107 protein-coding genes (2 of these 107 only partly in view) are annotated in these 110216 nt (G+C 70.1%); 39 read left to right on the top strand and 68 right to left on the bottom strand.

Features of this window, described 5'->3' with window-relative positions; genetic code table 11:
* The 9 genes from ACEN9J_RS00765 to ACEN9J_RS00725 form a co-directional block, all read right to left on the bottom strand.
* Positions 1 to 604: the start of an amino acid ABC transporter ATP-binding/permease protein gene (locus ACEN9J_RS00765; RefSeq protein WP_413763012.1), read on the bottom strand. The gene continues 1103 nt to the left of window position 1, outside the view; the window shows 604 of its 1707 coding nt (coding positions 1–604); the start codon lies at positions 602 to 604; its stop codon lies off the left edge, out of view.
* Positions 601 to 2286 (bottom strand): thiol reductant ABC exporter subunit CydD, encoded by a 1686-nt coding sequence (cydD, locus tag ACEN9J_RS00760; protein WP_413763011.1) that lies wholly within the window; start codon positions 2284 to 2286, stop codon positions 601 to 603. The genes ACEN9J_RS00765 and cydD overlap by 4 nt, the downstream gene beginning before the upstream one ends.
* A gap of 155 nt (positions 2287 to 2441) precedes the next feature.
* Positions 2442 to 3563, bottom strand: a complete 1122-nt coding sequence (locus ACEN9J_RS00755; protein ID WP_413764653.1) for an acyltransferase family protein — start codon at positions 3561 to 3563, stop codon at positions 2442 to 2444.
* Positions 3564 to 3641: 78 nt separating this feature from the next.
* Positions 3642 to 4604, bottom strand: a complete 963-nt coding sequence (locus ACEN9J_RS00750; RefSeq protein ID WP_413763010.1) for an NAD(P)H-dependent flavin oxidoreductase — start codon at positions 4602 to 4604, stop codon at positions 3642 to 3644.
* A 156-nt stretch (positions 4605 to 4760) separates the two neighbouring features.
* Positions 4761 to 6551 (bottom strand): acyl-CoA dehydrogenase, encoded by a 1791-nt coding sequence (locus ACEN9J_RS00745; RefSeq protein ID WP_413763009.1) that lies wholly within the window; start codon positions 6549 to 6551, stop codon positions 4761 to 4763.
* A gap of 74 nt (positions 6552 to 6625) precedes the next feature.
* Positions 6626 to 7558, bottom strand: coding sequence for an electron transfer flavoprotein subunit alpha/FixB family protein (locus tag ACEN9J_RS00740; protein WP_413763008.1), 933 nt, complete (start codon positions 7556 to 7558; stop codon positions 6626 to 6628).
* 14 nt (positions 7559 to 7572) lie between these two features.
* Positions 7573 to 8322 (bottom strand): electron transfer flavoprotein subunit beta/FixA family protein, encoded by a 750-nt coding sequence (locus ACEN9J_RS00735; RefSeq protein ID WP_203201717.1) that lies wholly within the window; start codon positions 8320 to 8322, stop codon positions 7573 to 7575.
* Between the two features lie 136 nt (positions 8323 to 8458).
* Positions 8459 to 9739 carry a mechanosensitive ion channel family protein gene (locus ACEN9J_RS00730; protein ID WP_057597887.1) on the bottom strand — a complete coding sequence of 427 codons (1281 nt, stop codon included), beginning with the start codon at positions 9737 to 9739 and terminating at the stop codon, positions 8459 to 8461.
* A 75-nt stretch (positions 9740 to 9814) separates the two neighbouring features.
* Positions 9815 to 10768, bottom strand: coding sequence for a histone deacetylase family protein (locus ACEN9J_RS00725; protein ID WP_057597888.1), 954 nt, complete (start codon positions 10766 to 10768; stop codon positions 9815 to 9817).
* 77 nt (positions 10769 to 10845) lie between these two features.
* On the opposite strand from ACEN9J_RS00725, the gene ACEN9J_RS00720 reads away from it, so the two are divergent.
* The 5 genes from ACEN9J_RS00720 (at position 10846) to ACEN9J_RS00700 (ending at position 17371) form a co-directional block, all read left to right on the top strand.
* On the top strand, positions 10846 to 11766 hold the full coding sequence (locus ACEN9J_RS00720) for an AAA family ATPase (RefSeq protein WP_057598141.1): 921 nt from the start codon (positions 10846 to 10848) through the stop codon (positions 11764 to 11766).
* The gene (locus ACEN9J_RS00715) at positions 11763 to 12740 is read left to right on the top strand and encodes a DUF58 domain-containing protein (RefSeq protein WP_413763007.1); all 978 of its coding nucleotides are present in this window, start codon (positions 11763 to 11765) and stop codon (positions 12738 to 12740) included. Before ACEN9J_RS00720 ends, ACEN9J_RS00715 begins: the two co-directional genes overlap by 4 nt.
* Positions 12741 to 13365: 625 nt before the next feature.
* Positions 13366 to 15396, top strand: coding sequence for a transglutaminaseTgpA domain-containing protein (locus ACEN9J_RS00710; RefSeq protein WP_413763006.1), 2031 nt, complete (start codon positions 13366 to 13368; stop codon positions 15394 to 15396).
* Positions 15397 to 15453: 57 nt separating this feature from the next.
* Entirely contained in the window at positions 15454 to 16719 is a 1266-nt protein-coding gene (gene mltB / locus ACEN9J_RS00705; protein ID WP_413763005.1) for a lytic murein transglycosylase B, read from the top strand.
* A gap of 10 nt (positions 16720 to 16729) precedes the next feature.
* The gene (locus ACEN9J_RS00700) at positions 16730 to 17371 is read left to right on the top strand and encodes an N-methyl-D-aspartate receptor NMDAR2C subunit (protein WP_413763004.1); all 642 of its coding nucleotides are present in this window, start codon (positions 16730 to 16732) and stop codon (positions 17369 to 17371) included.
* Positions 17372 to 17387: 16 nt separating this feature from the next.
* On the opposite strand, the gene ACEN9J_RS00695 is transcribed toward ACEN9J_RS00700, so the two are convergent.
* The 16 genes from ACEN9J_RS00695 to glpD all read right to left on the bottom strand — a co-directional run bounded on the left by ACEN9J_RS00695 (position 17388) and on the right by glpD (position 32821).
* On the bottom strand, positions 17388 to 17879 hold the full coding sequence (locus ACEN9J_RS00695; protein WP_413763003.1) for a hypothetical protein: 492 nt from the start codon (positions 17877 to 17879) through the stop codon (positions 17388 to 17390).
* Positions 17876 to 18964, bottom strand: coding sequence for a beta-ketoacyl synthase N-terminal-like domain-containing protein (locus ACEN9J_RS00690; RefSeq protein WP_413763002.1), 1089 nt, complete (start codon positions 18962 to 18964; stop codon positions 17876 to 17878). Before ACEN9J_RS00690 ends, ACEN9J_RS00695 begins: the two co-directional genes overlap by 4 nt.
* A 7-nt stretch (positions 18965 to 18971) precedes the next feature.
* Positions 18972 to 19244 carry an acyl carrier protein gene (locus ACEN9J_RS00685; RefSeq protein WP_057592243.1) on the bottom strand — a complete coding sequence of 91 codons (273 nt, stop codon included), beginning with the start codon at positions 19242 to 19244 and terminating at the stop codon, positions 18972 to 18974.
* The gene (locus ACEN9J_RS00680) at positions 19241 to 20398 is read right to left on the bottom strand and encodes an ABC transporter permease (protein ID WP_413763001.1); all 1158 of its coding nucleotides are present in this window, start codon (positions 20396 to 20398) and stop codon (positions 19241 to 19243) included. The genes ACEN9J_RS00685 and ACEN9J_RS00680 overlap by 4 nt, the downstream gene beginning before the upstream one ends.
* A gap of 6 nt (positions 20399 to 20404) precedes the next feature.
* Positions 20405 to 21313, bottom strand: a complete 909-nt coding sequence (locus tag ACEN9J_RS00675) for an ABC transporter ATP-binding protein (protein WP_413763000.1) — start codon at positions 21311 to 21313, stop codon at positions 20405 to 20407.
* Positions 21313 to 22326: a BtrH N-terminal domain-containing protein gene (locus ACEN9J_RS00670; RefSeq protein ID WP_296723492.1), complete on the bottom strand. Its 1014-nt coding sequence runs from the start codon at positions 22324 to 22326 to the stop codon at positions 21313 to 21315. The genes ACEN9J_RS00675 and ACEN9J_RS00670 overlap by 1 nt, the downstream gene beginning before the upstream one ends.
* On the bottom strand, positions 22323 to 22718 hold the full coding sequence (locus ACEN9J_RS00665; protein WP_413762999.1) for a hypothetical protein: 396 nt from the start codon (positions 22716 to 22718) through the stop codon (positions 22323 to 22325). The genes ACEN9J_RS00670 and ACEN9J_RS00665 overlap by 4 nt, the downstream gene beginning before the upstream one ends.
* A gap of 32 nt (positions 22719 to 22750) precedes the next feature.
* Positions 22751 to 23893: a beta-ketoacyl-ACP synthase III gene (locus ACEN9J_RS00660; protein WP_413762998.1), complete on the bottom strand. Its 1143-nt coding sequence runs from the start codon at positions 23891 to 23893 to the stop codon at positions 22751 to 22753.
* Positions 23883 to 24866 (bottom strand): dialkylrecorsinol condensing enzyme, encoded by a 984-nt coding sequence (locus ACEN9J_RS00655; RefSeq protein ID WP_296723498.1) that lies wholly within the window; start codon positions 24864 to 24866, stop codon positions 23883 to 23885. Before ACEN9J_RS00655 ends, ACEN9J_RS00660 begins: the two co-directional genes overlap by 11 nt.
* Positions 24867 to 25131: 265 nt before the next feature.
* Positions 25132 to 26862, bottom strand: a complete 1731-nt coding sequence (locus ACEN9J_RS00650) for an ABC transporter substrate-binding protein (protein ID WP_057592250.1) — start codon at positions 26860 to 26862, stop codon at positions 25132 to 25134.
* Between the two features lie 101 nt (positions 26863 to 26963).
* Positions 26964 to 27272 carry a DUF2160 domain-containing protein gene (locus ACEN9J_RS00645; protein ID WP_057592251.1) on the bottom strand — a complete coding sequence of 103 codons (309 nt, stop codon included), beginning with the start codon at positions 27270 to 27272 and terminating at the stop codon, positions 26964 to 26966.
* Between the two features lie 13 nt (positions 27273 to 27285).
* Positions 27286 to 28098: a carbohydrate ABC transporter permease gene (locus ACEN9J_RS00640; RefSeq protein WP_019656045.1), complete on the bottom strand. Its 813-nt coding sequence runs from the start codon at positions 28096 to 28098 to the stop codon at positions 27286 to 27288.
* Positions 28095 to 28985 carry a carbohydrate ABC transporter permease gene (locus tag ACEN9J_RS00635; protein WP_057592252.1) on the bottom strand — a complete coding sequence of 297 codons (891 nt, stop codon included), beginning with the start codon at positions 28983 to 28985 and terminating at the stop codon, positions 28095 to 28097. The genes ACEN9J_RS00640 and ACEN9J_RS00635 overlap by 4 nt, the downstream gene beginning before the upstream one ends.
* Positions 28982 to 30052, bottom strand: coding sequence for an ABC transporter ATP-binding protein (locus ACEN9J_RS00630; RefSeq protein WP_057592253.1), 1071 nt, complete (start codon positions 30050 to 30052; stop codon positions 28982 to 28984). The genes ACEN9J_RS00635 and ACEN9J_RS00630 overlap by 4 nt, the downstream gene beginning before the upstream one ends.
* 1 nt (position 30053) lies before the next feature.
* Entirely contained in the window at positions 30054 to 31127 is a 1074-nt protein-coding gene (locus ACEN9J_RS00625; protein ID WP_057592254.1) for an ABC transporter ATP-binding protein, read from the bottom strand.
* Positions 31127 to 32821 carry a glycerol-3-phosphate dehydrogenase gene (gene glpD / locus ACEN9J_RS00620; RefSeq protein ID WP_413762997.1) on the bottom strand — a complete coding sequence of 565 codons (1695 nt, stop codon included), beginning with the start codon at positions 32819 to 32821 and terminating at the stop codon, positions 31127 to 31129. The genes ACEN9J_RS00625 and glpD overlap by 1 nt, the downstream gene beginning before the upstream one ends.
* 157 nt (positions 32822 to 32978) lie before the next feature.
* Between glpD and ACEN9J_RS00615 the strand changes: the two genes are divergently transcribed.
* Together ACEN9J_RS00615 and glpK are read left to right on the top strand one after the other, a co-directional pair.
* Positions 32979 to 33764, top strand: a complete 786-nt coding sequence (locus ACEN9J_RS00615; protein ID WP_057592256.1) for a DeoR/GlpR family DNA-binding transcription regulator — start codon at positions 32979 to 32981, stop codon at positions 33762 to 33764.
* A 7-nt stretch (positions 33765 to 33771) separates the two neighbouring features.
* Positions 33772 to 35271, top strand: coding sequence for a glycerol kinase GlpK (gene glpK, locus ACEN9J_RS00610; RefSeq protein WP_057592257.1), 1500 nt, complete (start codon positions 33772 to 33774; stop codon positions 35269 to 35271).
* A gap of 15 nt (positions 35272 to 35286) precedes the next feature.
* On the opposite strand, the gene ACEN9J_RS00605 is transcribed toward glpK, so the two are convergent.
* On the bottom strand, positions 35287 to 35742 hold the full coding sequence (locus ACEN9J_RS00605; RefSeq protein ID WP_057592258.1) for an SH3 domain-containing protein: 456 nt from the start codon (positions 35740 to 35742) through the stop codon (positions 35287 to 35289).
* A gap of 128 nt (positions 35743 to 35870) precedes the next feature.
* Between ACEN9J_RS00605 and ACEN9J_RS00600 the strand changes: the two genes are divergently transcribed.
* Complete coding sequence (locus ACEN9J_RS00600) at positions 35871 to 36392, top strand: hypothetical protein (RefSeq protein ID WP_261216024.1); 522 nt, start codon at positions 35871 to 35873, stop codon at positions 36390 to 36392.
* A 108-nt stretch (positions 36393 to 36500) separates the two neighbouring features.
* Positions 36501 to 38189, top strand: a complete 1689-nt coding sequence (locus ACEN9J_RS00595) for a phosphoethanolamine transferase (RefSeq protein WP_413762996.1) — start codon at positions 36501 to 36503, stop codon at positions 38187 to 38189.
* Positions 38190 to 38202: 13 nt separating this feature from the next.
* Here ACEN9J_RS00595 and ACEN9J_RS00590 read toward each other — a convergent pair whose 3' ends face one another.
* The 5 genes from ACEN9J_RS00590 to ACEN9J_RS00570 form a co-directional block, all read right to left on the bottom strand.
* Positions 38203 to 38745, bottom strand: a complete 543-nt coding sequence (locus ACEN9J_RS00590) for a prolyl hydroxylase family protein (protein ID WP_413762995.1) — start codon at positions 38743 to 38745, stop codon at positions 38203 to 38205.
* 29 nt (positions 38746 to 38774) lie between these two features.
* A complete protein-coding gene (locus ACEN9J_RS00585; protein ID WP_057592260.1) occupies positions 38775 to 39731 on the bottom strand; it encodes an alpha-E domain-containing protein in 957 nt (318 codons plus the stop codon).
* Positions 39732 to 39754: 23 nt separating this feature from the next.
* Positions 39755 to 41251, bottom strand: a complete 1497-nt coding sequence (locus ACEN9J_RS00580) for a circularly permuted type 2 ATP-grasp protein (RefSeq protein ID WP_413762994.1) — start codon at positions 41249 to 41251, stop codon at positions 39755 to 39757.
* Positions 41252 to 41341: 90 nt separating this feature from the next.
* The gene (locus ACEN9J_RS00575; protein WP_261216027.1) at positions 41342 to 42199 is read right to left on the bottom strand and encodes an oxepin-CoA hydrolase, alternative type; all 858 of its coding nucleotides are present in this window, start codon (positions 42197 to 42199) and stop codon (positions 41342 to 41344) included.
* Between the two features lie 145 nt (positions 42200 to 42344).
* Positions 42345 to 44822: a DNA internalization-related competence protein ComEC/Rec2 gene (locus ACEN9J_RS00570; RefSeq protein ID WP_413762993.1), complete on the bottom strand. Its 2478-nt coding sequence runs from the start codon at positions 44820 to 44822 to the stop codon at positions 42345 to 42347.
* A 121-nt stretch (positions 44823 to 44943) separates the two neighbouring features.
* On the opposite strand from ACEN9J_RS00570, the gene ACEN9J_RS00565 reads away from it, so the two are divergent.
* The 7 genes from ACEN9J_RS00565 (at position 44944) to ACEN9J_RS00535 (ending at position 54479) form a co-directional block, all read left to right on the top strand.
* Positions 44944 to 48465, top strand: coding sequence for a DUF2126 domain-containing protein (locus ACEN9J_RS00565; protein ID WP_413762992.1), 3522 nt, complete (start codon positions 44944 to 44946; stop codon positions 48463 to 48465).
* Between the two features lie 144 nt (positions 48466 to 48609).
* Positions 48610 to 51387, top strand: coding sequence for a circularly permuted type 2 ATP-grasp protein (locus tag ACEN9J_RS00560; protein ID WP_413762991.1), 2778 nt, complete (start codon positions 48610 to 48612; stop codon positions 51385 to 51387).
* Between the two features lie 68 nt (positions 51388 to 51455).
* Positions 51456 to 52268, top strand: coding sequence for a basic amino acid ABC transporter substrate-binding protein (locus ACEN9J_RS00555; RefSeq protein ID WP_413762990.1), 813 nt, complete (start codon positions 51456 to 51458; stop codon positions 52266 to 52268).
* Positions 52269 to 52283: 15 nt separating this feature from the next.
* Entirely contained in the window at positions 52284 to 53339 is a 1056-nt protein-coding gene (locus ACEN9J_RS00550) for a transglutaminase family protein (RefSeq protein ID WP_413762989.1), read from the top strand.
* Positions 53336 to 53794 (top strand): RidA family protein, encoded by a 459-nt coding sequence (locus tag ACEN9J_RS00545; RefSeq protein ID WP_261216038.1) that lies wholly within the window; start codon positions 53336 to 53338, stop codon positions 53792 to 53794. Before ACEN9J_RS00550 ends, ACEN9J_RS00545 begins: the two co-directional genes overlap by 4 nt.
* Before the next feature lie 131 nt (positions 53795 to 53925).
* On the top strand, positions 53926 to 54135 hold the full coding sequence (locus ACEN9J_RS00540; protein WP_261216040.1) for a c-type cytochrome: 210 nt from the start codon (positions 53926 to 53928) through the stop codon (positions 54133 to 54135).
* A 14-nt stretch (positions 54136 to 54149) separates the two neighbouring features.
* On the top strand, positions 54150 to 54479 hold the full coding sequence (locus ACEN9J_RS00535) for a Rieske (2Fe-2S) protein (RefSeq protein WP_413762988.1): 330 nt from the start codon (positions 54150 to 54152) through the stop codon (positions 54477 to 54479).
* Between the two features lie 29 nt (positions 54480 to 54508).
* Here ACEN9J_RS00535 and ACEN9J_RS00530 read toward each other — a convergent pair whose 3' ends face one another.
* Both ACEN9J_RS00530 and ACEN9J_RS00525 read right to left on the bottom strand, forming a co-directional pair.
* A complete protein-coding gene (locus ACEN9J_RS00530) occupies positions 54509 to 54691 on the bottom strand; it encodes a hypothetical protein (RefSeq protein ID WP_296723553.1) in 183 nt (60 codons plus the stop codon).
* A gap of 150 nt (positions 54692 to 54841) precedes the next feature.
* On the bottom strand, positions 54842 to 56413 hold the full coding sequence (locus tag ACEN9J_RS00525; protein ID WP_413762987.1) for a serine hydrolase domain-containing protein: 1572 nt from the start codon (positions 56411 to 56413) through the stop codon (positions 54842 to 54844).
* Positions 56414 to 56651: 238 nt separating this feature from the next.
* Between ACEN9J_RS00525 and ACEN9J_RS00520 the strand changes: the two genes are divergently transcribed.
* On the top strand, positions 56652 to 58397 hold the full coding sequence (locus tag ACEN9J_RS00520) for a GMC family oxidoreductase (RefSeq protein ID WP_413762986.1): 1746 nt from the start codon (positions 56652 to 56654) through the stop codon (positions 58395 to 58397).
* On the opposite strand, the gene ACEN9J_RS00515 is transcribed toward ACEN9J_RS00520, so the two are convergent.
* From ACEN9J_RS00515 to ACEN9J_RS00480, 8 genes are read right to left on the bottom strand one after another with little or no spacing between them, the layout of a single operon-like run.
* The gene (locus tag ACEN9J_RS00515; protein WP_057595376.1) at positions 58288 to 59322 is read right to left on the bottom strand and encodes a LacI family DNA-binding transcriptional regulator; all 1035 of its coding nucleotides are present in this window, start codon (positions 59320 to 59322) and stop codon (positions 58288 to 58290) included. The genes ACEN9J_RS00520 and ACEN9J_RS00515 overlap by 110 nt on opposite strands.
* Positions 59319 to 60320 (bottom strand): 2-hydroxyacid dehydrogenase, encoded by a 1002-nt coding sequence (locus ACEN9J_RS00510; protein ID WP_413762985.1) that lies wholly within the window; start codon positions 60318 to 60320, stop codon positions 59319 to 59321. Before ACEN9J_RS00510 ends, ACEN9J_RS00515 begins: the two co-directional genes overlap by 4 nt.
* Positions 60321 to 60325: 5 nt before the next feature.
* A complete protein-coding gene (locus ACEN9J_RS00505) occupies positions 60326 to 61279 on the bottom strand; it encodes a sugar kinase (protein ID WP_413762984.1) in 954 nt (317 codons plus the stop codon).
* A gap of 17 nt (positions 61280 to 61296) precedes the next feature.
* Positions 61297 to 62040 carry a sugar phosphate isomerase/epimerase family protein gene (locus tag ACEN9J_RS00500; protein WP_413762983.1) on the bottom strand — a complete coding sequence of 248 codons (744 nt, stop codon included), beginning with the start codon at positions 62038 to 62040 and terminating at the stop codon, positions 61297 to 61299.
* A complete protein-coding gene (locus ACEN9J_RS00495; protein WP_413762982.1) occupies positions 62040 to 62792 on the bottom strand; it encodes an amino acid ABC transporter ATP-binding protein in 753 nt (250 codons plus the stop codon). Before ACEN9J_RS00495 ends, ACEN9J_RS00500 begins: the two co-directional genes overlap by 1 nt.
* A gap of 19 nt (positions 62793 to 62811) precedes the next feature.
* Complete coding sequence (locus tag ACEN9J_RS00490) at positions 62812 to 63609, bottom strand: transporter substrate-binding domain-containing protein (protein WP_093354693.1); 798 nt, start codon at positions 63607 to 63609, stop codon at positions 62812 to 62814.
* 58 nt (positions 63610 to 63667) lie between these two features.
* Positions 63668 to 64321, bottom strand: a complete 654-nt coding sequence (locus ACEN9J_RS00485; RefSeq protein WP_209543327.1) for an amino acid ABC transporter permease — start codon at positions 64319 to 64321, stop codon at positions 63668 to 63670.
* Positions 64322 to 64348: 27 nt separating this feature from the next.
* Positions 64349 to 65020, bottom strand: coding sequence for an amino acid ABC transporter permease (locus ACEN9J_RS00480; protein WP_057595383.1), 672 nt, complete (start codon positions 65018 to 65020; stop codon positions 64349 to 64351).
* Between the two features lie 177 nt (positions 65021 to 65197).
* Between ACEN9J_RS00480 and ACEN9J_RS00475 the strand changes: the two genes are divergently transcribed.
* On the top strand, positions 65198 to 66910 hold the full coding sequence (locus ACEN9J_RS00475) for a hypothetical protein (protein WP_413764651.1): 1713 nt from the start codon (positions 65198 to 65200) through the stop codon (positions 66908 to 66910).
* Between the two features lie 147 nt (positions 66911 to 67057).
* Here the strand turns inward: ACEN9J_RS00475 and ACEN9J_RS00470 are convergent, their stop codons facing one another.
* Positions 67058 to 67594 carry a cysteine hydrolase family protein gene (locus ACEN9J_RS00470; protein WP_057595384.1) on the bottom strand — a complete coding sequence of 179 codons (537 nt, stop codon included), beginning with the start codon at positions 67592 to 67594 and terminating at the stop codon, positions 67058 to 67060.
* Between the two features lie 151 nt (positions 67595 to 67745).
* Between ACEN9J_RS00470 and ACEN9J_RS00465 the strand changes: the two genes are divergently transcribed.
* Complete coding sequence (locus ACEN9J_RS00465) at positions 67746 to 68861, top strand: MBL fold metallo-hydrolase (protein ID WP_413762981.1); 1116 nt, start codon at positions 67746 to 67748, stop codon at positions 68859 to 68861.
* 7 nt (positions 68862 to 68868) lie between these two features.
* On the opposite strand, the gene ACEN9J_RS00460 is transcribed toward ACEN9J_RS00465, so the two are convergent.
* From ACEN9J_RS00460 to ACEN9J_RS00440, 5 genes are all read right to left on the bottom strand, one after another.
* The gene (locus ACEN9J_RS00460) at positions 68869 to 69057 is read right to left on the bottom strand and encodes a hypothetical protein (RefSeq protein ID WP_057595386.1); all 189 of its coding nucleotides are present in this window, start codon (positions 69055 to 69057) and stop codon (positions 68869 to 68871) included.
* Positions 69057 to 71456, bottom strand: coding sequence for a DNA topoisomerase IV subunit A (gene parC / locus ACEN9J_RS00455; protein ID WP_057595387.1), 2400 nt, complete (start codon positions 71454 to 71456; stop codon positions 69057 to 69059). Before parC ends, ACEN9J_RS00460 begins: the two co-directional genes overlap by 1 nt.
* A gap of 47 nt (positions 71457 to 71503) precedes the next feature.
* Positions 71504 to 72622 carry a Kelch repeat-containing protein gene (locus ACEN9J_RS00450; RefSeq protein ID WP_413762980.1) on the bottom strand — a complete coding sequence of 373 codons (1119 nt, stop codon included), beginning with the start codon at positions 72620 to 72622 and terminating at the stop codon, positions 71504 to 71506.
* A gap of 64 nt (positions 72623 to 72686) precedes the next feature.
* Entirely contained in the window at positions 72687 to 73601 is a 915-nt protein-coding gene (locus ACEN9J_RS00445) for a lytic transglycosylase domain-containing protein (protein WP_413762979.1), read from the bottom strand.
* 11 nt (positions 73602 to 73612) lie between these two features.
* Positions 73613 to 75607, bottom strand: coding sequence for a DNA topoisomerase IV subunit B (locus ACEN9J_RS00440; protein ID WP_057595390.1), 1995 nt, complete (start codon positions 75605 to 75607; stop codon positions 73613 to 73615).
* A 167-nt stretch (positions 75608 to 75774) separates the two neighbouring features.
* On the opposite strand from ACEN9J_RS00440, the gene ACEN9J_RS00435 reads away from it, so the two are divergent.
* From ACEN9J_RS00435 to ACEN9J_RS00410, 6 genes are all read left to right on the top strand, one after another.
* The gene (locus tag ACEN9J_RS00435) at positions 75775 to 77004 is read left to right on the top strand and encodes an MFS transporter (RefSeq protein ID WP_057595393.1); all 1230 of its coding nucleotides are present in this window, start codon (positions 75775 to 75777) and stop codon (positions 77002 to 77004) included.
* A 33-nt stretch (positions 77005 to 77037) separates the two neighbouring features.
* Positions 77038 to 77178: a hypothetical protein gene (locus ACEN9J_RS00430; protein WP_413762978.1), complete on the top strand. Its 141-nt coding sequence runs from the start codon at positions 77038 to 77040 to the stop codon at positions 77176 to 77178.
* 31 nt (positions 77179 to 77209) lie between these two features.
* Positions 77210 to 77791 carry a class I SAM-dependent methyltransferase gene (locus ACEN9J_RS00425; RefSeq protein WP_057595394.1) on the top strand — a complete coding sequence of 194 codons (582 nt, stop codon included), beginning with the start codon at positions 77210 to 77212 and terminating at the stop codon, positions 77789 to 77791.
* A gap of 91 nt (positions 77792 to 77882) precedes the next feature.
* Complete coding sequence (gene dapA, locus ACEN9J_RS00420; RefSeq protein WP_082322177.1) at positions 77883 to 78773, top strand: 4-hydroxy-tetrahydrodipicolinate synthase; 891 nt, start codon at positions 77883 to 77885, stop codon at positions 78771 to 78773.
* 158 nt (positions 78774 to 78931) lie between these two features.
* The gene (gene bamC, locus ACEN9J_RS00415) at positions 78932 to 80014 is read left to right on the top strand and encodes an outer membrane protein assembly factor BamC (RefSeq protein ID WP_057595395.1); all 1083 of its coding nucleotides are present in this window, start codon (positions 78932 to 78934) and stop codon (positions 80012 to 80014) included.
* A 5-nt stretch (positions 80015 to 80019) separates the two neighbouring features.
* A complete protein-coding gene (locus tag ACEN9J_RS00410; protein WP_057595396.1) occupies positions 80020 to 80796 on the top strand; it encodes an MBL fold metallo-hydrolase in 777 nt (258 codons plus the stop codon).
* 72 nt (positions 80797 to 80868) lie between these two features.
* On the opposite strand, the gene ACEN9J_RS00405 is transcribed toward ACEN9J_RS00410, so the two are convergent.
* From ACEN9J_RS00405 to ACEN9J_RS00395, 3 genes are all read right to left on the bottom strand, one after another.
* Positions 80869 to 81153 (bottom strand): hypothetical protein, encoded by a 285-nt coding sequence (locus ACEN9J_RS00405; protein ID WP_413762977.1) that lies wholly within the window; start codon positions 81151 to 81153, stop codon positions 80869 to 80871.
* Positions 81154 to 81253: 100 nt separating this feature from the next.
* On the bottom strand, positions 81254 to 81769 hold the full coding sequence (locus ACEN9J_RS00400; RefSeq protein WP_413762976.1) for a hypothetical protein: 516 nt from the start codon (positions 81767 to 81769) through the stop codon (positions 81254 to 81256).
* Positions 81759 to 82901 carry a JmjC domain-containing protein gene (locus ACEN9J_RS00395; RefSeq protein WP_413762975.1) on the bottom strand — a complete coding sequence of 381 codons (1143 nt, stop codon included), beginning with the start codon at positions 82899 to 82901 and terminating at the stop codon, positions 81759 to 81761. The genes ACEN9J_RS00400 and ACEN9J_RS00395 overlap by 11 nt, the downstream gene beginning before the upstream one ends.
* 14 nt (positions 82902 to 82915) lie before the next feature.
* Between ACEN9J_RS00395 and ACEN9J_RS00390 the strand changes: the two genes are divergently transcribed.
* The gene (locus ACEN9J_RS00390) at positions 82916 to 83440 is read left to right on the top strand and encodes an FKBP-type peptidyl-prolyl cis-trans isomerase (protein WP_057595941.1); all 525 of its coding nucleotides are present in this window, start codon (positions 82916 to 82918) and stop codon (positions 83438 to 83440) included.
* A 75-nt stretch (positions 83441 to 83515) separates the two neighbouring features.
* Here ACEN9J_RS00390 and ACEN9J_RS00385 read toward each other — a convergent pair whose 3' ends face one another.
* From ACEN9J_RS00385 to coaBC, 4 genes are all read right to left on the bottom strand, one after another.
* Entirely contained in the window at positions 83516 to 84016 is a 501-nt protein-coding gene (locus ACEN9J_RS00385) for a glycine zipper 2TM domain-containing protein (protein WP_057595940.1), read from the bottom strand.
* Positions 84017 to 84221: 205 nt separating this feature from the next.
* On the bottom strand, positions 84222 to 84668 hold the full coding sequence (dut, locus tag ACEN9J_RS00380; RefSeq protein ID WP_057595939.1) for a dUTP diphosphatase: 447 nt from the start codon (positions 84666 to 84668) through the stop codon (positions 84222 to 84224).
* Positions 84665 to 85129 (bottom strand): hypothetical protein, encoded by a 465-nt coding sequence (locus ACEN9J_RS00375; protein ID WP_057595938.1) that lies wholly within the window; start codon positions 85127 to 85129, stop codon positions 84665 to 84667. The genes dut and ACEN9J_RS00375 overlap by 4 nt, the downstream gene beginning before the upstream one ends.
* A complete protein-coding gene (coaBC, locus tag ACEN9J_RS00370; protein WP_057595937.1) occupies positions 85129 to 86352 on the bottom strand; it encodes a bifunctional phosphopantothenoylcysteine decarboxylase/phosphopantothenate--cysteine ligase CoaBC in 1224 nt (407 codons plus the stop codon). The genes ACEN9J_RS00375 and coaBC overlap by 1 nt, the downstream gene beginning before the upstream one ends.
* A gap of 179 nt (positions 86353 to 86531) precedes the next feature.
* Between coaBC and ACEN9J_RS00365 the strand changes: the two genes are divergently transcribed.
* The 7 genes from ACEN9J_RS00365 (at position 86532) to ACEN9J_RS00335 (ending at position 92675) form a co-directional block, all read left to right on the top strand.
* Positions 86532 to 88214, top strand: coding sequence for a CTP synthase (locus tag ACEN9J_RS00365; protein ID WP_057595936.1), 1683 nt, complete (start codon positions 86532 to 86534; stop codon positions 88212 to 88214).
* Positions 88211 to 88501 carry a DUF1330 domain-containing protein gene (locus ACEN9J_RS00360; protein WP_261216087.1) on the top strand — a complete coding sequence of 97 codons (291 nt, stop codon included), beginning with the start codon at positions 88211 to 88213 and terminating at the stop codon, positions 88499 to 88501. Before ACEN9J_RS00365 ends, ACEN9J_RS00360 begins: the two co-directional genes overlap by 4 nt.
* A gap of 28 nt (positions 88502 to 88529) precedes the next feature.
* Positions 88530 to 89813, top strand: a complete 1284-nt coding sequence (gene eno / locus ACEN9J_RS00355) for a phosphopyruvate hydratase (protein ID WP_057595934.1) — start codon at positions 88530 to 88532, stop codon at positions 89811 to 89813.
* 116 nt (positions 89814 to 89929) lie between these two features.
* Positions 89930 to 90208, top strand: a complete 279-nt coding sequence (gene ftsB, locus ACEN9J_RS00350; protein ID WP_057595933.1) for a cell division protein FtsB — start codon at positions 89930 to 89932, stop codon at positions 90206 to 90208.
* Positions 90209 to 90263: 55 nt separating this feature from the next.
* Positions 90264 to 90884: a nicotinamide riboside transporter PnuC gene (gene pnuC, locus ACEN9J_RS00345; protein WP_413762974.1), complete on the top strand. Its 621-nt coding sequence runs from the start codon at positions 90264 to 90266 to the stop codon at positions 90882 to 90884.
* Positions 90881 to 91576 carry an AAA family ATPase gene (locus ACEN9J_RS00340; RefSeq protein ID WP_261216088.1) on the top strand — a complete coding sequence of 232 codons (696 nt, stop codon included), beginning with the start codon at positions 90881 to 90883 and terminating at the stop codon, positions 91574 to 91576. The genes pnuC and ACEN9J_RS00340 overlap by 4 nt, the downstream gene beginning before the upstream one ends.
* Positions 91577 to 91697: 121 nt before the next feature.
* Positions 91698 to 92675, top strand: a complete 978-nt coding sequence (locus ACEN9J_RS00335; RefSeq protein WP_413762973.1) for a hypothetical protein — start codon at positions 91698 to 91700, stop codon at positions 92673 to 92675.
* Here ACEN9J_RS00335 and ACEN9J_RS00330 read toward each other — a convergent pair whose 3' ends face one another.
* On the bottom strand, positions 92676 to 93593 hold the full coding sequence (locus ACEN9J_RS00330; RefSeq protein WP_413762972.1) for a DMT family transporter: 918 nt from the start codon (positions 93591 to 93593) through the stop codon (positions 92676 to 92678).
* Between the two features lie 125 nt (positions 93594 to 93718).
* On the opposite strand from ACEN9J_RS00330, the gene ACEN9J_RS00325 reads away from it, so the two are divergent.
* Positions 93719 to 94609, top strand: coding sequence for a LysR substrate-binding domain-containing protein (locus tag ACEN9J_RS00325; RefSeq protein ID WP_413762971.1), 891 nt, complete (start codon positions 93719 to 93721; stop codon positions 94607 to 94609).
* On the opposite strand, the gene ACEN9J_RS00320 is transcribed toward ACEN9J_RS00325, so the two are convergent.
* Positions 94606 to 95391, bottom strand: a complete 786-nt coding sequence (locus ACEN9J_RS00320; protein ID WP_261216091.1) for an AraC family transcriptional regulator — start codon at positions 95389 to 95391, stop codon at positions 94606 to 94608. The genes ACEN9J_RS00325 and ACEN9J_RS00320 overlap by 4 nt on opposite strands.
* A gap of 94 nt (positions 95392 to 95485) precedes the next feature.
* Between ACEN9J_RS00320 and ACEN9J_RS00315 the strand changes: the two genes are divergently transcribed.
* Both ACEN9J_RS00315 and ACEN9J_RS00310 read left to right on the top strand, forming a co-directional pair.
* Complete coding sequence (locus ACEN9J_RS00315; RefSeq protein WP_261216092.1) at positions 95486 to 96277, top strand: SDR family oxidoreductase; 792 nt, start codon at positions 95486 to 95488, stop codon at positions 96275 to 96277.
* A 3-nt stretch (positions 96278 to 96280) separates the two neighbouring features.
* On the top strand, positions 96281 to 97150 hold the full coding sequence (locus tag ACEN9J_RS00310; protein ID WP_413762970.1) for an NAD(P)-dependent oxidoreductase: 870 nt from the start codon (positions 96281 to 96283) through the stop codon (positions 97148 to 97150).
* 15 nt (positions 97151 to 97165) lie between these two features.
* Here the strand turns inward: ACEN9J_RS00310 and ACEN9J_RS00305 are convergent, their stop codons facing one another.
* Together ACEN9J_RS00305 and ACEN9J_RS00300 are read right to left on the bottom strand one after the other, a co-directional pair.
* Complete coding sequence (locus ACEN9J_RS00305; protein ID WP_261216095.1) at positions 97166 to 98164, bottom strand: Hsp33 family molecular chaperone HslO; 999 nt, start codon at positions 98162 to 98164, stop codon at positions 97166 to 97168.
* A 37-nt stretch (positions 98165 to 98201) separates the two neighbouring features.
* Complete coding sequence (locus tag ACEN9J_RS00300; RefSeq protein WP_057595925.1) at positions 98202 to 98726, bottom strand: gamma carbonic anhydrase family protein; 525 nt, start codon at positions 98724 to 98726, stop codon at positions 98202 to 98204.
* A 50-nt stretch (positions 98727 to 98776) separates the two neighbouring features.
* On the opposite strand from ACEN9J_RS00300, the gene ACEN9J_RS00295 reads away from it, so the two are divergent.
* Positions 98777 to 99589 carry a ferritin-like domain-containing protein gene (locus ACEN9J_RS00295; protein WP_413762969.1) on the top strand — a complete coding sequence of 271 codons (813 nt, stop codon included), beginning with the start codon at positions 98777 to 98779 and terminating at the stop codon, positions 99587 to 99589.
* Positions 99590 to 99598: 9 nt separating this feature from the next.
* Here ACEN9J_RS00295 and ACEN9J_RS00290 read toward each other — a convergent pair whose 3' ends face one another.
* The 8 genes from ACEN9J_RS00290 to phnD all read right to left on the bottom strand — a co-directional run bounded on the left by ACEN9J_RS00290 (position 99599) and on the right by phnD (position 106645).
* Entirely contained in the window at positions 99599 to 100066 is a 468-nt protein-coding gene (locus ACEN9J_RS00290; RefSeq protein WP_413762968.1) for a MaoC family dehydratase, read from the bottom strand.
* An 83-nt stretch (positions 100067 to 100149) separates the two neighbouring features.
* Positions 100150 to 101283 (bottom strand): thiolase family protein, encoded by a 1134-nt coding sequence (locus tag ACEN9J_RS00285; RefSeq protein ID WP_261216107.1) that lies wholly within the window; start codon positions 101281 to 101283, stop codon positions 100150 to 100152.
* Between the two features lie 91 nt (positions 101284 to 101374).
* The gene (locus ACEN9J_RS00280) at positions 101375 to 101956 is read right to left on the bottom strand and encodes a TetR/AcrR family transcriptional regulator (protein ID WP_413762967.1); all 582 of its coding nucleotides are present in this window, start codon (positions 101954 to 101956) and stop codon (positions 101375 to 101377) included.
* Positions 101957 to 102032: 76 nt separating this feature from the next.
* The gene (locus tag ACEN9J_RS00275; protein ID WP_172705653.1) at positions 102033 to 103040 is read right to left on the bottom strand and encodes a Bug family tripartite tricarboxylate transporter substrate binding protein; all 1008 of its coding nucleotides are present in this window, start codon (positions 103038 to 103040) and stop codon (positions 102033 to 102035) included.
* 20 nt (positions 103041 to 103060) lie between these two features.
* Positions 103061 to 104041, bottom strand: a complete 981-nt coding sequence (locus ACEN9J_RS00270) for a Bug family tripartite tricarboxylate transporter substrate binding protein (protein ID WP_296723635.1) — start codon at positions 104039 to 104041, stop codon at positions 103061 to 103063.
* Positions 104042 to 104136: 95 nt separating this feature from the next.
* A complete protein-coding gene (phnE, locus tag ACEN9J_RS00265; RefSeq protein WP_413762966.1) occupies positions 104137 to 104958 on the bottom strand; it encodes a phosphonate ABC transporter, permease protein PhnE in 822 nt (273 codons plus the stop codon).
* Entirely contained in the window at positions 104955 to 105785 is an 831-nt protein-coding gene (phnC, locus tag ACEN9J_RS00260) for a phosphonate ABC transporter ATP-binding protein (protein WP_057595919.1), read from the bottom strand. The genes phnE and phnC overlap by 4 nt, the downstream gene beginning before the upstream one ends.
* Complete coding sequence (phnD, locus tag ACEN9J_RS00255; RefSeq protein WP_057595944.1) at positions 105782 to 106645, bottom strand: phosphonate ABC transporter substrate-binding protein; 864 nt, start codon at positions 106643 to 106645, stop codon at positions 105782 to 105784. Before phnD ends, phnC begins: the two co-directional genes overlap by 4 nt.
* A gap of 225 nt (positions 106646 to 106870) precedes the next feature.
* Between phnD and ACEN9J_RS00250 the strand changes: the two genes are divergently transcribed.
* A complete protein-coding gene (locus ACEN9J_RS00250) occupies positions 106871 to 107770 on the top strand; it encodes a LysR substrate-binding domain-containing protein (protein ID WP_057595918.1) in 900 nt (299 codons plus the stop codon).
* A 9-nt stretch (positions 107771 to 107779) separates the two neighbouring features.
* Here the strand turns inward: ACEN9J_RS00250 and xerD are convergent, their stop codons facing one another.
* Both xerD and ACEN9J_RS00240 read right to left on the bottom strand, forming a co-directional pair.
* The gene (xerD, locus tag ACEN9J_RS00245; protein WP_057595917.1) at positions 107780 to 108691 is read right to left on the bottom strand and encodes a site-specific tyrosine recombinase XerD; all 912 of its coding nucleotides are present in this window, start codon (positions 108689 to 108691) and stop codon (positions 107780 to 107782) included.
* A gap of 73 nt (positions 108692 to 108764) precedes the next feature.
* Positions 108765 to 109739: a tripartite tricarboxylate transporter substrate binding protein BugE gene (locus ACEN9J_RS00240; RefSeq protein ID WP_057595916.1), complete on the bottom strand. Its 975-nt coding sequence runs from the start codon at positions 109737 to 109739 to the stop codon at positions 108765 to 108767.
* A 101-nt stretch (positions 109740 to 109840) separates the two neighbouring features.
* Here ACEN9J_RS00240 and ACEN9J_RS00235 point away from each other — a divergent pair, with 101 nt between their 5' ends.
* Positions 109841 to 110216 carry the 5' portion of an AEC family transporter gene (locus ACEN9J_RS00235; RefSeq protein ID WP_413762965.1) on the top strand. The gene runs 542 nt beyond the window's last position, so only the first 376 of its 918 coding nucleotides appear in the window; its start codon is at positions 109841 to 109843; its stop codon lies off the right edge, out of view.

Raw genomic sequence — 110216 nt, 5'->3', positions numbered from 1 at the left:
GCAAGGCCGGACGGCGCGCGCGGCGCGACACCGCGAAGGCCAGGCCCCAGCCGACGGCCACGAGCCAGGCCGCGAGCGCCGCGCCCATCGCGACGTGCATCGTGCCGAGCACCACGCCGGCCAGCAACGCGGCGCCGAGTGCGGCAGCGGCGGGCACCAGCAGGCGCAGGTAGAGCGACTCGAGCGCATCGATGTCGCTCGTGAGCCGGAACAGCAGGCGCGCCGGGCGCAGCGCCAGCGCGCGCGCCGCCTCGGCCCGCGCCCAGCCGCGGAACAGTCGCACGCGCAGCGCGGCCAGCGCGCCGAAGGTGGCGTCGTGCGTGACCAGCCGCTCGCCGTAGCGCGAGGCGGTGCGACCCAGCGCCAGCAGCCGGATGCCGGCCGAGGGCGCGAACACGTCGAAGGTGAAGGCCGTGGCCGCATGCAGGCCCGCGAGTGCGGTGGCGGTGATGAACCAGCCCGAGAGCCCGAGCAACGCCATGCCCGTGAGCACGGTCACGGCGGCCAGCAGCGCGCCCCAGCGCAAGGCGCGCGACTGGGCCGCGAAGAAGGGGCGCAGCACCAGGCGCAATTCGCCGGCGTGACGGTGCGTGTTCGGCTTCATGCGGCCTTCTCCGCGGCATCGGCGCCGAGCTGCACGACGCGGTCCAGGCGCGCGGCCAGCGCGGGGTCGTGCGTGGCGACGATCATGGTGCGGCCGCGCGCGAGTTCGAGCAGCGCATCGGCCACGCGCCGCGCGGTCTCGGTGTCGAGGTGGGCGGTGGGCTCGTCGACCAGCAGCAGGTCGTCCTGCGGATGGACCGCGATGCGCGCCAGCGCGAGGCGCACGGCCTCGCCGCCCGACAGGCCCAGGCCACCCTCGCCCAGCGCCGCGCCCGGATGCGCCTGCGCGACGTGCTCGAGCTGCGCGAAGCGCATCGCGGCCTCGACGCCGCCCGCGTCGAGCGCGCGGCCCAGCGCGACATTGGCGGCGACAGGGCCCGCGAACACGTGCGGCTTCTGGCCCATCCAGCCGATGCGCGCGCGCAGCGCGGCGGCGGTGCGCTCGTTCATCGGCACCCCGCCGATCAGGATCTCGCCCTGCTGCGCCGGCACCAGGCCCGCGATCAGCGACAGCAGCGCGGTCTTGCCGGCACCGCTGGCGCCGGCCAGCGCGATGTGCTCGCCCGCTGCCACGCGCAGCTCACGGCCTTCGAACACGCGGCGCGATTCGCCGGGCCAGGCGAAATGCAGGTCGTGCACGACCACCGAGGGCGCGGCACTCGAGGGCTGCATCGAGACCACGTGCACGTCCGGCGCGTGGGCGCCCGGCAGCGGCAGCGCCTCGCGCTGAAGGCCCTCGAGCGCCTCGAGCGCGGCCTCGCCCGCCGCGCGGTCGTGCCACACGGCCGAGAGTTCGCGCAGCGGTTCGAAGAAGGCCGGCGCGAGCAGCAGCACGAACAGGCCCTGGCCCAGGCTCAGCGGCCCGTTCCAGGTGCCGAAGCCCAGCGTGCCCAGCAGATGGAAGCCGACGTAGACCGCCACCATCGCCACGCCCAGCGCCGAGAACAGCTCGAGCACGGCCGAGGACAGGAAGGCGATGCGCAGCACGGCCATGGTGCGTTCGCGCAGCGACTGCGCCGAGTCGGCGAGCCGCGCCGCGGTGGCATCGACCGCGCCGAGCGCGCGCAGGGTCGCGAGGCCGCGCAGGCGGTCGAGCAGGAAGGCGTTCATGCCGCCCATCTGCACCATCTGCGCCTCGCTGGCCGCCTTGGCGCGCCAGCCGACGATGGCCATGAACAGCGGGATCAGCGGCGCCGCGAACAGCAGCACCAGCGCCGCCACCCAGGTCTGGCTCGCGACCACGGCGAGGATCGCGAGCGGCACCACGGTGGCACGCCAGCGCGCGGGCTGGTAGCGCACCAGGTACGGCACCAGCGCCTCGGCCTGCTCGGCCAGCGCGCTCGCGGCCAGGCCCGAGGGCACGCGGCCGCGGTCGAGTGGCGAGGCACCGGCCAATGCCTCCGCGGCCTGGGCGCGCAAGTCCGAGAGCCGAGCGCGCGCCCGCCCGAAGGTGCGCCGCGCGCCCCAGGCTTCGCAGGCGGCACGCAGCCAGCCGAACAGGAGGATGCCGAGCGCGGGCCACAGCACCGCGGCCAGCCCGCCGCCATCGGCCAGCGCCTGCACCGCCCAGGCCAGCAGCGCCGCCTGAGGCAACCACAACAGGGCCGCCGCGCCCTGCACCACGCCGCCGATCTCCGGCCGGGCCAGGGCACGCAGGGGTCGACGGTGGGCGGAAGGGTTCATCTGTTTTTGATTTCGTGAATTTTCAGTATTTACTGAAATTTCCACAATGATACCGAAAACCTGACCGGACAGCGAGCACGGCGAAGCCTGCCCGCTTCGCCGCACGGGCGCAAGTCAACGAAGGAACGCGTCCGGCCAGAACGGCCGGCGGGATCTCAGTGCGAGACGACGATGCCGCTGATCAGCAGCCCCGCGAACAGCGCGGCGACGGCGCGCCACGAGGCCGGCCGGGTCTCGACCCAGCGGTACAGCAGCGCGGCCGCGGCGATCGACAGGCCGAAGGTCGCGAGCATGCCGAGCCCGTCGATCCAGGGCGCGTGCGGCCCGAGCCGCACCACGGCGGCATTCACCGCGAGCAGCACCGGAAAGTGGATCAGGAACAGCGAATAGGACATGCGCCCCAGCCGCTGCAGCGCGACCGCCGCCAGCGGCCAGCGCGGCGGCGACAGCCATTGCCGCCGCTGCGCCACCGCGATCAGCAGCGCCGTGACCAGCGCGGTCGCGATGCGGCTGCGCCATTCGAGCGCCAGCGCGCCCGTGCCCAGCAGCAGCAGCAGCGCGATGGCGCTCTGCCAGGTGCTCGCGCGCGTGGCGCGGCCGATCCAGAACACCAGCATGCCGAGGCCGTAGGCGCCGAAGAAATAGAAGGCGGTGTCGTCGAGCTCGGACTCGCGGTTGAACAGCGCCAGCGATGCGACGGCCACGCCGAGCACCAGCGCGACCGCGAGCCAGCGCCGGCGCGCGGCTTCGCCGGGCCGCGCCAGTTGGTCCGCCTGGGGCGCGAGCAGCGCCGGCAGCCCGATCAGCGTGAGCGCCAGCGCGAACAGCTGGAAGTCGATCGCCACGTACCAGACGCCGGTGGACAGTGCCTCGTAGCCCAGCAGGTCCTGCAGCAGCAGCCCGTGCGCGAGCAACTGACCGATGCTCGGCGAGGCCGGCACGAGCTCGGCGTCGAGCCAGGGCCGCACCGCGGCCGCCACCAGCACGCAGACGGTGAGCGCGGCGAGGTAGGGCATCACCAGTCGGCCGTAGCGCTGGAAGATGCGCACGAGCGGCCGGTCGATGCGCAGCAGCCCGTCGGGCGCGAGACTGGCCGCGGCCAGGAAGCCGGCGATCACGAGGAAGATCTGGACCGCGAGCCGGCCGTCGCTGGCCAGCCAGCCGAGGAAATCGGGCGCGAGCGACAACGCGCCCGCGGGCATCGGCCCGTAGCGCGAGAGGTGATGCCCGACGATCACCGCGCAGGCGAGCCCCTTGGCCGCGTCGAGCAGCGGCATGCGCTCCCGCCGCGCGGCGGGAGCAGGTGCGGCGCTCGCCGCCGGGGCCGGCAGGTCGTTCACGCTAGGAACGCGTTCTCAAAGCGCGAGCCGCTGGCGAGCCTCCTGGTATTCGCGCTTGAGCTTCTCGATGAAGACGCCGGCGCTCGAGACTTCGCTGATCGCGCCGATGCCCTGGCCCGAGCCCCAGATGTCCTTCCAGGCCTTGGCCTTGTTGCCCTCGCCGCCCGAGAAGCTCATGGTCTTCACGTCGCCTTCGGGCAGGTTCGCCGGGTCCATGCCGGCGTTGACGATGCTGGGCGCGAGGTAGTTGCCGTGCACGCCGGTGAACAGGCTCGAGTAGACGATGTCGTCCGAAGTGCCCTCGACGATGGCCTGCTTGTAGGCGTCGCTCGCGCGGGCCTCCTCGGTGGCGATGAAGGCGGTGCCGATGTAGGCGAAGTCGGCGCCCATGGCCTGCGCCGCGAGCACCGCGCCGCCGGTGGCGATCGAGCCCGACAGCGCGATCGGGCCGTCGAACCACTGGCGGATCTCCTGGATCAGCGCGAACGGGCTCTTGATGCCCGCATGGCCGCCGGCGCCGGCCGCCACCGCGACGATGCCGTCGGCGCCCTTCTCGATCGCCTTCTGCGCGAACTTGTTGTTGATCACGTCGTGCAAGGTCACGCCGCCGTAGCTGTGGACCGCGTCGTTGACGTCGGTGCGCGCGCCCAGCGAGGTGATGACGATCGGCACCTTGTACTTCACGACCATCTCCATGTCGTGCTCGAGGCGGTCGTTGCTCTTGTGCACGATCTGGTTGATGGCGAAGGGCGCGGCGGGCTTGTCGGGATTGGCCTTGTTGTAGGCCGCGAGCTCCTCGGTGATCTCGATCAGCCACTCCTCGAGCTGCGCCGCGGGCCGCGCGTTGAGCGCCGGCATCGAGCCGACCACGCCGGCCTTGCATTGCGCGATCACGAGCTTGGGGTTGCTGATGATGAACAGCGGCGAGCCGATGATCGGCAGCGGCAGGTTCGCGAGCACGGGGGGCAGTTTCGACATGGTCGTTGTCTCAGGGGTTGTTGAATTCGGGAGCGGACAGCCGGACGCGGAGGACGCGAAGATTCCGCGAAGTGCGCAAAAGCAAAACCAAATTTTGATTTCTCTTTCGCGTCCTTTGCGTAACCTTTGCGACCTTCGCGTACGGAAGTCCGGATGTCAGAAAGCCTCGAGCGCCAGCGCGTTCACGCTCTCGGCACCGTCGACGATGCTGTCGCGCAGGCCCGGCGCCTTCGAGAGGATGTGCTCGGCATAGAAGCGCGCGGTCGTGATCTTGGCCTGCATGAAGTCGACGTCGACGTTGTGCGAGGCCTGGTCCTGCGCCACGATCAGCGAACGCGCCAGCTGCCAGCCGGCCACCAGGTTGCCCGCGAGCATCAGGTAGGGCACGCTGCCCGCGAACACCGCGTTGGGCGAGGCCTTGGTCTGGCCCGCGACGAAATCCACCACCTCGACGAAGGCCTCGCGCGCGGCCTTCAGGCGCTTGAGCACGGCCTTGGCGGCGGCGCTGTCGCTCTTCGCGAGCTCGGCCTCGGTCTTCTCGATCTGCGCGGCGATGGCCTTGGCCGTCTGGCCGCCGTCGCGCGCGGTCTTGCGGCCCACGAGGTCGTTGGCCTGGATCGCGGTCGTGCCTTCATAGATCGTGAGGATCTTCGCGTCGCGGTAGTACTGCGCCGCGCCGGTCTCCTCGATGAAGCCCATGCCGCCGTGCACCTGCACGCCCAGCGAGGTCACCTCGAGGCTCATCTCGGTGCTGTAGCCCTTGACCAGCGGCACCATGAATTCGTAGAAGGCCTGGTTCTGCTTGCGCGCGTCGGCATCGGGATGGTGGTGCGCGGCGTCGTAGGCCGCGGCGGCCACGCTGGCCATCGCGCGGCAGCCTTCGGTGTAGGCGCGCATGGTCATCAGCATGCGCTTCACGTCGGGGTGATGGATGATCGCCGCGCTCGCGTTGATCGAGCCGTCGACCGGGCGGCTCTGCACGCGCTCCCTGGCGTAGGCCACGGCATGCTGGTAGGCGCGCTCGGCGATCGCGATGCCCTGCATGCCCACCGCATAGCGGGCCGAGTTCATCATGATGAACATGTACTCGAGGCCGCGGTTCTCCTGGCCCACGAGATAGCCGACGGCACCGCCGTGGTCGCCGTACTGCAGCACCGCGGTCGGCGAGGCCTTGATGCCCATCTTGTGCTCGATGCTCACGCAGTGCACGTCGTTGCGCGCGCCCGGCGAACCGTCGGCGTTCAGCAGGAACTTCGGCACCACGAACAGGCTGATGCCCTTCACGCCCTCGGGCGCGCCGCTCACGCGCGCCAGCACGAGATGCACGATGTTCTCGGCCATGTCGTGCTCGCCGTAGGTGATGAAGATCTTGGTGCCGAAGACCTTGTAGGTACCGTCGGGCTGCGGCTCGGCGCGGCTGCGCACCAGCGCGAGGTCGCTGCCGGCCTGCGGCTCGGTGAGGTTCATCGTGCCGGTCCACTGGCCGCTCACGAGCTTCTCGAGGTAGGTGGCCTTGAGCTCGTCGGAGCCCGCGGTCAGCAGCGCCTCGATGGCGCCATCGCTGAGCAGCGGGCACAGCGCGAAGCTCATGTTGGCCGAGTTCAGCATCTCGCCGCAGGCCGCGCCGATGGTCTTGGGCAGGCCCTGGCCGCCGAAGTCGGCCGGATGCTGCAGGCCCTGCCAGCCGCCCGACACGTACTGCGCGAAGGCTTCCTTGAAGCCGGCCGTGGTCGTGACCTCGCCGTCCTTGAACGACGAGGGATTGCGGTCGCCCGCGACGTTGAGCGGCGCGATCACGTCCTGGTTGAAGCGCGCGCATTCCTCGAGCACGGCCTGCGCGGTCTCGAGGCCGGCGTCCTCGAAGCCGGGCAGCCTGGCGATCTCGCCGATGTTGGCCAGGTGCTCGATGTCGAACAGCATGTCCTTGAGGGGGGCGGTGTAGCTCATCTCATGTCTCCCGATACTGCGGATGTGAAAAGGGCATCGCGAACGATGCCCTCTGGCTCAATGCAATGGCGCGATCAGAGCGCCTTCACCAGTTCCGGCACGGCCGTGAACAGGTCGGCCACGAGGCCGTAGTCGGCCACCGAGAAGATCGGCGCCTCTTCGTCCTTGTTGATCGCCACGATCACCTTGGAGTCCTTCATGCCGGCCAGATGCTGGATCGCGCCCGAGATGCCCGCAGCGATGTACAACTGCGGCGCGACGATCTTGCCGGTCTGGCCCACTTGCCAGTCGTTGGGGGCATAGCCCGCGTCGACGGCCGCGCGGCTGGCGCCCAGGCCCGCGTTGAGCTTGTCGGCCAGCGGGGCCATCACTTCGGTGAACTTCTCGGCGCTGCCCAGCGCGCGGCCGCCCGAGACGATGATCTTGGCAGCCGTGAGTTCGGGACGCTCGCTCTTCGTGACTTCTCGGCCGACGAAGCTGCTCTTGCCGCTGTCGGCCACGCCTTCGGCGGTTTCGACCGTTGCGCTGCCACCGGTGGCGGCCGCGGCATCGAAGCCGGTGGTGCGAACGGTGATCACCTTGGTGGCATCGCTGCTCTGCACGGTGGCGATCGCATTGCCCGCGTAGATCGGACGCTCGAAGGTGTCGGGGCTGTCGACCTTGGTGATGTCGCTGATCTGCGCGACATCGAGCTTGGCTGCCACGCGCGGCGCGACGTTCTTGCCGTTGGCGGTCGAGGGGAAGAGGATGTGGCTGTAGTTGCTGGCGATGGCCAGGACTTGAGCCGCGACGTTCTCGGCCAGGTTCTCGGCGAGGCTGGCGCTGTCGGCTGCGATGACCTTGGAGACACCAGCGATCTGGGCGGCGGCCTTGGCGGCTTCGGCCGCATTGGCACCGGCCACGAGCACGTGGACGTCGCCACCGCAGGCAAGCGCGGCGGTCACGGTGTTGAGGGTGGCCGGCTTGATGCTGGCGTGGTCGTGTTCGGCAATGACGAGTGCGGTCATGTTCGTTGTCTTCCTCAGATCACTTTGGCTTCGTTCTTCAGCTTGTCCACCAGGGTCGCCACATCGGGCACCTTGATGCCGGCACCGCGCTTCGGCGGTTCCGAGACCTTCAGCGTCTTCAGGCGCGGCTTGACGTCCACGCCCAGGTCCTCGGGCTTGAAGGTGTCGAGCTGCTTCTTCTTGGCCTTCATGATGTTGGGCAGCGTGACGTAGCGCGGCTCGTTCAGGCGCAGGTCGGTCGTGATGACGGCCGGCAGCGTGAGCGAGACGGTCTCGAGGCCGCCGTCGACTTCACGGGTGACGTTGGCCTTGTCGCCGGCGACTTCGACCTTGCTCGCGAAGGTGGCTTGCGGCAGGTCGGCCAGCGCAGCCAGCATCTGGCCGGTCTGGTTGGCATCGTCGTCGATGGCCTGCTTGCCGAGGATGATCAGCTGCGGCTGTTCCTTGTCGACCAGCGCCTTGAGCAGCTTGGCCACGGCCAGCGGCTGCAGCTCTTCCGAGGTCTCGACCAGGATGCCGCGGTCGGCGCCGATGGCCATCGCGGTGCGCAGGGTCTCCTGCGACTTGGCGTCGCCGCACGAGACGGCGATGACCTCGGTCACCACGCCCTTCTCCTTCAGGCGCACGGCCTCTTCGACGGCGATCTCGTCGAAGGGGTTCATGCTCATCTTGACGTTGGCGATGTCCACGCCCGTGCCGTCGCTCTTGACGCGCACCTTCACGTTGTAGTCGACGACCCGTTTGACAGGCACAAGAACCTTCATTGACTTGACTCCATTGGGATTGCAAAAAGGGGGCTTCGAGAGCAACCGGTCATTCTAGGACGCGACCTTTGCCGTCTCTGATCTCATTCCGATTCACGCCGCGGGGCGAAAAAAGAACGGTCGTGCTTTTCCTCGATTATAAGGCAGCGTCCGCCGGTGGCGAAATCCCGGGCGGCAGCGATTCGACGCGCAGAACGCGCTGCGGATAGGGAATGTCGATCTTCGCGGCGCGCAGGCCGTCGAGGATCGCGACGTTGATCGCCGAGCGCAGGTTGTCCTTGCCCTTGTCGGGATCGGCGACCCAGAAGTTCAGCGTGAACTCCAGCCCGTCGGGCGCGAAGTTCATCAGGAAGGCCACCGGCGCCGGGTCGGTCATCACGCGCGGCTGGGCCTTGGCGGCATCGCAGAGGATGGCCTGAACCTGCGCGACGTCGCTCTCGTAGCCGACCACGATGCTGGTCGTGATGTTGAACTTGCGGTCCGCGATCGAGAGGTTCTCCACGCGCGAGGTGATCAGCGATTCGTTCGGCACGATCGCCTCGCGGCCGTTGCCGGCGCGGATCAGCGTGTAGCGGGTCTTGATGTCGGTGATGCGACCCTCGAAGGTGTCGACCTTGACGTTGTCGCCGATGCGGATCGAGCGCTCGAGCAGGATCACGAAGCCGCTCACGTAGTTGGCCGCCAGCTTCTGCAGGCCGAAGCCCAGGCCGACGCCGAGCGCGCCGCCGAGCACCGACAGCGCCGTGAGGTCCACGCCCACCGCCGACAGCGCGAACAGCAGGCCCACCAGCAGCAGCAGTGCGCGCACCGCGTTCGAGGCCACCTTGCGCATCGACAGGTCGGTGACGGCCTCGCGCAGGATGCGCTTCTCGATCGTCGAGGCGATCCACAGCGCGATCACCAGCACCAGGCCCGCCGACAGCGCGCCCTGGATGATGGTCTGCAGGCTCACCCGGGTCTTGCCGAAGGCCAGCGTGATGTCGTCGAGTTCGGCCAGCACCGGCGGCAGCAGGCCGATGATCCAGAGCACGGCCGCGACCCAGGCCAGCCACGAGATGGTGCGCTCGAGCAGCCGCACGAGGTTGGAGGCCGGGAACACGGCGCGCAGCACGCGCGCGAACAGCCGGATCACGGCGAGCGACAGGAACACCGAGACGCCGATGCGCAGCACCAGGATGGTCTGGTACTCGGACACCAGCCGCCGCGCGAGTTCGGCGAACACCAGCGCCATCAGCGGGAACAGCACGCCGTCGAAGGTGCGCTCACCGAACCAGATCGAGTCCTTGGGCTGGTCGCGCCCGAACCAGCGGCAGATGCCCCAGGCCAGGGCGATGCAGGCGGCGAGCGCGGCCAGCTCGATGGCGATGCCGCGCGCATCGACCTGCGCGAGTCGTTGGGTGAAGTCGTTGAAGTTCATCTCTTGCAGCAAAAGGGGCCGGGCCCACACACGGCGCGCCAGGCGCACCACCGGGGTGCGCCCGCGCCCTTCGAATCAGAGCTCGGCCAGCACGCGGATGTGCGCTTCCACGCTGCGCGCGAGCGCGTCGAGGTTGTAGCCGCCCTCGAGCATCGAGACGATGCGTCCGCGCGCATGGCGGCGCGCCACGTCGCGGATGCGGTCGGTGATCCAGGCGAAGTCGTTCTCGTTGAGACCGAGCTGCCCGAGATCGTCTTCCCGGTGCGCATCGAAACCCGCGCTCACGAACACCATCTGCGGCCGGAACGCCTCGAGCCGGGGCATCCAGATCGCCTCGATCATCTCGCGCACGTCCATGCCCTTGGTGTAGGCCGGGATCGGCAGGTTGAGCATGTTCGAGGCCGGATGCTCGGTGCCGCTGTAGGGATAGAAGGGGTGCTGGAAGAAGCCGACCATCAGCACGCGCGGGTCGTCCGACAGGATGTTCTCGGTGCCGTTGCCGTGGTGCACGTCGAAGTCGACCACGGCCACGCGGTCGAAGCCGTGCACCTCGAGCGCATGGCGCGCCGCGATCGCGACGTTGTTGAGGAAGCAGAAGCCCATCGCCTGCTCGCGGCAGGCATGGTGGCCGGGCGGACGCACGGCGCAGAAGGCGTTCTCGACCTCGCCGGCGATCACCGCGTCGGTGGCGGCGATGGCCGCCCCGGCGGCGCGCCGGGCCGCCAGCAGCGTGAAGCGGTTGAGCGCGGTGTCGGGGTCGATGTGCGCATGGTCGGGGCCGCCAACCGGCTCGTCGGCCACCAGCCGCTGGTGCAGCGCCTCGAGGTATTCGACGTGTTCGGTGCTGTGCGCCCGGGTGATCTGCGGCAGCGTGGCCAGCGGGACGTCGCGCCGCTCGAGCGCGTCGCCGACGCCGGTGGCCAGCAGCCGGTCCTCGATGGCATCCAGGCGCTCGGGGCATTCGGGATGACCCCGGCCCATGTCGTGCTTCCAGCAGTCGCGATGAGTGAAGTAACCGGTCTTGCCCATGTCTCGGTGTCGCGTCTAGACCTCACGCGGCGCGGGGCTGCCGGGTCTTACGGTATCGTTTGCATATGGATACAAATATGGACGTTGCCGCGAAGCTTGCCACTTTGCTGAGCCAGCTTAACACGGTGATCGTGGGCAAGGAGGCCCAGGTGCGCGACTGCGTGGCCTGCCTGCTGGCCGGCGGCCACCTGCTGATCGAGGACGTGCCCGGGGTCGGCAAGACCACCCTGGCCCATGCGCTCTCGCACACCTTCGGGCTGCAGTTCTCGCGCGTGCAGTTCACGGCCGACCTGATGCCGGGCGACCTCTCGGGCGTGGCGATCTACGACCGCGGCCAGCAGGCCTTCGTGTTCCATCCGGGCCCGATCTTCTCGCAGGTGCTTTTGGCCGACGAGATCAACCGCGCCAGCCCCAAGACCCAGAGCGCGCTGCTCGAGGCGATGGAGGAGAAGCAGGTGACGATCGAGGGCGAGACCCGCCCCCTGCCCACCCCCTTCTTCGTGATCGCCACGCAGAACCCGCAGGACCAGCTCGGCACCTTCGCGCTGCCCGAGTCGCAGCTCGACCGCTTCCTGATGCGCATCTCGCTCGGCTACCCCGACCGCGCGGCCGAGCGCCAGCTGCTGGCCGGCATCGACCGCCGCGAGATGCTGGCCACCCTGCCCGCGCTGCTCACACCCGGCGAGCTGACCGCGCTGCAGCAGCGCGTGCAGCAGGTGCACGCGGCCGAGCCGCTCTTGAACTACGTGCAGGACCTGATCGCCGCCACCCGCTCGGGCCGCTGGTTCCTGCAGGGCCTGTCGCCGCGCGCCGGCATCGCCGTGCTGCGCGCCGCCAAGGCCCAGGCCCTGCTCGCCAACCGCCACTACGTCGCGCCCGACGACGTGCAGGCCGTGCTGCCGCAGACCGTGGCGCACCGCCTCACGCCGGTCGGCGATGCCGGCCGCGGCGCGGTCGAGCAGGTGCGGGCGATGATCGCGGCGGTGCCGCTGCCGTGAACGCCCTCGGCGCCATCCGCTCGCGCATCGACGGCTGGTTCCTCTCGCGCCGGCCGCCGTCGGACACGCTCGAGCTCACGCAGCGCAACGTCTACATCGTGCCCACGCGCGCCGGCTGGACCCTGGCGCTCACGCTGCTGGTGCTGCTGGTGGCGTCGATCAACTACCAGCTCAACCTCGGCTACCTGCTCACCTTCCTGCTCGCGGGCAGCGTGGCGGTGGGCATGCACGTGTGCCACGGCACCTTGCGCGGGCTGGCGATGCACCTGATGCCGCCCGATGCGCATTACGCGGGGAGCGCGGCGGTGTTCCGGGTGGTGCTGCACAACGCGCGGCGCGGGGTGCGCTACGGGATCGGGATGGCGGTGCGCGGCAGCGGGCAATGGGCGTGGACCGATGTGCCGGCGCAGGGCAGTTCGACGGTGGAGATCGCTTTTCTGCCGGAGCGAAGGGGGTTGCATCCGGTGCCTGCATTGACGGCGGAGACGCGGTTTCCGCTGGGCACCTTTCGGGTGTGGACGGTGTGGCGGCCTGCGTCGCAGATGCTGGTGTATCCGGCGCCTGAAGCGCATCCGCCGCCCTTGCCCGCGGGGGAGCCGTTGTCGGGTTCCGCGGCTGTTTCTTCCCTGGTGCGGTCCTTGGGGGCTGGGGAGTATGACGGGGTGCGGGCCTATCGGCGGGGGGATCCGTTGAAGCTGGTGGTCTGGAAGAAGGCGGCGCAGGCGTTGGCTGCGGGGTCCGAGGAGTTCGTGAGTCGGGATGCTCAGCAGACGCAACGCGAGGAGCTTTGGCTGGATGCGCAGGCTACTGGGTTGGGTGATGTTGAAGGGCGGGTTTCTCGATTGTGTGCCTGGGTGTTGATGGCGGATCGGTTGGGGGTGGACTATGGGGTCCGTATTGGCGGGCGCGTGTTGAAGCCTTCGCAAGGGGAGGCGCATCGGAGGGCTTGTCTGGAGATGCTGGCTCTATGCTGAATGTGTTTGGCTTTGCTGAGGCTGTTGGCCGGGTCTCGCCCCGGCGGGCGACTTACTTTTCTTGTCTCGCCAAGAAAAGTAAGCAAAAGAAGGCGACCCCGCTGTCTGTGTCCCTCCGCTTCGCTACGGGCAACCTGCGGTGCTCGGAGAAAGCGGGGGTCCGCAGAACTCGCTTCGCTCAAACAGCTGCGGCCCTGATCCCGCTTTCTCCTGCGCTCCTCGGCACAGCCAGAGGGGATGAGAGTCAACGCGCCATGGCGCGTCCTTGTGTGGTGTGCGGGAGTGCAAAGGCCCTCGGTCTTCTTCTACCTGGGCCGAGCGAAGCGAAGGCCTGTGGGGAATCTAGGGCCGAGCGCAGCGATGGCCCGCTCCACCCCCTCTGGCTGCGCCGAGGAGCGCAGCGTTTCGCGGATCAGGGCTCGCAGCTGTTTGAGCGGAACGAAGTGGAGCGAGTTCTGCGAGACCCCGCGAAACGCGAGCACCGCAGGTTGCCCCGTAGCGCAGCGAAGGGGTCGCAGACAGTGGGTCGCCTTTTCTTTGGTTACTTTCTTTTGGCGAAGCAAAAGAAAGTGACTCGCCCGCCGGGGCGAGACCCGGCCAACAGCCTAAAAAAGAAGAGCTCCCAATGAAGAAGCTCACGATGGCCACATTGCCAAGAGACGCAAGAGACACCCTCTTTCTCCTGGCAGTCATAGCCCTCATCATCCTCCCCCAGGCAGACACCCTCCCCTGGTGGTGCACCACCCTCACCACAGCAGTCCTGATCTGGCGCGGCACCCTCGCCATCCAATCCCGACCCCTCCCCTCCCGCTGGTGGCGCATCGCCCTGCTCGTGGTGACAGTCGCCGCCACCTTCGCCACCCACCGCACCCTGCTCGGCCGCGACGCCGGCGTCACCCTGGTCGTGATCCTGCTCGCGCTCAAGACGCTCGAACTGCGCGCGCGCCGCGACGCCTTCGTCGTCTTCTTCCTGGGCTTCTTCGCGATGCTCACGAACTTCTTCTACTCGCAGTCGCTCGCCACCGCGGCCATGATGCTGCTCGCGCTGCTGGGCCTCTTGACCGCACTGGTCAATGCCCACATGCCGGTGGGCCGGCCGCCGCTCGCTCAGGCCGCGCGCACCGCGGGCTGGATGGCGCTCGCGGGCGCGCCGATCATGTTCGCGCTGTTCCTGCTGTTCCCGCGCTTCGCGCCGCTGTGGGGCACGCCGACGGACGCGATGGCCGGGCGCAGCGGGCTGTCGAACACGATGCGCGTGGGCACCATCGCCGAGCTCGCGCTCGACGGCCGCGTGGCGGCACGCATCAAGTTCGACGGCGACCGCGCGCCGCCGCAGAGTCAGCTCTATTTCCGCGGCCCGGTGCTCGCGCAGTTCGATGGCCGCGAGTGGACCGCGCTGCCATCCTGGCGCCGCGGCGCGGGCGGCTCCGAGCTGCGCACCAGCGGCGAGCCGCTGGGCTACGAGGTCACGCTCGAGCCCAGCAACCGCCCGTGGCTGCTCACGCTCGACGCCGCGCCGCGCGCGCCCGCGCTGCCGGGCTACGAGGTCACGGGCAGTTCGGACCTGCAATGGTTCGTGAACCGGCCTCTGTCGGACCTGGTGCGCTACCGCGCCCAGAGCTACACGCGCTTCGAGAGCGGCCCGGTCGCCAGCGCCAACAGCCTGCGCGCCTACCTCGCGCTGCCGCCCGCGTCGAACCCGCGCACCGCGGCGCTCGCGCGCGAGATGCTCGCCGACCCGGCGCTGGCCGGCGCCGCCACGCCCGCGCTGGTGCAGGCGGTGCTGCGGCGGCTGCGCACCGGCGGCTACAGCTACACGCTCGAGCCCGGCGTCTACGGCAACGACACCGCCGACGAGTTCTGGTTCGACCGCAAGGAGGGCTTCTGCGAGCACATCGCCTCGGCCTTCGTGGTGCTGATGCGCGGCATGAACGTGCCGGCGCGCATCGTCACCGGCTACCAGGGCGGCGAACTCAACGGCATCGACAACTACTGGGTGCTGCGCCAGAGCGACGCCCATGCCTGGGCCGAGGTCTGGGAAGCCGGCAAGGGCTGGGTCCGCGTCGACCCCACGGGCGCGGTGGCGCCGGGACGGGTCGGCCAGTCGATGCGGCTCGTGCAGCCGCCGGGCCTGTTCGCGGGCGCGGTCATCGCGATGAGCCCGACCTTCGCGCAAAACCTGCGCGCGGCCTGGGAGGCCGTCAACAACGGCTGGAACCAGTGGGTGCTCAACTACACGCAGAGCCGCCAGCTCGACCTGCTGAAGAACATCGGCTTCACGGCACCGAGCCTCGAGGACCTGGCCTACGTGCTGCTCTACCTGCTGGTGGGCGCGAGCCTGGCCGGCGCGCTCTGGACGCTGTGGGAACGCAGCCAGCACGATCCCTGGCTGCGCCTGCTCGGCCGAGCGCGCGCGCGGCTCGCGAAAGCCGGCCTCGCCGTGCCCGGCACCGCGCCGCCGCGCCAGATGGCCGCGCTGGCCGAGGCCTTCTTCGGCACCGATGAAAGCGCGCCGCTGCGCGACTGGCTGCTGAAGCTCGAAGCCCAGCGCTATGCACCGGCCGGCCCCGGGACGCTGGCCGCGCTGCGCGCCGAGTTCCGCCGCCTGCCATGGCCCGCGCGCAAGGCCGGGCCCGCACTACTGCAGCCCGGCTGAACGCAACCACATGTGTCGCCCGCCGGCCCGCGCGCGGCCGGGCGGCACAATCGGCCGATGCGATCCTCCCTCTCCCCGCGGCGCCAGCCGGTCCGCGCCGCCGCCCTCGCCCTCTTCGCTGCCTGCGCCGCCGGCCTCGCCACGCAGGCCGCGGCCCAGCCCCGCCCGGCAGTCAAGGCCGTGGTCGGCAGCACGCCCTACGCCACGCGCGACGACGCGATGCGCTTCGCCGACGAGGTCGCGGCGCGCCGGGGCCTGGACCGCCAATGGGTGCGCGCCACCATCGGCGGCGCGCGCTTCCTGCCCAACGTGCCGCGGCTGATGCTGCCGGGACCGGTGGGTACGGTGAAGAACTGGCAGGTCTACCGCAGCCGCTTCATCGATGCCACGCGCATCGCCGCGGGCGTGCGCTTCTGGCGCGCCAATGCCGACCTGCTCGCGCGCGCCGAGGCCACCTACGGCGTGCCGCCCGAGATCGTCGTGGGCATCGTGGGCGTGGAGACCATCTACGGCCGCAACATGGGCAACTTCCGCGTCATCGATGCGCTCGCCACGCTGGCCTTCGACTTCCCGCAGGGCCATCCTCGCGCGGCCGAACGGCAGGCCTTCTTCCGCGGCGAACTCGAGAGCTTCCTGAGCACCGAGAGCCGCACCGCCGACGATCCGATGGTGCCGCTGGGCAGCTACGCGGGCGCGATGGGCATGCCGCAGTTCATGCCGAGCAGCATCGCCAAGTACGCGGTCGACTTCGACGGCGACGGCCGCATCGACCTGGTCAACAACACGGCCGACGTGATCGGCTCGGTGGCCAGCTATTTCAAGGCCTTCGGCTGGCAGCCGGGCATGCCCGCGATCTACCCGGTGCGCTTCGACGAGTCGCGGCTGCGCAAGGACATCCTGCTGGCACCCGACATCCTGCCGAGCTTCAGCGCCGACAGCTTCGTGGCCGCGGGCGCGGTGCTCGATGGCGAGGGCCAGCGCCATCGCGGCCTGCTCGCGCTGATCGAACTGCAGAACGGCGCGAGTGCCGCGCCGACCTACGTGGCGGGCACGCGCAACTTCTACGTGATCACGCGCTACAACTGGAGCAGCTACTACGCGATGTCGGTGCTCGACCTCGGCAACGAGGTCAAGGCGGCGATGGGCTATGCGCCGGCGCCGCAGCCGGTGCTCGCGCCGGCCCCCGCGCCGCTGCGCTCGCAGCCGAGGCTCGATGCGCAACCGATGCCGCTGCCCCTGCAATCGACGCCGACCGAGCCGACGGCCTCGCAACCGCTGCCGCCCGCCTCCTCGCCGCGGCAACCGATGCCGCTGCCGCAGTGAGGGCCACGCAATGACGCCCCTGTCGAGCGCGGCCCTGTGGGCCAATTGGCACGCCGCCTGGCGCGCGCTCGGCATCGCGCAACCCGGCACGCCCGAGCGCGATGCGCTGTGCGATGCGCTGCAGCGCCGCTACGCCGAGCCGCAGCGCCACTACCACACGCTGCAGCACCTCGGCGAATGCCTGGCCTGGTTCGAGCGCGAGCAGGCCGCCGCGCAACGGCCCGGCGAAGTGGCGCTGGCGCTGTGGTTCCACGACGCGATCTACGACGTGCATGCGCACGACAACGAGGCACGCAGTGCCGCCTGGGCGCTCGAGGCGCTGCGCAGCTTCGAGGCCGGCGAGGACGTGGCGCAGCGCGTGCACGACCTCGTGATGGCCACGCGCCACGATGCCGTGCCCGAAGGCCGCGATGCCGAGCTGCTGATCGACATCGACCTCTCGATCCTCGGCGCCGAGCGCGCGCGCTTCGACGAATACGAGGAACAAGTCGGACGGGAATACGCCTTCGTGCCGCTGGAGATCCGCCTGCCGCGCCGGCGCGCGATCCTGCAACGCTTTCTCGACCGCGACGCGATCTACGCCACGCCGCGCATGCACGCCCTGCTCGAGGTCCGCGCGCGCGAGAACCTGCGCCGGTCGATCGCGGGCTGAGCGCGCCGCCGGTCTCTCAGGCCGGCAGCAGCCGCCACCATTCCGAGCGCATCGGCAAGGCGCCACCGGCCTCCTCGACCTGGCCCAGCAGCAGGCCGTCGGCCCCCGCGCCGTGCACCATCAGCCGCAGCAGTTGCGCCGCATCGCGGTTCAGCACGAAGCTGCCGTCGCCGCGCCAGCCCAGGCAGCGGCCGACCTCGGCCAGCGCCAGCGCGGGCTGGCTCTGCATGAAGGTGAAGGGCATGGTGAGCCCCGCATCGAGCTGCTCGAGCCCGGTGCAGGTCGCGGCCCAGGGTCCGCGCCGGCTGCCGACGCGCAGGCGCGCACCGGCCGGCAGCGCGGCCTCGCCGGCGGCGTCGATGCAGCGCAGCGCGCCATGCATCGCGAGCTCGGTCCAGGCGCCGACGCGGCGCGGCCGGTAGCCGAGCCGCTGCACCAGCTGCGCGTGCCAGTCTTCGGCCAAGGGGTCGGCACCGACATGCGCGACGACGCGCCAGCCCTCGATCATGGCGCGCCCCCCCCCGCATCCTCGAGCACCAGCGCCGCATGGCCGCCGCCGAAGCCCAGCACGTTGAACAGCACATGACGCAGTCCGCGCGGCGCCGAGGCACTCAGCGCCAGGCCCAGCGCCTCATCGGGCGCATGCGTCGCCACCGGCCACGCACCATGCGCGACGCAGCCGGTCAGCAAGGCCAGCTCGGCCGCGCCCGAGGCGCCGAGCGTGTGGCCGATCGCGGTCTTGAACGACACCAGCGGCGGCAGCGGATCGAACAGCGCGCGCAGCGCCTGCGCCTCCACCGCGTCGTTGCCGGGGCTGCCCGCGGCCTGCACCTTGACCAGGCCGATGTCGCGCGGCCGCAGCCCGGCCTGCGCGAGCGCGGCCTCGCACACGGCGCGCACCGCGCCCGCCTCGTTGCCCGCGGGATTGCTGCCGTCGACGATGTTCGCGCCGCCCGCGATGCGCCAGCGCGCGGGCCGCGTGCGCAGCTGCAGCGCCGCGAAGGCCTCGCCGAGCACCAGCCCGTCGCGGCCGGCGCCGAAGGGCCGCGCGCCATCGGGCGACAGCAGCTGCATCGCGCCGAAGCCCGCCACGGTGAAGCGGTTGTCGGGCTCGGCGCCGAGCACCAGCGCCTCCTCGGCCCCGCCGCCGCGCAGCAGCTCCGAGGCCGCGAGGATCGCGTTGAGCGCCGAGGTGCAGGCCGTCGACACGGTGAAGACGGGGCCGCGCCAGGCGAGCGCGCCGGCCACGATCTCGGCGAAGTCGAGCAGGTCGCCGCCGAGCCGGCGGTCGTCCTTCTCGTGCTCCATGTGGCCGATGTCGAGCGAGGACGAGGCGACGAACAGCGGCGCGTCGCGCGACACCGCGCCGCCCGAGCGATCGGCCTGCGCCACCACCGCGCGCACGCGCCGGCGCACGCGTTCGTCCCAGCCACCGTCGGTGGGCGACAGCTTGTAGACGGGCCACCGCGCCTGCGCCGACACGGCCACCGGCACGGGCCGCACGCCGCCCGCGCGCAAGGTGGCGAGCGCCGCGTCCAGATCGTCGCCCAGCGCGCAGGCCAGCCCCACGCCGCCGAGGTACACCGCCCTCATCGCGCGGTCATGCCTTCTGCTCGCGCAGCAGGTGCTCGGCCAGGTGCGCGACCGAGCTCAGCGCGCGGCGCGTCTCCTTGCTGTCGGGCATGCGCACGCCGAAGGCCTGCTGGATCGCCATCGACACCTGCAGCGCATCGAGCGAGTCGAGGTCCAGCCGCGCCTCGGGGCCGAACAGGGCCTCGTCGTCCGACAGGCCGCCGGGCGGCGGCTCCTTCTCGACGGCCTCGAGCACCAGCGTCTTGAGCCGGGCGATGAATTCGGGAGTGACGGGGTTCATGGCGTGCGCCTGCGAAAGAGAAAGACCGCGAGCACGAACATGGCGGCCGCGAACACCACCAGCCGCCCGACCTGCGGCAGCGTGTCGGCCACGCCGCCGCCGCGCAGCAGCACGGTCAGCAGGGCCTCGAGGCCCCAGTTCATCGGCGAGAGCTCGACCAGCCGCTGCATGAAGCCCGGCATCACGAACTTGGGCACCATGATCCCGCCCGCGGCCGCCATCAGCACGTTGACCATCGGCCCGATGGTGGCGGCCTGCGCATGGCTGCGCACCGCGCAGGCCAGCGCCAGCGAGAGGCTCACGGCCGCGAGGCTCACCGCGCCGAGCGCGACCAGCAGCGCCCCCCAGTCGATGCCCGCGAGCGAGAGCGCATCGCCGCCGATCAGCGGCATCAGCCAGATGCCCGCGGCCAGCATCAGCGCGGCCTGCACCGCGTTCACCGCGAGATAGGGCAAGGCCTTCGAGGCCAGCAGCATGGCGCGCGACACGCCCAGGCTCTGCAGCCGGCCCAGCGCGCCCGAGCCGCGCTCCTGCACCAGCAGGCTCGAGAGCGAGGCCACCACGAAGAACATGCCGAACACCAGCCAGGCCGGCACGTTCTGCTGCACCGAGGTCGGCCGCGGCCCGCTGCTCGCGAAGCGCTCGGCCTGCACCAGCGCCTGGATCGACGCACCCTGCGCCGGCCCCGCGGTGCCCGGCACCTGCAGCGCGAGCCGCGCCTTGAGCTCGCCCGAGGCGCCGACCAGCTCGGCGCGCAGCGCGTTGTGCAGGTTGCTGTCGATGCCGGGCTCGGTCAGCAGCTGGATGTAGGGGCGCGTCGAGAGCGCCACCGACTCGAGCTCGTCCGACAGCCCCGGCTGCAGCACGATCACGTACTTGAGCTCGCCGCGGCGCAGCCGCGCCTGCCAGTCGGCGCCCAGCGGCTCGGGCGCGCCATGCGCCTTGCGCCACAGCTGCAGCAGCCACTGCGCGGGCGTGCCGTCGTCGCGCACGTCGACCGCGTAGTTCAGCGCGACCAGCGGCGGGCGGTAGATGTCCTTGAGCGTGAGCGACATCAGCACGATGAAGATCATCGGCATCAGGAACAGCGCGGCCAGGCCGTGCATGTCGCGCCGCAGCGCGAGCAGTTCCTTCTGGATCAGGGCCCGCAGCATCGGTCCTCAGTCCCGCAGCGAACGGTGGGTGAGCGCCATGAACAGCTGCTCGAGGTCGTGGCGGCCGAACTCGGCATGGCGCACCTCGATGCCCGCGACCTCGAGCGCGGCCAGCACCGGGGCCGGGCCGGTGCCCGGATGCAGGTGGATGCGCCAGTGCACGCCACCCTGCTCCACCGTGCCGAAGCGCGAGAGCATTTGCGCATCGAGCCCGTCGGCCGCCAGCGTGAGCAGCATCGCGTTCTTCGACAGCAGTTCCTCGAGCGAGCCCTCGCGCAGCACCCGGCCGTGGTCGAGGATCGCCACCCGGTCGGCGATGGCCTCGATCTCCTCCATGTAGTGCGAGGCGTAGATCACTGCGGCACCCGCGCGCGCCAGGCCCTTGATCGCATCGAGCACGAAGGCGCGCGACTGCGGATCGACGCCGACGGTGGGCTCGTCGAACAGCATCAGCTCGGGTTCGGGCAAGAGCGCGATCGCGAGGTTGAGCCGGCGCTTGAGGCCGCCCGACAGCCGCTCGGCGCGCGTGCCCGCGAAGGCTTCGAGTTGCGCGAACGCCAGGCAGGCCGCGATGCGCTCGCGCTTGCGCGCGCCCGCGAGCCGGCCCGCGGCGGCGAAGCAGGCCAGGTTCTCGGCCACGGTGAGCATCGGGTAGAAGGCATGGTCCTGCGGCGCCACCGCGATGCGCGTGGGCGCCTGCGCGCGCACCTGCGCGAGCGGCACGCCATCGACGCGGATCTGGCCCGACTGCACCGCGAGCGCGCCCGACAGGTGCGAGATCAGCGTGGTCTTGCCCGCGCCGTTGGGCCCGAGCAGGCCGAGCACGCAGCCGCGCGGCACGGCCAGCGACACCGCGTCGAGCGCGTTCGCCTGGGCGTGCGGGTAGCGGTGGCTCAGCCCCTGCAGTTCGAGCATCAGGACACGGCGGCCTTGAGGTCGCGGAAGAAGCTTTGCTCGCGCTGCGCCTGCTCGCGCAGCAGCGCCGCGAGCTTCGCCGGATCGACCGCCTCGCGCCCCTTGACCATGCGCGCGGCCTTGAGCGCGAAGGCGCGCCAGTCGTCGCCGATGGCCGTGAGGCGGTCGGACATCTGCAGCAGCTGCGGCTTGCCGAGCAGCGCGGCGGCCTCCTGCAGGAAGGCCGCGTAGATGAAGCGGAAGCCGGCGCCGCCGGTGCCGATCTCCTCCTGCATGCGCACCAGGTGGCCGATGAAGGCCACGGTGCGCGGATCGGCGGGCGCGAGCTTCGCGATGCGGCCGGCCAGGGTGCGCATGCCGCGCACGCCGACGATGGGCACCGGCGCGAGCATGTTGCGCACCGTCTTCAGGATCGCCTTGCGCACCGCGCCCGCGTCGACCGCCTTGCGCTCGATCGCCTGCGGGTAGTACATGAGTCCCTTGGGCGCGAGCACGCCCTTGGCGAAGCGCGCGCGCGCCAGGTCGGCGCTGGCGCAGCGCACCGGCTCCTCGAACACCGGGTCGCTGATCAGGTACTCGTCGCCCTCCTTGCCGTAGACCAGCAGGTTGTGCGCATTGAAGTGGAAGCGCATGTTGGGCGGGAAGTACGGCAGCCAGTAGACCGAGGTCTGCAGGCCCACGAGGTGGCCGTCGGCGAGCAGCGCGTCGAGCCGGCGCTGGCCGTCCTCGGGGCTTCTGAAGGTCTCGAAGCAAAAGCGCGCGGCCATCGGCGCGAGCAGGCCCTTGATCATCGCGCGCGGCGGCATGCGGTAGGAGATCAGCGGCAGGCCCGAGAGCTTGATGAACGGCAGGTAGGCGAACGACAGGCCCGAGGACAGGCCCAGCGCCATGCTCTCGGTCATCGCGGGCACGCCGTGGTGGCGCATCAGGCTCGAGATCACGCCGCTCTCGCAATGGGCGGCCTGGCTGTGGCGAAAGCCGGCTTCGGCAACCGGTGCGGCGATGGCATTCATGGCAGTTCCTTGAGCGCGGCGACGGACAGGCCCAGCGCCTGCGCATAACGCGCGAGCTGGTCCCCGGAGAGCGCCGCGAAATGCCGCGGCTGCAGGTGGCGCCGCACGCGCCATTGCCAGAAGCCGCTGGTCTGCGACAGCAGCGCCACGTCCATGCGGCGGTCGTACATCCAGTATTCGAGAGGCGAGGCCAGGCCCCGCGCCACGCGCTCGCGCGCGGCCCCGGCCTGCGCCACCAGCGCGTCGACCGCATGGGTGGTGACGATCTCCTCGGCCTCCCAGCCGCGCGAGGTGGTCGTGACCACGCGGCCCTGCGCATCGCGCGCGTACATCAGCTTGGCGTGGCCCGCGAGCGTGGCGTTGCCTTCCTGGGGAACTGCGTCGAGGTCCATGTCAGCGCCTCTCCTTCGCCATCGGCTTCGTGTCAGACGGCCTCGAGGTAGATGAAGCCGCTCGAGAAGCGGCCGCTCTCGGGCACGAACATCAGCAGCTTGTGGCCGGGCCGGATGCGGCCCGAGCGGAACAGCTCGTCGAGCATGATGTAGGGCGAGGCGGAACCGGTGTTGCCCTTCTGCACCAAGTTGCTGAACCAGCGCTCGCGCGGAATCGCGAAGCCCATCTGCTCGAGGCAACGCGCCACCGGTTCCATGAAGTAGCTCGACGACAGGTGCGGCAGGAACCAGTCGACGTCATCGGGCCGCAGGCCGCGCTTCTCGACGATGGCCGCGAGCGGCTCGCCGAGCGTGGCGCGCACGATGTTCTCGTTGAGCAGCCGCACGTCCTGCTTGATCGCGAAGGTGGAGTCGCGGTGCCAGTCGCTCGGCGCGGTGCGGGCCCAGCCGGTGAGGCTGCCGTCGGCGGTGCGGTCGGCGCCGGCATACATGCACACCGGCAGCTCGTGCGCGGCCGAGGAGAGATCGATCCATTCGACCTTGAGCGACAGCGGCCCGCGCGGCGCGCGCTCCAGCAGCACCGCGCCCGCGCCGTCCGACAGCATCCAGCGCAGGAAGTCCTTCTCGAACGCGATCTCGGGATTCGTCTCGAGCAGGTCGACGCGGTGCGCGATCTCGGCTTCGAAGCGCGAGCCGCGCATCAGCGGCGAGGCCAGTTCCGAGCCGGTGGCCACGGCGCGCTCGGCATCGCCCGCGCGCACCGAGAGCCAGGCGTGCTTGAGCGCGGTGGCGCCGGCCAGGCAGATGCCCGCGCAGGCCACCACCTCGAGCCGCGGCCAGCCGAGCTCGCCGTGCACCATCACCGCGTGGTTGGGCATCAGCTGGTCGGGCATCGAGGTGCCGGTGACGAGGCAGTCGATGCGCCCCAGTTCCTCGGGCGTGCCGAGTCCGCGGATCGCCGCGGCGGTGAGCTCGGCATTGCTCATGGCCTGCAGGCCGGTCGCGCGGTCGATCGCGTAGTGGCGCGACTGGATGCCGTTGCTGCGCAGGATCAGGCGTCGCGCACGCGACACCCGGTCGCCGACGCGGCCCAGGACTTCTTCGATGTCTTCGTTGCTGACCGGAGCAAAAGGCAGGAAGGCGGCGGTACGGGTCAGGAAGACATCAGTCGTCATAGAGATGGGAACGGTCCGTGGCCGAGCCGGAGGGCCGCTCGAAATGGGCGGTCATTCTAGTCAGCCACCCACGCAGCAGAGGGCGCAGCAGCGCCTGCAGGGTGAGGCTCACCGGGACCACGGTGACGATCAGCGCGAGCAGGAACAGCACGTAGAGCACCAGCAGCGGCTTGCGCTGCCAGGCCCCGGGGCCGCCGGCGGCCATCAAGAGCTTGCCCCAGAGGAAGAAGCTGCGCGTGCCGGCCTTCTCGCTGACCAGGAGCCGCGCATTGGCGTTGACCGCGCCCAGCCCCGCGAGCAGCGGCGCGGTGCCGCGCTCGAGCCCCTGGTGCAGCGCATCGCGCAGCGCGCGGCCGAAGCGCGCGGTGCGCGCGATCTGGCCCGGCTCGAGGCCCGCATCGGGCATGCCCCAGAAGCCGCGCTTGCGGCCCCAGACCAGCCAGGCCGGGGTGGTGAAGAAGGTGGCGAGCGTGGGGCCCGGATCGGTCAGCACCACGTTGTCGATCAGCCGCGCGTCGATGGCGGCCAACAGTCCCTCGAGCTTCTGGTGCGCGAGGTGCCACATGTTGCGGCAGGCGATCACCGTGACCACGGGCTTGCCCTGGAGCAGGCGCGCCGCCACCGGGTGCTTGAGGAAGGCCGTGATCGGCTGCGAGGGCGCGAGGAACCACACCTGGTAGGGCAGGATCACGAGGTCGAAGTCCTCCTCGCCCGTGAGCGCCAGCGGCTGCAGCGCGGGCGGCTTCATGTGCGCGGTCTCGGGGAAGGCGTCGAAGAAGCGGATGAAGCCCCAGGGGAACGGAAAGGGCCGCACCGGCCGCAGCGTCTCCACGTGCACCGCGATCGCGGGGTCGTCGCGCAGCGGCGCCACGATCCGCTCGGCGACGCTGCCGAGCTGGCCGGTCTGCGAATAGTGGATCACGAGCACGCGCTTGGCGATGGTCGGCGCGACGGCCTCGAAAGGGCTGGACAAGCTGGAATTCACGGGTGGGCGGTTCGAAGGGCCGTCGAATGTACGCGAAGCCTCGGCATCGCGCATCTGCCATAGGTCATGCATCGAAAGGATGCGGCGAACGGGCAACGCGCGGTTACGAGATCTCGTAGCCGGGGCCACGCCCGGGTGCATGCACGCAAAAAAAGGGCCGCACCTCGCGGCGCGGCCCTGCATGTGCCGTCCCGGCATCCCCACGACCGTCCGGCCGGTCGCGTCGGCGGCGGTCGGGAGCCTCCCTGCGGGATCAGCGAACCTTGCCTTCCTTCCAGGCCGTCAGCAGCTTGTTGTAGTCGATGGTCTCGCCCTTGGGCTTCTCGTTGGCCAGCTTCTTCCACGGCGCGTGGTCGTCGCTCAGGTACTTGGCCGGGTCGCCCTTGGGATTGAGCTTGGGCGCGCACTTGGCCATGCCGGCGCGCTCGAGGCGGGCCATCACGTTGTCCATCTCGTCGGCCAGGTTGTCCATCGCCTTCTGCGGCGTCTTCTCGCCCGTCACGGCCTCGGCCACGTTCTTCCACCACAGCTGCGCGAGCTTCGGATAGTCGGGCACGTTGGTGCCGGTCGGGGTCCAGGCCACGCGCGCCGGGCTGCGGTAGAACTCGATCAGGCCGCCGTACTTGTTGGCGTTCTGCGTGAAGTAGTCCGAGCGGATGTCGCTGTCGCGGATGAAGGTCAGGCCGGTGATCGACTTCTTCAGCGAGGTGGTCTTGGCGGTGATGAACTGCGCGTAGAGCCAGGCCGCTGCCGTCTTGTTGGCGTCGTGGCCCTTGAAGAAGGTCCACGAGCCCACGTCCTGGTAGCCGTTCTGCATGCCCTGCTTCCAGTACGGGCCGTTCGGGCCGGGGGCCATGCGCCACTTGGGCGAACCGTCGTCGTTGACGACCGGCAGGCCCTTCTTGGTCATGTCGGCGGTGAAGGCCGTGTACCAGAAGATCTGCTGCGCGATCTGGCCCTGCGCGGGCACCGGGCCCGATTCGCCGAAGGTCATGCCCATGGCCTCCTTGGGCGCGTACTTCTTCATCCAGTCGATGTACTTGGTGAGCGCGTACACGGCGGCCGGCGAATTGGTGGCGCCGCCGCGCGCCACGGAGGCGCCGGTCGGCGTGCACTTGTCGGCCGCCACGCGGATGCCCCATTCGTCGATCGGCATGCCGTTCGGGATGCCCTTGTCGGCCGCGCCGGCCATCGACAGCCAGGCATCGGTGAAGCGCCAGCCGAGCGACGGGTCCTTCTTGCCGTAGTCCATGTGGCCGTAGATCGGCTTGCCGTCGATGGTCTTCACGTCGGTGCTGAAGAACTCGGCGATGTCTTCATAGGCGCTCCAGTTCAGCGGCACGCCCAGGTCGTAGCCGTACTTGGCCTTGAACTTGTCCTGCAGGTCCTTGCGCGCGAACAGGTCGGCGCGGAACCAGTAGAGGTTGGCGAACTGCTGGTCGGGCAGCTGATAGAGCTGGCCGTCGGGCGCGGTCGTGAAGCTGGTGCCGATGAAGTCCTTGAGGTCGAGGCCGGGGTTGGTGAACTCCTTGCCCGCGCCGCCCATGTACTCGGTCAGCGACATGATCTTGCCATAGCGGTAGTGGGTGCCGATCAGGTCGGAGTCGGAGACCCAGCCGTCGTAGATCGACTTGCCCGACTGCATCGAGGTCTGCAGCTTCTCGACCACGTCGCCTTCCTGGATCAGGTCGTGCTTGACCTTGATGCCGGTGATCTCCTCGAAGGCCTTGGCCAGCGTCTTCGACTCGTATTCATGGGTGGTCAGGGTCTCGGAGACCACCGAGATCTCCTTCACGCCCTTGGCCTGCAGCTTCTTCGCGGCCTCGATGAACCACTTCATCTCGTCCATCTGCTTGTCCTTGGACAAGGTCGAGGGCTGGAACTCGCTGTCGATCCATTTCTTGGCCTCGGCCTCCCCGGCCGACGCACCGTGCGCGGCGAACATCGCAGCCGCCAACGCCAACGCTGTGTAGCGCATCTTCATGAACGTGTCTCCTCGGTTGATTGCTTCCCCGGTTTTGTCGATCGCGGCTCCGGGGAGGCGGAGAGCCGGATTCGTTGTGGAAAGAAGAGAGCGTGCCGCGTTCAGCCCTTGCGCAGGATCAGCGCGAGCAGCAGCATCGACAGCACGAAGCTGATCCAGACCGAGGGCTCGGCCTCGAGGCTGAACCAGGCCTGGAACTTGTCGGCCAGGCCGACGAAGGCCAGGTTGACGTAGGCCGCCGACAGCAGGCCGATGAACAGCCGGTCGCCGCGCGTGGTGGCGATCGGCAGCCAGCCGCGGCGCAGCGTGGTCGGCGACTTGAGCTCCCACAGCGTCATGCCGGCCAGCATGAGCACGATGCAGATGAAGAACACGGCCACCGGGGTGGTCCAGACCATCCAGTCGAACATCTCTGTTGTCTCCTCAGACGCGACCCATCGCAAAGCCTTTTGCGATGTAGTGACGCACGAACCAGATCACGATCGCGCCCGGCACGATGGTCAGCACGCCGGCCGCCGCCAGGGTCGCCCAGTCCATGCCCGAGGCGCTCACGGTGCGCGTCATCGTCGCCACGATCGGCTTGGCATTCACGCTCGTGAGCGTGCGCGCCAGCAGCAGCTCGACCCAGCTGAACATGAAGCAGAAGAAGGCGGCCACGCCCACGCCGGCCTTGATCAGCGGCAGGAAGATGGTGAGGAAGAAGCGCGGGAACGAGTAGCCGTCGATGTAGGCGGTCTCGTCGATCTCGCGCGGGATGCCGCTCATGAAGCCCTCGAGGATCCAGACCGCGAGCGGCACGTTGAACAGCAGGTGCGCGAGCGCCACGCCCAGGTGCGTGTCCATCAGGCCGACCGTGCTGTAGAGCTGGAAGAACGGCAGCAGGAACACCGCGGGCGGCGTCATGCGGTTCGTGAGCAGCCAGAAGAACACGTGCTTGTCGCCGAGGAAGGAATAGCGCGAGAAGGCATAGGCCGCCGGCAGCGCCACCGTCAGCGAGATCACCGTGTTGATCGCCACGTAGATCAGGCTGTTGATGTAGCCCGAGTACCACGACTCGTCGGTGAAGATGCGCGCGTAGTTGGCCCAGGTGAGCTGCTGCGGGAAGAACGAGAAGCTCGAGAGGATCTCCTCGTTCGTCTTGAAGCTCATGTTGATCATCCAGTAGATGGGCAACAGCGCGAACAGGATGTACAGCACCAGGAAGATGCTGCGCTTGTGGAACCGTTTCTCGTTCATCGCTCGACCTCCGCTTCCTGCGTACCCACCCGCTGCATCCAGTTGTAGAGCACGAAGCACAGCAACAGGATGATGAGGAAATAGATCAGCGAGAACGCCGCCGCCGGCCCCAGGTCGAACTGGCCCACGGCCTTCTGCGTCAGGTACTGGCTCAGGAAGGTGGTGGCATTGCCCGGCCCGCCGCCCGTCAGCACGAAGGGCTCGGTGTAGATCATGAAGCTGTCCATGAAGCGCAGCAGCACCGCGATCATCAGCACGCCGCGCATCTTGGGCAGCTGGATGTAGCGGAACACCGCGAACTTGCTGGCGCCGTCGATGCGCGCGGCCTGGTAGTAGGCATCGGGGATCGAGCGCAAGCCGGCATAGCACAGCAGCGCCACCAGCGGCGTCCAGTGCCACACGTCCATCACCAGCACCGTGAGCCAGGCGTCGGTGGCGCTGCCGGTGTAGTTGTAGTCCACGCCGAGCTTCTGCAGCGCGTGGCCCAGCAGGCCGATGTCGGCGCGGCCATAGATCTGCCAGATGGTGCCGACCACGTTCCAGGGAATCAGCAGCGAGAGCGCGACCACCACCAGCACGGCCGAGGACTTCCAGCCCTTGGCCGGCATCGACAGCGCGAGCGCGATGCCCAGCGGGATCTCGACCAGCAGCACCGCGAGCGAGAAGCCGAGCTGGCGCCACAGCGCCTGGTGCAGCTCGTCGTCGCGCATCACGGCGGCGAACCACTCGGTGCCGACGAAGACGCGGCGCTCGGGCGAGATGATGTCCTGCACCGAGTAGTTCACCACCGTCATCAGCGGCACGATGGCCGAGAAGGCCACGCAGACCAGCACCGGCAGCACGAGCCACCAGGCCTTCTGGTTGATGGGCTTGTTGATGGTGCTCATGCCACCAGCTCCTCGTCCTTGTAGTAGCAGGTGTGCGCGTCCAGCACGCGCAGCCACACCGTGTCGCCCACCGCGGGCGGCTGCTCGTCGGGATGCAGGCGCACCTTGAGCGGGCTGCCGTCCGCATGGGCGCTCACCATCGTGTAGGTGCCCACGTCCTGCACCTGCGCCACCGTCGCGGGCACGGCGCCGCCGGCACCGGCCGGGGCCAGCCGCAGGTACTCGGGGCGGATGCCGATCTTGAGTTCGCCCGCCGGCAGTTCGCGCGTGGGCACCAGCGGCGTGCCCGCCACCTCGATGGTGCCATGAGCGCTCTTCGCGGCCAGGAAGTTCATGCCCGGCGAACCGATGAAGTGGCCGACGAAGGTGTGGGCCGGGCGCTCGAACAGCGCGTCGGCGCTGCCCACCTGCACCGCCTTGCCGCGCGTCATCACCACCACCTCCTCGGCGAAGGTCAGCGCCTCCACCTGGTCGTGCGTGACGTAGATCAGCGTGAGCTTGAGCTCGCGGTGGATCTGCTTGAGCTTGCGCCGCAGCTGCCACTTGAGGTGCGGGTCGATCACGGTCAGCGGCTCGTCGAACAGCACCGCCGACACGTCGCTGCGCACCAGGCCGCGGCCCAGCGAGATCTTCTGCTTGGCATCGGCCGCGAGGCCCGCGGCGCGCTGGTCGAGCTGGCCGCTCATGTCGAGCATCTCGGCGATCTCGCCGACGCGCTTCCTGATCTGGTCGGCCGGCATCTTGCGGTTGCGCAGCGGGAACGCGAGGTTCTCGGCCACGGTCATCGTGTCGTAGATCACCGGGAACTGGAACACCTGCGCGATGTTGCGTTCCTGCGGCGTGGCCTGCGTCACGTCGCGGCCGTCGAACCTGACCGTGCCCTGCGAGGGCACGAGCAGGCCCGAGACGATGTTGAGCATGGTGGTCTTGCCGCAGCCCGAGGGGCCGAGCAAGGCGTAGGCGCCGCCGTCGCGAAAGCTCATCGTGAGCGGCAGCAGCGCATAGTCGCTGTCCTGCGTCGGGTTCGGGCGGTAGGCGTGGGCCAGGTCGAGGTCGATGCGGGCCATCTCAGTTTCCTTTGCGCCATGCCGGCGCGCGCGCCAGCTTCTCGCCGGCATCGAACACATAGGCCCGCGCCGCGCTGAAGTACAGCGTGATCGAGGCCCCCAGCTCGAAGCGGTGCACGCCGGTGAGCTGCGCCACCAGTTCGCCGACCGCGGTCTCCACGTGCACGAAGGTGTCGGAGCCCGAGATCTCGGCCAGCTCCACGGTGCCGGGCAGCGCGATGTCGCCCTCGCCCGCTTCCACGTCGAGCGCGCTCGCGCGCAGCCCGATGGTGACCGCGCCCGCCACCGACTCGGGCAGCGCGAGCGCCAGCGCCGGCCCGCCGGCCAGTTGCACGCTGCCCGCGGCGGCGGTGCCGGCCAGCAGGTTCATCGGCGGATCGCTGAAGGCGCGCGCCACGCGCAGCGACCGCGGCGCATGGAACACCTCGGCGGTCGGGCCGTACTGCAGCAGCTCGCCGGCATCCATCACCGCGGTGTGGCCGCCGAGCAGCAGCGCCTCGCCGGGCTCGGTGGTGGCGTAGATCACGGTCGAATCGCCGGCCGCGAACAGCTGCGTGAGTTCCTCGCGCAGGCCTTCGCGCAGCTTGTAGTCGAGGTTCACCAGCGGCTCGTCGAGCAGCATCAGCGGCGCGTTCTTGGCCAGCGCGCGCGCCAGCGCCACGCGCTGCTGCTGGCCGCCCGAGAGCTCCTGCGGATAGCGGTCGAGGAACATGCCGATATGCAGCTTGTCGGCCAGCGCGCGCACGCGCGCGTCGATGTTCGATTCGCCGCGCAGCTTGAGCGGCGAGGCGATGTTGTCGGCCACCTTCAGCGAGGGATAGTTGATGAACTGCTGGTAGACCATCGCCACGTTGCGTTCGCGCACCGGCATGCCGGTGACGTCCTGGCCGTCGACCAGCACGCGGCCCTCGGTGGGCGTGTCGAGTCCGGCCATCAGCCGCATCAGGCTGGTCTTGCCGGCCTGCGTGGCGCCGAGCAGCACGGTCACCGCGCCGCTCTTGGGCGCGATGCTCTGCTCGTAGAGCCAGGTTTGCGCGCCGACCTTCTTGGTCACGCGCTCCAGTGACAGCTGCATCAGCCTTCCCTCCCTTGCATGTCCACCCTTCCGCGATGCGCATCCAGCCAGTCGGCCACCTGACGGCGCTGCTGCGACGTGTAGCGCAGCCCGAGCTTGGAGCGGCGCCACAGCACGTCGTCGGCGCTCACCACCCATTCGTCGCGCTGCAGGAAGCACAGCTCGCGCTCGTGCAGGCCGGGCGCCACCTCGGCGCCGAGGTCGGCCATCGATGCGGCATCGCCGAGCAGCTCGCCGATGCGCGCGCCGTAGGCACGCGCCAGCCGCCGCGCGAGCTTCGCGTCGAGCCAGCCGTGGCGCTGCTGCACGGCGGCCAGGAAGCGCTCGAAGTCGCCGTCGGGCCGCTGCGCCGCGCCGATCCAGGCCGACAGGTCGCCGCCCGCGAGGAAGGCGCCCTCGGTCCAGGCCGGGCGCTGGCTGTTCGGCTGGCCCAGCATGCGGCCGACCTCGTCGGCGGCGTCCTCGGCCAGCTTGCGGAAGGTGGTGATCTTGCCGCCCCACACCGACAGCAGCGGCGCGGCGGCGGTGTTCGACTCGAGCATGTAGTCGCGCGTGACCGCCGACGGATCGCCCGAGGCATCGTCGAGCAGCGGGCGCACGCCCGAGTAGGTCCACACCACGTCGCTCGGCGCGATCGGCTTCTCGAAATAGCGGCTGGCCTGGGTGCAGAGGTACTCGACCTCCTCGTCGGCGATGCGCGCCGCGCCCGGGTCGTCGCCATGCAGCTCGATGTCGGTGGTGCCGATCAGCGTGAAGTCGTCCTGGTAGGGGATCGCGAAGATGATCCGCTTGTCGGGGTTCTGGAAAATGTAGGCGTGGTCGTGCGCGAACACGCGCGGCACCACGATGTGGCTGCCCTTCACGAGGCGCAGGCTCTTGGTGGCCAGCGCCTCGCCGTGGGCGGGCTTCGCCACGCCGCGCAGGAAGGATTCGGCCCAGGGCCCGGCGGCGTTCACGACCGCGCGGGCGCGCACCGTGCGGTGCGTGCCGTCGGGGCCCTCGAGCACCGCGGTCCAGCCGTCGGCCTCGCGCCGCGCATGCACGCAGCGGGTGCGCGTGAGCACCTCGGCGCCGCGCGCGCGCGCATCGAGCGCATTGAGCACCACCAGCCGAGCGTCGTCGACCCAGCCGTCCGAATAGACGAAGCCGCGCTTGAACTGCGGCTTGAGCGGCGCGCCCGCGGCATGGGTGCGCAGGTCCACGCCGCGCGAGGCCGGCAGCACCTCGCGTTTGGCGAGGTGGTCGTAGAGGAACAGGCCGATGCGGATCATCCAGGCCGGGCGCATCGAGGGATCGTGCGGCATCACGAAGCGCAGCGGCCACATGATGTGCGGCGCGCTCTTGAGCAGCACCTCGCGCTCCTGCAGCGCCTTGCGCACCAGCGAGAACTCGTAGTACTCGAGGTAGCGCAGCCCGCCGTGGATCAGCTTGGTCGACGACGAGGAGGTGTGGGAGGCGAGGTCGTCCTTCTCGCACAGCACCACGCGCCAGCCGCGGCCCGCGAGATCGCGCGCGATGCCGCAGCCGTTGATGCCGCCGCCGACGATCAGCACATCGCAGTCGGTGGCCGGTGCCGGCGGATTCTGGGAGAGATCGCTCACTGGAATGCCACCTGTCCTTTCGCCCGTCTTTTGTTGTTGCGATGCATGACCGAAGTCATCGAAGGCGGCCATTGTATTTTCGGTTTTTTTCACTTGAGTTCCTTATGGCGCGATTTTCCCCCGAGTTTTCCCTGATGAATGTTCGTTTTTTTTCGTTCTATAAAGTGACGCATCGGGCGCTCCGGCAACGGCCCCGGCGCGTTTTTTTGCGTACTCTCGGCTTACTTCCATTCGTTTTCGCCCCCACTCAGTGAATTCCAACCCCCGCCAGATCAATCTCCTCGACACCGTGCGCGCCCGCGGTTCGGTCACGGTCGAGCAGCTCGCCGACATGCTCGGCGTGACCCTGCAGACGGTGCGGCGCGACGTGCAGCGGCTGGCCGACGAAGGCCTGCTGACCCGCTTCCATGGCGGCGTGCGCGTGCCGAGCTCGACCACCGAGAACATCGGCTACCAGCAGCGCGAGACGCTGCATGCCGACGGCAAGGCGCGCATCGCGCGGCGCGTGGCCGAACTGGTGCCGAACGACTGCTCGCTGATCCTCAACATCGGCACCACCACCGAGGCGATCGCGAAGGCGCTGATGCGCCACACCGGCCTGCGCGTGATCACCAACAACCTGAACGTGGCGACCATCCTGAGCGGCAACAGCCAGTGCGAGGTGATCGTGGCGGGCGGTTCGGTGCGCGCGCGCGACCGCGCGGTCGTGGGCGAGGCCACGATCGATTTCATCCGGCAGTTCAAGGTCGACATCGCGCTGATCGGCGTGTCGAGCATCGAGTCCGACGGCTCGCTGCGCGACTTCGACCTGCGCGAGGTGAAGGTGGCGCAGACCATCATCGCGCAGGCGCGCGAGGTCTGGCTCGCGGCCGACGCGAGCAAGTTCAACCGCCCCGCCATGATCCAGCTCGGAACCCTGTCCCAGATCGACCGCCTCTTCACCGATGCGGAACCGCCCGATCCCTTCCCGACGCTGCTGCGCGACGCGCAGGTGCGGCTCGAGATCGCCCGGCCCCATCAGACCCCGAAGGAATGACTCCCGCATGACGACCACCTACCTGCTGGCCCTCGACCAGGGCACTTCCAGCTCGCGCAGCATCGTGTTCGACCGCGGCGGCCACGTGGTGGCCATCGCGCAGAAGGAGCTCACGCAGATCTACCCGCAGCCGGGCTGGGTCGAGCACGACCCGCTCGAGATCTGGGACAGCCAGCTCGCGACCGCGCGCGAGGTCATCGCCAAGGCGAAGCTGCGGCCCGAGGACATCCACGCGATAGGCATCACCAACCAGCGCGAGACCACCGTGCTGTGGCACCGCGAGACGGGCAAGCCGGTGCACCACGCGATCGTGTGGCAGGACCGGCGCGCCGAGCCGCTGTGCGCGCGGCTGCGCGAGGAGGGCCTGGCCGACACCATCCGCGAGAAGACCGGCCTCGTGATCGATGCCTACTTCTCGGGCACCAAGCTGCGCTGGCTGCTCGACAACGTGCCCGGCGCGCGCGAACAGGCCGAGCGCGGCGAACTGGCCTTCGGCACCGTCGACAGCTGGCTGATGTGGCAGCTCACGGGCGGGCGCAAGCACGTGACCGACGTGAGCAATGCCTCGCGCACCATGCTGTTCAACGTGCATCGCAACGAATGGGATGCCGAGCTGCTGGCGGCGCTGCGCATCCCCGCCGCGCTGATGCCGGCGGTGCAGCCCTCGGCCTCGCACTTCGTCGACACCGACGCCGCGCTGCTGGGCCGCTCGCTGCCGGTGGGCGGCGTGGCCGGCGACCAGCAGAGCGCCCTCTTCGGCCAGGCCTGCTTCGAGGCCGGCATGGCCAAGAACACCTACGGCACCGGCTGCTTCCTGCTGATGCACACGGGCGAGGCCTTCCAGCCCTCGAGCAACGGCCTGCTCGTGACCAGCGCGGCGCAGACAAGCACGCAACCGCAGTACGCGATGGAAGGCAGCGTGTTCGTGGGCGGCGCCGTGGTGCAGTGGCTGCGCGACGGCCTCAAGGCGATCAAGGGCAGCGCCGAGGTGCAGTCGCTGGCCGAGAGCGTGCCCGACGCGGGCGGCGTGATGATGGTGCCGGCCTTCACCGGCCTGGGCGCGCCCTACTGGAACGCCGACGCGCGCGGCACCATCACCGGCCTCACGCGCGGCACCACCGTGGCCCACATCGCGCGCGCCGCGCTCGAGAGCATCGCCTACCAGAGCGCCGCGCTGCTGCAGGCCATGAGCCGCGACGCGGTGGCCGCGGGCGGCAAGCCGGTGGCCGAGCTGCGCGTCGACGGCGGCGCCAGCGTGAACGACCTGCTGATGCAGTTCCAGGCCGACCTGCTGGGCATCCCGGTGGTGCGGCCCGAGGTGGTCGAGACCACCGCGCTGGGCGCGGCCTACCTCGCGGGGCTGTCGAGCGGCGTCTACGGCGACGTCGGCCAGCTCTCGAAACAGTGGAAGGTGGAGCGCCGCTTCATGCCCACGATGGGCCGCGCGCAGGCCGAGGAATCGATGGCGCGCTGGGAGCGCGCGGTGCGCCAGGCCACGCAGGCCTGAGCGCCTGGCCCGGGCCTACCAGCCCCAGGTGAGGCTGGTCGCCACCCAGCCCACCGCGCCGCCCTCGTGGCGCACCTTGGTCCACTTGCCGCGCTTCTCGAGCGTGCGCAGCACGTCGCCGTAGCCGGCCTTCTTCACGATCGGACCGCGCGCGCCCGGCGCGCGCCGCAGGTTCGCCACCTGCGCCTTCACCACGCGGTGCGGCACCTTGTTCGTCATCGAGCGGTAGACCCAGGCGCGGTCGCCCTCGAAGTCGCGCACCTGCAGCCAGTCGCCCTTGCGCTGGAGCACCTGGAACGGATAGCCGCGCGTCACGGTCCAGTGCGCGGGGTTGCCCACGCCGGGGCCGCTGCGCAGGTTGAGCGTCCTGACCGCGGAACTGACCATCTCGCGCGCCCAGGCGGCCGGGGCCGAGACGAGCAGCAGGGTCATGACGAGCAGGAGCGCGGGCAGTCGGCTGAATCCGTTCATGGAGGAGGGTTTCCTTTCTCGAGAAGCAAGGGTTTTCCAGAGGGCCGGCGAGGCCGGCGCGAGCCCTTCTGGGCCGCATGCGCCGCAGAAGTTCCGCGGCCGATCGATGGCTGATCGATACTTGCGCGATGTCCCCGTCTCCCAGGAATCATCGAAACAGCCGCGCGCGGACGCTGTCGCGCGCCATCCCATGGGCCGCCACCGTCGCGCTGCTCGCCCTCGGCCTGCTCGTGTCGGGCTGCACCGACGGCTATCCGAGCGAAGACGCGCCCAACGTGCGGCACATGACGGACGACCAGCACCTGCGCGCCCTCAACCACTACCTCGCGCTCGGCGCGACCGCGAGCGGCACCATGCACCGCAAGCTCGTGAGCCAGGACGACTGCCACGTGGTGCTCAAGAAGCGCCGCGAGGCCGGCCAGACCCAGCGCATCGTGATCCCGCTGCTCGAGTCGAGCGTGGAGATCGCCACCCAGCCCGGCGGCAGCGGCCTGCGCGTGAAGCTCGCGCAGCACCTGGAAGACGGCGAGCGGGAGGTCCGGCTCAAGCTCGACCTGGACCGCTGGATCGACGCGGTCGCATGGCGCTCGCACTTCCAGCAGCTGCAGATGAACTGCCGCGAGATCAGCGAAGGCGCCGACGCCGCGTAGCGCCCCCCGTGCGCCGGCGAAGCCCTCCCTCGCGACGGGGGCACTGCGCGGAACACCCGTGCACGGCGGCAGAATCGCGCCCGCGATCCACCCCTCCGCCCGCTCCGCTTGACCCAGCCGCCCGCCCAAGCCCCCGACCTGCTCCAGGCGCCGGCCATTCCCTCCCCCGACACCGCGCGCAGCAACGGCCTGCTCGCCTGCGGCGTGGTGGCCGCCACCCTGCTCGCCGTGATCGTGCTCGGCCACGACGGGCGCCGCATCGCGCAGCTCGCGGTGCTGGCGCTGCCGATGGTGCTGTGGCTGGCCTGGCCGGTGCGCAGCGCGCGCGTGCGCCGCTGGCGCACCGTGCTGGCCTGCGCCTGGACCCTGGCCTTCGCCTTCGACGGCGCCTTGCGCGCCTACCTGCTCGACACCTACCAGGCCGCGCCCGACGGCGCCATGGTGCTGAGCGCCGCGGCCAACACCAACGCACGCGAGAGCGGCGAGTACCTGCAGATGCACTGGCGCTCGGCGCTGCTGTGGAGCGGCGCGGCCGCCGCCGCGGCCCTGCTGGTGGCGGCCTTCGCGCGGCGCGGAGCCAGCGCGCCGGCCGGGGCGCGCGCGCGGCCGCCGGGCTGGGCCACGGCACTGCTCGCGCTGCTGCTGCTGGTGGCCTGCGTGGGCTATGCGAGCAAGCCCTGGCGGCGGCTGCATCCGGTGCTCTTCTGGTCGCAGTGGGGCCAGTCGATCCATGCGCTGCGCGGCCTCTGGGCCGACCAGGAGCGGATGCGCGAACGGATGCTCGCGCGCGCCAAGGCCATGGCGCCGGTGATCGAGCACGCCGGTCCGTCGACCGTGGTGCTGGTCATCACCGACAGCATCAACCGCGACAACATGGGGCTCTACGGCTACGGCCGCCCGACCACGCCGCGCCTGCTGGCCCACAAGGCGCAGGCGGGCGCGCACATGGAGGTGCTGCCCAATGCCTGGTCGGTCGATGCCACCACCGTGCCCGCGCTGCGCAACATGTTCCATTTCGGCCTGCCCGAGAGCGAGAACCCGCCGCACCTGCTCGCGCTCGCGCGCGCGGCCGGCTACAAGGTCTGGTGGATCAGCAACCACGACGACCTCGCGATCGAGCAGCAGCATGCGCGCTACGCCGACGTGGTCGACATGGTCAACCGCACGCCGGGCCGCGCGAGCGCCTCGCTCGACGGCGAGATCCTCGACTGCATGCAGGAGGCGCTGGACGACACCAGCGCCGAGCGCAAGCTGATCGTGGTGCACCTGATGGGCGCCCATCCGCACTACAGCCTGCGCTTTCCGCCCGATGCCAACCCCTTCGACGACAGCGTCGACGCGGTCGAGACCGGGCTGATGAAGAACGGCCGCTCGGCCTGGGTGCGCCACTACCGCCACGAGTACGACGCCGCCCTGCTCTATCACGACTTCGTGGTGTCCGAACTGCTGCAGCAGACGCGCAGCGCCGGCCCGCCGCAGGAGCCCCGCGCCTGGATGTACCTGTCGGACCATGGGCAGGAAGTGGGCCACGGCAGCGACCGCGCGGGCCACAGCCCCGCGACCGCCTCGGGCTACCGCATCCCTACCGTGATCTGGCGCCGTCCGCAGACGCCGTTCGCGGACCATGCGCCGCAGCAGCCGCAGCAACCGTTTCGCGCGGACTGGGCCGGCTGGACGCTGATGAACCTGCTCGACATCCACTGGAACGGCCAGCGGCCCGAGCGCGACGTGCTCGGTGCGACCTACCGCTGGGAAGCGCCCACGCTGCCGGTGGCGGTGGAATCGTTCGAGCGCTGAGGTAGCGGCGCGTTCAGGCCGCGCCGTACATCACGTCGGAGCGCAGCACGTACTTCGTGCCGGCCTCGATCGCCGCGCCCTCGTGCCAGGTGTCGTGCACGAACAGCAGCGCGGCGCCGGCCTCGGGCTTCACGCGGAACTCGCGGAAATCGGTGTCGCCGCCCGTGAAGCCGTCGTTGAGATAGACCAGCAGCGTGAGCCGGCTCGCGAGGCCGTCCTCGCGCCAGGGGCCGTCCTTGTGCATCTTGAAGCGCTGGCCCGGCAGGTACTTGTAGAAGCGCAGCTCACGCGGCAACCCGAGCGCGGCCTCGCCCTCGAGCACCGGCAGTTCGATCCGGCCCAGGCGCTGCCAGAGCAGCGCCACCCATTCGGGCGCCGCGAGCATCGCGCGCTCGTTGTTGCGGATCGCGGGCATGGCCTTCGGGCCCTCGGCGGTGCGCACGCCGGCCGCCGCGAAGCCCTCGCGCTCGGCCAGCGCGATCAGCGCCTCGCATTCGTCGGCCGACAGGAACTGCCCGACCGAAAACGCGCGCGGCGAATGGACCACGAGGTGCATTCGCCGCTTTCGCTCCGGGAGGTCGCCGTTCAGTGGGCCGGTACCAGGAAGTCCTGGCTGATGCGCACGCCGAGTTCGTTCACGCGGTCGAGGAACTGCGTGAGGTAGGCATGCAGGCCGGTCGCGAGGATCTCGTCGACGCGCGCGTACTGCAGGTCGGCCAGCAGCTTGCCGGCGCGGCGCTGGGTTTCGGCGCTCTGCTCGTTCTGCACCTTCGCGAGGTTGGCCACCACCTCGGCCAGGCTCGCATGCAGCGAGCGCGGCATGTCGGCGCGCAGGATCAGCAGCTCGGCCACGCGCTCGGGCTTGATCACGTCGCGGTAGACCTTGCGGTAGACCTCGAAGGCCGAGACGCTGCGCAGGATCGCGCTCCAGTGATAGAAGTCGTACTCCTGGTCCTCCTCGGTGGCGGCACCGAAGAACTCGCTGTTGAGCGCGTGGAACTTCACGTCGACCAGCCGCGCCGTGTTGTCGGCGCGTTCGAGGAAGGTGCCCAGGCGCGAGAAGTAGAAGGCCTCGTCCTGCAGCATCGTGCCCAGCGTGACGCCGCGCGAGAGGTGCGAGCGGAACTTGACCCATTCGAAGAACTGGCCGGGATCGCGCTCGAAGTCGCCCGCGCGCAGCATGCGGTTGACCTCGAGCCAGGTGGTGTTCTGCGTTTCCCAGGCCTCGGTGGTCAGCGCGCCGCGCACCGCGCGCGCGTTCTCGCGCGCGGCCTTGAGGCAGGAGAGGATCGAGGACGGATTGCTCTCGTCCTTGACCATGAACTCCATCACCTCGTTGGGCGCGATCTGGTCGTACTTCTGGTTGTACGAGGGCAGCAGCTCGCTGATCGAGAGCACGCCCTGCCAGCCGTACTTGGCGACCTCGGCCGACTGCGGCAGCAGCGAGGTCTGGTAGTTGACGTCGAGCATGCGCGCGGTGTTCTCGGCGCGCTCGGTGTAGCGGGACATCCAGTAGAGGTGGTCTGCGGTGCGGGACAGCATGTGGTTCTCCGGGCTTCTTGCACTCAGGCCGACTGGCTCTGCGACTGGGACTGCGTCTTCGGCTTGGCCGTGCGGTCGGCTTCGAGGATCCAGGTGTCCTTGGTGCCACCGCCCTGCGAGGAATTGACCACCAGCGAGCCTTCCTTGAGCGCCACGCGCGTGAGGCCACCGGGCACCATCTGCACCTCGCTGCCCGAGAGCACGAAGGGCCGCAGGTCGATGTGGCGCGGCGCGATGCCGGCGTCGACGAAGGTCGGCGAGGTCGACAGGCTCAGCGTGGGCTGGGCGATGTAGCCGTCGGGCTTGGCGATCACGGCCTTCTTGAAGTCCTCGATCTCGGCCTGCGTGGCGGCCGGGCCGATCAGCATGCCGTAGCCGCCGGCGCCGTGCACTTCCTTGACCACGAGGTCCTTCATGTTGTCGAGCGTGTACTGCAGCTCGTCCTTGTTGCGGCACATGTAGGTCGGCACGTTCTTGAGGATCGGCCGCTCGCCGAGGTAGAACTCGATCATCTTCGGCACGTATGGATAGATCGACTTGTCGTCGGCCACGCCGGTGCCCACGGCATTGCAGATCACGACGTTGCCGTCGCGGTAGGCGCGCATCAGGCCCGCGCAGCCCAGCGTGGAGCTCGGGCGGAACACCTCGGGGTCGAGGAAGTCGTCGTCGACGCGGCGGTAGATCACGTCGACGCGCTTCGGCCCGCGCGTGGTGCGCATATAGACGAAGTTGTCCTTGACGAACAGGTCCTGGCCCTCGACCAGCTCGACGCCCATCTGCTGCGCGAGGAAGGCGTGCTCGAAGTAGGCGCTGTTGTACATGCCGGGCGTGAGCACCACCACCGTGGGCTCGGCCGTCGCGGCCGGCGCGCTGGCGCGCAGCGTCTCGAGCAGCAGGTCGGGATAGTGCGCCACGGGCGCGATGCGGTTCTGGTTGAACAGCTCGGGGAACAGCCGCATCATCATCTTGCGGTTCTCGAGCATGTAGCTCACGCCGCTGGGCACGCGCAGGTTGTCCTCGAGCACGTAGTACTCGCCGTTGCCGTGGGCATCGGGGGCACGCACGATGTCGATGCCCGAGATGTTCGAGTAGACGTTGTGCGGCACCGTCACGCCCATCATTTCGGGGCGGAACTGCGCGTTGTTGAGGATCTGCTCGGCCGGGATGATGCCGGCCTTGATGATTTCCTGGTCGTGGTAGACGTCATGCAGGAAGCGGTTGAGCGCCGTGACGCGCTGCACCAGCCCCTTCTCCATGCTGTCCCACTCGTGCGCCGGAATGATCCGGGGCAGCAGGTCGAACGGGATCAGCCGCTCGGTGCCCGAGCCGTCCTCGTCCTTGGCGCCGTACACGGCGAAGGTGATACCGACCCGGCGGAAGATCATTTCCGCCTCTTCGCGCCGCGAACGCATCACCTCGCCGGGTTGCTTCGCGAGCCATTGGTCGTATCGCTTGTAGTGCTGCCGGATCGCGGCTCCCGCATAGGGGAGCTGCTCATACATCTCGTCGAATTTGTGCATGGAACGACCAATCTCCTTGAGCCATAGCTTAGCAAGTTCGAGGCCAGTAGAACCCCTGATGCCAAGCCCGGCCGGGCGACGGTCGGATTTTTATTCGCGCGTTTCGGGAACGGCGGCCGCGTCGGCCGCGCGCTTCTTGCGCGGCGACAGGAAGGCCTTGATGCGCTCGGCGCTCTCGTCGCCATAGAGGCTCGCGACCGAGGATTCGCGCTCGGCATCGAGCTGCTCGCGCCGGCTGCGCCCGCGCGCCGCGTGCACCAGCTGCTTGGTGCGCGCCTGCGCCTCGAAGGGCCCGCGCGCGAGCCGCTGGGCCCACTCGATCGCCACCGCGCAGGCTTCGCCGGACGGCACCACCTTGTTGACCACGCCCCAGCCGTGCAGCCGCTGCGCCGTGCAGGGCTCGCCGTCGAGCAGCAGTTCGAGCGCGGCCTGCGGCGGCAGCGCGCGGGCCAGCGAATCGGTGGCCCCGCCGTCGGGCGTCAGGCCCATGCTGACGAAGGAGGTGAAGAACTTCGCGTCCTCGGCCGCCACGACCAGGTCGCAGGCCAGGGCCAGCGAGAAGCCGCCGCCGGCCGCCGCGCCCTCGACCGCGGCGATGACCGGCTGCGGCGCCGCCTCGATCGCGAGGATCCAGTCGTGCAGCGCCGCCAGGTGCTCGTGCTGCTCGGCGGCCGGCAGCCGGCGCTGCCGGGCCAGCCGGCGCAGGTCGCCGCCACCGCTGAAATGCGCGCCCTCGCCGCACAGCACGATGGCGCGCACGGTGCGAAAGCCCGCGGCATCGCGCATGGCCTTGGCCGCGGCGCGGTAGACCGGGGGACTGAGCGCGTTGCGGGCGCCGGGGTTGCTGAGCGTCAGCACCAGCACCGGGCCCTCGCGATGGGTCTTGAGCCGCGCTGTGGAGCCGCCGCCGACGTGGCTGCTGGTGATGGCGGGAACGGCGGCGGTCATGGCGCGATGCCCGCGAGCGGGCGCGGGAAGAAGGCCTGGCGGTGATGCGATGTCATGGGTCCCCTGCGTCGTTGGTTTTCGCTACAACGCATGGGACGCCGCCGCGCCCGACCTGGCAAGGGTTCGCCCGGCGGGTTTTTAACAACTAGTTCACAGTTTCAACCTCAGTGACCGGCCGGTGCTGCCAGTAGCGCGGCGCGCGTTCGCGCTCGCAGCCCACCTCGACCGGGCGGGCGCTGCGCCAGTGCACGGCACCGCAGCGCACGTTCTCGACCAGGCGCACGCCGCGCTCGGCATGGCGCGCCGTCACCTCGGGCACGGGATGGCCGAAGCGATTGCGGTAGCCGGCCTGGACCAGGCCGATGCGCGGGCGCACCGCATCGAGGAAGGCAGCACTCGACGAGGTCCTGCTGCCATGATGCGGCACCAGCAGCACGTCGGCGCGCAGCCGCTCGGGCACGCGCTCGAGCAGCGCGGCCTCCTGCAGCCGCTCGATGTCGCCGGCCAGCAGCGCGGTCGCGCGGCCGTTGCCGATGCGCAGCACGCACGAGATGGCATTGGGCCGCGTGAGGAACAGGTAGTCGCCGGAGCGCGGGTGCAGCAGCTCGAAGTCCACGCCGTCCCAGGTCCAGCGCTGGCCCGCCTCGCAGCGCCGCGCGCGGCGTTGCGACTGCAGCGGGTGTTCGGCCTCGATCGAACTCAGCAGTCCGGCGCGCGGATGCATCGCGAGCACGGCGCTCGCGCCGCCGGTGTGGTCGCTGTCGCGGTGGCTCAGCACCAGCAGGTCGAGCCGCTCGCCCAGGGCGCGCAGCAGCGGCACCAGCACGCGCTGGCCGGCATCGCTCTCGAGGCTGTAGCGCGGGCCGCTGTCGTAGAGCAGGCTGTGGTTCGCGGTGCGCACCAGCACCGCGTTGCCCTGGCCGACGTCGGCCGCGAGCAGTTCGAACTCGCCGAGGGCGGGACGCGCCGGCTGCCACAGCAGCACCGGCAGCAGCAATGGCAGGCCGAGCGCGCGCAGCGACCATGGCAGCCGCATCGCGGCGAGCACGCCGCCCGCCACGCCGCAGGCCGCCAGCCACGCCGGCGGCGCAGCCATCGAAATGCTGGCGAACGGCAACGCCGCGAGCCACGACAGCAGCAATCCCAACACCTGCACCGCGCGCGCCGCGAGGTCCCACAGCGGCGCGGCGACGGTGCCGAGCATCGCGAGCGGCGTGATCACCAGCGTGACCCAGGGAATCGCGACCAGGTTGGCCACCAGCCCGACCAGCGACACCTGCTGGAACAGCAGCAGGCTCAAGGGCGTGAGCGCCAGCGTGATCGTCCATTGCTCGCGCAGCAGTCGCCACAGCCGCGCGCGCAGGCCCGGGCGGGTGTCGCCAGGCAGCCCCGCATCGGTGGCGAACAGCACGCCCACCGCCACGAAGCTGAGCCAGAAGCCGGCCTGCGTCAGGGCCCAGGGATCGAACGCGACCACCACCGCCGCGGTCAGCAGCCAGCCATGCGGCCAGGGCCAGCGCCGCCCGGTGAGGCGCAGCAGCGCCACGGTCGCGAGCATCCAGACCGTGCGCTGCGCAGGCACGCCCCAGCCGCTGAACAGCGCATAGTGCGCGGCCAGCAGCACGCCGCCCACGAGTGCCGCGCGCTGCGCCGGCAGGCGCAGCATCAGCCGCGGGCCGCGGCGCCAGAGCGCGCCGACGACATGCGCGGCGAGCCACGCGAACAAGGTCACGTGCAGGCCCGAGATCGACATCAGGTGGGCCACGCCGGTGGCACGGAAGACGTCCCAGCCCTCGCGGTCGATCGCGCCCTGGTCGCCCGTGACCAGCGCGGCGATCACGCCCGCGGCAAAGCGCTCGGGCACGCGCGCGAAGATGGCATCGCGCACCGCCTCACGCGCGCGTTCGACCGGATGCCGCCCCGTGAGGCCCAGCCGCGCGGGCGCCTCGTCGCGCGCGCCGATGCGCACATGGCCGCTGGCGCGCAGGCCCTGCTCCCACATCCACAGCTCGCTGTCGAAGCCATGCGGGTTGCGATGGCCGTGCGGCGCCTTGAGGCGCACGGTCAGGCGCCAGCGCTCGCCGGCATGCACCGGGCTCTCGGGCAGGAGGTCCGGCGCCGACGCATCGGCCGCGCCGTTCCAAAGGCTGCTGCCCTCGGCATACCAGCCGAGCGCGATGCGGTCGGGCACCGCGGGCGATCCGGCCGCGGCAGGGTCGGCCCAGCGCGCGGACTCGACAGTGAAGCGAAAACGCGTGCCGGCATCGCCGCGCTGCGGCATCTGCGAGACCACGCCCACGAGCTGCAGGTCGCGCCCCTCGAGCGCGGGATCGAGCGCGCCCGCCGCGTAGACCGTGGCCCGTGCGCCCACGAGCCCCGCGCCGATCGCCGCGCCGGCCAGCGCGGCGCAGACCCAGGCGACTCGCGCACGCCGCGGCATGCGCCAAACCCCGATGAGACCTGCGATGCCCGCGAGCAGTCCGCCCGCGTAAGCCATGCCGTCCCACAGCACCGGCTGCCGCAGTTGCAGCGCCACGCCCGCGAGCGCCGCTGCGAGCGCGACGAACGCGCAGCGCACGCGCGAGACGGCATCGAATGCGTCTCGCACACCCTTGGCGACCATGATGCAAACCCTCCCCCAACGACGCTTCGTGGCGCGCTAATTGCTTTGTCTTCTGGGCTAGTATGCGTCTCACCAGAGACATCTTTTCGATGCAATCTGCCAGTACTGCACACAAAAACGCATGTCCATCCACGCCGCGCTCCACCACGTCACCCACTACAAATACGACCGCCTGGTGCAACTCGGCCCGCAGGTCGTCCGGCTGCGCCCGGCACCGCATTGCCGCAGCAACGTCATCTCGTACTCGCTGCGCGTCGAACCCGCGGATCACTTCGTCAACTGGATGCAGGACCCGTTCGCCAACTACCAGGCGCGGCTCGTGTTCCCCGAGAAGACGCGCGAGTTCAAGGTCACGGTCGACCTCGTGGTCGAGATGGCGGTCTACAACCCCTTCGACTTCTTCCTCGAGCCGCAGGCCGAGAACTTCCCGTTCAAGTACACGCCCTCGCAGGCCGAGGAACTCGCGCCCTATCTGGTCACCGAGGAGCCCACGCCGCTGCTCGCGGCCTACCTCGACAAGATCGACCGCAAGGAACGGCGCACCATCGACTTCCTGGTCGGCATCAACCAGCAGGTGCAGCAGGACGTCAACTACCTGATCCGCATGGAGCCCGGCGTGCAGACGCCGGAAGAAACGCTCGCCAACGGCAGCGGCTCCTGCCGCGACTCGGGCTGGCTGCTGGTGCAGCTGCTGCGCCACTGCGGCCTGGCCGCGCGCTTCGTCTCGGGCTACCTGATCCAGCTCACGCCCGACGTGAAGGCGCTCGACGGCCCGAGCGGCACCACGGTCGACTTCACCGACCTGCATGCCTGGTGCGAGGTGTTCCTGCCGGGCGCCGGATGGATCGGCCTCGATGCCACCTCCGGCCTGCTGGCCGGCGAGGGCCACATCCCGCTGGCCTGCACGCCCACGCCCTCGAGCGCCGCGCCCATCGAGGGCGGCGTGGACGAGTCGAAGGTCGAGTTCGGCCATGACATGAAGGTCACGCGCATCTACGAATCGCCGCGCGTGACCAAGCCCTACACCGAGGAGCAATGGGCCGAGGTGCTGGCGCTGGGCGACGCAGTCGACAAGCGGCTGCAGGCCGGCGACGTGCGCCTCACGATGGGCGGCGAGCCCACCTACGTGGCCACCAGCGACCGCGACGCGCCCGAATGGAACACCGACGCGCTCGGCCCCACCAAGCGCGGCTATGCCACCGAGCTGGTCCACCGGCTGCGCGCCGAGTACGGCCAGGGCGGCTTCCTGCACTTCGGCCAGGGCAAGTGGTACCCGGGCGAGCAGCTGCCGCGCTGGGCGCTGTCGATCTTCTGGCGCGCCGACGGCCAGACGCTGTGGCACGACCCCGAGCTGTTCGCCGACGAACGCTTCCCCACGCACTACACCAGCGAGGACGCGCGCCGCTTCACCAGCCTGCTGGCGCGCAAGCTCGGCCTGACCGACCGCTACGTGCAGCCGGGCTTCGAGGACATCTACTACTACCTCTGGCGCGAACGCCGCCTGCCGGTCAACGTCGACCCCTTCGACTCCAAGCTCGACGACGAACTCGAACGCGTGCGCCTGCGCCGCGTGTTCACGCAGAAGCTCGACGCGGTGATCGGCTACATGCTGCCGATCGAGCCCGGCAACGCGAACCGCGACGCGCCCGCGCTCGAGGGCCCGGCCTGGAAGACCGGCCCCTGGTTCCTGCGCGACGACCGGCTCTACCTGATCCCCGGCGATTCGCCGATGGGCTACCGCCTGCCGCTCGACTCGCAGCCCTGGGCCAGCAAGGGCGACTACCCCTACCTGATCGAGCGCGACCCGACCGCGGCGCGCGACGCGCTGCCGAGCGCGGCCGACTACCGCGCGCGCTACACCGTGGGCACGGCCGGCGGTACCGGTGCCGACCTCGGCGCCGTGCCCTATGCCTTCGGCACGCCCGCGGCCGTGCCCGCGGCGCTGCGCATGCAGGGGCCCGGTACCGGCATCGGCGAAGGCACGGGCGACGGCAGCGCGGCCGATGCCGACGCCGCCCTCGACAGCGCCGCCACGCGCCAGCCGCTGCGCGGCGAATCGGCCCACTGGGTCACGCGCACCGCGCTGTGCGTCGAGGTGCGCGACCCGCGTCGCGCCAACGGCCCGGCGGCCGAGAAGAAGGGCAGCGCCTCGGGCGTGCTCTACGTCTTCATGCCGCCGCTGGCACGCCTCGAGGACTACCTCGACCTGGTCGCCGCCGTGGAAGCCACCGCACGCGAGCTCGGCGTGCGCATCGTGATGGAAGGCTATCCGCCGCCGCGCGATCCGCGCCTGAAGATGCTGCAGGTCACGCCCGACCCCGGCGTGATCGAGGTCAACATCCATCCGGCCCACAACTGGAAGGAACTGGTCGACCACACCGAATTCCTCTACCAGGCCGCGTTCGAGACCCGGCTGTCGGCCGAGAAGTTCATGACCGACGGCCGCCACACCGGCACCGGCGGCGGCAACCACTTCGTGATGGGCGGCGCCACGCCGGCCGACAGCCCCTTCCTGCGCCGGCCCGAGCTGCTGGCCAGCCTGCTGCTGTACTGGCACAACCATCCCTCGCTGAGCTACCTGTTCTCGGGCATGTTCATTGGCCCGACCAGCCAGGCGCCGCGCGTCGACGAAGCGCGCAACGACCAGGTCTACGAGCTCGAGATCGCGCTCAGGGAGATCGCGAAGAACCGCGAGCTGTACGGCCAGCACATGCCGGCCTGGCTGGTCGACCGCACGCTGCGCAACATCCTGATCGACGTCTCGGGCAACACGCACCGCAGCGAGTTCTGCATCGACAAGCTCTACTCGCCCGACTCCAGCACCGGGCGCCTCGGCCTGCTCGAACTGCGCGCCTTCGAGATGCCGCCGCATGCGCGCATGAGCATCGCGCAGCAGCTGCTGATCCGCGCGCTGGTGGCGCGCTTCTGGGACGAACCCTACAAGGCGCCCGTCACGCGCTGGGGCACCGAGCTGCACGACCGCTTCCTGCTGCCGACCTTCGTCAAGATGGATTTCGACGACGTCATCAGCGAGATGCGCCAGGCCGGCTTCGCCTTCGATCCCGACTGGTTCGCGCCGCACTTCGAGTTCCGCTTCCCGCTCGTGGGCCAGGTGCAGGCGATGGGCGTCGAGCTCTCGCTGCGCAACGCGCTCGAGCCCTGGCACGTGATGGGCGAGGAAGGCTCGGCCGGCGGCACGGTGCGCTACGTCGACTCCTCGCTCGAGCGCATCGAGGTGCGCGTGACCGGCCTCAACGAGAGCCGCCACGTGGTCACCGTCAACGGCCGCGTGCTGCCGCTGCAGCCCACGGGCGTGGCCGGCGAGTTCGTCGCCGGCGTGCGCTACAAGGCCTGGAACCCGCCCTCGGCGCTGCATCCGAGCATCAAGGCCCATGCGCCGCTGACGGTCGACCTGGTCGACACCTGGATGAAGCGCTCGCTCGGCGGCTGCCAGTACTTCGTGGCCCATCCGGGCGGCCGCAACTACGAGACCTTCCCGGTCAATGCCTACGAGGCCGAGAGCCGGCGCCTCTCGCGCTTCACGCGCACCGGCCACACGCCGGGCCTGATGCGCACGCCGGCCGCCACCATCGAGGTGCCCGGCAGCCGCGAATTCCCGTTCACGCTCGACCTGCGGCGCTGAGCGGCGCCCGCGGCCCGCCCCTCGTCCACGGGGCGCGGGCCGGGCCGCCGGGTGTGTCGTCCCGCCCACACGGATGGCTGCAGCGGGCATTTCGCACGCCATCGCCGGCGGGCCCGGTGACAGCGATGTGACAATCCCAACCCTGTGGAACCCCTCAACGAATCCCTGTTCGACGCCCAGGCGCTGGATTTTCCGGCCGCCCTGGGGTCGGCGCTCGCCCCGCCCGCCCTGCCCGGCCACTTCGACGAGCTGCGCGGCATCGCGACGCCGGAGGCGCCCGCACGGCCCGCCGCAGGGCCGGCAGCGCCCACGGGGCCGCACTTGCACGATGCGACGGCGGGCAGCCAAAGCCAATCCCAAACGCAGGGCGGCCAGACCCAGACGCAATCCGCGGCCCAACGCGCGCCCTCCGCCGACACCGCCGCGCCGGCCCCCGCCGCCGGCGACAAGCCCCCGCTGCTGCCGCCCTGGCATGCCTTCTTCGAGCAGCTCGGCTCCGACGGCTTCGGCGACCTGCCGCGGCGCGCGGTCAGCCTGGAGCGCCAGATCCGCGACAACGGCGTCACCTACAACGTCTACGCCGACGCCACTCACGGCCCGCAGCGGCCCTGGTCGCTCGACCTGTTCCCGCTGATCGTCTCGCCCGAGAGCTGGGCGCAGATCGAGACCGGCGTGCTGCAGCGCGTGCGCGTGCTCGACCGCGTGATGGCCGACGTCTACGGCCCGCAGCGCCTCCTGGCCGAAGGCCTGCTGCCGCCCGCGCTGGTGCGCGGCCATCCGGGCTACCTGCGCGCGCTGCACGGCGTGAAGCCGCCGGGCGACACCTGGCTGCACATCGCAGCCTTCGACCTCGCGCGCGGCCCCGACGGCAACTGGTGGGTGGTGTCGCAGCGCACCCAGGCGCCCTCGGGCCTGGGCTACCTGCTCGAGAACCGGCTCGCGATCACGCGCCAGTTTCCGCAGGCCTTCGAGGCGCTGCACGTACAGCGGCTGGCCGCCACCTACAGCGCCATGATGGACGGCCTGCAGCGCATGTGCCCGGCCGGCGTGCCGCCGCACATCGCGCTGCTCACGCCCGGTCCCTACAACGAGACTTACTTCGAGCACGCCTACCTCGCGCGCTACCTTGGCGTCACGCTGGTCGAGGGCAACGACCTCACGGTGCGCGACCAGCGCCTGTACCTCAAGACGCTGCAGGGCCTGCGCCCCGTGCACGGGCTCATCAAGCGGCTCGACGACCAGTTCCTCGACCCGCTCGAGCTGCGCCCCGACTCCACGCTCGGCGTGCCGGGCCTGCTGCAGGCGATCCGCGCCGGCAACGTGCTGGTGGCCAACATGCCGGGCTCGGCCTTCCTCGAGTCGCCGGCGCTGCTGGGCTTCCTGCCCGGCCTGGCGCGCCACCTGCTCGACGAGAAGCTGCTGCTGCCCGCGCTGCCCACCTGGTGGTGCGGCGAGCGCGCGGCGCTCGAGGCGGTGCTGCCGCAGCTCGGCGACTGCTTCATCAAGCCCACCTACCCGGGCATCGACGGGCGCGAGAGCTTCGACGCGGTGCTGGGCCGCCAGCTCGGGCGCCGCGAGCTCGACGAATGGGCCGGGCGCATCGTGCGCGAGGGCGAGGCCCACACGGTGCAGAGCTACCTGCCGCTGTCGCAGATGCCGACCTGGGCCAGCGACCTCGGGCCCGGCCACATCGCGCCGCGCGCGGTGCTGCTGCGCGTGTTCGCGGTCAGCGACGGCGCGCAATCGTGGCGCGTGCTGCCCGGCGGGCTGGCGCGGCTCGCGGGGCCCGATGCACAGATCGCCTCGATGCAGCGCGGCGGCAGCAGCGCCGACGTCTGGGTGCAGACCCATGGCGAGGTCGACCGCACCACGCTGCTGCAGCCGCAGGCCACGCCGGCCTCGCTGGCGCGGCACCGCGCGCCGGTCACCAGCCGCGCGGCCGAGAACATGTTCTGGCTCGGCCGCTACACCGAGCGCGCCGAGAACGCGGTGCGGCTGGCGCGCCTCACGCTCAACATCCTCGGCGGCGAGGACCAGTCCTCGCGCCCGCTGCTCGAATGGCTGCACCGCATGGCGGTGCGCAATGCGCTGGTGCCGGCCGGCGTGCCGAGCGCGCCTCAGTCGCGCCGCGTGTTCGAGCGCGCGCTGATCGCCGAGCTCGGCGACGTGGCGCAGGGCGGCAGCGTGGGCTACAGCCTGCGCAGCATCCGCCAGGCCGCGGCCGCGGTGCGCGAGCGGCTCTCGCCCGACCACTGGAACCAGATCGTGCGCGCCGAGGCCGACTTCCTGCGCCGCGCCGCCGAGCAGGCCGGCGAAGGCAGCTTCGCCACCGGCGCGGCGCTGCGCTCGCTCGAGTCGGCCAGTTCGGCGCTCGCGGCCATGACCGGCGCGCAGACCGACCGCATGACGCGCGACGATGCCTGGCGGCTGCTGTCGATCGGCCGCCACATCGAGCGCCTGAGCTTCCTCGCCAACGCCCTGCTCGCGGGTTTCCAGAACCACGCGGTGCACGAGGTCGGCGGCTTCGAGGCGATGGTCGCGCTGTTCGACAGCACCATCACCTTCCATGCGCGCTACCAGCAGCGCCGCGACGTCGCCACGCTGGTCGACCTGCTGGTGCTCGACGCCGAGAACCCGCGCTCGCTGGCCTGGGTCACGCAGACCCTGCGCGGGCGCATCGCGCGGCTCGCGGGCAGCGCGCCCGGCAAGCTCACGGCGCTGTCGTACGAGCTGCCCGACCCGGCCACCTGGACGCTCGAGCACCTGTGCGACCCCGGCCCCGCCGGCGGCGAGGACGGCCCCTATGCGGCGCTGGCCGCGCTGCTCGCGCACTGCGAGGCCGCCGCCTACCATGTGTCCGATGCCATCGGCATCCGCTACTTCACGCTGACCTCGGAATCGCTGCGCTCCGTGGGCGCCTGAGCCCTCGCTGCGCGCGCCGCGCGACCAGACCACCCCTACAAGCAACGACAGACCAAGGAGGGCTTCCCATGACCACGATCCATCGCCGCTTCGCCCTGGCCGCCGGCCTCGCCACGGTCCTCGCGCTCGCCGGCTGCGGCAAGCAGGAGACCGCCGCGCCCGCCGCCGCATCGGCCCCGCCCGCACCGTCCGCCGCGCGCGTGCTGGTCGTGGGCACCGATGCCGCCTACACGCCCTTCGAATCGCAGAACGAGAAGGGCGAGATCGTGGGCTTCGACATCGACATCGTGAATGCCGTCGCGAAGAAGGCCGGCATCGAGGTGAAGTTCGTCAACACGCCGTGGGAAGGCATCTTCAACACGCTCGACCAGGGCGACCGCGACTTCCTGGTGTCGGCCATCACCATCACGCCCGAGCGCCGCCAGACCATGGACTTCTCGCAGCCCTACTTCGACGCGCGCCAGCTGATCGCGGTCAGGAGCGACGCGAGCGTGACCCGCTTCGAGGACCTGAAGACGCTCAAGGTCGGCGTGCAGAACGGCACCACGGGCGACGAAGTGGTCGGCAAGCTGCTGGGCAAATCGAGCGCGAACATCAAGCGCTTCGAATCGACGCCGCTCGCGCTCAAGGAGCTCGAGGCCGGCGGCGTGCAGGCGGTGGTGGCCGACAACGGCGTGGTGGCGCACTACCTCGCGAACAACGCGGGCGCGGGCTTCAAGACCGTGAGCGATGCCGGCTTCGCGACCGAGCAGTACGGCCTCGCGGTGAAGAAGGGCAACGCCGAGCTGCTCGCCAGGCTCGACAAGGGCCTGGCCGAGATCAAGGCCGACGGCAGCTACGACAGGATCTACGCCTCGCACTTCGGCGCCGCGTCGAAGTAACCCACGGCGCGCGCCATGCGACTCCACGTCACCCACGAAACCCGCTACGAGTACTCGCCGCCGGTCGAGACCGCGCAGCACCTCGCGCACCTGCGGCCGCTGGTCACGCCCTCGCAGCGCCTGCTGAGCCACCGGCTCGCGATCGAGCCCGCGCCCGCGCAGCGCGTCGAGCAGGCCGACCTCTACGGCAACGTGCGCGCCTTCTTCGCGCTCGACACCACGCACGACAGCCTGGTGGTCACGGCCGAGAGCGTGGTCGAGACCTCGGAGCCCGTGCTCTCGAGCGCGGTGGCGCGCGAGCTGCCGTGGGAGTCGGTGCGCGAGCGCTTCCGCTTCCGCAAGGACGCGCTGTTCGACCCGGCCTCGGAGTTCGTCTTCCCCTCGCCCTACGTGCCGCGCCACGACGACTTCGTCGCCTATGCGCGCGCGAGCTTCGCGCCGGGCCGCCCGGCCTTCGACGTGGCGATGGACCTCACCGAGCGCATCCACCGCGACTTCGACTACGACGCCGACAGCACCGAGATCAACACGCCCGCGGCCGAGGCGCTGGCCCAGCGCAAGGGCGTGTGCCAGGACTTCGCGCACATCATGATCGCGTGCTTCCGCGGGATGGGCCTGCCGGCGCGCTACGTCAGCGGCTACCTGCTGACGCAGCCGGCGCCGGGCCAGCCGCGGCTGATCGGCGCCGATGCCTCGCACGCCTGGGTCTCGGTCTACCTGCCCGGCGAAGGCGACGGCCCCGGCAGCGCCGGCGACTGGGCCGACTTCGATCCCACCAATGGCCGCCAGCCCGGCGAGGACTACGTGACGCTGGCGATCGGCCGCGATTACTCCGACGTCTCGCCGATGCGCGGCGTGCTGCACGGCGGCGCGCGCCACACGCTGCACGTGGGCGTGACGGTACAGCCGGTCGACGAGCTCGAGCCGCCGCAAGCCCCCGGCGGCGCAGGGCCTTCGGCCGCGGCGTCGCCTACGATCGCGGCTTCGCCGGTACAAACGCCGGTCGATTCCCCGCAGCCGCCCTCCGCGCGGCCGCCTTCACCACCGTCTCACCAGGAGCCTTCTTCATGAGCGTCTACGACAAGCTTTCCAGCCTCGGCATCACCCTCCCGCCGGTCTCGGTTCCGGCCGCCGCCTACGTGCCTTTCGTGCAGACCGGCAACCTCGTGTTCCTGTCGGGCCACATCGCCAAGAAGGACGGCAAGGTCTGGACCGGCCAGCTCGGCGCCGACGTCAGCACCGAGCAGGGCAAGCAGGCCGCGCGCGCGGTGGCGGTCGACCTGCTGGGCACGCTGCATGCGGCCGTGGGCGACCTGAACAAGGTCAAGCGCATCGTCAAGGTGATGAGCCTGGTCAACTCGGTCGGCAGCTTCACCGAGCAGCACCTCGTGACCAACGGCGCGAGCGAACTGTTCGCCGAGGTCTTCGGCCCCGAGAAGGGCGCGCATGCGCGCAGCGCCTTCGGCGTGGCGCAGATCCCGATGGGCGCCTGCGTCGAGATCGAACTGATCGCGGAGATCGGCTGATTCGCCTGCCGCGGTCCCTGTGGCTGGCACTGCCGCTCGCGGCCATCGCGCCGCTGGCGGCCGCGGCCGACGAGATACCGGCGCCGCTGCGCGAGCCGGTCGCGCGCTATGCCTGCCTCAGTTGCCACGGCATGGTGCGCAAGCAGGTGGGACCGGGCTTCGCGCAGATCGCGGCGCGCTACCGCCACGACCCCGAGGCACCGGCCCGTCTCGCCGACAAGCTGCGCGACGGCAGCGTCGGTGCCTGGGGCCGCGTCATCATGCCGCGCCAGCCCCACATGAGCCTCGACGAATCGCGCCGGCTCGCGCAGTGGGTGCTGTCGCAGCCCTCCCCGCCCTGAATGTCCGCACCACCATGACCGATGCACTGCTGATCTGCGGCGCGCTGCCCGAATCCCGCGACGCGGTGAAGTTCGAGGCGCCGGGCCGCGGGCCGGCCTTCGTCGTGCGCTGGCAGGGCCGGGTCCATGGCTACCTCAACCAGTGCGCGCACGTGGGCGGCCCGATCGATTTCGAGGGCCAGGTGCTCGAGCGCTCGGGCCGCTACCTGATGTGCGCGCGGCACGGCGCGATCTACGAGCCCGACACGGGCTTGTGCGTGGGCGGCCCCTGCAAGGGTGCGCGCCTGGTTCCCCTGGCGGTGGAAGAGTCGGCCGACGGCAAGGTCTGGCTGCGCGCGGCCTGAGCCGGAGCGGGCGCCCCGGCATCGAGGATCTAATGCGCGGCCACGCCGCGTTCGACCCCCGTCCCGTCGGCGCCGGCCCAGAAGTTGTCCGGGACGCCGCGCGGCTGCCGCTCCTCGATCTCGACCGTGACGCTGACCGAGATGTCGGCCGCCTGTTCGCGGCGCTTCAGAAAGCTTTCGAACTGGTCGAGGTAGTGATGTTCTTCATTCACGGATCGGGCCTCCATCTGGTTTTCGATACCGGAGGTTTTAATCCGTCGCAGCGTGTCGCCAAAGGTTGCGGATGCCGTCGCTGCATGCAGGACAAGAGGCCATCGCCGCCGCCGTGCCGCGCTGGCAAGGCCTACGACCTTCCGTAGTTGTCAGGCCGCCTTCACCGCGCGCGCGCCGGTCAGCGTCGGCATCTCGGTCGCGCTCGAGTTCACGTTCACGCTGCGGTCGAGCCGCAGGTAGCGCGAGGCGAAGCGGCAGGTCACGGTGTCGCGGAAGGCCGATTCGACGAAGGTCCAGCTCATCACGAAGGTGCGCTCGTCGAGCCACTCGCCGCTCGCGACCACGCGCATAACGGCGGGCTGGTACTCGTGATGCAGGCGGTTGCCGGTCATGGTGGTGTCGCCCTCGATCGGCTTCTTCAATCCCACCTGCACCGTGTGCGTGCCGCGTTCGTCCTCGAGCGTGAAGCTGCAGGCCTCGGCGCCGAAGTCCAGGCGCGCGGCCTTGATCCTGTCGGGGTTGTCGGGAAACTCGTAGCGCTGGCCCGACACGGCCGCGGCCACCGGCGACGAGGTCGGCCGCACCGGCGGCAGCAGGCGCAGGCCCGCCATGCGCCGGCGCAGCGCGGCGCTGGCCCGGCCGCCATCGGCGGGCGCGCTCTCGAACGCGGCCGGGAAGTGCTTGTAGAGCAGCCCCGCGTTGAAGCCGGCCTTCGGCGGCAGCGCCGCGTTGATCGCGAGCACCGCGTCGTGCGCGGGGAACACCACCGCGTACTGGCCGAACAGCCCGTCGGCGTTGTAGGCGCCGTTCGGGCCCAGCCACCACTGGTAGCCGTACTTGTCCTTCGTGTGCGGCCGGTGCACCGCATCGACCCATTCCTTCGTCAGCACCTGCCTGCCGTTCCACATGCCGTTCTGCGCATGCAGGATGCCGAGCTTGAGCGAATCGACGGTCTTCCAGCTCAGGCCGTTGGCGCCCGGCGAGATGCCCTCGGGCCCGACCTCCCATTCGTAGCCCGTGATGCCCAGCGGATCGAAGAAGCGCGGCTTCAGGTAGTCGGCCACCGGCTGGCCCGTGGTCTTGGTGACGATGGCCGACAGCATGTAGGTGGCGGCACTGGTGTAGACGAACTGCGTGCCGGGCGGATTCACCACCGGGATCTTGAAGAACTCGGCGATCCAGCTGGTGCGGATCTGGCGCCACACCGAGCCCGAGGTCATGGCGGCATGGCCGGTGCGCATGGTCAGCAGGTCGCGCACCGTCATCGCCGCGAGGTTCGGGCTCACCACCGGCGGCAGATGCTCGGGAAAGAAGGACACCACCTTGTCGTCGAGCCCGAAGCGCCCCTCGGCCACCGCCATGCCGACCGCGCAGACGGTCACGCTCTTGGTCAGCGAATGCGTCATGTGGCGCCGCTGCGGGCCGTAGGGCTCCCACCAGCCCTCGGCCAGCACCTGGCCGCGGCGCCACAGCATGAAGCCGTGCAGCTCGAAGGCGCCGCGCTCGGCCTCGTCGAGGAAGGCCAGGATCGCCGACGACGACACGCCCTGCGCCTCGGGCACGCCGCGCGGCAGGCCATCGGCGGGCACGGGCGCGGCCAGCCCGGTGGCGGCCCAGCCCAGGCCGGGCACCGAGGCCATCGCCATGCCGCCGAGCGACAGGCGCAGCGCGCCGCGGCGCGAGAGCGCGGGGAGAGAAGAAGAGGAAGAAAGTGCGGGCATGGCGGTGGTCTCGGATGCTGTCGTTGTTCTTCTTCCGAGTGTGGTCCGCGCAACTGTCATTCGCCTGTCGGCTCCGCCAGGGGAAACCCGTCGGAGGTTCCTACTACACGCGTCGCGCACGCGACAGTGCCACTTTGGTCCGACGGGAAAACGCTAGGCGCCCTGCCCCGTTTCGTTCCTACAGTCCACGGGCCGGCATCGGCGCAATCGAAGAAGAAGCAGGAAAGGACGCGGGGCGATGGAGTTCGACTACGTGATCGTCGGAGGCGGCTCCGGAGGCGCCACGCTCGCCGCGCGGCTCAGCGAGGATGCGCGCGTGCGCGTGTGCCTGATCGAGGCCGGCGGCGACGGCCGCGGCATCCTGGTGCGCGCGCCGGCCGCCACGGTGGCGATGCTGCCGGGCCGCCCGCCGATCAACAACTACGCGCTGCGCACCGAGCCGCAGCCGGGCCTGGACGGGCGCCGCGGCTACCAGCCGCGCGGGCGCTGCCTCGGCGGCTCGAGCGCGATCAACGCCATGCTCTACGTGCGCGGCCACCGCGAGGACTACGACGACTGGGAGCGCGCCGGCTGCGGCGGCTGGTCCTTCGGCGACGTGCTGCCCTGGTTCCGCCGCGCCGAGGGCAACCAGCGCGGCGCGAGCCCGCTGCACGGGGCCGACGGTCCGCTGCAGGTGGCCGACCAGCAGACGCCGCGCGCCATCAGCGAGGACTTCGTGCGCGCCGCGGTGCAGTCGGGCGTGCCCTTCAACGACGACTTCAACGGCATCGAGCAGGAAGGCGCGGGCCTCTACCAGGTCACGCAGTTCCATGGCGGCGCGAGGAACGGCGAGCGCTGCTCGGCCGCGGCCGCCTACCTGCACCCGGCGATGACGCGCCCCAACCTCGCGGTGCTCACGCACACGCAGGCGCTGCGCGTGGTGATCGAGCATGGCCGCGCCGTGGGCGTGGAGGTGCGCCGCGGCGGCAACGTCGAGCGCATCCATGCGCGGCGCGAGGTGGCGCTGTGCGGCGGCGCCTTCCATTCGCCGCAGCTGCTGATGCTCTCGGGCATCGGCGATCCCGCGCAGCTGCAGCAGCACGGCATCGCGGTGCAGCAGGCGCTGCCCGGCGTGGGGCGCAACCTGCAGGACCACCTCGACTTCATCCTCGCCTACCGCTCGAAGCACCGCGACCTGTTCGGCATCGGCCTCGGCGCGAGCTGGACCCTGCTGCGCCAGGCGCTCCTGTGGCGCAGGACCGGCACCGGCCTGGTCGCCACGCCTTTCGCCGAGGGCGGCGCCTTCGTCAAGTCCTCGCCCGAGCTGCGCCGGCCCGACCTGCAGCTGCACTTCGTGATCGCCATCACCGACGACCATGCGCGCAAGCTGCATGCGGGCTACGGCTTCTCGTGCCATGTCTGCGTGCTGCGGCCGAAGAGCCGCGGCGAGGTCCGGCTGGCCGACGCCAACCCGGCCTCGGCACCGCTGATCGACCCGCGCTTCCTGTCCGACCCCGAGGACCTCGCGCTGCTGCTGCAGGGCGTGAAGAAGACGCGCGAGATCATGGCGGCGGCACCGCTCGCGAAGTACCGCCAGCGCGAGCTCTACACGGCCGATGCGCGCGGCGACGAGGACCTGGTGCGCCAGATCCGCGCGCGAGCCGACACCATCTACCACCCGGTCGGCACCTGCCGCATGGGCGCTCCCAACGACGCGGGGGCGGTGGTCGACCCACGGCTGCGCGTGCGCGGCATCGAGGGCCTGCGCGTGGTCGATGCCTCGGTGATGCCGACCTTGATCGGCGGCAACACCAACGCGCCCACGGTGATGATCGCCGAGCGCGCGGCCGACTGGATGCGCGGGCCGGCGCGCTTCGCGGCCGAAGCCGACCCGGCTACGCGGGGACAGGCGCCTTCGACGAGCCCCGCACCTGCAACTGCCCCGGCAGCAGCAACTGCCGCGGCGGGCTTTCGAGCCCCCGCAGCCGGTCGATCAGGCAGCTAGCGGCGGCGCGGCCGATGTCGTCGGTGGGCTGGGCGACGGTGCTGAGGCCCGGGCCGATCAGCGAGGCCCATTCGGGATCGTCGAAGCCGACGAAGCCGAGGTCGGCGCCGAACTGCCAGCCCAGCCGCGCCATCGCCTGCGCCACGCGCAGCGTGACGACCGCGTTGCCCGCCACCACGGCGGCGCGTCGGCCGCGCCTGGCGCGCTTGCGCAGCGCCGCGAGCGCATCGTCGAGCGCCTGCTGTTCGCCCTCCACGCTCTCGAACACCTCGCCGGCCATGCGCGGGCCGTTCGCGGTCACGCAGGCGCCGAAGGCCGCGGTCCGCTCGCGCCGCGAGCTCACGCCCGCGAGCGGCTCGGTCACGTAGAGCAGCTCGCGAAAGCCGCCCTCGACCAGGTGGTCGCAGGTGGCCTTCATCGCGGCCTCGTTGTCGAGCGAGACGAAGTCGGTGTGCATGCCCGCGTGGCGCCGGTCGACCAGCACCGCGGGCTTGCCGTGCAGCGCGACCGCGTCGAACACGCCGCTGCCGCGGCCCAGGGTGTTGAGGATGAAGCCGTCGACCTGGTAGCCCGCGAGCGCGTCGATGGCCTCGCGCTCGCGTTCGCTCTCGTTGCCGAGGTTGAACAGCATCACGAGGTAGCCGGCGTCCTGGCAGGCTTTCTCGGCGCCGCGCAGCACCGCCACCGAATAGGGGTTGGTGATGTCGGCCACGATCAGGCCGATGAGGCGCGAGCGGCCGTGGCTCAGCGCCTGCGCCATCGGGCTCGGCGAATAGGCGAGCTGGGCGATCGCGGCCTCGACGCGCGCCGCGATGTCGGGGCTCAGCAGCCGCTCGCGGTGGTTGAGGAAGCGCGAGACCGTGGCCTTGGAGACGCCCGCGGCCTGCGCCACGTCGGCGATGGTGGCGCGGCCCGTGGGTTTCATGCGCTGGCCGTGTCGTAGGGCGCGGTCGGCCTCTCCCCGGCCAGCACCTGCAGCAGGTTGGTGGTCGCGAGCTCGGCCATCGCATGCCGGGTCTCGTGCGTGGCCGAGCCGATGTGCGGCAGCGGCGTCACGCGCGGATGGGTGCGCAGCGGCGAATCGGCCGGCAGCGGCTCCTTGGCGAACACGTCGAGGCCGGCCGCGCGCAGCGTGCCCTTGTCGAGCGCGTCGAGCAGCGCCTGCTCGTTCACGGTCGCGCCGCGGCCGCCGTTGATGAAGGCGGCGCCGGGCTTCATGCGCGCGAAGAAGGCGGCGTCGGCCATGTCGCGCGTGGCCTCGGTCAGCGGCAGCATCGCGAGCACGATGTCGGCGCGCGCCAGCAGCTCGTCGAGCGGCGTGTGCGTGGCGCGGCCCTGCAGCTCGGGCGCCTGCGCGGCCAGGTCGACCGCGCGGCGCGCGTGGTAGAGCACCGGCATGCCGAAGCCCAGGGCGGCGCGGCGCGCCACGGCCTGGCCGATGCGGCCGAAGCCGAGGATGCCGAGCGTCTTGCCGTTCACGTCGGTGCCGAACAGGTCCTCGCCGATGTTCTTCGTCCAGCGGCCTTCGCGCACCAGGGTCGAGAGCTCGACCACGCGGCGCTGCGTGGCCATGAGGATCGCGAACATGGTGTCGGCCACGGTCTCGGTCAGCACGTCGGGCGTGTGGCACAGCACGATGTTGCGGCGGCGCAGCTCGGTCAGCGGGTAGTTGTCGACACCGACCGAGACGCTCGAGATCACCTCGAGCCGGGGCGCCGCGTCGAGCATCGAGGCATTGAAGTTGACGCTCGAGCCGATCAGGCCCTGCGCCGCCGGCAGCGCGGCCGCGAAGGCCTCGGGCGACTGGCGCGCGTCGGCCACGACGACCTCGTGCGCGGCCTGCAGGCGCGCGAGCTGGTCCTCGGGCAGGGTGCGAAAGACCAGGACGTTCTTGCGGGTGGAGGAAGACGAAGAGGAAGCCATGGCGTTCACAGCCCCGCCGCTTCGAGTTCGGCCCGCGTCGGCAGGCCCTCGGTGTCGCCGAGCACCTGCACCGCGCGCGCGCCGATCCAGGCGCCGCGCCGCACCGCCTCGGGCACGCTGCGGCCCTCGAGCAGCGCGCTGACCACGCCGGCCGCGAAGCCGTCGCCCGCGCCCACGGTGTCGATCACTTCCTTCACGGGGACGCCCGCGACGCGGCCGGTGCCGGCCACGTCGCTGTCGTAGTAGGCGCCCTCGGCGCCGAGCTTGACCACCACCAGCTTCGCGCCGCGCTCGCGGTAGAAGCGCGCCACGTCCTCGGGCCGGTCGTGGCCGGTGAGCAGCAGGCCCTCCTCGATGCCGGGCAGCACCCAGTCGGCGCGCGCGGCCAGCTCGTTGATCCAGTGGCGCATGGTCTCCTTCGAGGACCACAGCGTCGGGCGCAGGTTGGTGTCGAAGGAGATGGTGCGGCCCGCGGCGCGCATCACGTCCATCGAACGCAGCGCGGCCTGCAGGCTGGTCTCGGAGATGGCCGCGAACACGCCGGTGGCGTGCAGGTGGCGCGCCGAGCGCAGCCAGGGCTCGTCGATGTCGGCCGGGCCCATGCGGCTCGCGGCCGAGCCCTTGCGGTGGTATTCGATCGGCGGGTCGCTGCCGTCGGTGACGCGGCCCTTGAACTGGAAGCCGGTGCGCTGCGCGGCATCGGCGATCACGTGCGAACAGTCGATGCCCTCGGCGCGCATCGCGTTGAGCAGCGCGCGGCCCATCGAGTCGGTGCCGAGCCGGCTGGCCCAGCCCACCTTCAGGCCCAGGCGCGACAGGCCGATGGCCACGTTGGTCTCGGCGCCGGCGGTGCGCTTGTGGAAGGACTGCGCATCCTCGATCGGCCCCGGCCGATCGGCCACGAGCAGCAGCATGGCCTCGCCGAACAGGGCGACGTCGAAGGCGGTGGGTTCTGTCATCGGTGTGAGTGGTTTCGCTACGCGCGCGCGGCGCGGATGAAGTCGATCTGCGTGCGGACGACGGCCTCGAGGTCGTCGCCCACGAGCGGGTATTCGATGGCATGCGGCACGTCGGCCGGCAGCGCGCGCAGCACGGCGCGCCAGGGTGCCACCGAGTCGCCCAGCGGCACCGCCGCCCACTTGTGCGGCAGGCGCTGCGCGCCCTTGCAGTGCACGTAGCGCACGCGCTGGCCGAGCGCCTGCGCGGCCTGCAGCGGGCATTCGCCGACCCAGTGCCAGTTGCCCATGTCGAAGGTCATGCCCAGCGACACGCCCGCGCGATCGGCGGCTTCGAAGAAGGCCTGCAGCGCGGGCACGGTGCCGGCGCGCACGCTCTGGTCGTTCTCGATCACGAGCTCGACGCGGGTCTCGGCCAGCTCGACCTTGAGGCCCCAGAGCGAGCCGTGCGAGGACGGCTGGAAGTCGCCGATCGACATCTTCAGCCGCTTCGCACCCACGCGCGTGGCGGCCGCGATGCCGCGCTTGAGCGCGGCGCTGTCGAGCCAGCCGCCCTGGGCCCACAGGCCCTCGGGACTGGAGTAGACCGAGGCCAGGCCGTTGAGCGCAGGCAGTTCGGCCTCGGCGTCGCGCAGCATCTCGCCGCGCACCTCCACCGAATCGGCGCCCGCGCGCTTCGACAGCTGCGAGCACCAGAGCTGGCCATGGCGTCCCACCTCGGCCGCGCCGAAGGAGGACAGGGAAATCAGGACCTCGAAGGACATCAGTGGGCCTGATGCGAGCTGAGGATCTGGCCCAGGAACTGCCGGGTCTTCTCGTTCTGGGGGTTGCCGAAGAACTCCTCGGGCGGCGCCTGCTCCACGATCCTGCCCTCGGCCATGAAGATCACGCGGTCGGCCACGCTGCGCGCGAAGCCCATCTCGTGCGTCACGCACAGCATGGTCATGCCGTCCTCGGCCAGGCCGATCATGGTGTCGAGCACTTCCTTGACCATCTCGGGGTCGAGCGCGGAGGTGGGCTCGTCGAACAGCATGATCTTGGGCGTCATGCACAGCGCGCGCGCGATGGCCACGCGCTGCTGCTGGCCGCCCGAGAGCTGGCTCGGGTACTTGTTGGCCTGCTCGGGAATGCGCACGCGCGTGAGGTACTTCATCGCCACCTCCTCGGCCTGCGCCTGCGTCATGCCGCGCGAGCGCATCGGCGCCAGCGTGCAGTTCTGCAGGATCGTGAGGTGCGGGAACAGGTTGAACTGCTGGAACACCATGCCGACCTCGGCCCGCACCGCGTCGACGTTCTTGCCGCCGGCCGTGAGCTCGATGCCGTCGACCTCGATGCGGCCCTTCTGCACCGTCTCGAGCCGGTTGATGCAGCGGATCAGCGTCGACTTGCCCGAGCCCGAGGGCCCGCAGATCACGATGCGCTCGCCCGCACGCACGCTGAGGTCGATGCCGGTCAGCACCTGGAAGTCGCCGTACCACTTGTTGACGGCTTCCATGCGGATGATGGGGTCGGTCATGGGGTGTTCCGCTCCCGGCTTACTGCATCTTCGGCAGGTCGGCCTGCAGCCACTTCTGGTAGAGCTTGTTGAGCTCGCCGTTGGCGGTGTTCTTCGCCACGAAGTCGTTGACGGCCTTGGTCAGCTCGTCCTGGCCCGGGCGCAGCGCGATGCCCATCGACTGCTGCACCAGCGTGAACTTGTTTTCGTAGGTGCCGGCGGGCACGCGCTTGGCGATCTGGGCGGCCACGGTCACCGAGCAGCCGATGGCGTCGACCTGGCCCGAGATCAGCGCCTGCATGGCCGAGGCGTCGTCGTCGAAGCGGCGGATCTCGGTGCCTTCGGGCGCGGCCTTGGTCACGGCCACGTCCTGGGTCGAGGCACGGGCCACGCCCACGCGCAGGCCCTTGAGGTCGCCGGCGGCCTTGATCGGGGTCTTGGTCGCGCCGTACAGCACGATGGTGGCGGCCGCGTAGGGCTGCGAGAACTGCACCTGCTTCGCGCGCTCGGGCGTGATGGCCAGCGAGGCGACCAGCAGGTCGACCTTGTTGGTCAGCAGGAAGGGAATGCGGTTCGGGCCGGTCACCGGCACGATGTTGGCCTTCACGCCCCAGTCCTTGGCCAGGAGCTTGGCCACGTCGGCGTCATAGCCGTCGGGCTGGTTCTTCGCGTCGGTGGTGCCGTAGGGCGGGAAGTCGACCAGCATGCCGATGGTGATCTCGCCCTTCTTCTTGATGTCGGCCACGCTCTGCGCCGAGGCGAAGGGGGCGAACACGGTGAGGGCGGCGCCGAGGCCGAGGGCTGCGATCGCTGCGCGGCGGGTGGTGGTGCGGGTCATGGGATGTGTCTCCTGAAAAAGAAAGGAAGCGACGGAAAAAACGAAAGCGAACGGGAAATCAGCGGGCCAGCGCGCGTGCGCGCTTGCGCTCCATGCGCGCGGCCAAAAGCGACAGCGGCCAGCAGATGACGAAGTAGATGGCGGCCACCACCGAGAACACGATGAGCGGCTGGAAGGTGGCGTTGTTGACGATCTGGCCGGCGCGCGTGACCTCGACGAAGCCGATGATGGCCGCAAGCGAGGTGCCCTTGATGATCTGCACCAGGTAGCCCACGGTAGGCGCGAGCGCGATCCTGAAGGCCTGCGGCAGCACCACGTCGCGCATGCGCGCGCTGTAGCTCAGGCTCAGCGCCTGCGCCGCCTCCCACTGGCCGCGCGGAATGGCCTCGATGCAGCCGCGCCAGATCTCGCCGAGGAAGGCCGCGCTGTTGAGCACCAGCGCCACGCCCGCGGCGACCCAGGGGTTGATGTCCAGCCCCAGCACCGGCGCGCCGAAGAACACCAGGAACAGCTGCAGCAAGAGCGGCGTGCCCTGGAAGATCTGGATGAAAGTGGTCGAGACGCCGCGTGCCCACGCCGATTCGGACGTGCGCATGAGCGCGATCGCGAGCCCCAGGATCGCGCCGCCCACGAAGGCGATGGCCGACAGCGCGAGCGTCCATTGGGCCGCTTCGAGGATGAACAGGAATTCGGGAAAGCCGAAGGTGCGCATGGTGTGGTGGTCTCCGTCGGTCGACGCTTACCGGCGGTCCGGGTAGTTGAGCGTGCGCTTGTAGATCAGCTTGAACATCGCCGAGAAGGCGAGCGCCAGCGCGAGGTAGATGGCCGCGACCACGATGTAGATCTCGAAGCTGCGGAAGGTCTGCGACTGCAGGTTGGCGGCCACCGAGGTCAGGTCGTCGGCCGAGATCACCGAGACCACCGCCGAGCTCAGCATCAGCAGGATGAACTGGCTGGTGAGCGCCGGGTAGATGGCCTTGAGCGCGGGCTTGATGATGATGAAGCGGAAGATCTCCCAGGACTTGAGGTTGAGCGCGCGGCCCGCCTCGATCTGGCCCTTGGGAATGGATTCGATGCCGGCGCGGATGATCTCGGTGGCGTAGGCGCCGAGGTTCACCACCATCGCCACCAGCGCGGCCGTCTGCGGCGACCAGCGCAGGCCGATGGCCGGCAGCGCGAAAAAGAAGAAGAACAGCTGCACCAGGAACGGCGTGTTGCGGATCACCTCGATGTAGGCGTTGATCACGAAGCGCAGCCAGCCCGGCCCCGAGGTCTTGCCCCAGGCGCAGAAGATGGCCACCACCAGCCCGAGCACGGTGGCGACCAGCGACAGCTGGACGGTGATCCACGTGCCCTTGAGCAGCAGCGGCCAGGCGGCGAAGACGGCGTCGAATTGAAACTGGTAGTTCATGGTCCGGCTGCGGCGCGGGTGCACGCGCACAGTGGAAAAGCAATGCTTGCAGCTTATATGAAACCGGTTTCACGATGACCAAGGGATTACCCTAGTCGGTCTTTGCGGGGGGCCGCTGCCTACACTTCCGCGATGCTCACACCCCTGGCCGACCCCACGACCGCGCAGCTGGACGACATGGCCGAAGACCCCGGCGCCACGCTCGCCGAGACCTCCGCCCATGCCCCCGCCGTGAAGCACCTGCGCCAGGCCCTGCTGTGGCCCGTGCGGCTGATGCCGGCGCGCGATGCGAAGTCCGCGCACCAGGCGCCGTGGCACCTGCTGCGCGAGATGGGCGAGGCCTCGCCGTGGCGCGAGGAGATCGACGAATACACCGGCGACAGCAGCCGCTTCCACCAGCGCCACTACAACGAGTTCGTGAGCTTCCTGCCCTATGTGCAGCGCTTCCTCTACGGCGAGGGCCGCTCGCGCGCGCAGGCCGGCGGACCCGACTCCAGCAGCGACGGCGATTCGCCGATGCGCATCTTCCGCCGCCACGACATCGCCGCGGTGCGCGTGGTCACGCGCGCCGGCGAGGCACCGATCACGCTCGAGGTGGTGCACTGCGACCTCTACTTCTTCTTCGACGTCGACGTGGTGCTGCTGAACCTCGAGGTCGGCGTGAACGACCTGAGCCTGGCGCAGGCGCAGGAGCTGCTCTACCGCTTCGGCCGCGCCTATCCCGCGGGCTGGGATGCCGAGGGCGGCGCGCTGCACTGCATGGCCAGCGTCGAATGGCTGGCGGCCGACGGCCGCGTGCTCGCCAGCTCCGACGCGCAGCACAGCGAGGCCTTCATCTCGCACGTGGCGCAGCACCGCGCGCCGCGCATCGCCGCCCACTGGGCCTACCTGATGCAGCCGCTGGTGAGCGACCATTCGGAGGACCAGGGCGCGCTGCGCTACCGGCAGATCGAGTACTACCGCATGCCGGTGATGGCCTACCTGTCGCTCGACGATCCGAAGCGGCTCACGCGCAACGACTTCGTCCGCCTCGGGCTGGTCACGGGCGCGGGCGAGGCCGAGGCGGCGCTCGCGGGACGCCAGGGCCACCTGCCCTATGCCGACCACCACCTGGCCGACTTCGAGAGCCGCTACTGCTACGACCGCTTCTGGGTCGATGCCGGCGCGGCCCCCAACACGCGCTACCTGTGCAACGGCCATGCGCTGATCGTGGTGGGCGATGCGCGCTCCGAGTTCTTCTGCTGCCGCGACCGCGGCGTGCTCGCGCAGTTCCGCCACCAGCACTTCCTGCTGTTCCTGATCGCGCACTTCCAGAAGGCCTCGCTGCTGATGTTCTCGGACCAGCTGGTGGAGGCGCTCAAGCGCCTGGACATCCGCAGCACGCCGAGCGTGAAGCGCTTCAAGCGCGCGATCCGCGCCAGCTTCGAACGCTTCCTGCGCTTCACGCACCGCTACTGGTTCCACGAGATCTCGGAACAGGCGCAGGTGCGCGCGCTGTCGCACCTGTGCGCCACCCACCTCGGGCTCGATCCGCTCTACGACGAGGTCAAGGAGCGCATCGCCGACATGAACACCTACCTCGACGCCGACAGCCTGCGGCGCCAGGCCAACACCGTGGTGCGGCTCACGGTCGTGACGCTGTTCGGGCTGATCGGCACCATCACCACCGGCTTCCTCGGCATGAACCTGCTGGCCGAAGCCGAGGCGCCGCTGTGGCGCAAGGCGGTCTGGTTCGGCGTGGTGCTGGTGTTCACGACCTGGCTCACGGTCTACACCATGGTCAAGTCGCAGCGGCTGTCGGACTTCATCGACGTGCTGTCGAACGACCGCATGAGCTTCCGGGAGAAGCTCGGGGCGCTGGTGCGGGTGTGGCGGCCGGGGGCGGACTGAAAGCGGGATCGGACAGCCGAACTTCCGGACGCAGAGGACGCGAAGAATTCGCGAAGAACGCGAAAGGAAACCAGAAGAACTTTTTGAATTCTTTCGCGCCCTTCGCGTAACCTTCGCGTCCTCTGCGTCCGGCTGTCCGCTTTCCTTTCAGCCGTCGAAGGACACATCGGCGCTGTCGACCGCGCGGATCGGCACGCCGAAGCTCGTGATGTCCGCGAGCGTGGCGTTGTGGTGCGCGCGGATCCGCGCGCCCGTGGCATGCGGCTTGTCGTGCGAGGTGTGGGCGTCGGCCGCGAGCGTCACCTCGTAGCCCAGCCCGGCCGCGCGGCGCACCGTGGTGTCGACGCAGAACTCCGACGAATAGCCGCAGACCACCACGCGCTTCACGCCGCGCTCCGAGAGCCAGGCATCGAGCGGCGTGCGCAGGAAGGAATCGGGCGTGGTCTTGCGCAGCCGCGCGTCGCGCGTGTCGGTGTCGAGCGCGCCGGCGAGTTGCCAGCGCTCGGAGTCGAACGCGAGGTCGATCTCGTTCTCGTGCTGGATGAAGGCCACCGGCACGCCGGCCGCGCGGGCACGCTCGGTGAGCGCGTTGATGCGCTCGATCACCGCGGCGGCTTCGTGCGGACGCGGGGCGTCGTCGACGAGGCCGCGCTGCATGTCGATGACGAGGACGGCGAGAGTCATGGGAACCCTTTCTGGTGCGCGGGACGGCAGGGCCGAAGGATCGCACAGGACGCGCCAATGCCCCTGCCCGGCGAATGTTTCTGGCGTTGAAACCATTGCCCGCGCACCCGCCGCTAAGCTCGCGCCGCCCGCAGAACCACACAACACCGCCATGACCGACGCCACCGCTCCTTCTCTCCCGCAGCGCCTGCGCCGACGCGCCGCCGCCGCCTTCGCGGCCGCCTGCGCGCTGCTGGCCGGCTGCAGCAGCAACAGCGGCTGCGAGGCCCGCTACGACGCCTCGCCGCAGTTCAAGGGCTGCACCTTCCAGAACATGGACAACCCCGACGTGCTGCCCAACCAGAGCGGCTGGAAGATCTGGACCCGTTTCTTCTTCGAGACCAAGACCGACTCGGAGCCCACCGACGCGATCCCCGTGAAGCCGCTGACGCCGGCCGCGCTCGAAGCGCTCGACGCCCAGGCCAACCACGTGGTGCGCCTGGGCCATTCCTCGCACCTGCTGAAGCTGCGCGGCAAGTACTGGCTGATCGACCCGGTGTTCGGCGAGCGCGTGTCGCCGTTCTCGTTCGCGGGGCCCAAGCGCTTTCATCAGCCGCCGATCGCGCTGCAGGACCTGCCGCCGATCGAGGGCCTGATCCTCTCGCACGACCACTACGACCACCTCGACGTCTACACCATCGAGTACCTCGCGAAACGGGTGCAACGCTACTTCGTGCCGCTGGGCGTGAAGGCGCGGCTGGTGGCGATGGGCGTGCCGCCCGAGCGCATCAGCGAGTTCGACTGGTGGCAGGCCGGCGAGCACGACGGCGTGAAGCTCACGGCCACGCCGGCGCAGCACTTCTCGGGCCGCTCGCTGACCGACCGCGGCCGCACGCTGTGGGCCTCGTGGGTGGTGCAAAGCGGCGAGCAGCGCATCTTCTACAGCGGCGACTCGGGCTACTTCCCGGGCTTCAGGCAGATCGGCGAGCGCTTCGGCGGCTTCGACCTCGCGCTGATGGAGAACGGCGCCTACGACGCCTACTGGCCCGCGGTCCACATGACGCCCGAGCAGAGCGTGCAGGCCTTCGAGGACCTGCGCGGCAAGGTGCTGTACTCGGTGCACAACAGCACCTTCGACCTCGCCTTCCACACCTGGCACGACCCGCTGGACCGCATCGCGAAGCTCACGCAGGAGCGCAAGATCGAGCTGGCCACGCCGGTGATCGGCGAGGTGCTGACGGTGGGCCAGGCGCGCACCAACGTGCGCTGGTGGGAAGGCCTGAAGTAGCGACTTCCTAGCCGCGCTCGCGCCGCTCGCGCGCGCGGCGCTGCTGACGCGTCTCGAGCGCCTGCGCCGCCACGCGGTCCTTCGCGCGCTTCTTCTCGGCGCGCTTGCCGCGGAAGTGCCGGCCCACGAGAAAGCTCCCGATGCCGGTCACGACCGCGATGACGAAGCCGATGGTGCTGATGTCGAGGCCGCCCATCAGAGCACCCGCACGATGCTGGCCGGCTTGAAGCCCAGGTCGGCCGCCTTGCCCTTGCGCGCGCGGGTGCCGCGCGCGTTGTTCAGGGTGCGGATCTCGAGCGTCTCGTCGCGCTCCTTGCCGCCGCGGCCGATGCCTTCGATCCTCACGCTGCGCGTGTAGGCCGCGGCACCCGCGAGGGTGTCCTTGGGTTCGAGGTCGATCAGCGTGAGGCCGCGGCCGCCTTTGGGCAGGCTCTTGAGCTCGGCGATCTCGAAGGTCAGGATGCGCCCGCCCGTGGAGGCGCAGGCCACGTGCGTGGCCGCGGGCATGGGCTCGGCGCCGCCGGCACCGCCCACCAGCGAGGGCCGGCACAGCTGCTCGCCCTCGCCCACGTCGATGAAGGCCTTGCCGCCGCGCTGGCGCGACATCATGTTCTCGACCGTGGCGATGAAGCCGTAGCCGCCCGAATTGGCCAGCAGCAGGCTGGCCGCGACCGGGCCCGCGAAGTAGTGCGTGACATGCGTGCCCGCATCGAGGTCGATCAGCGTGGTGACCGGCTGGCCGTCGCCGCGCGCGCCCGGCAGCGAGGCCACGGGCACGGTGTAGACGCGCACGCTCTTGTCCTTGGCGCTGCCGAACACCAGCAGCGTGTCGACGCTGCGGCATTCGAAGGCGCCGTAGAGCGAGTCGCCCGACTTGAAGCTGTACTCGGGCGCGGCACCGCCGTTGGCCGTGGGCCAGCCCTTCTGCGCGCGCACCCAGCCCTTCTGCGAGACGATCACCGTGACCGGTTCGTCGACCACCTTGACCTCGGCCACGGCGCGCTTCTCGGCCTGGATCAGCGTGCGGCGCGGGTCCTCGAAGGTCTTGGCGTCGGCCTCGATCTCCTTGACCAGCAGGCGGCGCAGCGCGGCCGGGCTGCCGAGGATCTCCTCGAGCTTCTTCTGCTCCTCGCGCAGTTCCTTGAGCTGCTGCTCGATCTTGATGGCTTCGAGCCGCGCGAGCTGGCGCAGCCGGATCTCGAGGATGTCCTCGGCCTGCACCTCGCTGAGGTTGAAGCGCGCGATCAACGCGGCCTTCGGATCCTCGGCCGCGCGGATGATGGCGATCACCTCGTCGATGTTCAGCAGCACCAGCTGCCGGCCCTCGAGGATGTGGATGCGGTCCTGTACCTTGCCCAGGCGGTGCTTCGAGCGCTTCTCGACCGTGGCGGCGCGGAACTCGATCCATTCCTCGAGCATCTGTCGCAGCGACTTCTGCGTCGGCTTGCCGTCGATGCCCACCATCGTGAGGTTGATCGACGACGAGGTCTCGAGCGAGGTCTGCGCCAGCAGCGTGGTGATGAACTCCTCCTGGCTGATGCGCGAGGTCTTGGGCTCGAACACCAGGCGCACGGCGGCGTCCTTGCTCGACTCGTCGCGCACCACGTCGAGCACCGAGAGCATCGCGGCCTTGACCTGGGTCTGCTCGGTGCTCAGCGCCTTCTTGCCGGCCTTGACCTTAGGGTTGGTGATCTCCTCGATCTCCTCGAGCACCTTCTGCGTGCTCACGCCCGGCGGCAGCTCGTTGACCACCAGCTGCCACTGGCCGCGCGCGAGATCCTCGATCTTCCAGCGCGCGCGCACCTTGAGCGAGCCGCGGCCGCTGCGGTAGGCATCGGCGATGTCGCCCGCGCTGCTGATGATCTGCGCACCGCCCGGATAGTCGGGGCCGGGCACGATGGCGAACAGCTCTTCCTCGCTGAGCTTGCCGTTCGACTTGATCAGCGCCACGCAGGCGTCGGCGATCTCGCGCAGGTTGTGGCTCGGGATCTCGGTGGCCAGGCCGACCGCGATGCCGCTGGCGCCGTTGAGCAGCGTGAACGGCAGCCGCGCGGGCAGGAGGCGCGGCTCCTCGGTGCTGCCGTCGTAGTTGGGGATGAAGTCGACCGTGCCCTCGTCGATCTCGTCGAGCAGCAGGCTGGTGATCCGCGCGAGGCGCGCCTCGGTGTAGCGCATGGCCGCGGCGCCGTCGCCGTCGCGGCTGCCGAAGTTGCCCTGGCCGTCGACCAGCGGATAGCGCTGCGAGAAGTCCTGCGCCATGCGCACCAGCGCGTCGTAGGCGGCCTGGTCGCTGTGCGGATGGAAGCGGCCGAGCACGTCGCCGACCACGCGCGCGCTCTTCACGGGCTTGGCGCCCACGGTGCCGTTGGTGCCGCCGAAGCCCAGGCCCATGCGCGACATCGAATAGAGGATGCGCCGCTGCACCGGCTTCTGGCCGTCCGACACGTCGGGCAGCGCGCGGCCCTTGACCACGCTCAGCGCGTATTCGAGGTAGGCGGTCTGGGCATAGTCGGCGAGCGTGAGCGAGGTGCCGTCGCCGCCGTCGTTGTTGTCGTCGCCGGGAGGCAGGAGATCGAGCGGGGGTTGGGAGTCCATGGAAGAGCGGGTGAGAAAACGAAAAAAGGGGTGGCTTGCGGGGGCGCTCAGCCCAGCGTGAAGGCCTCGTGCACCGCCGACTGCACCGAGCCGCCGAGCACGGCACCGCCGCCGGCCACGTAGATCCAGTCGCCGATGACGGCGGTACCGACGGCGTGGCGCGGCGTGGTCATGGGCGCATGGCGCTGCCAGCTGTCGGCCACCGGATCGTAGCTTTCCATCTGGCCGAAGACCTTGGCCTGGCGCGGCACGCCGCCGACGAGGAAACCGCCCTCGCCGCCCATGGCGAAGAAGCGGTCGCGATAGACCACCAGGCCATGGCCCGAGCGCGCGGTGGGCAGCGGCGCACGCGGCTCCCAGGTGTCGCGCGCGGGAAGGTAGACGTGGTGCAGGTCGGTGTTGTATTCGAAGGTGTTGAAGCGCCCGCCGACCACGTGGATCAAGCCGCCGTGCGCCACGCAGCCCACGTGGTCGCGCGCGCCGGGCAGCGGCTTGCGCGCGCTCCAGCGGTCGGCCTTCGGGTCGTAGACCTCGTGCCAGCCCACGCTGGCGCGTTCGGCCGCGGGCTCGGAGGCGCCGCCGATCAGGTGCAGCTGCCCGTCGAGCACCACCGCGGCGGCCGCGCCGCGCGGACGCGGCAGCGGCGCGATGGGGGTCCAGCGGTTGGCCGCGATCTCGTAGACGTAGGCGTTCGTGTCGGAGCGCCGGTTCTGCTCGACGAAGCCGCCGAGCGCGTAGACCCGGCCGCCGTCGGCCGCCACGGCGACGTGGTTGGCGCCGCGCGGCAGCGGCGCGCCGTCGAGCCAGCGGTCGGCCTGCGGGTCGTAGATGTGGTGGTAGTCGCGGTTGACCGCGCCCTCGCCGTAGCCGCCGACCACGTGCATGCGGCCCTGCGCGGCCGTGGCCCAGGCCATCTCGCTGCGCGGGAGCGGCAACGCCGCGCGTGCCGCCCAGCGCCCCTGCGGGCCGCGCGGCGCGGGGCTGTCGGTGACGCGCTGCGACTCCTGCTCGGGCGTCATGTGGTGCGGCACGCCGCCCTGCAGCCGCGCATAGGGCTCGGCCGAGGACGGCACGGGCTGCGGCGCCGCGTGCGAGGCGGGATGCTGGGCGCGCGCGGCGCCGCTCAGCGCGGCGGCGCCGGCCAGGACGAAATCTCGACGTTGCATCGCGGTCTCCTCGTTCTTGGGGTGGTCGGGGCGGGCGAAGGCGCTCGCTCGCGGGACGCCGTGCTCACGACAGCGGCGAAGCGGGGAGATCGCCGGTGCCGGCATCGGCCGCGGGCGGCGCTGCCGACTCGGGCACGGCCGGCATCGACGGCAGGCCGCGCGGCGCATCCGGGGGCATGTTGCCGCGGCCGATCGCGCCGCCGGCGGGCACCGTCATCTCTATGCGGATGCGCCCCGGCGTCTTGCCGCCGCGCAGGCCGCCGCCCCGGGCCACCGAAGGCTTGAGGTAGGCATAGAGCTGCAGCACCGTCTGCACGTAGTTCTGCGTTTCCTTGTAGTTCGGGATCTTGTTGCCCGCGCGCTGCACCGCGCCCTCGCCCGCGTTGTAGGCCGCCAGCGCCAGCTCGATCTGGCCCGGGAACATCGCGATCAGGTCGCGCAGGTAGTGCGAGCCGGCGGCGATGTTGATGCGCGGATCGAACAGCTTCTTCTCGAGGCTCGCGCGCTTGTCGCCCGCCACGCCGTAGCGCTGCGCGGTGCCGGGCATCAGCTGCATCAGCCCGCGCGCGCCCTTGGGCGAGACGGCCTGGGCGTCGAAGCCCGACTCGGTGGCGATCAGCGCCTGCAGCAGTTCGTAGTCGATCGCGTGCTTGTTCGCGGCATCGCGCAGCGCGCTCTTGGCGATCTTGTAGCTGGGCGAGGCCTCGAACATGGCCAGCAGCGTCTGCGAGGCCGGCGACACCTTGCCGTCGAGCTTGCGATCGCCGCGGCCCAGGCGGCCGAGCGGCGAGATGCCCTGCGTGGTGTCGAAGCTCTGGCCGTCGCGGAAGAACACCTGGTAGCGCTCGTCGACCTTCTCGGCCGCGAAGTGCGCCACGCCGTTGGCGTCGATGTAGCCGTAGACGTCAGCGGCGCGCGCCGGCCCCTGCAGCGCGAGCAGCAGGAAGGCCAGGAGCAGCGAAGGCTTGAGGAGGGACATGCGGGGTGGAATCAAACATCGATGTCGACGTCGTCGGCGCGCAGTTCCATCAGTTCGCGCCGCGCCGCCGCTTCGCCCTTGCCCATGAGCTTGGTGATCTCGCCCTGGGTGGCGCTGAAGTCGAAGCGGCCCAATTGGACCTGCATCAGGCGCCGGGTGTCCGGATTGAGCGTGGTTTCCCACAATTGTTCCGCGCTCATTTCGCCCAAGCCCTTGAAGCGGCTGATGCTCCAGGCGCCTTCGCGCACGCCGTCCTTGCGCAGTTTGTCGAGCGTGGCGGTCAGTTCGCCCTCGTCGAGCGCATAGACCTTGGAGGCCGGCTTCTTGCCGCGCGCGGGCGCGTCGACCCGGAACAATGGCGGCTTCGCGACATACACGTGGCCGGTTTCGATCAATTTGGGGAAGTGGCGGAAGAACAGCGTGAGCAGCAGCACCTGGATGTGCGAGCCGTCCACGTCGGCATCGGAAAGGATGCAGATCTTGCCGTAGCGCAGGCCGCTGAGGTCGGGCGTGTCGTCGGGGCCATGCGGATCGACGCCCACGGCCACCGAGATGTCGTGGATTTCGGTGTTGGCGAACAGCCGGTCGCGCTCGACCTCCCAGGTGTTGAGCACCTTGCCGCGCAGCGGCAGGATGGCCTGGCTTTCCTTGTCGCGGCCCATCTTGGCGCTGCCGCCGGCCGAGTCGCCCTCGACCAGGAAGACTTCGTTGTGGCCGATGTCCTTGCTCTCGCAGTCGGTCAGCTTGCCGGGCAGCACGGCCACGCCCGAGCCCTTGCGCTTCTCGACCTTCTGGCCCGCGCGCTGGCGCGTCTGGGCGGCCTTGATCGCCAGTTCGGCGAGCTTGCGGCCGTAGTCGACGTGCTGATTGAGCCACAGCTCGAGCGCCGGGCGCACGAAGCTCGACACCAGCCGCACCGCGTCGCGCGAATTCAGGCGCTCCTTGATCTGGCCCTGGAACTGCGGATCGAGCACCTTGGCGCTGAGCACGTAGGAGGCGCGCGCGAACACGTCCTCGGGCAAGAGCTTCACGCCCTTGGGCAGCAGCGAGTGCAGCTCGATGAAGCCCTTGACCGCCGTGAACAGGCCGTCGCGCAGGCCGCTCTCGTGCGTGCCGCCGGCGCTGGTGGGAATCAGGTTGACGTAGCTCTCGCGCACAGGCTGGCCGTCCTCGGTGAAGGCCACGGCCCAGTCGGCACCCTCGCCCTCGGCGAAGTTGTCGGCGTTCTTGTCGGCATGGCCGCTGCCCTCGAACAGCGGGATCACCGGATCGCCGTTGAGCGTCTGCATCAGGTAGTCGCTCAGGCCGCCCTTGTAGAGCCACTGCTGCGTTTCCTTGGTCTTCTCGTTGACCAGCGTGACGCCCACGCCGGGCATCAGCACCGCCTTGCTGCGCAGCAGGTGGGTGAGCTCGGCCATGGGCAGCGCGGAGGACTCGAAATACCTGGCGTCGGGCCAGGCGCGCACCGTGGTGCCCTGCTTGCGCTCGCCGGCCTCGAGCCTGCGCACCTCGAGCGGCTCGATCACGTCGCCGCCGCTGAAAGTCAACTTGGCCACCGAGCCTTCGCGGTGCGTCGCCACCTCGAGCCGCTTCGACAGCGCATTGGTCACCGACACGCCCACGCCATGCAGGCCGCCCGAGAAGCTGTAGGCGCCGCCCGAGCCCTTGTCGAACTTGCCGCCCGCGTGCAGCCGGGTGTAGACCAGCTCGATCACGGGCGCCTTCTCTTCGGGATGCAGGCCGAACGGGATGCCGCGGCCGTCGTCCTCGATGCTGACCGAGCCGTCGGCGTGCAGCGTGACCTTGATCTTCTTGCCGTGGCCCGCGAGCGCTTCGTCGGCCGCGTTGTCGAGCACTTCCTGGATGATGTGCAGCGGGTTGTCGGTGCGGGTGTACATGCCCGGGCGCTGCTTGACGGGCTCGAGGCCCTTGAGCACGCGGATCGAGCCTTCGGAGTAGCCGGAGGCGTCGGAGGAACTGGTTGGAGTCTTGGGGGGAGTCGCCATGGGGGCGGATTGTAGTCAGTCGCCAGGGAAATGACTGGATGCGTATACAGGTGCGTGGCCCGATGCGGTTTTGATGCGATTCGCGCATCGATCGGCGGCCGATAAATCATCAATGGCTGTCGCCGCCGGCGCGCATGCCAAAGCCGGCTCTTGGCTACAGTCGCCGCATGCAATCGCCTTCCACTCCCACCCTCTCGATCAGGCAGGTGCTGTTCTGCGGCGCCATGATCGTCACGCTCTCGATGGGCATCCGCCATGGCTTCGGGCTCTGGCTGCAGCCGATCACGCAGGCGCAGGACTGGAGCCGGCAGACCTTCTCGTTCGCGCTGGCGATACAGAACCTCTCGTGGGGCATCTTCGGGGTGTTCGCGGGCATGCTGGCCGACCGCTTCGGCGCGTTCCGGGTGCTGATCGGCGGCGCGGTGTTCTATGCGCTGGGCCTGCTGGGCATGGCGCATTCGCCGACGCCGCTGCTGTTCACGCTGAGCGCCGGCCTGCTGATCGGCGCGGCCCAGGCCGGCACCACCTACGCGGTGATCTACGGCGTGATCGGGCGGCAGATCCCGGCCGAGCGGCGCTCGTGGGCAATGGGGGTGGCGGCCGCGGCCGGCTCCTTCGGCCAGTTCCTGATGGCGCCGGTCGAGGGCCGGCTGATCGGCCAGTTCGGCTGGCAGACCGCGCTGGCCGTGGTCGCCGTGCTGGTGCTGGTGATCGTGCCGCTGGCCTTCGGCCTGCGCGAGCCCCGGAGCGAGGCCGCGACCGCGCACCGCGAGCAGTCGGTGCTGCAGGCCGTGGGCGAGGCCTTCCGCTACCCGAGCTTCGGCCTGCTGATGGCCGGCTATTTCGTCTGCGGCTTCCAGCTCGCCTTCATCGGCATCCACATGCCGACCTACCTGCGCGACAAGAGCCTGCCGGCCGACGTGGCCGGCTACGCGCTGGCGCTGATCGGCCTGTTCAACGTGTTCGGCACCTACACCGTGGGACTGCTGGGCCAGAAGCTGGCCAAGCGCAAGATCCTGGCCGCGATCTACTTCGCGCGGGCGGTGTCCATCGCGCTGTTCCTCGTGGTGCCGACCTCGCCGCTGAGCGTCTACCTGTTCTCGGCCGCGATGGGCTTCCTCTGGCTCTCGACCGTGCCGGCCACCAACGCGATCGTGGCGGGCATCTTCGGCGTGGCCCATCTCTCGATGCTCAGCGGCTTCGTGTTCCTGAGCCACCAGGTCGGCTCCTTCCTCGGCGTCTGGCTCGGCGGCTACCTCTACGACACCACGGGCAGCTACGACGTGGTCTGGTATCTGGCGATCGCGCTCGGCGTGTTCGCGGCGCTGGTCAACCTGCCGGTGCGCGAGAGCGCGATCGCGCGCCCGGTGGGCCGGCCCGCCGCGCATGCGGGCTGATACGCGGGCTGAGCCGGGATCACAATGGCGGCCATGACACCCCTCTCGCACCAACGGCTCGCACGCACCGGCTGGTTCGCCGCCGCGGCGCTGGCGCTGGCGGGCGTGTTCAGCCTCTACACCCACCCCGAATTCGCGGTGATGCTGGTCGACCAGATCTGGTCGTGCTTCTGACCGATCGCGCGCCCGGCGGGCGCAAGGCGCCATGAAGGATGTAACCAATCCCCCTTCGCCGGTCCACGGCCTGTCGGCGCCCTCGGAATGGATCGTGCGCTGGAGCCACCTGCTCGCGCCGGGCGCCACCGTGCTCGACGTGGCCTGCGGCGCCGGCCGCCACATGCACTGGTTCGCGCAGCGGGGGCACCCGGCCACGGGCGTCGACCGCTCGGCCGAAGCCACGGCGGCCGCGGCCGCCTTCGGCACGGCCGTCACCGCCGACATCGAGGACGGCCCCTGGCCCTTCGCCGGCCAGGGCTTCGGCGCGGTGGTCGTCACCAACTACCTGTGGCGGGCGCGGCTGCCCGACATCGTCGCGGCCGTGGCGCCCGGCGGCGTGCTGCTCTACGAGACCTTCGCGGCGGGCAACGAGAGCGTGGGCAAGCCCTCGCGGCCCGACTTCCTGCTGCGCCCGGGCGAGCTGCTGGCTGCCTGCGACGGGCTGCGCGTGGTGGCCTACGAGGACGGCTTCTTGAGCGAGCCGGCGCGCTTCGTGCAGCGCATCGCGGCGGTGCGGGTGCCCGCCGCCGCGGCGGACCTGCCGCCGCGCCATCCGCTGAAGGCCGCCTGACCACCCCCTCGGGACCCGGGGCCGCCCGGGTGGCGGGCAGGGGGTGCGCTATTAGAATGCGTGCTTTCGTCCACGACAAAGAGATTCCCCCTTGGAGCAACTCACAGGCAGCATCGTCGCGCTGGCCACGCCGATGCACGACGACGGCAGCGTTGACTATCCCGCGCTGCGCCGGCTGATCGACTGGCACATCGACGAAGGCACCGACTGCCTCGGCGTCGTCGGCACCACCGGCGAATCGCCGACGGTCGACGTGGAAGAGCATTGCGAAATCATCCGCGTGTCGGTCGAGCAGGCCCGGGGCCGCGTGCCCGTCATGGCCGGCTGCGGCGCCAACTCGACCAAGGAAGCGATCGAGCTCGCCAAGTTCGCCAAGGGCGTGGGCGCCAATTCCCAGCTCCAGGTCGTCCCCTACTACAACAAGCCCACGCAAGAGGGCCAGTACCAGCACTTCAAGGCCATCGCCGAAGCCGTGGGCGACCTGCCCACCGTGCTGTACAACGTGCCCGGCCGCACCGTCGCCGATATGGCGCACGACACCGTGCTGCGCCTGGCCCAGGTGCCCGGCATCATCGGCATCAAGGAAGCCACCGGCAACATCGAACGCGCCCAGTGGCTGATCCGCGACCTGCCCGAGCGCTTCGCCGTCTATTCGGGCGACGACCCGACCGCCGTGGCGCTCATGCTGTGCGGCGGCAAGGGCAACATCAGCGTCACGGCCAACGTGGCGCCGCGCAAGATGCACGAGCTGTGCGTGGCCGCGCTCGCGGGCGACGTGAAGCGCGCGATGCAGATCCAGTTCGAGCTGATGCCGCTGCACCGCAACCTGTTCGTCGAACCCAATCCGATTCCGCTCAAGTGGGCCATGTCCCGCCTCGGCCTCTGCGGCGGTGCGCTGCGGCTGCCGCTGACCGAGCTTTCCGAGGCCAGCCGTCCGGCGGTCGAGGCCGCGCTGCGCGCGACCGGGCTGCTCAAGGACTGATGCGCGCCTGCGCGCCCTCGCCCCTCCACATTCCCTCCACGATCTTCTTTTACCCTGCCGCGTTCGAGGTTAAGCAACCTTTTGCCTGAACCGAGCTCAGAACGGGCGGGCACAGCGGCCCATCGATTGACCGAACCATTCCAACAAGGAAGACGACGTTGAAGTACCTCTCGCGATTCGCACTCCTGGCCCTCGTCGCCAGCCTCGCCGCCTGCTCCGTTCTCGAGAGCGACAAGATCGACTACAAGAGCGCCGGCAAGGCCCCGACGCTCGAAGTGCCGCCCGACCTGTCGCAGCTCTCGCGCGACAACCGCTACGCGATCCCCGGCGGCGCCGTGACCGCCAATGCCTACCAGACCGGCGTTGCCAACGCGCCGGGTGTGCCCACCGCCGTCTCCAACCTCGGTGACGTGCGCCTGGAGCGCACCGGCTCGCAACGCTGGCTGGTCGTCAACCGTTCGCCCGACCAGCTCTGGGATCCGGTCAAGGACTTCTGGCAGGAAAGCGGCTTCCTGCTGACCACCGAGCAGCGCAACCTCGGCATCATGGAAACCGACTGGGCCGAGAACCGCGCCAAGCTGCCGCAGGACATCATCCGCGGCACGCTGGGCAAGCTGGTCGACTCGATCTACTCCACCGGCGAACTCGACCGCTTCCGCACCCGCATGGAGCGCACGCCCACCGGCACCGAGATCTACATCAGCCATCGCGGCATGCAGGAGGTCTACACCAACACGCGCCAGGACCAGACCGTCTGGCAGCCGCGTCCGTCCGACCCCGAACTCGAGGCCGAATTCCTGCGCCGCCTGATGGTCAAGCTCGGCGTCTCGCAGGAACAGGCCAAGCAGGTCGCGGCCACCGCCGCCGCGGCACCGGTGCAGACTGCCCGCGTGTCCAACGTCGGCGGCCAGCCGATCGTGCAGCTCAGCGACGGCTTCGACCGCGCATGGCGCCGCGTCGGCCTCGCGCTCGACCGCACCGGCTTCACCGTCGAAGACCGCGACCGCAGCGCCGGCGTCTACTTCGTGCGCTACGTGCCGCCGAACCCCGACAAGAAGGAGCCCGGCTTCTTCGGCAAGCTGTTCAGCTCGAGCAAGACCGAGGCACCGCTCAAGTTCCGCATCCTGGTCAAGAGCCAGGGCGAGAGCAGCACGGTGTCGGTGCAGAACGAGGCCGGCGCGCCCGAGACCTCGGCCAATGCCGAGCGCATCGTCAAGGTCATCGCCGACGACCTGAAGTAAGTTCCATGCTCCGCTTCCGAAGCCTCGGCAGCGGCAGCACGGGCAATGCCGCGCTGGTCGAGGCGACCAGCGGCGGCCGCACCTCCCGGCTCCTGATCGACTGCGGCTTCGGCATCCGCCAGCTCGATCAGCGGCTGGCCCGCGCCGGGCTCGCCGCGAGCGACATCGATGCCGTCTTCGTCACGCACGAACACGGCGACCACATCGGCTGCGCTCACACCCTCTCGCGGCGCAACCGCATTCCCGTCTGGATGAGCGAAGGCACCTGGCTGGCCACGGGCGCGCGCGACTTCGAAGGGCAACTGCGCCTCGCGCGCGACGACGAGGACTTCGCGGTCGGCGAACTCTCGGTGCATCCCTTCACCGTGCCGCACGACGCGCGCGAGCCGCTGCAGCTGCGCTGCACCGACGGCCATCGCACGCTCGGCGTGCTGACCGACCTCGGCCATGCCACCACCCACGTGCTCGCACGCCTGGCCGGCGCGCATTCGCTGCTGCTGGAGTTCAACCACGACAGCGAGCTGCTGGCCAACTCGGCCTATCCGCCCTTCCTGAAGATGCGCGTGGGCGGCAACTACGGCCACCTCTCGAACCAGGCCGCCGCGGACATCGCGCGTGCGCTGCTGCACGACGGGCTGCGCCACGTGGTCGCGGCGCACCTGAGCGAGCAGAACAACCGGCCCGAGATCGTGCGCCGGCTGATGGCGCAGGCCCTGGGCGGCGACGAGGCCGAGATGCTGACCGCGAACGCGGCCGAGGGATCGCCCTGGCTCGACGTCTGAGTTGAAAGGCGATTGAAAGCCGCATGAAGAAAGCCGCCCTGGAGGCGGCTTTGCTTCGTATGCGGCGACGACTTACTTGCTCGGCGCTTCGTCCTTCTTCGCGGCTTCGGTCGCGGCATTGGCCGCGTCGAGCGCCGAGGACGATGCACCGGCAGACGGTGCCGAGGCTCCCGCATCCGGTGCAGACGCGGCGCCGGCGTCGGGTGCAGGTGCGGCGGCAGGCGGCGCAGCCGGCTCGGTCACGGGCGCGGGCGGCGGCGTGGTCACGGCGGGCGCCGCATCCTCCTTCTTGCCGCAGGCCACCAGGGCGGAAGCGGCGAGCAGCGAGGCGAGCAGGACGGACGTTGTCTTCTTCATGAAAAGGCTCCTTTGGCAATGAAGGTCTTGAGGGACGAAAAAAATTCTAGACCCGCATGCTGTCCCTCTTGTGTCTGGCCGCGGGATTCGCGGCATTGGCTTACAAGCCCAGCGTGCTCGCGGGAAAGGCGGACCGAGCCTGGCGCCAGCATTCCTCGATCGACTCGCGCAGCGTGCTGCGCGTGCGCGCATCGGTGCCGCTGAGACCGCGGCCATGCTCGATGTCGATGCGATGCAGGAACCACGAGGGCGTCCACCACGCGCTCGGCACGCCGCTGCCGGCTTGCGCATGCGGCACGCGCAGCGCACGGCATTCGACGATGTGGTCCCAGGTGCGGCGCCAGCCGACGAAGCTCGCATGCCGGCGCTCCACGCCATCGAAGCGCTCGGCCAGCAGCACCAGCCTGCGCCCGCTGGCCGACCAGGCCTGCAGCGCCTCGATGCTCGCGCGTTCGCCGAGCGGCCAGTCGGCGAAGTCGGGGTCGCTGAGGATCAGTTCCTTCCAACCCTCCCGCGCGGCCGATGCGAGCGCGGCGCGCAGCAGCCCGTCGAACGCTTCGCGGCCGTCGAAGCGGCCCTCGGGCAGCGGCGACCGCAACGAGGTGTCACTCGGCATGCAGCCAGCCCGCCTCGCACCATTCGGCCAGCAGCGACAGCGCATCGTCGCTGGCCTTCGCGAGCTCGCGCGGCCCGAGCGCGCGCCGGTCGGCGAGGCGCCGCATCAGCGTGGCATCGGCACCGCCCGCGCGGAAGCTCTCGCCGTTGATGTAGAGATGGCGCGCGTCGTAGAGCATGCGCGTGCGACGGTCCAGCCGCACCGCATGCAGCGCGTCGGGCGCCTCGCCGCCTTCGTCGAACCAGGTGCTGGCCTTGGGCTCGGTCAGCGATTCGCCGAGCGCGCGGTCGATCGCGTCGGGATCGCGCAGCGCCATCTCGACCGCCTTGCGCGCGAAGGCCTGCAGCGCGGCGGGCATGGCACCGGGCGCCTCGACAGCGGGTTGCGCGGGATCGCGGTAGCGCACGGCGGCCGACGGGCCCGCGTCCTCGAGCTCGTCGGCATGGGCTTGCGCGATGCGCGCCAGCAGGTCGGCGCCGAGCTCGCCCGCGGAGGGCGAGCGCAGCCCGATCGAAAAGGTCATGCAGTCGCCGCCGACCGCCACGCCGTCGTGCGCATAACGCGGCGGCAGGTAGAGCATGTCGCCGGGCTCGAGCACGAAGCTCTGCTCGGGCTCGAAGCGCTCGAGGATCTTGAGCGGCACGTCGGGCTGCAGCCGCAGGTCGCCCTGCTTGCCGATGGACCAGCGGCGCCGGCCCTGCGCCTGCAGCAGGAACACGTCGTAGCTGTCGAAATGCGCGCCCACGCCGCCGCCGTCGCTCGCGTAGCTGATCATCAGGTCGTCGAGCCGCGCGTCGGGCAGGAAGCTGAACTGCCGCAGCAGCGCATGGCTGCCCTCGTGGTGCAGGTCGACGCCCTGCACCAGCAGCGTCCAGGCGGCCTGCTTCAGCGAGGGCAGCGAGCGGCGCGGCAGCGGGCCGTGCTTCAGGCTCCAGCCGGCCTTGCCGTGGCGGATCAGCCGGGACTCGACCTCCTCGCGTTCGGCCAGCGCGAACAGCGCGGCGCGGTCGATGGGTGGCACCATGTCGGGTACCGCCTGTCGCACCAGCAGCGGTTTCTTCTGCCAGTGCCGGCGCATGAACTGCGCGGCGCTCAGGCCGCCCAGCAGGGGCAGCGGTGTTGTGATCTCCATGGGAGAATTCTGCAATGGAAATCTCTGAACAATGCGTGGTCGGCCTGACCTGGACCCTGAAAGACACGCTCGGCGATGTGCTGGACGTGCTCGACGAACCGGTCGAATTCCTGATCGGTGGCGACGATCTGTTCGACGTGATCGAGGCGGCCCTGCAGGGCCATGAGCCCGGTGATCGCATCCAGCTGCAGGTCGAGCCCGAACAGGGCTTCGGCGACTTCGACGACCAGTTGCTCTTCCTCGAGCCGCGCGCCCTCTTCCCCGAGGGCACCGAAGAGGGCATGACCTTCGAGGGCAGCGCGCTGCCCGCGGGCGTGAGCGAGAACATCCCGAAGGATGCGATGTACACGGTGTCCGAGATCTACCCCGAGCACCTCGTGCTCGACGGCAACCACCCGCTGGCGGGCATCGCGATCCGGCTCGACATCCTCGTGCGCTCGGTGCGCGAAGCCACCGAGGAAGAAATCGGCCGCGGCACCGCGGGCACGGCCTTCTTCAAGGTGCAGCCGGTCTCGCCGGGCAACGACACGCTGCACTGAGTCCCTCGACGCATCAACGACAAAGCCGGGCATTGCCCGGCTTTTCCTTGGCTGGCGCGACGCGCCGATGCCGATTTACATGCGCGAGAGCTGGCCGTTGTCGATGCGCACGCGGTCGCCGATGCGCAGGTCGCCCGGGTGCTGCACGTCGAAGGCACGGTAGCCGCCGCGGTCGGTCTGCACCGAGATGCGATAGCTCTCGTAGGCACGCGGACCGTTCTGCTGCGCCTCGATGGTGTTGCCCAGCAGCGCGCCGCCGATCACGCCCAGCGCGGTGGCGGCCGCGCGGCCATTGCCGCGGCCGAACTGGTTGCCCACCACGCCGCCGATGACGCCACCGGCCACGGCACCGCCACCGGTGGTGCCGGTGCCGGCGGTCTCGCTGCGCAGCACCTCGATGTTCGCCACGTGGCCGTATTCGACGTAGGCGGCCTCGCGGTAGGGCACGGCCTGCGGCGGCGGCTGGTAGGGATAGCGGGAGGTCTGGTAGACCGGTGCGGGTGCCACGCAGGCGGTGAGCGTGGCCAGGGCCAGCACGGATGCGGTGACGGAAACGAAGCGCATTGAGATCTTCATGTTGAAAGGCTCCTCGGAAAGAACGGTGCGCCATCCGTGATGAGCGGCGCACCCGCCTGGGTGTTCAACGCCGCAGTTGCCACGGCGATGACGCAAGGACACAAGCTGAAACCTGTGAGCCCCGCCCCGCTTCCGAGGTTCCTTTCTTTACCGCCGCGATACGCGCCGTTGCGCGCGGTTGCGGGTCGTCGCGGTCAGCTCCCGGTCAGTGCTTGCCGGTGGAGCCGTAGCCGCCCTCGCCGCGCTGCGTGGGCGCGAATTCGGTGACGACATGGAACTTCGCCTGCACCACCGGCACGATGACCAGTTGCGCGAGCCGCTCCATCGGCTGCAGCACGAAGGGCGTGTCGCTGCGGTTCCAGGCGCTGATCTTGAGCTCGCCCTGGTAATCGCTGTCGATGAGCCCGACCAGGTTGCCCAGCACGATGCCGTGCTTGTGGCCCAGTCCCGAGCGCGGCAGGATCATCGCCGCGTAGGCCGGGTCGCCGAGGTGGATCGCGATGCCGGTGCCCACCAGTTGCCAGGCATTGGGCTCCAGCGTGACGGGCGCATCGATGCAGGCCCTGAGATCGAGCCCCGCGCTGCCGGGCGTGGCGTAGGTGGGCAGTTGCTCCACCATGCGGGGATCGAGGATGCGGACGTCGACTTTCACTTGCTTGCTTTTCCTTGTTGAGATTCGGTCCCGCGGCGGTTCGCCTCCTCGAGCACCTGCTGCCACTTGGCGGCGCCGGGGAAGGCCAGCGACTTGAGCTTGCCGGCGAACCAGAAGGCCAGGCCGGCCAACACCACCAGCACGTAGATCGGCACGCCGATCGACCACAGGATCACGAAGGCCACGCCGGCCGCGCCGAGCAGGGGCTTGGTGAGCGCGCCGAAGGGTCCGCCCTGCGCGGATTCGGACTTGGCGGCCTTGGCGGCCGCGGCGCGCGCGCGGGCCTGCGCCGGCGGCACCACCGCGCCCGGCCCCGCGCTCGGCGTCATGCCGACGTCGAGCCCGTGCTCGCCGGTCACGTCCGTCTGGCCGCGCCCGAGGTTCCTCGCGGCCTGGGCCGTCAGCCCCTCGACATAGCGCACGAAGTCGCCATTGGGCGGGGTGTTCCATTCAGCCTTCATCAGACCCTCCAGTCGGGCAGCCGCGCCGCGATCTCCGTCATGAGCTCGCGCGCCAGCGTGAGCTTGGGCGCGCGAGGCAGTTCGCGCACGCCATCGGCGTCCACGAGCAGCAGCGCATTGTCGTCCTGGCCGAAGGTCAGCGGGCCGATATTGCCCACCAGCAAGGGGATGCCCTTGCGCTCGCGCTTGGCCTTGGCATGCGCGACGAGGTTCTCGCTCTCGGCCGCGAAGCCCACGCAGAACAGCTTCTTCGCCTGCGCGCGCTCGCTGCGCGCCACGGTCAGCAGGATGTCGGGGTTCTCGACGAACTCGAGCACCGGGGTCTTGCCGCTACCGTCCTTCTTGATCTTCTGGTCGCTCTGGGTCGCGGGGCGCCAGTCGGCGACCGCCGCCGTTGCTACGAAAACGCTAGCACGCGAGGATGCACCGACGGTCGCCGCGAGCATCTCCTGCGCCGAGCGCACGTCGATGCGGGTGACGCCGCGCGGCGTCGGCAGGTGCACCGGCCCGGCCACCAGCGTGACCTCGGCGCCGGCTTCGCGCGCGGCGCGGGCGATGGCGAAACCCATCTTGCCCGACGAATGGTTGGTGATGCCGCGGATCGGATCGAGCGCCTCGAAGGTCGGCCCGGCCGTCACCAGCAGGTGCTGGCCCGCGAGCAGCTTGGGATGGAAGAAGGCGGTGATGTCTTCCAGCAGCTGGGCCGGCTCGAGCATGCGGCCGTCGCCGGTCTCGCCGCAGGCCTGCCAGCCGTTGCCCACGCCGAGCACGGTGGCGCCGTCGGCCGCCACCTGCGCCAGGTTGCGCTGGGTCGCGGGATGCATCCACATCTCGCGGTTCATGGCGGGCGCGAGAAGAAGCGGCACGCGGTCGCGCGGGCGCGCCAGGCACAGCAGGCTCAGCAACTCGTCGGAGCGGCCCTGCACCAGGCGCGCGATGAAGTCGGCGCTGCAGGGCGCGAGCACGATCGCGTCGGCCTCGCGGCTCAGGTTGATGTGCGGCATGTTGTTGGGCTCGCGCGCGTCCCACTGCGAGGTGTAGACGGGGCGGCCCGAGAGCGCCTGCATCGTCACCGGCGTCATGAACTGCTCGGCCGACTCGGTCATGACGACCTGGACCGTGGCCCCCGCCTTCACGAACAGCCGGCACAGCTCGGCCGATTTGTAGCAGGCGATGCCGCCCGTGAGTCCCAGAACGATGTGTTTGCCGGCGAGGTCTTGCATGGTGGGGCGGAGTGTAATGACCCGCGCATCCCCGCCGCGCCCTGGGGCGAACGGTCGTTCGCCGCGGCCCCGATGTCCCGCGCCGGGCGAGGTAACAGTGTCCACCCGCGCCGGGTGTCGCCGGGGGCACACCTATAATCTCAATTTCCCACTGCCCGGTCCTTGCGTCCGGAACTGGCATGACCAAATTTGTCTTCGTCACCGGTGGTGTGGTGTCTTCCCTCGGCAAGGGAATCGCCTCCGCCTCGCTGGCCGCGATCCTCGAATCCCGCGGCCTCAAAGTCACCCTCATCAAGCTCGATCCCTACATCAACGTCGACCCCGGCACGATGTCGCCGTTCCAGCACGGCGAGGTGTTCGTCACCGACGACGGTGCGGAAACCGACCTCGACCTCGGCCACTACGAGCGCTTCATCACGACGCGCATGCGCAAGGCCAACAACTTCACGACCGGCCAGATCTACAAGACCGTGCTCGAGAAGGAACGCCGCGGCGACTACCTCGGCAAGACGGTGCAGGTGATCCCGCACATCACCAACGAGATCCAGGAATACGTCAAGCGCGGCGCCGGCATCGGCACCGCGCACGAGGTCGACGTGGCCATCGTCGAGATCGGCGGCACCGTGGGCGACATCGAGTCGCTGCCCTTCCTCGAGGCCGTGCGCCAGATGAGCCTGCGCATGGGCCCGAACAATTCGGCCTTCGTGCACCTGAGCTACGTCCCCTGGATCGCCGCCGCCGGCGAGCTCAAGACCAAGCCCACGCAGCACACGGCGCAGAAGCTGCGCGAGATCGGCATCCAGGCCGACGCCCTGCTGTGCCGCGCCGACCGCCCGATCCCCGACGACGAGCGCGCCAAGATCTCGCTGTTCTCGAACGTGCCCGAATGGGGCGTGATCTCGATGTGGGACGTGGACACCATCTACAAGGTGCCGCGCATGCTGCACGAGCAGGGCCTCGACGGCCTGATCTGCGACAAGCTGCGCATCAACACGCCGCCGGCCAAGCTCACGCGCTGGGACGAACTGGTCTACGAGGTCGAGCATCCGCAGCAGGAAGTGGCGATCGCCATGGTCGGCAAGTACGTCGACCTGTCGGACAGCTACAAGTCGCTCAACGAGGCGCTGCGCCACGCCGGCATGAAGAACCATGCGCGCGTGAAGATCGACTACGTCGACTCCGAGACCATCACCGCGCAGGACGTCTCGCGCCTGGCCAAGTACGACGCCATCCTCGTGCCCGGCGGCTTCGGCCAGCGCGGCGTCGAGGGCAAGATCCTCGCGGCCCGCTTCGCGCGCGAAGGCAAGGTGCCCTACCTCGGCATCTGCCTGGGCATGCAGGTCGCCACCATCGAGTACGCGCGCCACGTGGCCGGCCTGCCCGATGCCAACAGCACCGAGTTCGACCCCGAGACCTCCTGCCCCGTGATCGCGCTGATCACCGAGTGGAAGGACGCCGACGGCACGATCAAGGTGCGCAACGAGAAGTCCGACCTCGGCGGCACCATGCGCCTGGGCGCGCAGAGTTCCGACGTGACCGACGGCACGCTGGCCCACAGCATCTACGGCGACGTGGTCACCGAGCGCCACCGCCATCGCTACGAAGCCAACGTCAACTACCTCGACCAGCTGCGCAAGGCCGGCCTCGTGATCTCCGCGCTCACGCAGCGCGAGCAGTTGACCGAGATCGTCGAGCTGCCGCAGGACGTGCATCCCTGGTTCATGGGCGTGCAGTTCCACCCCGAGTTCAAGTCCACGCCGTGGAGCGGCCATCCGCTGTTCAACGCTTTCATCAAGGCCGCGCTCGACCACAAGGGCCAGGGCGCCGGCAATGCGGGCAAGACGCTGAAGGCAGTGGCATGACCAGTGCCTACATCATCGCCAACGTCGAGGTGACCAATCCGACCCAGTACGAGGAGTACAAGAAGTGGTCGACCGCCGCCATGCAGGCGCATGGCGCCGAGGTCTGCGTGCGTGGCGGCAAGGTCGAGGTGCTCGAGGGCGACTGGGCGCCGCAGCGCATCGTGATCCTCAAGTTCCCGAGCGTCGAGGCCGCGAAGAAGTTCGACAGCTCGCCCGAATACGGCAAGGCGCGCGAGGCGCGCCAGGGTGCCGCGATCATGCGCATGATCGTCGTCGAAGGTCTGTGATCCGTTTTTACTGGAGAAAGAAAAGAAGATGAGTGCAATCGTTGACATCGTCGGCCGCGAGATCCTCGACAGCCGCGGCAATCCCACCGTCGAGTGCGACGTGCTGCTCGAGTCGGGCACCATGGGCCGCGCGGCCGTGCCCTCGGGCGCATCCACCGGTTCGCGCGAAGCCATCGAGCTGCGCGACGGCGACAAGAAGCGCTACCTCGGCAAGGGCGTACTCAAGGCGGTGGAGAACATCAACACCGAGATCTCCGAAGCCGTGCTCGGCCTCGATGCCAGCGAACAGGCCTTCCTCGACCGCACGATGATCGACCTCGACGGCACCGACAACAAGGGCCGCCTGGGTGCCAACGCCACGCTGGCCGTGTCGATGGCCGTGGCCCGCGCGGCCGCCGAGGAATCGGGCCTGCCGCTGTACCGCTACTTCGGCGGCATGGGCGGCATGCAGATGCCGGTGCCGATGATGAACGTCATCAACGGCGGCGCGCACGCCAACAACAGCCTGGACCTGCAGGAGTTCATGATCATCCCCGTGGGCGCGCCGAGCTTCCGCGAAGCCGTGCGCTACGGCGCCGAGGTGTTCCACGCGCTCAAGAAGATCCTGGGCGACCGCGGCATCAGCACCGCCGTGGGCGACGAAGGCGGTTTCGCGCCGAGCGTCGAGAGCCACGAAGCGGCGATCCAGCTGATCCTCGAAGCCATCGACAAGGCCGGCTACGTGGCCGGCGAGCAGATCGCGCTGGGCCTGGACTGTGCCGCCAGCGAGTTCTACAAGGACGGCAAATACGTGCTGTCTGGCGAGAACCTCTCGCTGTCGGCCGAGAACTGGACCGACATGCTCGCGACCTGGGTCGACAAGTACCCGATCATCAGCATCGAGGACGGCATGCACGAAGGCGACTGGGACGGCTGGAAGCACCTGACCGAACGCCTGGGCAAGCGCGTGCAGCTGGTGGGCGACGACCTGTTCGTCACCAACACGAAGATCCTGCAGGAAGGCATCGAAAAGGGCATCGCCAACTCGATCCTGATCAAGATCAACCAGATCGGCACCCTGACCGAGACCTTCGCCGCGATCGAGATGGCCAAGCGCGCCGGCTACACGGCCGTGATCTCGCACCGCTCGGGCGAGACCGAGGACAGCACCATCGCCGACATCGCCGTGGGCACCAACGCCGGCCAGATCAAGACCGGCTCGCTCTCGCGCTCGGACCGCATCGCCAAGTACAACCAGCTGCTGCGCATCGAGGAAGACCTCGGCGACATCGCCGTCTACCCGGGCCGCGGCGCGTTCTACAACCTCAAGTGATGCCCCCTCCCCGGCCCGAAGAGCCGCGCGCATTGCCGCTTTTTCCGCATTTCGCGGATCGGCGCTGCGCCGCCCCCGGCGGGCCGTGTGGGGAGCGCGGGTAAAGTCCGCGGACCATGCGCGCGCGCTTCATTCCTCCCATCGTTCTGCTCGTGCTGCTGGCCATCCTCCAGTGGCAGCTTTGGAACGGGCGCGGCAGCGTGCGCGACGTGGCGCAGCTGCAGGCCAAGCTGGCCTCGCAGAAGGATTCGAACGCCAAGGCCGCCATCACCAACGAGCGGCTGGCCTCCGAGGTCAACGACCTCAAGGACGGCCTCGAGATGGTCGAGGAACGTGCCCGCCAGGAACTGGGCATGGTCAAACCGAACGAAGTCTTCGTCCAGATCGCCCACTGATCCACGCGGGCCGCTCTCGCCGAGCCCTCGGCGCGCCGTGCACGCCGCCCAGCCGATGCCCGAAATCCTTTCCGCCCCCGCCTTCGCGCTCTGGGGCTCTCCCGTCACCTGGCTCGAATGCGTGGCCGCCGTGCTGGCATTGGCCATGGTCGGCTGCAACATGCGCGAGATCCACTGGGGCTGGCCGCTCGCGCTCGTCAGCTCCCTGCTCTACGTGGGCGTGTTCGCGCAGGCGAAGATCTATGGCGACGCCTCGCTGCAGGTCTTCTTCGCGGTCGTCGCCTTCTGGGGCTGGCTGCAATGGCTGCGCGGCCACCGGGCCGACGGCTCGGCGCTGCGCGTGAGCCGTCTCTCGCGTCGCGGCCTCGCGCTCGCGCTGCTGGCCTGCGCGCTGGCCTGGCCCGCGGTCGCCCTCTTCCTGCGCCGCTTCACCGACACCGACGTGCCCTGGTGGGACGGCTTCGCCACCGGCCTGAGCCTGGTCGGCCAGTTCCTGCTCGGGCGCAAGTTCATCGAGAACTGGGTCGTGTGGCTGGCCGTCAACCTGGTCAGCATCGGCCTCTTCGTCCACAAGGGCCTGTGGCTCACGGTCGGGCTGTACGCCGTGTTCGCGGCGCTCAGCGTGGCCGGCTACCTGGCCTGGCGCCAGCGGCTGCCGAAGGCCGCCACCGCATGACGCCCGTGCTGCCCACCGGCTGCATCGTCGCGCTGCTCGGCGCCGAGAGCACCGGCAAGACCGAGCTCGCACGCGCCCTCGTGCAGCGCATGCACGAGCGCGGCATCCACGCCACCTTCGTCGGCGAGTACCTGCGCGAATGGTGCGAGCGCGAGGGCCGCACGCCGCGCGCCGACGAGCAGCAGGCCATCGCCGAGGAGCAGACCCGCCGCATCGATGCCGCGGCCGCGCTCGGCGTGGCGGTGGCCGACACCACGGCCGTCATGACCGCCGTCTACAGCGAGCTGCTGTTCGCCGACACCACCCTCTACCCCGATGCGCTCGCGGCCCAGCAGCGCTGCGCGATCACCCTGCTGACCGCGCTCGACCTGCCCTGGGTGGCCGACGAGATGCGCGACGGCCCGCATGTGCGCGAGCCGGTCGACGCGATGGTGCGCCGCGCGCTCGCCAGCGCGGGCGTGGCCTACACCGTGGTGCATGGCAGCGGCAGCGAACGGCTGGCCGGCGCCTGGCGCGCGATCCAGAGCGTGGCCGACCGCGGCGGCCTGTTGCGCGACGGCGGACGCGATGCCGTGGTGCCCGACCGCGGCGTGGCCACGGCGGGCGAAGGCTGGACCTGGTCCTGCGACAAGTGCTCCGATCCCGAGTGCGAGCACCGCCTGTTCACCGACCTGCTCGCGCGCCGCGAGTGAGGCCGCCGCGCCCGCGCGGTGCCCTCCGACATGGCGCCGTCCGGCGCTGCGCCATCCTCTAAGCTTCGGCGTTCGTTGCCCGTTGCCGTTGTTTCCCCTCTTCCTCTTGCCTGGAGACCCGATGCCTCTTCGCCGCCGCTTCCGCACCGCCGCCCTCCTCGCCACCGCCCTCGCGGCCTCGGTGCTGGTCGGCGCCGCCGCCAGCGCGGCCCCGTTGCGCGCCACGGTCGAGAATGGCACCACGCCCACCGCCTGCGCCGAGGAGGACAACGTCTCGCTGGTGCTGCGCGGCGAAGGCATCCGGCGGCTGCGCATCGAGGCGCTGCAGCCGTCCTACCTCGACAGCATCGGCAACGACGTCACCGCGCCCGACTTCTCGGGCTGCAACTTCGACGGCGGCGAGCATCCCACCGACCCCGCGCACCGCTTCGAGCCGCGCACCGTGGTGCTGCTCGACAACGCGCAGTGGCGCATCGTCGGCATGACGCTCGCGAGCTTCTGGCGGCCGCAGCGCGTGCCGGTGCGCGTGGGCACCGTCAGCGACCGCGGCTTCCACCTGCTGCAGGTGTTCCGCAAGGAAAACGGCAAGGCGCTCGAGGCGCTGGTGCTCTATCCCTCCGACGGCTACTGGCGCATCAAGCCCCTGCCCGAGGCGCGCTTCGGCGACGGCGTCTACGGCTCCTCGTTCCTGCTCGGCCCGGTCGAACAGGCCGGCCGGCCCGTGGTCGACATCGCTTCGATCCGCATCGTGCCGAAGCCGCTGTCGATCCACCTGCGCTTCGCGCGCGGCGGCAGCGCGGTCGCCAACGTCGAGGAGATCAGCCGCGAACGCACCGCGCTCGACGTGCGCTTCTCGGCCCCCACGCGCGAGGCAAGGCCCTTCGCGGTGCTGCGCTCGATGTACGTGACGCCCGACAACGCCGACGTCAGCGAGGTGCGCTGGCAGGCCGCGCCCGAGGCGCCGCCGGTCGCGACACCGCTGCCCGAAGTGAAGACGCTCGAAGGCACGCAGTTCCGCTTCGGCCGCAGCCTGCCCTCGAAGCACAACACGAGCGCGCCCGACATCTTCTTCGGGGGCTTCGACAGCAGCCTTCGCTAGCTAGCGACGCGCCGCGCCCGTCACCACCAGAGCGACACCGCTCATCACGAGCCCGATTCCCGTCAGCGTGAGCCAGGCCGGTACCTCCCCGAGGAACACCGCGCCGATCAGCACGGCCAGCGCGGGCGCGAGCGCACCGAAGATGGCGGCCCTGGGCGCACCCAATCGACGCACGGCCTCCGTGTAGAAATACATCCCGAGGATCGCCACCAGGATCCCTTGCGCGACTACCTGGAAGCCGACGGCCGATGGCGGCGCCGTGAAGATGTTCGGCGTGAACCCGAAGAAGTAGACCGGCGTGAACAGCACGGCGGAGCACACGTTGACGAGCGCCGTCGCATGCCAGGGGCTGATGCTCGAACGGCGCTGTGCGACGGTGAAGCTCGCGAAGCACAGGCCCGCGAGCAGGAACAGCAGGTCTCCTCGCCACTCTCCCGCGGCGCGATCGGCGAGCAGTGCATAGCCGCCGATGCACAGCACACCGGCGACGACGGTCGCCATCCCGCCCAGCTGCCGCTGGGTGAATCGCTCGCCGAACAGCAGGCCCGACAGCACCGCCACCCAGATCGGCATCGTGCCGATCATGAGCGTGGCGACATGCGAGGCCGGTGCGAACTGCATGCCCACCGAACCCAGCAGCATGAAGGGCACGCCCGCGCCGAGGACCATGATCGAAAGGCGCACCATGCCGATCTGCGCGACGCCCAACCCCTTCCGGGCGAGCACCGGCCACAGGAAAAGCGCCGAGACGCCGAAGCGCAGGAAGGTCACGTCGTGCGGCCCGAGGCTGGTGGTCACGGCGAACCGCGTGGCGACCGACCAGCTCGACCAGATCAGCGCCACCGCGAGGCCGCAGAACACGCCGATGACCAGCGATCGGCGCGCCGCCGGCGCACCGGCCTCTTCCACGACTCCCATTTTCATGACGATCCCTGGTGCCTGATTCAGGCCCGTGCCTTGTTGAAGTTGCAGAGAACTCTAAAGAGAATGGCGCTCGCAAGAAAACGACAAATAGAGAACGAACCGTTCAGGGAAGGCGATGTATGGAGTTCTCGGATCTGCAGATCTTCAGGACCGTGGTCCGCACCGGCGGCGTGGTGCGGGCGGCGGAAACCCTTCACCGCGCACAGTCGAGCGTGACCGCGCGCATCCAGGTGCTCGAGGAAAAACTGGGCGTGCAGCTGTTCCTGCGCGAAGGGCGCCGCCTTCAGCTTTCGCCCGCGGGCAAGATACTGGTCGGCTACGCGGACCGCATGCTGGACCTCGCGAAGGAAGCGGTCCAGGCGATCCAGTCCGATCGCCCCAGCGGCGTGCTGCGGCTGGGCGCGATGGAAAGCACGGCCGCTGCCCGCCTGCCGGAGCCGCTGGGTCGCTTCCACGATCGCTATCCGGACGTGGCCCTCGAGCTCTATTCGGGCGATCCGCGCGAGCTGATCAAGCAGGTCCTCCGTACGGACCTCGACGCCGCCCTCATCACCGATCCGATCCCGGACCGCAGGCTGGAAACCCTCGCGATCTATGACGAGGAACTGGTGATCGTCGCCGAAGCAAAGCACGGCAGCATCGCATCGCCGAAGGACCTGTCGTCGAAGACGATCCTCGCCTTCCACCCCGGCTGCCCGCACCGCAAGCGGCTCGAGGACTGGTTCCTGCGCGGCCGCGTCACGCCGGGCCGGATCGTGGAGGCGGGCTCGTACCACCTGATCCTGGGCTGCGTCGCTGTCGGCATGGGCATCGCGCTGATTCCGCACAGCGTGCTCGACAGCTACGCCGAGCGCGACCGGCTCAGCGTCCATCCGCTGCCAGCGAAGTTCGGCCGTGCCAAGACGAGGCTGGTCTGGTTGCGCGACACGCCCCAGACCAAGATCCTCGCGCTGTCTTCCGTGCTGCTGGAAAGCAACGAGACGAAGAACGCCCCGTTGGACGACGCCTAGCCGGCGCGCCGCACCTCGCCCGGCGTCACGCCGAGCACGCGCCGCATGCAGCGCGCCATGTGGCTCTGGTGCGAGAAGCCGCTCTCCAGCGCCACCTGGCTCGCGGGCAGGTCGCTGCGCAGCAGCAGGCCGCGCGCGCGGTCGACGCGGCGGTGCACCACGTACTCGTGCACCGGCAGGCCGGTCGAGCGCTTGAACAGGGTCTTGAGGTGCGAGGCGCTGAGGCCCGCCACGTCGGCCAGCGAGGACAGCGAAAGATCGCCGTCGAGGTGGGCCTCGATGTGCTCGGTCACGCGGCGCAGCTGCGGCCGCGTGAGGCCGCGCGCGGGCACGGGCTCGGGGCGGCGCTGGCCGCTCAGCAGGTGCACGGCCAGCGCGGTGCCGAGGCTGTCGGCATACAGGGTGCCATTGGCAAAGCCCGCGCGGCGCTCGGCGTCGAGGGCCCAGGCGATGTGCTCGATGTGGGCATCGCGGAACTGGTGGCGCTGCGCGAGCGTGGCGCATTCGGCGGGCAGCCCCATCTCGTCGGCCGTGCGGCGCAGCAGCGCGGTCGACACGCGCAGCATCAGCGAGGTGCTCGCGGCCTCCTCGTGCCACACGTCGCTCACGCCCGCGGGCACGATGTCGAGGTCGCCGCGCGTGTAGAGGAAGCGGTGGAACTGGCAGGCACCGGCCACCGGCGCGCCCGTGTGGAGCTTGATGCGGTGCTCGGGCAGCGGCTCGTAGCCGACGATGCCGGCGGGCGTCTGCCGCAGTTCGATGCGCAGGTCGGTGTCGCTCATCGGACCATTATCGGCCGCGCGCCGTCGTCCGTTCGTGCTCGGGGCTGCCCGATCGTGCGCGACCGCGCGCCATGCGCGCGGAATCATCGCGGCCATGAACACCACTCTCCACCAAGACAGCAACACCCGCTACCGCGGCAAGACCGCCGTCATCACGGGCGGCACCATCGGCATGGGCCTGGCCACGGCCCAGGCGCTGCTCGCGGGCGGCGCCCGCGTGATCCTGACCGGGCGCAATCCGAGGAACCTCGAGGCCGCGCGCCACGCGCTGGGCCCGCAGGCGCAGGTGCTGGCGAGCGACGCCGCCTCGCTGGCCGACATCGATGCGCTCGCGGCCACCGCGCGCGAAGCGCTGGGCCATGTCGACCTGCTGCACATCAACGCCGGCATCGCCACGCTCGAGCCCTTCGAGCAGGTCACGGAGGCCGGCTACGACCGTGCCTTCGCGATCAATACCAAGGGCGCCTTCTTCACGGTGCAGAAGCTCGCGCCGCTGATGAAGCCCGGCGCGTCCATCGTCTTCACCTCGTCGATCGCCGACGAGGGCGGCATGCACGGCATGGGCGTCTACAGCGCGACCAAGGCCGCGCTGCGCTCCTTCGCCTCGGGCTTCGCGGCCGAGCTGGTCGGGCGCGGCATCCGCGTCAACGTGGTGAGCCCGGGCTTCATCGACACGCCCACGCTCGGCGTGGCCGATGCCACGCCCGCCGAGCGCGCGGAGTTCGTGCGCCTGGGCGACCAGATCACGCCGATGCGGCGCCACGGCAGCGCCGAGGAGGTGGCGCGCGCGGTGCTGTTCCTGGCCTTCGACGCCACCTTCACCACCGGCGCGCGGCTCACGGTCGACGGCGGCCTGGGCCAGAACCTCAGCCCGGCGCAGGACTGAACAATGAGCACCACCAACGTCTCCCTGATCGGCCTCGGACCGATGGGCATCGCGCTCGCGCGCGCCCTGCAGCGCGGCCACACGCTCACGCTGTGGAACCGCACGCCGAGCCGCGCCGAAGCGCTGCTCGGCCAGGGCACCGTGCTCGCCGCCGATGCGCGCGCCGCCGTCGCCGCGAGCCCCGTGGTGCTGGTCTGCGTGGCCGACTACGCGGCCTGGCGCGCGATCCTCGCGCAGCCGGGCGTGGCCGATGCGCTGCGCGGCAAGCTGCTGGTGCAGCTGAGCACCGGCACGCCGCAGGATGCGCGCGACGACTGGGCCCGGCTCGACGGCGTGGGCTACCTCGACGGCGCGCTGCTCGCCACGCCCTCGCAGATCGGCCGGCCCGACACGCCGCTGTTCGTCTCCGGCGAGGAGCGCGCGCTCGCGGCCTGCCGGCCGGTGCTCGAGGCCATCGCGGGCCACATCGCCTACCTGGGCGAGCCGATCGGCAACGCCGCCGCCTGGGACCTGGCCACGCTCTCGTGCATGTTCGGCGCGATGGCCGGCTTCTTCCACGGCGTGCGCATCTTCGAATCGGAGCAGTTGCCGGTGCGGGACTTCGCACGAATGATCGGCACCATCTCGCCCGTGATCGGCGAGATGATCCGCGCCGAAGGCGAGGACATCCATGCCGAGCGCTACGGCGAACCCGAGAGCTCGATGGCGACCTGCGCGGGCTCGGGCCGGCTGTTCGTGCGGCAGGCGCGCGAGGCGCGGCTCGACGCGGGCTTTCCCGATTTCCTGATGGGCTGGTTCGACCGTGCGCTCGCGGCCGGCTATGCGAACGAGCGGCTCGCGGCGATGGTCAAGGTGCTGCGGCAGCCGGGCTGAACGCCCGGCACCGGCTTACTGCACCACCGGCGTGCCGGGGATCTGGTCGCCCGGCGGGCGGAAGATCTGGGCCGCATCGACCGCGTCGAAGCGGTACTGCTTGCCGCAGAAGTCGCAGCCCACCTCGATATCGCCGCGCTCGGCGAGGATGCTCTCGGCCTCCTCGGCGCCGAGGCCGCGGATCATCTGCGCCACGCGCTCGCGGCCGCAGGTGCAGGCGAAGTGCGGGCCCAGCATGCCGCGCTGCGGCTCGAAGCGCAGCAGCTTCTCTTCCCAGAACAGGCGCCGCAGGATGGTCTCGACGTCGAGCGTGAGCAGCTCCTCGCGCGTGAGCGTCGAGGCCAGGATCGAGATCCGGTTGTAGTCCTCGTTGCGGCCGATCTGGTCCTCGTTCGCCTGGTCGCGGTCGGCCGGCGCCGTGCCTTCGAGGTTGCCCTCGCCCTTGACCGGCAGGCGCTGGATCAACAGGCCCGCCGCCACCTTGTCGTCGGCCGCCAGTACCAGCGTGGTGTCGAGCTGCTCGCTCTGCAGCATGTAGTGCTGCAGCACCTCGCTGAGCTTGCCGAGCTTCTCGCCCTCGTCGCCGAACAGCGGCACCACGCCCTGGTAGGGCTGCTGGCCCGGCAGCTTGTCCTTGGGGTCGAGCGTGATCGCGCAGCGGCCCTTGTTGTTCACGTTGACCATGTCGGGCAGCCGCGCATCGGCTGGCAGCTCGCCGATGGTCTTGGCGGTGGCGCGCAGGCTCAGGTCGGGCTTGACCTCGGCCACGGCCACCTTCACCGGGCCGTCGCCGAAGATCTGCAGGATCAGCGCGCCGTTGAACTTGATGTTGGCCTGCATCAGCGTGGCCGCGGCCGTCATCTCGCCGAGCAGCTCGACCACCGGCGGCGGGTAGGCGCCGGTGGCGGTGTTGGAGGCGCGCCGCGCGAGGATCTCCTGCCAGGCATCCGTCAGGCGCACGATCATGCCGCGCACCGGCAGGCCATCGAACAGGAATTTATGCAGCTCGCTCACAACGGGGTTCTTTCTTCGGGTGCCCTCGCGCGCAGGCTCAGGCGATCTTCTTCAGGCCGGCCGCGAAGCGGCGGGCGTTCTTGACGTAGTGCTCCGCGCCCTGGCGCAGCTTGGCGGCGGCCGCTTCGTCGAGCGTGCGCACCACCTTGGCGGGCGATCCCAGGATCATCGAGTTGTCGGGGAATTCCGAGCCCTCGGTCACGAGCGCACCGGCGCCGACGATCGAGTTGCGGCCGATCTTCGCGTTATTCAAGACCACCGCCTGCATGCCGATCAGCGTGTTGTCGCCGATGGTGCAGCCGTGCAGCATGACCTGGTGGCCCACCGTGACGTTCTCGCCCACCGTCAGCGGGCAGCCGATGTCGCAATGGAGCACCGACAGGTCCTGGATGTTGCTGTTGCGCCCGATGGTCATGGCTTCGGTGTCGCCGCGCAGCACGGCGCCGAACCAGACGTTCGCGTTCTCGGCCAGCGTCACGCGCCCCATCACCTCGGCGCTGTCGGCGACCCAGGCGCCGTCGCCGAGTTGCGGCGCCACGCCGTCGAGTTCATAGAGGGCCATCGTGGGAGTCTCCGGAAAGGGAAAGAGGGGTGAAACCTAGAATTGTAGGGATGCACCCCCGATTGAGCGCCCTGGCCGCGCTGCGCCTCACCGACCCCGACGAAAAAGTGGCGGCAACCCGCGCGCTGGCAACGCACATCGCTAGCGAAACCATAGCAGACGAACCCGTGCGCGTGCCCGGCGACGAGTTCGGCGTGCCGGGCCGGCCCGAGCGCCCGCTGCGCGTGTCGGCCATGGCGGTGGGCAAGCGCTCGCCGTTCAACACCGAGGGCCGCGCGGCGCTGGTCCATTCGATCTGCCACATCGAGTTCAACGCCATCAACCTCGCGCTCGACGCCGCCTGGCGCTACGACGGCATGCCCGCGCGCTACTACCAGGACTGGCTGCGCGTGGCCGATGAGGAGGCGCAGCACTTCACGCTGCTGCATGCGCACCTGCGGACCATGGGCTGGCGCTATGGCGACTTCACCGGCCATGACGGCCTGTGGAGCATGTGCGAGAAGACGCGCGACGACGTGCTCGCGCGCATGGCGCTGGTGCCGCGCACGCTCGAGGCGCGCGGGCTCGACGCCACGCCGCTGATCCAGGCCAAGCTCAAGCGCGTGAACACGCCCGATGCGCTGCGCGCGGTCGAGATCCTCGACATCATCCTGCGCGACGAGGTGGGCCACGTGGCGATCGGCAACCACTGGTACCGCTGGCTCTGCGAGCGCGCGGGCATCGATGCCGAGGCCGCCTACCCCGAGCTCGTGGCGCGCTACGAGGCGCCGCGGCTCAAGCCGCCGTTCAACCTCGAGGCGCGCACGCGCGCGGGCTTCAGCGACGAGGAGCTCAAGGCGCTGGGCGGCGGCAGCGCCGCCTGACGCCCGAAGTCAATCCGGCTTCTTCATCACCACCAGCTTGGGCGAGAAGTGCTGCAGCACCTCGCCGCGCTGGTTGCGCGTCTCGCAGCGCACGCGGACCATGGCGCGGCCCGGCTTGGAGCGCGAGGGCACGATCTCGACGATCTCGCTGACCACGTGCAGCACGTCGCCGGGCCGCGTGGGCTGCGGCCAGCGGATCTCGTCGCCGCCCGAACCGATGATGCCGTCGGCCAGCGGAATGCCGCTGTCGACCAGGAGGCGCATGGTCACGGCCGCCGTGTGCCAGCCGCTCGCGGCCAGGCCGCCGAAGAAGGTGCGCTTGGCGGCCTCCTCGTCGGTGTGGAAGGGCTGCGGATCGAACTGCAGCGCGAAGGCCTTGATCTTCTCGGCGTCGAGCGCGTATTCGCCGCTGGTGAAGCGGTCGCCCACGGCGAGGTCGTCGAGGTACAGCCTGGGGCGGGTGGTGGTGTCGTTCATGGTGCGTTCCTCCTTCGCAAGATGGCACGGCGGCATTGTCGCCACCGTGCCGGTCGTGCCGTGTCGCGCGGGCGCCCGGATGCTCAGACGCGCTCGAGGATGGTCGCGATGCCCTGCCCGCCGCCGATGCACTGCGTGGCCAGCGCATAGCGGCCGTTCTCGCGCGCCAGCAGCGAGGCCGCCTTGCCCGTGATGCGCGCGCCGGTCGCGCCCAGCGGATGGCCGATCGACAGGCCGCCGCCGTCGAGATTGACCGTGGCCGGATCGAGCCCGAGGTCGCGGATGCAGGCCAGCGCCTGCGAGGAGAAGGCCTCGTTGATCTCGACCACGTCGAGGTCGGCCACGCTCAGGCCCGCGCGTGCCAGCGCCTTGCGCGTGGCGGGGATCGGGCCGATGCCCATGATGGCCGGGTCGACGCCCACGGTGGCGAAGGACTTGATGCGCGCCAGCGCCTTCAGCCCATGGCGCGCGGCGAAGGCATCGCTGGTCACCAGCACCGCGGCCGCGCCGTCGGTCAGCGGCGACGAGGTGCCGGCCGTCACCACGCCATCGGCACGGAAGGCGGGCTTGAGCTTGGCCAGCGCCTCGGCCGAGGTGGTGGGACGGATGCAGCCGTCGGCCTCGACCAGCTCGCCCGAGGCCAGGCGCACCGGCACGATCTCGCCGGCCAGGCGGCCCTGCTCGCGCGCGGCGGCGGCCTTGCGGTGCGATTCGACCGCCAGCGCCTCCTGGTCGGCGCGGCTCACGTTCCAGCGCTGCGCCACGTTCTCGGCGGTCTCGCCCATCGAGATGTAGGCGTCGGTGTTCGCCAGCAGTTCCGGGCTCGGCGAGAAATTGAAGCCGCCCTGCGGCACCATGCTCATCGACTCGACGCCCACGCAGAGGAAGGCCTCGCCCATGCCGGCCTCGATCTGCGCGGCGGCGATGTGCACCGCCTGCATCGACGAGCCGCAGAAGCGGTTGACCGTCATGCCACCCACTTCGTGCGGCAGGCCGGCCAGCAGGCCGACGATGCGCGCGAGGTTGTTGCCCTGCGAGGCCTCGGGATAGGCGCAGCCCAGGACGATGTCCTCGAGCAGCGCGGGATCGAGGTCGGTGCGCTGCAGCAGGCCCCGGACCACGCCGGCGGCCAGCGTGTCGGGACGCACCTCGGCCAGCGCGCCCTTCTTCGCGAAATGGAACGGCGAACGGGCATAGGCGGAAATGACGGCTTTCATGGTGTGCTCCTAAAAACTACCATCCAATCGGTAGGCTGACAGGTCAAAAAAAGAGGCACGCGGGGCGTGCCTTCGGGTGGATGCCGGGGCGTCAGACGGGCAGCGAACTCCTCAGTTGCGCGACCGCGTCGTCGAAATCCTCCACGCGGCCGGTCATGCGCGCCGCGATCAGCGCGCCCTGGCAGACCGCGAACACATAGGCCGCGAGCGCCGCGGGGCCCCCGCCCTGGAGCCGCTCGGGCGCCAGCGCGCCGAGCACGCCGCTCAGCCACAGCACCTGCTTCTCGCGCAGCTCCTGGACCGTGAGACGCAGCTCCTCGTTGGTGCAGCCCCAGCCCGGCGCCAGCGCCCCCGCGGGACAGACGGCCGAACCGGCCTTCAAGCCATTGCGGTACATGCGGAAATAGGCGTCGAGCGACTCGCGCGGCGTGCGCGACTTGGCCTCGTCCCAGCGGCGGAAACCCTGGATCGCGTCGCGCAGCACGGCCACGCCCAGCGCTTCCTTGGACGGGAAGTGGTGGTAGAGGCTGGCCTTGCGGATGCCGACCGCGTCGGCCACGTCCTGGAAGCTGAAACCCAGGTACGAGCGCGTGGTGATGAGCTCGCGCGCCGCGCCCAGGATCTGGTCGCGCGTGCTGCCGGTGGCGAGTGCCGCTGAGGAGACGCTGCTCATGATGTTGCCTACTATAAGGTAGGGGAAAAGGAGGGCCTATCGCGTGGGCGACAAGCCCGCGTCGCCGCCGGGGTTCTCAGTCCGCCTTGATCCCGGCCGCCTTCACGATCCTGCCATTGCTCTCGAACTCGCTGGCGATCTCCTTCGCGAAGTCGGCCGCGGGCCCGCCCGTGGGCACGTTGTCGGTGGCCGTGAGCTTGGCGCGCAGCTCGGGGCTGGCCAGCGCCTTGTTGATCTCGGCGTTGTAGCGCGCGAGCAGCGCCGGCGGCGTGGCGGCCGGCGCGAACACGCCGAACAGCGAGTTGATGTTGGCCGCCTTGTAGCCCAGCTCGCCCAGCGTGGGCACCTGCGGCAGGCTCTCGAGCCGCGCCGGCGCGCCCACCGCGAGCGGCCGCAGCTTGCCCGACTGGATGTGCGCGCCCAGCGTGGGGCTGGCGTTGGTCGAGAGGATCTCGAACTGCCCGCCCAGCGCATCGTTGAGCTGCTGGCCGCCGCCCTTGTAGGGCACGTGCGTGATGTCGACGTTGGCGGCCGAGCGCAGTTGCTCGAGCACGATGTGGCCCAGCGACGCCGGCCCCGAGGTGGCCCAGCGCACCGCGCCCGGATGGGCCCTGGCATCGTCGAGCAGCGCGCGGAAGTCCTTCGCCTTGCTCGCGGGCGTGGCGATCAGCAGCACCGGCGAATACATCACGCTGGCCACCGGCGCCACGTCCTTCAGCGGATCGAAGGGCAGCTTGCCCAGGTGCGGGCTCAGCACCAGCGGGCTGATGGCCGAGAAGCCCAGGGTCGCGCCGTCGGGCGCGGCCTTGGCCACCGCGTCCATGCCGATCGCGCCGCTGGCGCCCGCGCGGTTCTCGACCACCACCGTGGTGCCGAGCTGCGCCGCGAGCCGGTCGCCGAGCGCGCGCGCGACCACGTCGCTGACGCCGCCGGCCGGATAGGCCACGATCAGCCGCAGGGTCTTGGGCACGGCCGGAGTCTGGGCCGCCGCGGTGCCGCAGAGGAAAGCGCCGGCCGCGGCCAGCGAGGCGAGCACCGCGGTGCGGCGCGTCGGGAAGAAGAAGGAATGCATCGGATTCGTCATGGCCCTCGAGTCTGCCTCCATCAGTCGAGCTGCAGCTTGCGCTCGCGGATCAGCTTCGACCATTTCTCGTTGTCGGCCTTCACGAAGGCCGCGAACTCGGTCGGGCCCAGCGAATGGACCTCGGCGCCCGCCGCGGCGAACTTGGCGCGGATCGCCGGCTGCGCGAGCGCCTTGGCGAGTTCGCCCGCGAGACGGTCCACCACGTCCTTCGGCATGCCCGCCGGTCCCACCAGGCCCTGGAAGCCCACCGACTCCATGCCCGCGAGGCCCAGCTCCTTCACGGTCGGCACGTCGGGCAGCTGCGGATCGCGCTGCGGCCCGGTCACGGCCAGCGCCTTGAGCTTGCCGCCCTTCACCTGCGGCAGCAGCACGCTGCCCGCGTCGATCAGGATCTGCGTCTGCCCGCCGATCAGGTCCTGCACCGCGGGCGCGCTGCCCTTGTAGGGCACGTGCGTCATGTCCAGGCCCGTGACCTGGTTCATCAGCTCGCCGTTGAGGTGCGTCGAGGTGCCGTTGCCGCCCGAGGCGAAGTTGACCTTGCCGGGCTGGCCCTTGGCCCAGGCCACGAATTCCTTCAGGTCCCTGGCCGGATGATCGGGCCGCGTCACCGCGATGTAGCTGCCCTGGCTGATCTGGCCGATGTAGGTGAACTGCTTGATGGGGTCGTACGGCGGCTTGCTCTGCAGGTACGGCGCGATCGCGAACGGCCCGGTGTTGGCCAGCAGCAGCGTGTAGCCGTCGGCCGGCTGGCGCGTGAGCTCGGTGGCCGCGATCATGCCGCTCGCGCCGGGCTTGTAGTCGACCACCAGCTGCTGCTTGAGCGCCTCCTGCAGCGGCACCTGCACCGTGCGCGCCGCGAAGTCGATGCCGCCGCCGGGCGGGTAGCCGACGATCAGGCGGATGGGCTTGGCGGAGGGGTAGCCCTGGGCCAGGGCGGGGCCGATGGTGGCGGCGGTCGCGGCCAGCGCGAGGCCGGCCAGGAAGACGCGGTGGATCCTCATGTCGATGTCTCTCGTGTTCGAAAGCCGCCGATTCTGCGGCAAGCCGCGGCACGGCCTCGAAGCACGAGAGACAGGGCGCGCGGCCCGCCGCGGCCTCAGGAACGGCTGCCCTGCTGGATCCAGGCGCGCAGCCGGGTCGAGAGGTAGTCGGCGGTCATCACCATGACGACGATGACCAGGATGCAGGTCGCCGTGTCCTGGTACTGGAACAGCTTCATGCTGCCCACCAGCTCGAAGCCGATGCCGCCCGCGCCCACCATGCCCAGCACCGTGGCCTGGCGCAGGTTGGTCTCGAAGCGGTAGACGATGACGCCGATCCATGCCGTCACGACCTGCGGGATCACGCCGAAGACGATGGTCTGGATCGGGCCCGCGCCCGTGGAGCGCAGCGCCTCGATCGGCCCGTGGTCGATCTCCTCGATCGACTCGGCGAAGAACTTGCCGAGCATGCCCGCGCCATGCAGCGCCAGTGCCAGCACGCCCGGAAAGGGCCCGAGGCCGACCGCCGCCACGAAGATCAGCGCGAGGATGATCTCGTTGATGCCGCGCGTGATGTTGAGCACCTGCCGCATCGCATGGAACACCGCCGGGTTCGGCGAGATGTTGCGCGCCGCGAACAAGCACAACGGCACCGCGAGCACCACCGCCAGCAGCGTGCCCCAGAGCGCGATCTGCACCGTCTCGATGGCGGGCTTCACCAGCTTGCCCATGAACTCCCAGTTGGGCGGCAGCATGCGGCCGAGGAAGTCGGCGATCCACGGCATGCCCTTGGCGAGCTCGCCGAAGCTCACCTGCGCGCCGATCGCGGCCCACCAGAGCACGCCGAGCCCGGCCGCCGCGGCGACCAGGTACTTCCACCAGCCGGGGTTGCCGTCGCTGCGGGCGATCAGCAGGTTGTAGCGTCCGATCGCGATCATGGCTGCTCCAGGGCGAGTTGCTGGACCGGCGGCAGCGCCGGCGCGTGCGCCGCGGCCAGGGCCGCGTCCTCCTTCGGTTCCCCCGGGTCGGGCTCGAGGCCGCCCGGATAGATGCGCTGCAGCACCTCGTCGGTCAGCGCGTCGGGCCGGCCCTCGAACACCACGCGTCCGCCCGCCACGCCGATCACGCGCTGCGCGAACTCGCGCGCGTAATCGACCTGGTGCAGGTTGCAGATCACGGTGATGCCGTCCTCGCGGCTGGCCTGCCGCAAATAGTTCAGCACCTTGCGCGAGGTCTTCGGATCAAGGCTGGCCACCGGCTCGTCGGCCAGGATCACCTTGGGCCGCTGCGCCAGCGCCCGCGCGATGCCCACGCGCTGCTTCTGGCCGCCCGAGAGCGTGTCGGTGCGCAGCTCGGCCTTGTGGTCGAGCTCGACGCGGCGCAGGCACTCGCGCGCGATCGCGATGTCGCGCGCCGGAAAGACCTGGAACCACGAGGCCAGCGCCGGCATCGAGCCCAGCCGCCCCGTCAGCACGTTCTTCAGCACCGACAGGCGCGGCACCACGTTGTAGTGCTGGAAGATCATCGCCACGTCGCGGCGCACGCGGCGCAGCCCCGCGCGATCGCGCCGCACCGGCTCGCCGTCCACCCGCACCTCGCCCTGCGTGGGCTCGGCGAGCTGGTTGATGCAGCGAAGCAGCGTCGACTTGCCGGCGCCCGAGGCACCGAGGATGACGACGAACTCGCCCTTGCCGACCGCGAGGTCGACCTGGTGGAGCGCGGTGAAGTCGCCGTAGCGCTTGCAAAGGCCGCGGATCTCGATCATTTCATCTTCCCCAGGTCGAGCTTCAGGATCCTGGCCGTGTCGCGGATCACGTTGTAGGCCGCGTCGTTGGTCGGATGGAAGCCGTTGAGCAGGCCCTGGTCGGACCAGGGGATGTCCTTCACCTGCAGGAAGGCCGCCTGCACGCGCTGCTTGAGATCGGCGCCGAGGTCCTTGCGCCAGACCGTGGGCGATTCGGGGATCGGCTCGGAGCGCCAGACCTCGACCAGGTCCTCGCGCTTGACCAGCCCCTTCGCCACCGCGGCATCGAGGATGCGGTCGGCGATGGCGGCCGCGTCGACCTTGCGGTTCTGCACCGCGATCGCGCTCGAGTCGTGCGAGCCCGAGAAGATCACGCGGCCGAAGTCCTTGTCGGGATCGAAGCCGGCCTTCATCAGCCCCGCCTTGGGGAACAGGTGGCCCGAGGTGGAACTGGGATCGACGAAGGCGAAGGTGCGGCCCTTGAGGTCCTTCACGCTCTTGATGCCGCTGTCCTTGTGGGCCACCACCTGGCTGTAATAGAAGGTGCGGCCGGCCTTCTTGGTCTCGGCGACCGCGAAGGCCTCGATGTCGGCCACCGTGGTGCCCAGCACGTACGAGAACGGGCCGAGGTAGGCCACGTCGAGCCGCTTCGAGCGCAGCGCCTCGATCACGCCGTTGTAGTCGGCCGCCACGAAGGGCTTGACCGGCATGCCGAGGCCCTGGGCCAGCATGTCCATCATGCGCTGGCTGTTGGCGATCATCGCGCGCGAATCCTCGGAAGGAATCAGCCCGACCGTGAGCGCCTGCTGCGCCCTCGCCGGTGGAAGGAAGGCCGCGCCCACGGCGGCGGCCGTGCCGAACAGCAAGCTTCTGCGTTTCATCATCTGTGTCTCCAGTCTTCTGCGGTTCCGGTCCCTCGCGCCGCCGTCGTGGCGGCCCGAGGATTCGTGGCGTTCCGGTCGTCTTTTTTCGTGCCGACCTGGAGCACCTGGCGGCGAGTACATCACTGGCCCATTCATCGATCCAATTCAAATTTTTTCGTCGATGTATTCAATGAACCTATAGTCGGGTTCATCGAGAATTCCCGCTTTTTCCGGAGCCGCCGCATGCGCCTGACCCAGCTTCGTTCCTTCTTCGCGGTGGCCCGCGAAGGCAGCTTCACGCGCGCCGCCGAGAGCCTGCACGTGAGCCAGCCCACCATCACGACGCAGGTGCGCTTTCTCGAGGAGGCCTACAAGGTCGAGCTGTTCCACCGCCGCGGCCGGCGCGTGCAGCTCACGGTGATGGGCGAGCAGCTGATGCAGCTCGCGCAGCAGATCTTCAGCCTCGAGGCCGATGCGGTGAACCTGCTGGGCGACGCGGGCGAGCTGCGCACCGGCCACCTGCGCGTGGCGGCCGTGGGGCCCTATCACGTGACGAAGATGCTGGTCGACTTCAACCAGCGCTATCCCGGCATCAAGGTGACGGTGAGCACCGGCAACTCGCAGGACGTGCTGAACCAGCTGCTCGACTACAGCGCCGACGTGGGCGTGCTCGCGCAGATGGTGCGCGACGAGCGCTTCCTCGCGGTGCCCTTCATGAAGCAGCCGGTGGTGATCTTCGTGCCCTCCTCGCACCGCTTCGCGCGCCGCCGCGCGATCCGGCTGGCCGAGCTCGAGGGCGAGCGGCTGATCATGCGCGAGCAGGGCTCGACCACGCGCAAGGCGCTCGAGCTCGCGCTCGACAAGGCACGCATCCGCGCCGACGTGGTGATGGAGATCGGCAGCCGCGAGGTGATCCGCGAAGCCGTGCTGCAGGGCCTGGGCATCGCGGCGGTGTCGGAGGTCGAGTACGTGCCCGCGCCCGACCTGCATCGCGTGGCGATCAGCGACACCGAGATCTTCACCTCGGCCCATGCCCTGTGCCTGGCCGAGCGGCGCGACATGCGCATGGTCAGCGCCTTCTTCGACACCCTCTCGCCCGCGCTCTCGGCCGCGCCCGAGGGCCGGCGGCGCAGGAGCCACTGAGCGCGGGCCTCAGCCGCGCGGATGGTGCTGCGCGTGCAGCTGCTTGAGCCGCTCGCGCGCCACGTGCGTGTAGATGGTGGTGGTCGAGATGTCGGCGTGGCCCAGCAGCATCTGCACCGCGCGCAGGTCGGCGCCGTGGTTCAGCAGGTGGGTCGCGAAGGCATGGCGCAGCGTGTGCGGCGACAGCGGCACGTGGATGCCGGCCGCGGCCGCCTGCTTCTTCACGATGACCCAGAACATCACGCGCGTCATGCCCGCGCCGCGCGCGGTCACGAACAGGTCGGGCGTCTGCTGGCCGTCGAGGATCACGGGGCGCGACTCCTCGATGTAGCGCTCGATCCAGCGCCGCGCCTCGCCGCCGAAGGGCACCAGGCGCTCCTTGCTGCCCTTGCCGAGCACGCGCAGCACGCCGTCGTTGAGGCTGATGTCGATCACCTTGAGCGAGACCAGCTCGCTCACGCGCAGCCCGCTCGCATACATCAGCTCGAGCATCGCGCGGTCGCGCAGGCCCAGCGGCGTGTCGACGTCGGGCGCGCCGAGCAGGTCGTCGACCTGCTTCTCCGACAGCAGCTTGATCGCGCGCGGCATCTGGCGCGCCGGCATCAGCCGCAGGCTCGGGTCGGCCACGATGCGGCGCTCGCGCAGCGCCCAGCGGTAGTAGCGCTTGAACACCGTGAGCCGCCGGTTGGCCGAGGTCGCCTTGCCCTTGGCCGACAGCCGCACGCCCATGTAGGCCTGCAGGTCGGCCTCCTGCGCGGCGCCGAGCTTCATGCCGCCGCGCTGCTGGTCGAGCCAGTGCGCGAACAGCGCGAGGTCGCGCCGGTAGGCGGCGAGCGTGTTCTTCGACAGGCCGTCCTCGAGCCAGAGGGCGTCGATGAACTCGTCGATGTCGGGGGTGGGTGCGGCGGCGGCCTCGGTCATGGGTGGGCAAGATAGCAAAAAAAAGGGCCGCTCCCCGCGACGGGGGACGGCCCTTCTTTTGGCTGGCGTGGAATCAGTCGAGCTTGAGCTTCTGCTTGGCCACCACGTCCTTGTAGACCTCGTACTCGGCCTTGATCTGGGCCGAGAACTGCTCGGGCGTGTTGGCCACGATCAGCGAGCCGGTGTCCTCGATGCGCTTCTTCACGGCCGGGTCTTCCACCGCCTTCTTCACGCCGGCGCTGATCTTGTCGACCACTTCCTTCGGCAGGCCCTTCGGGCCGAGGATGCCGTAGTAGGCCATGCGGTTCACCGGCTCGAGGCCGACTTCCTTGAAGGTCGGCACGTTCGGCAGCGCGGCCAGGCGCTGCGGCGCCGACACCACGATCGGGACCAGCCGGCCGCTCTGGATGAAGGGCATGGCCGAGGGGATGTTGTCGAACATGATCGGCACCTGGCCGGCCACCACGTCGTTGAGCGCCGGGCCCGCGCCGCGGTACGGGATGTGCGTGACGAAGGTGTTGGTGAGGCTCTTGTAGAGCTCCATCAGCAGGTGGCCGATGCCGCCCGTGCCCGACGAGGCGTACGAGTACTTGCCGGGGTTCTTCTTGAGCTCGGCCACGAACTCGGCGTAGTTCTTCGCCGGGAAGCTCGGGTTGACCGCGATGATGTTCGGCGTGGCCGCGATGTTGATGATCGGCGTGAAGTCGTTGATCGGGTCGTACGGCGTCTTCGGGTTGATGGCCGGGTTGGCCGCCGTGCTCGACACCGTGGCCACGCCGAGCTTGTAGCCGTCGGGCGCCGAGCGCGCCGTCTCGGCCGCGCCCACGATGCCGCCGCCGCCGGCGCGGTTGATCACCACCACCGGCTGGCCCAGCACCTTGCCCAGCGGATCGGCCACCACGCGCGCCACGATGTCCGTCGTGCCGCCCGGGGCGAAGGGAACGCTCAGTTCGACCGGCTTGTTGGGATAGCCCTGGGCGAAGGCCGGGCCCGCGACCGCGACCAGCGCGGCGGCACCGACGAAGGCACTCCATTGGCGACGTTGCATCGATTACTCCTTGAACGATGGGGACGAAATTGCGAAAGCAGCGATGCTAGCGGCTCGCCGCCTCGGCCCGAGCCCTGGAATACCCATGGTTTGGGCGGTTTATGCTCGGCGCGGTGAACTACGCGCAGCTGCTTTTCCCCGACTTCTCCCTGATCGCCATCGGCTGGCTCCTGTGCCGCTACACCGCGCTGGACCGCAAGGTCTGGGACCAGGTCGAGAGCCTCGTCTACTACTTTCTTTTTCCCACGCTGCTGTTCCATTCGATCGTGCGCAGCCCGCTCGATTTTGGTGCGACCTCGAGCCTGCTGATGGCGGGCGTGGGCGTGAGCCTGTGCGGCGTGGCGCTGGCCTATGCCCTGCCCTGGGTGCCGGGCCTCGGCTCGCACCTCGACCGGCGCGATCACGCGGCGAGCGTGCAGGTCGCGTTCCGCTTCAACTCCTTCATCTGCCTCGCGATGGCCGAGCGGCTCGCGGGGC

Origin of the sequence: Variovorax sp. Varisp41 (assembly GCF_047325085.1) — a bacterium.
GTDB lineage: Bacteria > Pseudomonadota > Gammaproteobacteria > Burkholderiales > Burkholderiaceae_C > Variovorax.
This window is presented reverse-complemented; position numbering and strand designations above follow the sequence as displayed.

Bases quoted from the DNA above. Each gene is read 5' to 3' on its own strand.
- cydD (WP_413763011.1), bottom strand. From the start codon at position 2,286: ATGAACCCTTCCGCCCACCGTCGACCCCTGCGTGCCCTGGCCCGGCCG.
- ACEN9J_RS00755 (WP_413764653.1), bottom strand. From the start codon at position 3,563: ATGCCGCTGCTCGACGCGGCCAAGGGGCTCGCCTGCGCGGTGATCGTC.
- ACEN9J_RS00750 (WP_413763010.1), bottom strand. From the start codon at position 4,604: ATGTCGAAACTGCCCCCCGTGCTCGCGAACCTGCCGCTGCCGATCATC.
- ACEN9J_RS00745 (WP_413763009.1), bottom strand. From the start codon at position 6,551: ATGAGCTACACCGCCCCCCTCAAGGACATGCTGTTCGACATCGAGCAC.
- ACEN9J_RS00740 (WP_413763008.1), bottom strand. From the start codon at position 7,558: ATGACCGCACTCGTCATTGCCGAACACGACCACGCCAGCATCAAGCCG.
- ACEN9J_RS00735 (WP_203201717.1), bottom strand. From the start codon at position 8,322: ATGAAGGTTCTTGTGCCTGTCAAACGGGTCGTCGACTACAACGTGAAG.
- ACEN9J_RS00730 (WP_057597887.1), bottom strand. From the start codon at position 9,739: ATGAACTTCAACGACTTCACCCAACGACTCGCGCAGGTCGATGCGCGC.
- ACEN9J_RS00725 (WP_057597888.1), bottom strand. From the start codon at position 10,768: ATGGGCAAGACCGGTTACTTCACTCATCGCGACTGCTGGAAGCACGAC.
- ACEN9J_RS00720 (WP_057598141.1), top strand. From the start codon at position 10,846: ATGGACGTTGCCGCGAAGCTTGCCACTTTGCTGAGCCAGCTTAACACG.
- ACEN9J_RS00710 (WP_413763006.1), top strand. From the start codon at position 13,366: ATGAAGAAGCTCACGATGGCCACATTGCCAAGAGACGCAAGAGACACC.
- mltB (WP_413763005.1), top strand. From the start codon at position 15,454: ATGCGATCCTCCCTCTCCCCGCGGCGCCAGCCGGTCCGCGCCGCCGCC.
- ACEN9J_RS00700 (WP_413763004.1), top strand. From the start codon at position 16,730: ATGACGCCCCTGTCGAGCGCGGCCCTGTGGGCCAATTGGCACGCCGCC.
- ACEN9J_RS00695 (WP_413763003.1), bottom strand. From the start codon at position 17,879: ATGATCGAGGGCTGGCGCGTCGTCGCGCATGTCGGTGCCGACCCCTTG.
- ACEN9J_RS00690 (WP_413763002.1), bottom strand. From the start codon at position 18,964: ATGAGGGCGGTGTACCTCGGCGGCGTGGGGCTGGCCTGCGCGCTGGGC.
- ACEN9J_RS00685 (WP_057592243.1), bottom strand. From the start codon at position 19,244: ATGAACCCCGTCACTCCCGAATTCATCGCCCGGCTCAAGACGCTGGTG.
- ACEN9J_RS00680 (WP_413763001.1), bottom strand. From the start codon at position 20,398: ATGCTGCGGGCCCTGATCCAGAAGGAACTGCTCGCGCTGCGGCGCGAC.
- ACEN9J_RS00675 (WP_413763000.1), bottom strand. From the start codon at position 21,313: ATGCTCGAACTGCAGGGGCTGAGCCACCGCTACCCGCACGCCCAGGCG.
- ACEN9J_RS00670 (WP_296723492.1), bottom strand. From the start codon at position 22,326: ATGAATGCCATCGCCGCACCGGTTGCCGAAGCCGGCTTTCGCCACAGC.
- ACEN9J_RS00665 (WP_413762999.1), bottom strand. From the start codon at position 22,718: ATGGACCTCGACGCAGTTCCCCAGGAAGGCAACGCCACGCTCGCGGGC.
- ACEN9J_RS00660 (WP_413762998.1), bottom strand. From the start codon at position 23,893: ATGACGACTGATGTCTTCCTGACCCGTACCGCCGCCTTCCTGCCTTTT.
- ACEN9J_RS00650 (WP_057592250.1), bottom strand. From the start codon at position 26,862: ATGAAGATGCGCTACACAGCGTTGGCGTTGGCGGCTGCGATGTTCGCC.
- ACEN9J_RS00645 (WP_057592251.1), bottom strand. From the start codon at position 27,272: ATGTTCGACTGGATGGTCTGGACCACCCCGGTGGCCGTGTTCTTCATC.
- ACEN9J_RS00640 (WP_019656045.1), bottom strand. From the start codon at position 28,098: ATGAACGAGAAACGGTTCCACAAGCGCAGCATCTTCCTGGTGCTGTAC.
- ACEN9J_RS00635 (WP_057592252.1), bottom strand. From the start codon at position 28,985: ATGAGCACCATCAACAAGCCCATCAACCAGAAGGCCTGGTGGCTCGTG.
- ACEN9J_RS00630 (WP_057592253.1), bottom strand. From the start codon at position 30,052: ATGGCCCGCATCGACCTCGACCTGGCCCACGCCTACCGCCCGAACCCG.
- ACEN9J_RS00625 (WP_057592254.1), bottom strand. From the start codon at position 31,127: ATGCAGCTGTCACTGGAGCGCGTGACCAAGAAGGTCGGCGCGCAAACC.
- glpK (WP_057592257.1), top strand. From the start codon at position 33,772: ATGACGACCACCTACCTGCTGGCCCTCGACCAGGGCACTTCCAGCTCG.
- ACEN9J_RS00605 (WP_057592258.1), bottom strand. From the start codon at position 35,742: ATGAACGGATTCAGCCGACTGCCCGCGCTCCTGCTCGTCATGACCCTG.
- ACEN9J_RS00600 (WP_261216024.1), top strand. From the start codon at position 35,871: ATGTCCCCGTCTCCCAGGAATCATCGAAACAGCCGCGCGCGGACGCTG.
- ACEN9J_RS00590 (WP_413762995.1), bottom strand. From the start codon at position 38,745: ATGCACCTCGTGGTCCATTCGCCGCGCGCGTTTTCGGTCGGGCAGTTC.
- ACEN9J_RS00585 (WP_057592260.1), bottom strand. From the start codon at position 39,731: ATGCTGTCCCGCACCGCAGACCACCTCTACTGGATGTCCCGCTACACC.
- ACEN9J_RS00580 (WP_413762994.1), bottom strand. From the start codon at position 41,251: ATGCACAAATTCGACGAGATGTATGAGCAGCTCCCCTATGCGGGAGCC.
- ACEN9J_RS00575 (WP_261216027.1), bottom strand. From the start codon at position 42,199: ATGACCGCCGCCGTTCCCGCCATCACCAGCAGCCACGTCGGCGGCGGC.
- ACEN9J_RS00570 (WP_413762993.1), bottom strand. From the start codon at position 44,822: ATGGTCGCCAAGGGTGTGCGAGACGCATTCGATGCCGTCTCGCGCGTG.
- ACEN9J_RS00565 (WP_413762992.1), top strand. From the start codon at position 44,944: ATGTCCATCCACGCCGCGCTCCACCACGTCACCCACTACAAATACGAC.
- ACEN9J_RS00555 (WP_413762990.1), top strand. From the start codon at position 51,456: ATGACCACGATCCATCGCCGCTTCGCCCTGGCCGCCGGCCTCGCCACG.
- ACEN9J_RS00550 (WP_413762989.1), top strand. From the start codon at position 52,284: ATGCGACTCCACGTCACCCACGAAACCCGCTACGAGTACTCGCCGCCG.
- ACEN9J_RS00545 (WP_261216038.1), top strand. From the start codon at position 53,336: ATGAGCGTCTACGACAAGCTTTCCAGCCTCGGCATCACCCTCCCGCCG.
- ACEN9J_RS00540 (WP_261216040.1), top strand. From the start codon at position 53,926: ATGGTGCGCAAGCAGGTGGGACCGGGCTTCGCGCAGATCGCGGCGCGC.
- ACEN9J_RS00535 (WP_413762988.1), top strand. From the start codon at position 54,150: ATGACCGATGCACTGCTGATCTGCGGCGCGCTGCCCGAATCCCGCGAC.
- ACEN9J_RS00525 (WP_413762987.1), bottom strand. From the start codon at position 56,413: ATGCCCGCACTTTCTTCCTCTTCTTCTCTCCCCGCGCTCTCGCGCCGC.
- ACEN9J_RS00520 (WP_413762986.1), top strand. From the start codon at position 56,652: ATGGAGTTCGACTACGTGATCGTCGGAGGCGGCTCCGGAGGCGCCACG.
- ACEN9J_RS00515 (WP_057595376.1), bottom strand. From the start codon at position 59,322: ATGAAACCCACGGGCCGCGCCACCATCGCCGACGTGGCGCAGGCCGCG.
- ACEN9J_RS00510 (WP_413762985.1), bottom strand. From the start codon at position 60,320: ATGGCTTCCTCTTCGTCTTCCTCCACCCGCAAGAACGTCCTGGTCTTT.
- ACEN9J_RS00505 (WP_413762984.1), bottom strand. From the start codon at position 61,279: ATGACAGAACCCACCGCCTTCGACGTCGCCCTGTTCGGCGAGGCCATG.
- ACEN9J_RS00500 (WP_413762983.1), bottom strand. From the start codon at position 62,040: ATGTCCTTCGAGGTCCTGATTTCCCTGTCCTCCTTCGGCGCGGCCGAG.
- ACEN9J_RS00495 (WP_413762982.1), bottom strand. From the start codon at position 62,792: ATGACCGACCCCATCATCCGCATGGAAGCCGTCAACAAGTGGTACGGC.
- ACEN9J_RS00490 (WP_093354693.1), bottom strand. From the start codon at position 63,609: ATGACCCGCACCACCACCCGCCGCGCAGCGATCGCAGCCCTCGGCCTC.
- ACEN9J_RS00485 (WP_209543327.1), bottom strand. From the start codon at position 64,321: ATGCGCACCTTCGGCTTTCCCGAATTCCTGTTCATCCTCGAAGCGGCC.
- ACEN9J_RS00480 (WP_057595383.1), bottom strand. From the start codon at position 65,020: ATGAACTACCAGTTTCAATTCGACGCCGTCTTCGCCGCCTGGCCGCTG.
- ACEN9J_RS00475 (WP_413764651.1), top strand. From the start codon at position 65,198: ATGGCCGAAGACCCCGGCGCCACGCTCGCCGAGACCTCCGCCCATGCC.
- ACEN9J_RS00470 (WP_057595384.1), bottom strand. From the start codon at position 67,594: ATGACTCTCGCCGTCCTCGTCATCGACATGCAGCGCGGCCTCGTCGAC.
- ACEN9J_RS00465 (WP_413762981.1), top strand. From the start codon at position 67,746: ATGACCGACGCCACCGCTCCTTCTCTCCCGCAGCGCCTGCGCCGACGC.
- ACEN9J_RS00460 (WP_057595386.1), bottom strand. From the start codon at position 69,057: ATGGGCGGCCTCGACATCAGCACCATCGGCTTCGTCATCGCGGTCGTG.
- parC (WP_057595387.1), bottom strand. From the start codon at position 71,456: ATGGACTCCCAACCCCCGCTCGATCTCCTGCCTCCCGGCGACGACAAC.
- ACEN9J_RS00450 (WP_413762980.1), bottom strand. From the start codon at position 72,622: ATGCAACGTCGAGATTTCGTCCTGGCCGGCGCCGCCGCGCTGAGCGGC.
- ACEN9J_RS00445 (WP_413762979.1), bottom strand. From the start codon at position 73,601: ATGTCCCTCCTCAAGCCTTCGCTGCTCCTGGCCTTCCTGCTGCTCGCG.
- ACEN9J_RS00440 (WP_057595390.1), bottom strand. From the start codon at position 75,607: ATGGCGACTCCCCCCAAGACTCCAACCAGTTCCTCCGACGCCTCCGGC.
- ACEN9J_RS00435 (WP_057595393.1), top strand. From the start codon at position 75,775: ATGCAATCGCCTTCCACTCCCACCCTCTCGATCAGGCAGGTGCTGTTC.
- ACEN9J_RS00430 (WP_413762978.1), top strand. From the start codon at position 77,038: ATGACACCCCTCTCGCACCAACGGCTCGCACGCACCGGCTGGTTCGCC.
- ACEN9J_RS00425 (WP_057595394.1), top strand. From the start codon at position 77,210: ATGAAGGATGTAACCAATCCCCCTTCGCCGGTCCACGGCCTGTCGGCG.
- ACEN9J_RS00410 (WP_057595396.1), top strand. From the start codon at position 80,020: ATGCTCCGCTTCCGAAGCCTCGGCAGCGGCAGCACGGGCAATGCCGCG.
- ACEN9J_RS00405 (WP_413762977.1), bottom strand. From the start codon at position 81,153: ATGAAGAAGACAACGTCCGTCCTGCTCGCCTCGCTGCTCGCCGCTTCC.
- ACEN9J_RS00400 (WP_413762976.1), bottom strand. From the start codon at position 81,769: ATGCCGAGTGACACCTCGTTGCGGTCGCCGCTGCCCGAGGGCCGCTTC.
- ACEN9J_RS00395 (WP_413762975.1), bottom strand. From the start codon at position 82,901: ATGGAGATCACAACACCGCTGCCCCTGCTGGGCGGCCTGAGCGCCGCG.
- ACEN9J_RS00390 (WP_057595941.1), top strand. From the start codon at position 82,916: ATGGAAATCTCTGAACAATGCGTGGTCGGCCTGACCTGGACCCTGAAA.
- ACEN9J_RS00385 (WP_057595940.1), bottom strand. From the start codon at position 84,016: ATGAAGATCTCAATGCGCTTCGTTTCCGTCACCGCATCCGTGCTGGCC.
- ACEN9J_RS00375 (WP_057595938.1), bottom strand. From the start codon at position 85,129: ATGAAGGCTGAATGGAACACCCCGCCCAATGGCGACTTCGTGCGCTAT.
- coaBC (WP_057595937.1), bottom strand. From the start codon at position 86,352: ATGCAAGACCTCGCCGGCAAACACATCGTTCTGGGACTCACGGGCGGC.
- ACEN9J_RS00365 (WP_057595936.1), top strand. From the start codon at position 86,532: ATGACCAAATTTGTCTTCGTCACCGGTGGTGTGGTGTCTTCCCTCGGC.
- ACEN9J_RS00360 (WP_261216087.1), top strand. From the start codon at position 88,211: ATGACCAGTGCCTACATCATCGCCAACGTCGAGGTGACCAATCCGACC.
- eno (WP_057595934.1), top strand. From the start codon at position 88,530: ATGAGTGCAATCGTTGACATCGTCGGCCGCGAGATCCTCGACAGCCGC.
- ftsB (WP_057595933.1), top strand. From the start codon at position 89,930: ATGCGCGCGCGCTTCATTCCTCCCATCGTTCTGCTCGTGCTGCTGGCC.
- pnuC (WP_413762974.1), top strand. From the start codon at position 90,264: ATGCCCGAAATCCTTTCCGCCCCCGCCTTCGCGCTCTGGGGCTCTCCC.
- ACEN9J_RS00340 (WP_261216088.1), top strand. From the start codon at position 90,881: ATGACGCCCGTGCTGCCCACCGGCTGCATCGTCGCGCTGCTCGGCGCC.
- ACEN9J_RS00335 (WP_413762973.1), top strand. From the start codon at position 91,698: ATGCCTCTTCGCCGCCGCTTCCGCACCGCCGCCCTCCTCGCCACCGCC.
- ACEN9J_RS00330 (WP_413762972.1), bottom strand. From the start codon at position 93,593: ATGGGAGTCGTGGAAGAGGCCGGTGCGCCGGCGGCGCGCCGATCGCTG.
- ACEN9J_RS00325 (WP_413762971.1), top strand. From the start codon at position 93,719: ATGGAGTTCTCGGATCTGCAGATCTTCAGGACCGTGGTCCGCACCGGC.
- ACEN9J_RS00320 (WP_261216091.1), bottom strand. From the start codon at position 95,391: ATGAGCGACACCGACCTGCGCATCGAACTGCGGCAGACGCCCGCCGGC.
- ACEN9J_RS00315 (WP_261216092.1), top strand. From the start codon at position 95,486: ATGAACACCACTCTCCACCAAGACAGCAACACCCGCTACCGCGGCAAG.
- ACEN9J_RS00310 (WP_413762970.1), top strand. From the start codon at position 96,281: ATGAGCACCACCAACGTCTCCCTGATCGGCCTCGGACCGATGGGCATC.
- ACEN9J_RS00300 (WP_057595925.1), bottom strand. From the start codon at position 98,726: ATGGCCCTCTATGAACTCGACGGCGTGGCGCCGCAACTCGGCGACGGC.
- ACEN9J_RS00295 (WP_413762969.1), top strand. From the start codon at position 98,777: ATGCACCCCCGATTGAGCGCCCTGGCCGCGCTGCGCCTCACCGACCCC.
- ACEN9J_RS00290 (WP_413762968.1), bottom strand. From the start codon at position 100,066: ATGAACGACACCACCACCCGCCCCAGGCTGTACCTCGACGACCTCGCC.
- ACEN9J_RS00285 (WP_261216107.1), bottom strand. From the start codon at position 101,283: ATGAAAGCCGTCATTTCCGCCTATGCCCGTTCGCCGTTCCATTTCGCG.
- ACEN9J_RS00280 (WP_413762967.1), bottom strand. From the start codon at position 101,956: ATGAGCAGCGTCTCCTCAGCGGCACTCGCCACCGGCAGCACGCGCGAC.
- ACEN9J_RS00275 (WP_172705653.1), bottom strand. From the start codon at position 103,040: ATGACGAATCCGATGCATTCCTTCTTCTTCCCGACGCGCCGCACCGCG.
- ACEN9J_RS00270 (WP_296723635.1), bottom strand. From the start codon at position 104,041: ATGAGGATCCACCGCGTCTTCCTGGCCGGCCTCGCGCTGGCCGCGACC.
- phnE (WP_413762966.1), bottom strand. From the start codon at position 104,958: ATGATCGCGATCGGACGCTACAACCTGCTGATCGCCCGCAGCGACGGC.
- phnC (WP_057595919.1), bottom strand. From the start codon at position 105,785: ATGATCGAGATCCGCGGCCTTTGCAAGCGCTACGGCGACTTCACCGCG.
- phnD (WP_057595944.1), bottom strand. From the start codon at position 106,645: ATGAAACGCAGAAGCTTGCTGTTCGGCACGGCCGCCGCCGTGGGCGCG.
- ACEN9J_RS00250 (WP_057595918.1), top strand. From the start codon at position 106,871: ATGCGCCTGACCCAGCTTCGTTCCTTCTTCGCGGTGGCCCGCGAAGGC.
- xerD (WP_057595917.1), bottom strand. From the start codon at position 108,691: ATGACCGAGGCCGCCGCCGCACCCACCCCCGACATCGACGAGTTCATC.
- ACEN9J_RS00240 (WP_057595916.1), bottom strand. From the start codon at position 109,739: ATGCAACGTCGCCAATGGAGTGCCTTCGTCGGTGCCGCCGCGCTGGTC.